110 protein-coding genes and 2 tRNA genes (2 of these 112 only partly in view) are annotated in these 115,343 nt (G+C 60.3%); 62 read left to right on the forward strand and 50 right to left on the reverse strand.

Going from position 1 to position 115,343, the window contains the following annotated elements:
• The 13 genes from dapA to J5274_RS11790 all read right to left on the reverse strand — a co-directional run.
• Positions 1-635: the 5' portion of a 4-hydroxy-tetrahydrodipicolinate synthase gene (gene dapA / locus J5274_RS11730; protein WP_142822298.1), read on the reverse strand. The gene continues 334 nt to the left of window position 1, outside the view; only the first 635 of its 969 coding nucleotides appear in the window; it begins with the start codon at positions 633-635; its stop codon lies beyond the left edge, outside the window.
• 307 nt (positions 636-942) lie between these two features.
• Positions 943-1,959 carry a ketopantoate reductase family protein gene (locus J5274_RS11735; protein WP_142822299.1) on the reverse strand — a complete coding sequence of 339 codons (1,017 nt, stop codon included), beginning with the start codon at positions 1,957-1,959 and terminating at the stop codon, positions 943-945.
• Positions 1,960-2,068: 109 nt separating this feature from the next.
• Complete coding sequence (locus J5274_RS11740; protein ID WP_224128466.1) at positions 2,069-2,263, reverse strand: DUF3309 family protein; 195 nt, start codon at positions 2,261-2,263, stop codon at positions 2,069-2,071.
• 154 nt (positions 2,264-2,417) lie between these two features.
• The gene (locus J5274_RS11745) at positions 2,418-2,663 is read right to left on the reverse strand and encodes a DUF982 domain-containing protein (protein WP_142822300.1); all 246 of its coding nucleotides are present in this window, start codon (positions 2,661-2,663) and stop codon (positions 2,418-2,420) included.
• 202 nt (positions 2,664-2,865) lie between these two features.
• Complete coding sequence (locus J5274_RS11750) at positions 2,866-3,885, reverse strand: DUF4105 domain-containing protein (protein ID WP_224128468.1); 1,020 nt, start codon at positions 3,883-3,885, stop codon at positions 2,866-2,868.
• 153 nt (positions 3,886-4,038) lie between these two features.
• Entirely contained in the window at positions 4,039-4,671 is a 633-nt protein-coding gene (locus J5274_RS11755) for an alpha/beta family hydrolase (RefSeq protein WP_142823569.1), read from the reverse strand.
• A gap of 179 nt (positions 4,672-4,850) precedes the next feature.
• Positions 4,851-5,357, reverse strand: coding sequence for a DUF992 domain-containing protein (locus J5274_RS11760; RefSeq protein WP_142822302.1), 507 nt, complete (start codon positions 5,355-5,357; stop codon positions 4,851-4,853).
• 157 nt (positions 5,358-5,514) lie between these two features.
• Positions 5,515-7,017 carry a hypothetical protein gene (locus J5274_RS11765; RefSeq protein WP_142822303.1) on the reverse strand — a complete coding sequence of 501 codons (1,503 nt, stop codon included), beginning with the start codon at positions 7,015-7,017 and terminating at the stop codon, positions 5,515-5,517.
• Positions 7,018-7,129: 112 nt separating this feature from the next.
• Entirely contained in the window at positions 7,130-8,224 is a 1,095-nt protein-coding gene (locus J5274_RS11770) for a protein kinase (protein ID WP_161990920.1), read from the reverse strand.
• Between the two features lie 144 nt (positions 8,225-8,368).
• Positions 8,369-12,136, reverse strand: a complete 3,768-nt coding sequence (locus tag J5274_RS11775) for a vitamin B12-dependent ribonucleotide reductase (RefSeq protein ID WP_142822305.1) — start codon at positions 12,134-12,136, stop codon at positions 8,369-8,371.
• A gap of 841 nt (positions 12,137-12,977) precedes the next feature.
• Complete coding sequence (gpt, locus tag J5274_RS11780) at positions 12,978-13,475, reverse strand: xanthine phosphoribosyltransferase (RefSeq protein WP_142822306.1); 498 nt, start codon at positions 13,473-13,475, stop codon at positions 12,978-12,980.
• 217 nt (positions 13,476-13,692) lie between these two features.
• Positions 13,693-14,532, reverse strand: a complete 840-nt coding sequence (locus J5274_RS11785) for a universal stress protein (protein ID WP_142822307.1) — start codon at positions 14,530-14,532, stop codon at positions 13,693-13,695.
• Between the two features lie 69 nt (positions 14,533-14,601).
• Positions 14,602-15,372, reverse strand: a complete 771-nt coding sequence (locus tag J5274_RS11790; RefSeq protein ID WP_142822308.1) for a competence/damage-inducible protein A — start codon at positions 15,370-15,372, stop codon at positions 14,602-14,604.
• A gap of 292 nt (positions 15,373-15,664) precedes the next feature.
• Here J5274_RS11790 and wrbA point away from each other — a divergent pair, with 292 nt between their 5' ends.
• A complete protein-coding gene (gene wrbA / locus J5274_RS11795) occupies positions 15,665-16,261 on the forward strand; it encodes an NAD(P)H:quinone oxidoreductase type IV (RefSeq protein ID WP_111220820.1) in 597 nt (198 codons plus the stop codon).
• 80 nt (positions 16,262-16,341) lie between these two features.
• On the opposite strand, the gene J5274_RS11800 is transcribed toward wrbA, so the two are convergent.
• Positions 16,342-16,426: transfer RNA gene (locus J5274_RS11800), tRNA-Leu, on the reverse strand.
• 104 nt (positions 16,427-16,530) lie between these two features.
• The gene (locus J5274_RS11805; RefSeq protein WP_224128470.1) at positions 16,531-16,896 is read right to left on the reverse strand and encodes a VanZ family protein; all 366 of its coding nucleotides are present in this window, start codon (positions 16,894-16,896) and stop codon (positions 16,531-16,533) included.
• Between the two features lie 357 nt (positions 16,897-17,253).
• On the opposite strand from J5274_RS11805, the gene ilvA reads away from it, so the two are divergent.
• From ilvA to J5274_RS11820, 3 genes are all read left to right on the forward strand, one after another.
• Positions 17,254-18,504, forward strand: a complete 1,251-nt coding sequence (ilvA, locus tag J5274_RS11810) for a threonine ammonia-lyase IlvA (protein ID WP_142822447.1) — start codon at positions 17,254-17,256, stop codon at positions 18,502-18,504.
• A 41-nt stretch (positions 18,505-18,545) separates the two neighbouring features.
• A complete protein-coding gene (locus J5274_RS11815; RefSeq protein WP_142822448.1) occupies positions 18,546-18,878 on the forward strand; it encodes an HlyU family transcriptional regulator in 333 nt (110 codons plus the stop codon).
• Positions 18,879-19,197: 319 nt separating this feature from the next.
• The gene (locus J5274_RS11820) at positions 19,198-20,466 is read left to right on the forward strand and encodes a diguanylate cyclase (protein WP_142822449.1); all 1,269 of its coding nucleotides are present in this window, start codon (positions 19,198-19,200) and stop codon (positions 20,464-20,466) included.
• A gap of 64 nt (positions 20,467-20,530) precedes the next feature.
• On the opposite strand, the gene J5274_RS11825 is transcribed toward J5274_RS11820, so the two are convergent.
• The 3 genes from J5274_RS11825 to J5274_RS11835 form a co-directional block, all read right to left on the reverse strand.
• A complete protein-coding gene (locus tag J5274_RS11825; RefSeq protein WP_142822451.1) occupies positions 20,531-22,516 on the reverse strand; it encodes a bifunctional 2',3'-cyclic-nucleotide 2'-phosphodiesterase/3'-nucleotidase in 1,986 nt (661 codons plus the stop codon).
• Between the two features lie 112 nt (positions 22,517-22,628).
• Positions 22,629-22,973 (reverse strand): PilZ domain-containing protein, encoded by a 345-nt coding sequence (locus J5274_RS11830; protein WP_224128472.1) that lies wholly within the window; start codon positions 22,971-22,973, stop codon positions 22,629-22,631.
• Positions 22,974-23,061: 88 nt separating this feature from the next.
• The gene (locus J5274_RS11835; protein WP_142822454.1) at positions 23,062-23,523 is read right to left on the reverse strand and encodes an Lrp/AsnC family transcriptional regulator; all 462 of its coding nucleotides are present in this window, start codon (positions 23,521-23,523) and stop codon (positions 23,062-23,064) included.
• Positions 23,524-23,674: 151 nt separating this feature from the next.
• Between J5274_RS11835 and ald the strand changes: the two genes are divergently transcribed.
• Complete coding sequence (ald, locus tag J5274_RS11840) at positions 23,675-24,793, forward strand: alanine dehydrogenase (RefSeq protein ID WP_142822456.1); 1,119 nt, start codon at positions 23,675-23,677, stop codon at positions 24,791-24,793.
• Positions 24,794-24,808: 15 nt separating this feature from the next.
• Here ald and J5274_RS11845 read toward each other — a convergent pair whose 3' ends face one another.
• Positions 24,809-25,318: a DUF1203 domain-containing protein gene (locus J5274_RS11845; protein ID WP_142828865.1), complete on the reverse strand. Its 510-nt coding sequence runs from the start codon at positions 25,316-25,318 to the stop codon at positions 24,809-24,811.
• Positions 25,319-25,432: 114 nt separating this feature from the next.
• Here J5274_RS11845 and J5274_RS11850 point away from each other — a divergent pair, with 114 nt between their 5' ends.
• Positions 25,433-25,597, forward strand: a complete 165-nt coding sequence (locus tag J5274_RS11850) for a hypothetical protein (protein WP_202617105.1) — start codon at positions 25,433-25,435, stop codon at positions 25,595-25,597.
• Positions 25,598-25,599: 2 nt separating this feature from the next.
• Here the strand turns inward: J5274_RS11850 and J5274_RS11855 are convergent, their stop codons facing one another.
• The 4 genes from J5274_RS11855 to J5274_RS11870 are packed head-to-tail and all read right to left on the reverse strand — an operon-like array spanning position 25,600 to position 28,822.
• Positions 25,600-26,163 (reverse strand): GNAT family N-acetyltransferase, encoded by a 564-nt coding sequence (locus J5274_RS11855; RefSeq protein WP_219274599.1) that lies wholly within the window; start codon positions 26,161-26,163, stop codon positions 25,600-25,602.
• 2 nt (positions 26,164-26,165) lie between these two features.
• Complete coding sequence (gene sseA / locus J5274_RS11860; protein ID WP_142822461.1) at positions 26,166-27,020, reverse strand: 3-mercaptopyruvate sulfurtransferase; 855 nt, start codon at positions 27,018-27,020, stop codon at positions 26,166-26,168.
• Positions 27,021-27,037: 17 nt separating this feature from the next.
• Positions 27,038-27,775, reverse strand: a complete 738-nt coding sequence (locus J5274_RS11865; protein WP_142823576.1) for an alanyl-tRNA editing protein — start codon at positions 27,773-27,775, stop codon at positions 27,038-27,040.
• A 6-nt stretch (positions 27,776-27,781) separates the two neighbouring features.
• A complete protein-coding gene (locus J5274_RS11870) occupies positions 27,782-28,822 on the reverse strand; it encodes a cysteine synthase A (protein WP_142822463.1) in 1,041 nt (346 codons plus the stop codon).
• Between the two features lie 212 nt (positions 28,823-29,034).
• On the opposite strand from J5274_RS11870, the gene J5274_RS11875 reads away from it, so the two are divergent.
• The gene (locus J5274_RS11875) at positions 29,035-29,685 is read left to right on the forward strand and encodes a ChrR family anti-sigma-E factor (protein ID WP_142822465.1); all 651 of its coding nucleotides are present in this window, start codon (positions 29,035-29,037) and stop codon (positions 29,683-29,685) included.
• A 100-nt stretch (positions 29,686-29,785) separates the two neighbouring features.
• Positions 29,786-30,616 carry an SDR family NAD(P)-dependent oxidoreductase gene (locus J5274_RS11880; protein WP_142822467.1) on the forward strand — a complete coding sequence of 277 codons (831 nt, stop codon included), beginning with the start codon at positions 29,786-29,788 and terminating at the stop codon, positions 30,614-30,616.
• Here the strand turns inward: J5274_RS11880 and J5274_RS11885 are convergent.
• The 5 genes from J5274_RS11885 to J5274_RS11905 all read right to left on the reverse strand — a co-directional run bounded on the left by J5274_RS11885 (position 30,552) and on the right by J5274_RS11905 (position 36,987).
• Positions 30,552-31,988, reverse strand: coding sequence for an MFS transporter (locus J5274_RS11885; RefSeq protein WP_224128474.1), 1,437 nt, complete (start codon positions 31,986-31,988; stop codon positions 30,552-30,554). The two genes, J5274_RS11880 and J5274_RS11885, sit on opposite strands and share 65 nt — an antisense overlap.
• Complete coding sequence (locus tag J5274_RS11890; protein ID WP_142822468.1) at positions 31,975-33,234, reverse strand: cyclopropane-fatty-acyl-phospholipid synthase family protein; 1,260 nt, start codon at positions 33,232-33,234, stop codon at positions 31,975-31,977. The genes J5274_RS11885 and J5274_RS11890 overlap by 14 nt, the downstream gene beginning before the upstream one ends.
• Positions 33,235-33,329: 95 nt before the next feature.
• A complete protein-coding gene (locus tag J5274_RS11895) occupies positions 33,330-34,181 on the reverse strand; it encodes a DUF1365 domain-containing protein (RefSeq protein ID WP_142822470.1) in 852 nt (283 codons plus the stop codon).
• Complete coding sequence (locus J5274_RS11900) at positions 34,178-35,533, reverse strand: NAD(P)/FAD-dependent oxidoreductase (protein WP_142822472.1); 1,356 nt, start codon at positions 35,531-35,533, stop codon at positions 34,178-34,180. Before J5274_RS11900 ends, J5274_RS11895 begins: the two co-directional genes overlap by 4 nt.
• Complete coding sequence (locus J5274_RS11905) at positions 35,530-36,987, reverse strand: deoxyribodipyrimidine photo-lyase (protein WP_142822474.1); 1,458 nt, start codon at positions 36,985-36,987, stop codon at positions 35,530-35,532. The genes J5274_RS11900 and J5274_RS11905 overlap by 4 nt, the downstream gene beginning before the upstream one ends.
• Before the next feature lie 220 nt (positions 36,988-37,207).
• Here J5274_RS11905 and J5274_RS11910 point away from each other — a divergent pair, with 220 nt between their 5' ends.
• Positions 37,208-38,323 (forward strand): sn-glycerol-3-phosphate import ATP-binding protein UgpC, encoded by a 1,116-nt coding sequence (locus J5274_RS11910; protein WP_142822476.1) that lies wholly within the window; start codon positions 37,208-37,210, stop codon positions 38,321-38,323.
• A 144-nt stretch (positions 38,324-38,467) separates the two neighbouring features.
• Here J5274_RS11910 and J5274_RS11915 read toward each other — a convergent pair whose 3' ends face one another.
• The 3 genes from J5274_RS11915 to J5274_RS11925 form a co-directional block, all read right to left on the reverse strand.
• A complete protein-coding gene (locus J5274_RS11915) occupies positions 38,468-39,382 on the reverse strand; it encodes an ABC transporter permease subunit (RefSeq protein WP_142822477.1) in 915 nt (304 codons plus the stop codon).
• 7 nt (positions 39,383-39,389) lie between these two features.
• On the reverse strand, positions 39,390-40,274 hold the full coding sequence (locus tag J5274_RS11920; RefSeq protein ID WP_142822479.1) for a carbohydrate ABC transporter permease: 885 nt from the start codon (positions 40,272-40,274) through the stop codon (positions 39,390-39,392).
• Between the two features lie 96 nt (positions 40,275-40,370).
• A complete protein-coding gene (locus tag J5274_RS11925; protein WP_142823578.1) occupies positions 40,371-41,729 on the reverse strand; it encodes an extracellular solute-binding protein in 1,359 nt (452 codons plus the stop codon).
• 348 nt (positions 41,730-42,077) lie between these two features.
• Between J5274_RS11925 and J5274_RS11930 the strand changes: the two genes are divergently transcribed.
• From J5274_RS11930 to J5274_RS11955, 6 genes are all read left to right on the forward strand, one after another.
• Positions 42,078-42,272 carry a hypothetical protein gene (locus J5274_RS11930; RefSeq protein ID WP_142822481.1) on the forward strand — a complete coding sequence of 65 codons (195 nt, stop codon included), beginning with the start codon at positions 42,078-42,080 and terminating at the stop codon, positions 42,270-42,272.
• 137 nt (positions 42,273-42,409) lie between these two features.
• A complete protein-coding gene (locus J5274_RS11935; protein ID WP_142822488.1) occupies positions 42,410-42,685 on the forward strand; it encodes a hypothetical protein in 276 nt (91 codons plus the stop codon).
• A 134-nt stretch (positions 42,686-42,819) separates the two neighbouring features.
• Positions 42,820-43,506: a thermonuclease family protein gene (locus J5274_RS11940; RefSeq protein WP_142822490.1), complete on the forward strand. Its 687-nt coding sequence runs from the start codon at positions 42,820-42,822 to the stop codon at positions 43,504-43,506.
• Positions 43,507-43,692: 186 nt separating this feature from the next.
• Positions 43,693-45,348 (forward strand): phosphoethanolamine transferase, encoded by a 1,656-nt coding sequence (locus tag J5274_RS11945; protein ID WP_219274600.1) that lies wholly within the window; start codon positions 43,693-43,695, stop codon positions 45,346-45,348.
• A 180-nt stretch (positions 45,349-45,528) separates the two neighbouring features.
• Entirely contained in the window at positions 45,529-45,834 is a 306-nt protein-coding gene (locus J5274_RS11950; RefSeq protein WP_142822494.1) for an ETC complex I subunit, read from the forward strand.
• A 51-nt stretch (positions 45,835-45,885) separates the two neighbouring features.
• Positions 45,886-45,962, forward strand: a tRNA-Arg gene (locus tag J5274_RS11955).
• 22 nt (positions 45,963-45,984) lie between these two features.
• On the opposite strand, the gene J5274_RS11960 is transcribed toward J5274_RS11955, so the two are convergent.
• The 3 genes from J5274_RS11960 to J5274_RS11970 all read right to left on the reverse strand — a co-directional run bounded on the left by J5274_RS11960 (position 45,985) and on the right by J5274_RS11970 (position 48,626).
• Positions 45,985-46,434: a PAS domain-containing protein gene (locus J5274_RS11960; RefSeq protein ID WP_161991060.1), complete on the reverse strand. Its 450-nt coding sequence runs from the start codon at positions 46,432-46,434 to the stop codon at positions 45,985-45,987.
• Positions 46,435-46,712: 278 nt separating this feature from the next.
• Entirely contained in the window at positions 46,713-47,600 is an 888-nt protein-coding gene (locus J5274_RS11965) for a cation diffusion facilitator family transporter (RefSeq protein ID WP_142823579.1), read from the reverse strand.
• Between the two features lie 351 nt (positions 47,601-47,951).
• Positions 47,952-48,626 (reverse strand): cysteine hydrolase family protein, encoded by a 675-nt coding sequence (locus J5274_RS11970; RefSeq protein ID WP_142822497.1) that lies wholly within the window; start codon positions 48,624-48,626, stop codon positions 47,952-47,954.
• Positions 48,627-48,892: 266 nt separating this feature from the next.
• On the opposite strand from J5274_RS11970, the gene J5274_RS11975 reads away from it, so the two are divergent.
• Together J5274_RS11975 and J5274_RS11980 are read left to right on the forward strand one after the other, a co-directional pair.
• Entirely contained in the window at positions 48,893-50,794 is a 1,902-nt protein-coding gene (locus J5274_RS11975; protein WP_219274601.1) for a potassium transporter Kup, read from the forward strand.
• Positions 50,795-50,921: 127 nt separating this feature from the next.
• Entirely contained in the window at positions 50,922-53,054 is a 2,133-nt protein-coding gene (locus J5274_RS11980; protein WP_219274602.1) for a mechanosensitive ion channel family protein, read from the forward strand.
• Between the two features lie 93 nt (positions 53,055-53,147).
• Here the strand turns inward: J5274_RS11980 and J5274_RS11985 are convergent, their stop codons facing one another.
• The 4 genes from J5274_RS11985 to J5274_RS12000 all read right to left on the reverse strand — a co-directional run bounded on the left by J5274_RS11985 (position 53,148) and on the right by J5274_RS12000 (position 57,410).
• Positions 53,148-53,921 (reverse strand): amino acid ABC transporter ATP-binding protein, encoded by a 774-nt coding sequence (locus J5274_RS11985; RefSeq protein ID WP_142822501.1) that lies wholly within the window; start codon positions 53,919-53,921, stop codon positions 53,148-53,150.
• Positions 53,922-53,938: 17 nt separating this feature from the next.
• Positions 53,939-55,093: an amino acid ABC transporter permease gene (locus J5274_RS11990; RefSeq protein WP_142822503.1), complete on the reverse strand. Its 1,155-nt coding sequence runs from the start codon at positions 55,091-55,093 to the stop codon at positions 53,939-53,941.
• Between the two features lies 1 nt (position 55,094).
• Positions 55,095-56,288 (reverse strand): amino acid ABC transporter permease, encoded by a 1,194-nt coding sequence (locus J5274_RS11995; protein WP_142822505.1) that lies wholly within the window; start codon positions 56,286-56,288, stop codon positions 55,095-55,097.
• Between the two features lie 93 nt (positions 56,289-56,381).
• A complete protein-coding gene (locus J5274_RS12000) occupies positions 56,382-57,410 on the reverse strand; it encodes an amino acid ABC transporter substrate-binding protein (protein ID WP_142822506.1) in 1,029 nt (342 codons plus the stop codon).
• Positions 57,411-57,777: 367 nt separating this feature from the next.
• On the opposite strand from J5274_RS12000, the gene J5274_RS12005 reads away from it, so the two are divergent.
• Positions 57,778-58,968, forward strand: coding sequence for a cystathionine beta-lyase (locus J5274_RS12005; protein WP_219274603.1), 1,191 nt, complete (start codon positions 57,778-57,780; stop codon positions 58,966-58,968).
• On the opposite strand, the gene J5274_RS12010 is transcribed toward J5274_RS12005, so the two are convergent.
• Positions 58,969-60,129, reverse strand: a complete 1,161-nt coding sequence (locus J5274_RS12010; RefSeq protein WP_142822510.1) for an FAD-dependent monooxygenase — start codon at positions 60,127-60,129, stop codon at positions 58,969-58,971.
• Between the two features lie 22 nt (positions 60,130-60,151).
• The gene (locus J5274_RS12015) at positions 60,152-60,397 is read right to left on the reverse strand and encodes a zinc-finger domain-containing protein (RefSeq protein ID WP_142822511.1); all 246 of its coding nucleotides are present in this window, start codon (positions 60,395-60,397) and stop codon (positions 60,152-60,154) included.
• A gap of 176 nt (positions 60,398-60,573) precedes the next feature.
• Here J5274_RS12015 and J5274_RS12020 point away from each other — a divergent pair, with 176 nt between their 5' ends.
• The 6 genes from J5274_RS12020 to clpA all read left to right on the forward strand — a co-directional run bounded on the left by J5274_RS12020 (position 60,574) and on the right by clpA (position 66,336).
• Positions 60,574-61,395 carry an alpha/beta fold hydrolase gene (locus J5274_RS12020; protein WP_142822513.1) on the forward strand — a complete coding sequence of 274 codons (822 nt, stop codon included), beginning with the start codon at positions 60,574-60,576 and terminating at the stop codon, positions 61,393-61,395.
• Between the two features lie 104 nt (positions 61,396-61,499).
• Positions 61,500-62,324: a serine O-acetyltransferase gene (gene cysE, locus J5274_RS12025; protein ID WP_142822515.1), complete on the forward strand. Its 825-nt coding sequence runs from the start codon at positions 61,500-61,502 to the stop codon at positions 62,322-62,324.
• A gap of 111 nt (positions 62,325-62,435) precedes the next feature.
• The gene (locus tag J5274_RS12030) at positions 62,436-62,639 is read left to right on the forward strand and encodes a DUF3126 family protein (protein WP_111215499.1); all 204 of its coding nucleotides are present in this window, start codon (positions 62,436-62,438) and stop codon (positions 62,637-62,639) included.
• A gap of 188 nt (positions 62,640-62,827) precedes the next feature.
• A complete protein-coding gene (locus J5274_RS12035) occupies positions 62,828-63,187 on the forward strand; it encodes a phasin family protein (protein ID WP_142822516.1) in 360 nt (119 codons plus the stop codon).
• Positions 63,188-63,450: 263 nt separating this feature from the next.
• Entirely contained in the window at positions 63,451-63,804 is a 354-nt protein-coding gene (clpS, locus tag J5274_RS12040) for an ATP-dependent Clp protease adapter ClpS (protein ID WP_111215503.1), read from the forward strand.
• Between the two features lie 9 nt (positions 63,805-63,813).
• Positions 63,814-66,336: an ATP-dependent Clp protease ATP-binding subunit ClpA gene (clpA, locus tag J5274_RS12045; RefSeq protein ID WP_142822518.1), complete on the forward strand. Its 2,523-nt coding sequence runs from the start codon at positions 63,814-63,816 to the stop codon at positions 66,334-66,336.
• A gap of 198 nt (positions 66,337-66,534) precedes the next feature.
• Here clpA and J5274_RS12050 read toward each other — a convergent pair whose 3' ends face one another.
• Genes J5274_RS12050 through J5274_RS12065 form a run of 4 tightly spaced genes read right to left on the reverse strand, consistent with a single transcriptional unit; the run spans position 66,535 to position 69,388 of the window.
• A complete protein-coding gene (locus J5274_RS12050; RefSeq protein WP_219274604.1) occupies positions 66,535-66,963 on the reverse strand; it encodes an HIT family protein in 429 nt (142 codons plus the stop codon).
• A gap of 43 nt (positions 66,964-67,006) precedes the next feature.
• Positions 67,007-68,194: a GNAT family N-acetyltransferase gene (locus J5274_RS12055; protein ID WP_219274605.1), complete on the reverse strand. Its 1,188-nt coding sequence runs from the start codon at positions 68,192-68,194 to the stop codon at positions 67,007-67,009.
• Entirely contained in the window at positions 68,184-68,921 is a 738-nt protein-coding gene (locus tag J5274_RS12060; RefSeq protein ID WP_142822524.1) for a glycerophosphodiester phosphodiesterase, read from the reverse strand. The genes J5274_RS12055 and J5274_RS12060 overlap by 11 nt, the downstream gene beginning before the upstream one ends.
• Positions 68,918-69,388, reverse strand: a complete 471-nt coding sequence (locus J5274_RS12065; RefSeq protein ID WP_142822525.1) for a RidA family protein — start codon at positions 69,386-69,388, stop codon at positions 68,918-68,920. The genes J5274_RS12060 and J5274_RS12065 overlap by 4 nt, the downstream gene beginning before the upstream one ends.
• A gap of 135 nt (positions 69,389-69,523) precedes the next feature.
• Between J5274_RS12065 and J5274_RS12070 the strand changes: the two genes are divergently transcribed.
• The 14 genes from J5274_RS12070 (at position 69,524) to lpxB (ending at position 83,732) form a co-directional block, all read left to right on the forward strand.
• A complete protein-coding gene (locus J5274_RS12070; RefSeq protein ID WP_142822527.1) occupies positions 69,524-70,354 on the forward strand; it encodes a cell envelope integrity EipB family protein in 831 nt (276 codons plus the stop codon).
• A 203-nt stretch (positions 70,355-70,557) separates the two neighbouring features.
• Complete coding sequence (gene rpsB / locus J5274_RS12075; protein WP_142822528.1) at positions 70,558-71,337, forward strand: 30S ribosomal protein S2; 780 nt, start codon at positions 70,558-70,560, stop codon at positions 71,335-71,337.
• A gap of 268 nt (positions 71,338-71,605) precedes the next feature.
• Positions 71,606-72,532 carry a translation elongation factor Ts gene (gene tsf / locus J5274_RS12080; RefSeq protein WP_142822530.1) on the forward strand — a complete coding sequence of 309 codons (927 nt, stop codon included), beginning with the start codon at positions 71,606-71,608 and terminating at the stop codon, positions 72,530-72,532.
• Positions 72,533-72,630: 98 nt separating this feature from the next.
• On the forward strand, positions 72,631-73,350 hold the full coding sequence (pyrH, locus tag J5274_RS12085; protein WP_111215517.1) for a UMP kinase: 720 nt from the start codon (positions 72,631-72,633) through the stop codon (positions 73,348-73,350).
• 51 nt (positions 73,351-73,401) lie between these two features.
• The gene (frr, locus tag J5274_RS12090) at positions 73,402-73,962 is read left to right on the forward strand and encodes a ribosome recycling factor (protein WP_142822532.1); all 561 of its coding nucleotides are present in this window, start codon (positions 73,402-73,404) and stop codon (positions 73,960-73,962) included.
• 44 nt (positions 73,963-74,006) lie between these two features.
• Entirely contained in the window at positions 74,007-74,753 is a 747-nt protein-coding gene (locus J5274_RS12095) for an isoprenyl transferase (RefSeq protein WP_142822534.1), read from the forward strand.
• Positions 74,754-75,587 (forward strand): phosphatidate cytidylyltransferase, encoded by an 834-nt coding sequence (locus J5274_RS12100; protein ID WP_142822536.1) that lies wholly within the window; start codon positions 74,754-74,756, stop codon positions 75,585-75,587.
• Between the two features lie 24 nt (positions 75,588-75,611).
• A complete protein-coding gene (gene rseP, locus J5274_RS12105; RefSeq protein ID WP_219274606.1) occupies positions 75,612-76,745 on the forward strand; it encodes an RIP metalloprotease RseP in 1,134 nt (377 codons plus the stop codon).
• Between the two features lie 194 nt (positions 76,746-76,939).
• The gene (bamA, locus tag J5274_RS12110; RefSeq protein ID WP_142822538.1) at positions 76,940-79,279 is read left to right on the forward strand and encodes an outer membrane protein assembly factor BamA; all 2,340 of its coding nucleotides are present in this window, start codon (positions 76,940-76,942) and stop codon (positions 79,277-79,279) included.
• A gap of 52 nt (positions 79,280-79,331) precedes the next feature.
• The gene (lpxD, locus tag J5274_RS12115; protein ID WP_142822540.1) at positions 79,332-80,396 is read left to right on the forward strand and encodes a UDP-3-O-(3-hydroxymyristoyl)glucosamine N-acyltransferase; all 1,065 of its coding nucleotides are present in this window, start codon (positions 79,332-79,334) and stop codon (positions 80,394-80,396) included.
• Positions 80,389-80,856, forward strand: a complete 468-nt coding sequence (gene fabZ, locus J5274_RS12120; protein ID WP_142822542.1) for a 3-hydroxyacyl-ACP dehydratase FabZ — start codon at positions 80,389-80,391, stop codon at positions 80,854-80,856. Before lpxD ends, fabZ begins: the two co-directional genes overlap by 8 nt.
• On the forward strand, positions 80,853-81,671 hold the full coding sequence (lpxA, locus tag J5274_RS12125; protein ID WP_142822544.1) for an acyl-ACP--UDP-N-acetylglucosamine O-acyltransferase: 819 nt from the start codon (positions 80,853-80,855) through the stop codon (positions 81,669-81,671). The genes fabZ and lpxA overlap by 4 nt, the downstream gene beginning before the upstream one ends.
• Before the next feature lies 1 nt (position 81,672).
• Positions 81,673-82,554 carry an LpxI family protein gene (locus J5274_RS12130; protein WP_142822545.1) on the forward strand — a complete coding sequence of 294 codons (882 nt, stop codon included), beginning with the start codon at positions 81,673-81,675 and terminating at the stop codon, positions 82,552-82,554.
• Entirely contained in the window at positions 82,551-83,732 is a 1,182-nt protein-coding gene (gene lpxB / locus J5274_RS12135; RefSeq protein WP_219274607.1) for a lipid-A-disaccharide synthase, read from the forward strand. Before J5274_RS12130 ends, lpxB begins: the two co-directional genes overlap by 4 nt.
• Before the next feature lie 32 nt (positions 83,733-83,764).
• Here the strand turns inward: lpxB and gltA are convergent, their stop codons facing one another.
• Complete coding sequence (gene gltA, locus J5274_RS12140) at positions 83,765-85,054, reverse strand: citrate synthase (RefSeq protein ID WP_219274608.1); 1,290 nt, start codon at positions 85,052-85,054, stop codon at positions 83,765-83,767.
• A gap of 301 nt (positions 85,055-85,355) precedes the next feature.
• Between gltA and J5274_RS12145 the strand changes: the two genes are divergently transcribed.
• The gene (locus tag J5274_RS12145; protein ID WP_219274609.1) at positions 85,356-87,815 is read left to right on the forward strand and encodes a ComEC/Rec2 family competence protein; all 2,460 of its coding nucleotides are present in this window, start codon (positions 85,356-85,358) and stop codon (positions 87,813-87,815) included.
• Here the strand turns inward: J5274_RS12145 and lexA are convergent.
• A complete protein-coding gene (gene lexA, locus J5274_RS12150) occupies positions 87,796-88,515 on the reverse strand; it encodes a transcriptional repressor LexA (RefSeq protein WP_219274610.1) in 720 nt (239 codons plus the stop codon). The genes J5274_RS12145 and lexA overlap by 20 nt on opposite strands.
• 165 nt (positions 88,516-88,680) lie before the next feature.
• On the opposite strand from lexA, the gene J5274_RS12155 reads away from it, so the two are divergent.
• From J5274_RS12155 to J5274_RS12225, 15 genes are all read left to right on the forward strand, one after another.
• Positions 88,681-89,565, forward strand: a complete 885-nt coding sequence (locus J5274_RS12155; RefSeq protein ID WP_142822555.1) for a VOC family protein — start codon at positions 88,681-88,683, stop codon at positions 89,563-89,565.
• Positions 89,562-90,407 carry a 3-deoxy-8-phosphooctulonate synthase gene (gene kdsA / locus J5274_RS12160; protein WP_142822556.1) on the forward strand — a complete coding sequence of 282 codons (846 nt, stop codon included), beginning with the start codon at positions 89,562-89,564 and terminating at the stop codon, positions 90,405-90,407. The genes J5274_RS12155 and kdsA overlap by 4 nt, the downstream gene beginning before the upstream one ends.
• A 147-nt stretch (positions 90,408-90,554) precedes the next feature.
• Positions 90,555-91,829, forward strand: a complete 1,275-nt coding sequence (gene eno, locus J5274_RS12165) for a phosphopyruvate hydratase (protein WP_142822558.1) — start codon at positions 90,555-90,557, stop codon at positions 91,827-91,829.
• A 135-nt stretch (positions 91,830-91,964) separates the two neighbouring features.
• Complete coding sequence (locus J5274_RS12170; protein ID WP_219274611.1) at positions 91,965-92,276, forward strand: septum formation initiator family protein; 312 nt, start codon at positions 91,965-91,967, stop codon at positions 92,274-92,276.
• 157 nt (positions 92,277-92,433) lie between these two features.
• A complete protein-coding gene (pdhA, locus tag J5274_RS12175; RefSeq protein WP_142822560.1) occupies positions 92,434-93,474 on the forward strand; it encodes a pyruvate dehydrogenase (acetyl-transferring) E1 component subunit alpha in 1,041 nt (346 codons plus the stop codon).
• A gap of 15 nt (positions 93,475-93,489) precedes the next feature.
• The gene (locus J5274_RS12180) at positions 93,490-94,923 is read left to right on the forward strand and encodes a pyruvate dehydrogenase complex E1 component subunit beta (RefSeq protein WP_142822562.1); all 1,434 of its coding nucleotides are present in this window, start codon (positions 93,490-93,492) and stop codon (positions 94,921-94,923) included.
• Between the two features lie 15 nt (positions 94,924-94,938).
• The gene (locus J5274_RS12185) at positions 94,939-96,297 is read left to right on the forward strand and encodes a pyruvate dehydrogenase complex dihydrolipoamide acetyltransferase (protein ID WP_142822563.1); all 1,359 of its coding nucleotides are present in this window, start codon (positions 94,939-94,941) and stop codon (positions 96,295-96,297) included.
• 77 nt (positions 96,298-96,374) lie between these two features.
• The gene (locus J5274_RS29345; protein ID WP_111215554.1) at positions 96,375-96,806 is read left to right on the forward strand and encodes an endonuclease domain-containing protein; all 432 of its coding nucleotides are present in this window, start codon (positions 96,375-96,377) and stop codon (positions 96,804-96,806) included.
• Positions 96,803-97,441 carry an SGNH/GDSL hydrolase family protein gene (locus J5274_RS12195; protein ID WP_142822565.1) on the forward strand — a complete coding sequence of 213 codons (639 nt, stop codon included), beginning with the start codon at positions 96,803-96,805 and terminating at the stop codon, positions 97,439-97,441. Before J5274_RS29345 ends, J5274_RS12195 begins: the two co-directional genes overlap by 4 nt.
• A 69-nt stretch (positions 97,442-97,510) precedes the next feature.
• Positions 97,511-98,959, forward strand: a complete 1,449-nt coding sequence (lpdA, locus tag J5274_RS12200; protein WP_142822567.1) for a dihydrolipoyl dehydrogenase — start codon at positions 97,511-97,513, stop codon at positions 98,957-98,959.
• A gap of 52 nt (positions 98,960-99,011) precedes the next feature.
• Positions 99,012-99,266 carry a GlsB/YeaQ/YmgE family stress response membrane protein gene (locus J5274_RS12205; RefSeq protein WP_142822569.1) on the forward strand — a complete coding sequence of 85 codons (255 nt, stop codon included), beginning with the start codon at positions 99,012-99,014 and terminating at the stop codon, positions 99,264-99,266.
• A 12-nt stretch (positions 99,267-99,278) separates the two neighbouring features.
• Complete coding sequence (locus J5274_RS12210) at positions 99,279-99,527, forward strand: GlsB/YeaQ/YmgE family stress response membrane protein (protein WP_111215561.1); 249 nt, start codon at positions 99,279-99,281, stop codon at positions 99,525-99,527.
• A gap of 31 nt (positions 99,528-99,558) precedes the next feature.
• Complete coding sequence (gene lipA, locus J5274_RS12215) at positions 99,559-100,530, forward strand: lipoyl synthase (protein WP_142828853.1); 972 nt, start codon at positions 99,559-99,561, stop codon at positions 100,528-100,530.
• Positions 100,531-100,696: 166 nt separating this feature from the next.
• Positions 100,697-101,290, forward strand: coding sequence for an AAA family ATPase (locus J5274_RS12220; RefSeq protein WP_142822572.1), 594 nt, complete (start codon positions 100,697-100,699; stop codon positions 101,288-101,290).
• A 9-nt stretch (positions 101,291-101,299) separates the two neighbouring features.
• The gene (locus J5274_RS12225) at positions 101,300-101,746 is read left to right on the forward strand and encodes a type II toxin-antitoxin system RatA family toxin (RefSeq protein WP_142822573.1); all 447 of its coding nucleotides are present in this window, start codon (positions 101,300-101,302) and stop codon (positions 101,744-101,746) included.
• Here J5274_RS12225 and J5274_RS12230 read toward each other — a convergent pair.
• Both J5274_RS12230 and J5274_RS12235 read right to left on the reverse strand, forming a co-directional pair.
• On the reverse strand, positions 101,737-102,237 hold the full coding sequence (locus J5274_RS12230) for a CinA family protein (RefSeq protein WP_142822575.1): 501 nt from the start codon (positions 102,235-102,237) through the stop codon (positions 101,737-101,739). The genes J5274_RS12225 and J5274_RS12230 overlap by 10 nt on opposite strands.
• On the reverse strand, positions 102,234-103,442 hold the full coding sequence (locus tag J5274_RS12235) for a bifunctional 2-C-methyl-D-erythritol 4-phosphate cytidylyltransferase/2-C-methyl-D-erythritol 2,4-cyclodiphosphate synthase (RefSeq protein ID WP_142822577.1): 1,209 nt from the start codon (positions 103,440-103,442) through the stop codon (positions 102,234-102,236). Before J5274_RS12235 ends, J5274_RS12230 begins: the two co-directional genes overlap by 4 nt.
• A 174-nt stretch (positions 103,443-103,616) precedes the next feature.
• Here J5274_RS12235 and dusB point away from each other — a divergent pair, with 174 nt between their 5' ends.
• The 7 genes from dusB (at position 103,617) to hflX (ending at position 113,043) form a co-directional block, all read left to right on the forward strand.
• Entirely contained in the window at positions 103,617-104,612 is a 996-nt protein-coding gene (gene dusB / locus J5274_RS12240; protein ID WP_142822579.1) for a tRNA dihydrouridine synthase DusB, read from the forward strand.
• Entirely contained in the window at positions 104,609-105,757 is a 1,149-nt protein-coding gene (locus J5274_RS12245; protein WP_142822581.1) for a nitrogen regulation protein NR(II), read from the forward strand. The genes dusB and J5274_RS12245 overlap by 4 nt, the downstream gene beginning before the upstream one ends.
• Positions 105,754-107,205: a nitrogen regulation protein NR(I) gene (gene ntrC, locus J5274_RS12250; protein ID WP_142822582.1), complete on the forward strand. Its 1,452-nt coding sequence runs from the start codon at positions 105,754-105,756 to the stop codon at positions 107,203-107,205. Before J5274_RS12245 ends, ntrC begins: the two co-directional genes overlap by 4 nt.
• Before the next feature lie 273 nt (positions 107,206-107,478).
• Entirely contained in the window at positions 107,479-109,752 is a 2,274-nt protein-coding gene (locus J5274_RS12255; RefSeq protein WP_142822584.1) for a PAS domain-containing sensor histidine kinase, read from the forward strand.
• Positions 109,742-111,106, forward strand: a complete 1,365-nt coding sequence (locus J5274_RS12260; protein ID WP_111215576.1) for a sigma-54 dependent transcriptional regulator — start codon at positions 109,742-109,744, stop codon at positions 111,104-111,106. The genes J5274_RS12255 and J5274_RS12260 overlap by 11 nt, the downstream gene beginning before the upstream one ends.
• A gap of 277 nt (positions 111,107-111,383) precedes the next feature.
• Complete coding sequence (hfq, locus tag J5274_RS12265; protein WP_003539403.1) at positions 111,384-111,626, forward strand: RNA chaperone Hfq; 243 nt, start codon at positions 111,384-111,386, stop codon at positions 111,624-111,626.
• Positions 111,627-111,642: 16 nt separating this feature from the next.
• Complete coding sequence (gene hflX / locus J5274_RS12270) at positions 111,643-113,043, forward strand: GTPase HflX (RefSeq protein ID WP_142823581.1); 1,401 nt, start codon at positions 111,643-111,645, stop codon at positions 113,041-113,043.
• A gap of 18 nt (positions 113,044-113,061) precedes the next feature.
• On the opposite strand, the gene mazG is transcribed toward hflX, so the two are convergent.
• Positions 113,062-113,895, reverse strand: a complete 834-nt coding sequence (gene mazG / locus J5274_RS12275) for a nucleoside triphosphate pyrophosphohydrolase (protein WP_142822586.1) — start codon at positions 113,893-113,895, stop codon at positions 113,062-113,064.
• A 26-nt stretch (positions 113,896-113,921) separates the two neighbouring features.
• The gene (locus J5274_RS12280; protein WP_142822587.1) at positions 113,922-114,506 is read right to left on the reverse strand and encodes a deaminase; all 585 of its coding nucleotides are present in this window, start codon (positions 114,504-114,506) and stop codon (positions 113,922-113,924) included.
• A 255-nt stretch (positions 114,507-114,761) separates the two neighbouring features.
• Between J5274_RS12280 and cysG the strand changes: the two genes are divergently transcribed.
• On the forward strand, positions 114,762-115,343 hold the beginning of the coding sequence (cysG, locus tag J5274_RS12285) for a siroheme synthase CysG (RefSeq protein ID WP_142822589.1). The gene runs 855 nt beyond the window's last position; only the first 582 of its 1,437 coding nucleotides appear in the window; its start codon is at positions 114,762-114,764; the stop codon falls past the right edge of the window.

The raw sequence follows: 115,343 nt of genomic DNA on the forward strand, positions 1-115,343 counted from the left end.
GCACCGCCTGTCATCGCAAACCCGAGGGCTACGGCGTCATTGCTGGTATAGAGACCGACACGTCGCGGCAGCAACTCCGTCCACGCGCCGAGGCGGCCGATGTCTCCTCCACCGTCGCAGATGCCGATGACACTGCCGATTTCGCCAAGCCTTTCGATCGTAACCGACGTGAGGTCGATCCCTGCATGGGCTGGCCTGTTATCGATGATCAAAGGCAGATCGGTGGCGTCGGCAATGCTTTCGAAATGGGCAAGGATGCCCCGCTGCGTGGGCTTGGAATAATAGGGGACGGTTATCAGCGCCGCAGACGCACCGGCGTTGCGGGCCTGCCGGGTCGCTGCGATCGTCTTGGCGGTACAATTGCTGCCCGTCGTTGCAATGACCGGCACTTTGGCCGCTGCCGTCTCCACGCAGATAGCAATAACGGTCTGCCGTTCGTGATCCGACAGCACGGGACCTTCTCCGGCGAGGCCACAGACAGCAAGACCGTCGATGCCGCTGGCGATCTGCCAGGACACATGGTCCATCAACGCGTTGCTGTCGATGGCATCATCGCGAAAAGGGGTGATGAGCGATGTGATCGCGCCACCGATGCTCCGCTTGCGGGCGGCGCTGTCGAGATAAATCGTTCTCATGGGAATGACGCTCACAGATAGGAAAACAGGATGGCGATCTCGACGCTGCCGAGCACGATGCCGAAGACAAGCATGATCATTGCCGTACGGCGCGCCCGCAGGCGACGGCGGTTGGTCTGGCTCATGAGCAGGCAAGCCGATCTGGTTCGGCAGGGTCAGGCCGCTTGGGCCAGGTGGCGTGGGGCATGGTTCACCTCTGCAATCGATGCAGCGATGGTAATGCCGGGCTCCGTAGGAAAGCCATACGAGCCCGAGCGGCCGAGAATAAAGACTTCATAAAAATAGAGGCCGCGCGTGGCGACCGGGGTCAGCCTGAAGAGCGGCGATTTTCTCGGTCGAGCTGCGTGACGAGAGCGAGGATCGCCTCGGATGTCGGCGTCGGCACGCCTGAAAGGCGACCGCACGATACGACCATGCCGACGAGCGGCGTGATCTCCAGGGGCTTGCCGGCCAGCAGGTCCTGCAGCATGGATGTGCGGACATCGCCGATCTTCTTCGACTGCTCGAGCCGTTGCTCGACCGACATCGTGAAACTCGCGCCGAGCGCTTCGCCCACCGCCTTGACCTCCGTCATCACCTGCGAAACCATGTTGGCGAGCGCCGGGTCGGCCATGATGTCCGACATCCTCGCCCTCGTCAGTGCGCTGATCGGGTTGAAGGCCGCATTGCCCATCAGCTTGCTCCAGATCTCGTTGCGGATCAGGGGCGTCGTGCTGACATTGAGGCCGCCGGATGTCAGGAGGTGGGTAATCGCCTCGAGGTCGGCGGTGTTTTCGCCTGAGGGTTCGCCAAGCACGAAGCGACCGTCGTTGCTCAGATGGATTTCTCCGGGCGACGTGACTTCGGCGCCCTGGTAGGCAACGCAGCCAATCACCCGGTCGGGGCCAATCGAGCGCCACAGCGCGCCGCCGATGTCCAGTTCCTCGAACTGCGTCTCTGCATGCTTGCTCTGGGTGTCCCGATGAAAATACCACCAGGGTATGCCGTTCAGCACCATGACGACGCGGGTGGTGGCATGCATGAGGGAGCTGATACCTGCCGCTGCCGCGCCAAGCTGATGGCCTTTCAGGCCAGTGATGACAAGGTCCTGCGGCGCTAAAGTGCTGGCATCGTCCGTAGCATTCACCTGGACCGTCAGCGGTTCCGTTGCGCCGGCCGTCCAGAGCTTGAGCCCGTGTTGCCGGATGGCATCGAGATGAGCGCCGCGCGCTACGACGGAAACTGCGACATCCGCCAAGGCTCCGCTGGCCAGTCGCGTCGCGATGGCGCCTCCCAGCGCGCCGGCGCCATAAATGCAAACTGTCTTGATCGATGACGAGGGCATAGCAATCTCCGCGATCTCAGATGGACGTTTCGTATTGACAGCGCTCGCCGTGGCACCGATGCGCCAGACCCCGGACCTTTCGGCAAGGAGCCTGGCGCAACAATCAGGTTTAGACTGCGCCGCCGTGCAGGCCGCCAAGCAGCCACAAGACGATCAGGACGAGCAACACCAGGCCCAGCACGCCGCCGAGGCCACGTCCGCCGTAACGACCATGGGCATAATAACCGCCACCGCCACCCAACAACAAAACCAGAATTACGATGATCAGGATCGTTCCCACGGTGATCACTCCCTTGCTTAGCATCCCGACAAATCACACTAAAGCCAATGCTTTGAGAGGTCCGGTATGATCGGCCATATAGAACTGCAAAGCCGTTAGTCCATGGAGCCCTGCGACAATTCGACAATCTTGACATGCCGGCTTGGCCAGAGGCGAACGTTGCTGTTTCACGGTTTGTCTACGGCTGGATGGCGATGCCGGCCTCGATAGCGGCGGCGATAAATGCCTTGCGGGCGTCCTCGTCGGTGCGTTTGCCTTGGCGCACTTCGGCGCAGATCAGTAGCGCCCGATCGAGCGCCGGACCGTCCTCCTGTGGCCAATCCTCGATCATTGCCCAGGATGCTGCCTGTGTCGTGGCGATAGTCACAAAGGTTTCCGGACCTTCGAGCGCAAGGGTAACCGGCTGTTTCCAGGGGGTGTCCATATTGCCGACCTTTTCATGATAGTTGCCGAAGGATCCCTCATAGGCGGGTTTGGGAACCTGTGCGAGCGCCTGATGGCAAATCTGAAGAATACAGCAGGCGCCGATGGTTAGCCGACTTTGCGGATTCAGACTGAGAGGTACGTGATTCAGGACTTGAAGGCGCTCACGAGGCCTGCGGTGTGCCACCAGGGACAATCCAGTCTCACGGGGTCTGGTCGGGCGGCAACGGCGCAGGCACGCCCTCCCGGATGTGGGCGGAGAACGCGGGCGACAGCCCGTCGGCCTTGGCCTTGTCGTCGATATGCGACAGTCGCTTCAGTTCTTCGAGCGGCAAACGCGTATCGAGAGCCTTCTGGTCGTAGGCATAATCCGGGACATAACCGTTGACGATGAGCCGCCAGTCGAAGGGCAGGGCGTCGCCCACAGCCCGCACCATCTGGATAACTGCCGTGGTGCAGTTGGTCGTCAGCGAGTTGTAGAATTTCGGCTTTTCGGCAAGCGCGTTGGCGTCGGCCACATAGGCCAGCAGCAGTGCCCGTGCTCCGGCCGGGGAGATATTCATCCGATAGAGCTGCACGTCCTCGCCGCGCACGTTCGAGCGCACGCCGACCACGTCGCGCTCGTCGGCGGCGATGATCACAAGTGGATTGCTCTTGAACAGGTCGGCGATCGGAGAGAAAGCTCCGCCCTTTCGGCGCCTGACCTCGATCGACCAAGCCAGTTGCCGCCCGTCGGCAAACCCGAAGCTGACGATCATGTGGGCCATCAGCGGCCCCGACCAGTAGGACATGAACAGGTCGACCGTCCTGACCGTGCCGAGATCGTAGCTTCTGCTCTCCCAGTGCGGGGTGAAATCTGTGTCGCTCCGCCAGTCGAACGCCCGCACATCGCTGAGCGTAAGCTGGTTACCCTCGATCCTGCCCGTAACCTGACGCGCCACATCGGGCGCCCAGTCTGCGGTGGACGGGGGCGTGATCGTTGTCCAGCAGGCAATAACAAGCACGGAGGCGACCGCGAATGCCGAAAGACATGAGGCTCGTCTGCGGCCGAACAGGCCAACGACCGTAGCAAGCCCGCCCAAGGCAAAGATACCGGCACAGACGGCGCGCCATACCTCTGGCAAGGGTAGACGATACCAGAGGGCCAGCGACGCCCATGCTGCGACGGCGACGACGAGCAGGATAAGCCCGAACAAAAGCAGGGCGCGGCCGATAGTCTTCAACGGTTTATTCCTCGCTACCGATGGGGTTTTTGCTGAGGAAAGTGGCGCCGATGTGGAGTTCGGCAACAGGGTGCGCAGGAAGATATCGCCACCGGCCATATTAATCCGGCCACTTGGTTCCGACAGGGCGAATTCGACGGGCGCCGGAGGTCGCTATTGCAAGCTTGCTGCGGATTGCGCCCATTGCATCGCAGCCTTGGCCATCGTCGCCAGATGTTCTGCAGCGGAATGGCCGGAAATCGTCTTGCGCGGTTTCAGGTCGTGATCGCCGTCTTCGAGCCAGAGCAACTCGATGCTGTCCGACAGGTCATAGTGCAAAACCTCGTTGCGGCTGCCCAGAAGATCGCGCGTCCCCTGGCAGATCAACGTCGGCGTCCGCAACTGCCGCAGATGAGCAGTCCGCAGGTTGTCCGGCTTGCCCGGCGGGTGGAAGGGGTAGCCGAGGCAGAGGAGGCCGATGATCGCCTTGTCGTCATGGAGTTCGTCGGCGATCATACTGGCGACCCGTCCACCCATCGATTTCCCGCCGATGATCAGCGGACCCTGAGCCCCGAGTGCCGTCGCCGCCGCGCGATATTCCTGCATCAGCATCTCTGCCTTCGGCGGTGGCCTGCGCACGCCTGACATCCGTCGGGCTGCCATGTAGGCGAATTCGAAGCGGGCGACCCTGAAGCCGGCTGTAGCCAACGCATCTGATGCCGCCGACATCGAGCCCGAATCCATCGGTCCGCCGGCACCGTGGGCGAGAAGTATGGTGTAGGGGGCGTCGGAGGCGCCGGATAGCATGAAGTCCGGGATGAGAACTGACGTCACGGTGCACCTCGGCTGATTAGGGGGACGATACGCCTTACGGTAGGCAGGGGTTTCGTGTCCACTACCAAGAAAAAGGCCCCCGCTCGAAAAGCGAAGGCCTTCGTGAACCAGCCGCTAGAAGCCGTGCATCGGCTCCGGACAGCGCGTTGATATTACTTGGCGAGACGGAGTTTGAGCTGGGCGACGCCGGCTGCAACATTCAGGCCGGTACTGGTTTCGCCACTAAGCGGCTGCAGGCCGAAGTTCTTGGAAGAGCCGCCTACCAGCGCGTTCGCGCCGAGGCCGATGCCGACCGAGGCGCCTGCGGAAGCGCCGACATAGTTGCCGGCCAGTGCGCCTTCACCGGTGCGGGTCGGGTTGACGTTGTAGACGAGCCAGCTCAGGTACGCCTTGCCGGTAACGCCAATATCGATGCCGAGCTTGCCGATCGAGCCGACATAGTGTTCGGCCTTGCCATTGCGCTGCTTGAATTCACAGCTGACAGCCTTGCTCGATCCGAGAATCATGCCGACGCCACCGGCGACCGTGCAGGAAAGCGTGCCAAGCCGCTCCTTCGGCTGGGTGGCGACAACGCCGGTGCCCTTGTGCCTTGGCGCAGCATCCGCAACGGAGGCGAATGCAACGGCGGCAGTGGCGGCGATGATGACAAGATTTTTCATGCGTAGGTCCTCAGTGATTGATGCCCCAAGAACGCAGCAGATCGAAGAAGGTTCAATCGTTTGCGTGGTCAGAGGCTGGCGTCTCTGGTCTAGCCGGCCAGCTCACCCGTCACGAACTGCGCCCGCCCCATGCCGAACGACCAGTCTTCATCGCTGTTTAATTCGCATCGCCAATAAAATCGTCCCACTTAAGTGATTGGACGGAAGCAAGAGCCAGTGTTTTCAGATTCGCGATCTTAACACTCATTGCTATCTGCTCCCGCATAACGCCAATATCTTTGGGCACAGTCAGCCCTCGCTGTGTTGCTTGTTTGATAGTGTCGTCTATTTTTGACAACAGAGAAGCTCCTTGCTCACTGTCCAATCTCGCAATTTCTCTGGTAAAATAGCAAACAGCGCGAAACGCTAGACTGTGGTTTTTTGCGTCGATTGCATTATCAATTGCTGCCAAATATCTTTCAACTCCGGATGAGTGGTGTCCTTCACGGAAATCTATGAGGCCGTCGGTGGCTAATAGGATGATCTCGTCTTCGCTATCGCCTTGCGCTGCATGTGCCCTGCTAATGAGTTGACGTGCATCATCGAACTTGCCCTGCAGTGCTTTAACTGCAGCTTGGTTATTGAGGAGGGTCTTATTTTTGGGGTTTGCAAGTAGTCCGTAGGCACCGATCATTGCGGCCCCTTCCAGCGCTTCCATGGAAACGCAACCGATGAACGTAGCTAAGATCGCTGGACGTACGCTAAACGGCTCGACTTTCCGCCAAGCTGAACACTCAAATATTGCATTTTCCCAGTCTGAGTTCTCGTATGCCATGTAGGCCGACGCCTCATGAGAAAGTGAGACATCTACGGTAACTTCTGCATTTTTGAAATCGGTCTTGTGCCGAGCTACCCATCCAATTTGCGCGATAGCGTTTTCGGTAGGGCTTAGAGAACCTTGCCGAAGCATGCGAATAGCTTGTTTTCGGGATCCGGCGTCGTATTCCATGCTTCCCATCTGGACAGCTAGCTCGGACAAATCCCTCGATGAGAAATTTGCATCTCCAAGGATAAATTTTGCCTTGCGCCAACCTGTTGGATCGCATCCAAATGCAGCCTGAACGGCGAAGAGCGCTGACCGAAGCCACGGATCAGAGAGCGTTAAGGGTGACTTCATAAGAATATTTTGAGCCTCGTCAGGCTTACCCATATGCATAAAGAAGCGAGTAGACGCACGAAGTACGTAGCGATCATCCGGACGAAGTATTAATGCCTTTTTAAGCAAAGATCGAGCAGGGGAAACCTGCCCTATGCTTGCATACAACAGCGCAGATTCAGCTAATCGTAACGCATCACGTGGATTTAATTCAAGTAGTCGTTTTCGCGTAGCTATTTCTACTCTAATCTGAGCCTCTTCAAATGGAAGATTCTTATCATCTCCGGTGCCCCGAGCCAGTACGCGACGCACGAAACTCAGTCTAGCGTCATCATAAAAATCTTGCTCGATCAACGACACCGCCGCGCGCTCGGCTCTAGGATCGTCAAGACGATCGGAAAGTAACGCGAGGCCAATAAGCTCCTCTGCATCCTCTGGCGAGCTACTCGCAATCCATCTGTCAGCAGCCCTCATAAACTCAGCATCAAGGAAGTGTGTTGCATCCCTTACAAGGTTGCTACGCAATGTTGAGGACTCTCGTGTCGCTGATCCAAGTTCCCCGAGTAGACGAGATTGCTTGATGGAGAGCCAACGAGGTATAGTTTGCCGATCTGACTGGTCGTCATTATCGATCACTTTAACTGGCCATCCGTTGTGCCACATCGGCGCGCTTTGCAAGTCGGTCAAAGACAGCGACATAACGCTCAAGAGAAAAGCGATTGCTTGCCGCGACCCTATTCAGTGGATGGCCGCGGAAGACAGGATCGGGATTGCACAACTCAGATGCGGCCTTTGTAAGATCCTCAGCAACTGACGGATCAAGGGAGCTGTGCAGTTCAGCGAGAAGATCAGTGAAGTGATGCTGAATTATCGGAAGTGCGGATACATAGCTGCCCATCCAGGTCCCGCGAATAGTCTGCGGCTTCTCAGAAGGAGCCAACCGCGAGACGAGCTGCTGGGTGCAACCGAAGCCGGTCGCGAAGAAAAATATCATGCTACCCAGTAGGTAAAGATCGCATCCCAAGCGTCGCATGGCAAAATCTGGGTCGATCTGTGTGTAGAGGATTTCAGGAGGAGCGTAGCCAAAATCCCCCGAGAAAATAAGCTCATCGTATGGACCGGCCGTGCCATCGCAGATCGCGCGGCCTAGGTCTGCCACTCGGAAGTCTCGCTTATCGCCAAACGCCAGCACGTTAGATGGTTTCAAATCTTGATGCGCTATCCGCCGAGAGTGAAGTTGCTGGACGCCTACCGCAATTTGGTGCATCGCATGGAGCCACCAAGATAGGCGATGTGCGTCGTTCACTTTCTGGACCCGTCGTCTTACATCGCCGTTTGCCAGTTCGAAAATCAGGTAAGGCGCGGTGTCTTGCAAGTTGGTGCCAATTGAAACCTGCCCGCTTTCGAGCGCGACCACGACGCGGTCCATCCTTTCACCCTCGCAGATTTTTAAAATCCGCGCTTCGAAACTATGGGCAGACGTTATTTGCCGGAGTTCCTCTAAAACGTCTACCGATCGCATAGCGGAGGTAAGGTCTATGGCCTTCAAGAAAGCGCGCCGCCCATCTTTCTCAACAATGTAAGGTACAGAGAAATTGCCGCCGGTGCCATTATATGCATCGCTACCAAGACCAGTTAAAGGATCCCATCCGACCGTTTCTACAACCTTCCATCCATTAGGTAACTGCACGCCTAGGAGTTTCCACGCACCTGCAAGGTGTTCAATTGTCATCTGTAACTCCACCGTTTCCCACGCTCGCAGCGGTTCTAGCCAACCCGAAATCCTCATTAACGCCGGACGTTTTAGCTCGCAGTTTCCGGGCTGTACGACATAATCACTGACAGCCTAGGAAACGATGCCCAGCCACTCCTCCAATCAAGAGCAACCGCTAGTCGCGCCGCAGGTGTCGCACTTCTCGCAGGTGCCATTGCGGACCATGGTGAAGTTCTGGCATTCGCCGCACATGCTACCGGTGTAGCCCTGCATGATCGAGCGGGTGCGGCGTTCGGCTTCCAGCTTCTTGGCATCGGCCTTCGCCGTTGCCGCTGCATCGGCTGCTTCGTCCGAGAACAAGGCAGTGTTTTCTTCCGCCATTTCTTCAGCCAGCTCCTTGGCGCGTTCGTCGTATTCGCGCTTGAAGGAGACGACTTCTGATGTCGAGATCGCGGCGATCGTTTCGAGCTTGCGCACCGCGCTGCCTGAGAACGCCGTGATCGTGGCGCCGCCGGACGATGCCTTGGCAGGGGCGGCGGTGGCAGCCCCCTTCGGCTCGTTGGTCTTGCCGACCAGCGTCGGCTTGTAACCACGCGTCAAACCCTTCGAGACGACATCCGCCTTGCCTTCCGACACACCGCGACCGAGCGAGGTGTTGTTGAAGTCCGAAGTGTCGACATGGGCGAGGTCATGACGGCCGAGATAGGAGACGGCGAGTTCGCGGAACACATAGTCGAGGATCGACGTGGCGTTCTTGATGGCGTCGTTGCCCTGGACGATGCCGGCCGGCTCGAACTTGGTGAAGGTGAAGGCGTCGACATATTCCTCGAGCGGCACGCCGTATTGCAGGCCGAGCGACACCGAGATGGCGAAGTTGTTGATCAGCGCGCGCAGGGCCGAGCCTTCCTTGTTCATGTCGAGGAAGATTTCGCCAAGGCGGCCGTCGTCGTATTCGCCGGTGCGCAGGAACAGCGTATGACCGCCGATCTTGGCCTTCTGTGTGTAGCCCTTGCGGCGGCCGGGCAGCTTTTCCTGCTCGCGGCTGACGCGCTCGATCACCCGTTCGATGATCTTCTCGGTGATGGTGACGGCCTGTGCCGCTGCCGGCTGCTGCAGCAATTCCTCCAGCGCATCCTCGTTGTCGTCGTCGTCGATCAGCGATGCATTCAGCGGCTGCGAAAGCTTGGAGCCGTCGCGATAGAGCGCGTTGGCCTTCAGGCCGAGCTTCCAGGACAGCATGTAGGCGTTCTTGCAATCCTCGACGGTCGCGTCGTTGGCCATGTTGATGGTCTTCGAGATGGCGCCCGAGATGAAGGGTTGTGCGGCCGCCATCATCCGGATGTGGCTGTCGACCGACAGGTAGCGCTTGCCGATCTTGCCGCAGGCATTGGCGCAATCGAACACGGCCAGGTGCTCGTCCTTGAGGAACGGCGCGCCTTCCAGCGTCATCGCCCCGCAGATGTGGATGTTGGCAGCCTCGATCTCCTTCTTGGAGTAGCCGAGGTGGTCGAGCAGATTGAAGCCCATGTCGGCCATCTGCGCGTCGGTGACGCCCAGCGTGTCGCGCATGAAGTCGGCACCCAGCGTCCACTGGTTAAACACGAACTTGATGTCGAACGCAGATTTCAGCGCGCCGTTGACGGCTTCGATCTTGTCGTCGGTAAAGCCCTTGGCGCGCAAGCTACCGGGGTTGACGGCCGGTGCCTGGTTCAGGTTGCCATGGCCGACGGCATAGGCTTCCATCTCGGCCAGCTGGCTCTCGGAATAGCCGAGCGCCCGCAGCGCTTCCGGTACGGCGCGGTTGATGATTTTGAAGTAGCCGCCACCGGCGAGCTTCTTGAATTTCACCAGTGCAAAGTCCGGCTCGATGCCGGTCGTGTCGCAATCCATGACCAGACCGATGGTGCCTGTCGGTGCGATGACGGTCGCCTGGGCATTGCGGTAACCGTGCTGTTCGCCGAGCGCCAGCGCCTTGTCCCAGGCAGCCTTGGCATGGACGACCAGATCCTGATCAGGGTTTTCGGAGTGGATGAGGGCGACCGGGTTGATCGACAGGCCTTCATAGCCCGTTGTCTCGCCATAGGCAGCGCGGCGATGGTTGCGGATGACGCGCAGCATCGATTCGCGGTTCGGCTTGAACATCGGGAACGGCCCGAGCTCGGAAGCCATTTCCGCCGAGGTGGCATAGGAGACGCCGGTCATGATAGCCGTCAGCGAGCCGGCAATGGCACGCGCGTCGTCGCTGTCATAGGGAATGCCCGACGACATCAGCAGGCCGCCGATGTTGGCGTAGCCGAGGCCGATGGTGCGGTACTGGTAGGAGCGCTCGGCGATCTGGCGGGACGGGAACTGCGCCATCATGACCGAGATTTCGAGCACGACGGTCCACAGGCGGACGGCATGTTCGTAATCGGCGATGTCGATGCGCTTGGTGGTGGCGTCCTTGAACTGCAGCAGGTTCAGCGAGGCGAGGTTGCAGGCGGTGTCGTCGAGGAACATGTATTCCGAGCACGGATTGGAGGCGCGGATCGGGCCTTCAGCCGGCGAGGTGTGCCAGTCGTTCATTGTCGTGTTGAAATGCAGGCCCGGATCGGCAGACGCCCATGCGGCGTAGGAAATCGTTTCCCACAGGTCGCGGGCCTTCAGCGTCTTCATCACGCGGCCGTCCTTGCGGGCGGTCAGGTTCCAGTCGCCATCCTGTTCGACGGCGCGCAGGAAGTCGTCCTTGATGGAAACCGAGTTGTTGGAATTCTGGCCGGAAACCGTGAGATAGGCTTCAGAATCCCAGTCTGTGTCGTAGGTCTTGAACTTCAGGTCGGTATAGCCCTGGCGCGCAAACTGGATGACGCGCTGGACATAGTTTTCCGGCACCTGGTCCTGCTTGGCAGCGCGGATCTGGCGCTTCAACGCGACGTTCTTCATCGGGTCGAACGGGTCGTCCTTGCCGCCTTCGAGGCAGGCCTTCATGATCGCCGTCAGGTGCCGGGCAACGACCTTCGAGCCGGTGACGAGGGCAGCGACCTTCTGCTCTTCCTTGACCTTCCAGTTGATGTATTCCTCGATATCGGGATGGTCGATGTCGACCACCACCATCTTTGCCGCACGGCGCGTCGTGCCGCCAGACTTGATGGCGCCGGCAGCCCGGTCACCGATCTTGAGGAACGACATCAGGCCCGACGAACGTCCGCCGCCCGACAGTTTTTCGCCTTCGCCGCGCAGATAGGAGAAGTTGGAGCCGGTGCCGGAGCCGTACTTGAACAGACGGGCTTCGCGAACCCAGAGGTCCATGATGCCGCCTTCGTTGACGAGATCGTCCTCGACCGACTGGATGAAGCAGGCATGCGGCTGCGGATGCTCATAGGCCGACTTCGACTTGGTGAGCTTGGCGGTGAAGGGGTCGACGTAATAGTGACCCTGGCCGGGGCCATCAATGCCATAGGCCCAGTGCATGCCGGTGTTGAACCACTGTGGCGAATTCGGTGCGACGCGCTGAGTGGCGAGCATGTAGGCGAGCTCGTCGCGGAAGGCGAGTGCATCGTCTTCCGACGAGAAATAGCCGCCCTTCCAGCCCCAGTAAGTCCAGGTGCCGGCAAGGCGATCGAAGACCTGGCGGGCGTCGATTTCGGAACCGGTCTGTTCGTCCTTCGGCAGCGCCTTCAGGGCCGCCTCATCGGGAACAGAGCGCCAGAGAAAGGAAGGAACATCGTTTTCCTCGACCTTCTTCAGGCGAGTGGGCACGCCGGCCTTGCGGAAATACTTCTGTGCCAGGATATCGGCAGCGACCTGGCTGAACTGGGCAGGCACATCGATGTTCTCGAGGCGGAAGACGATCGACCCGTCCGGATTCTTGATTTCGCTGATTGCCTTGCGGAATTCGACCTCCGCGTAAGCACTCTGACCGGGCTTGGTGAAACGTCTTTCGATGCGCATCTGGGTCTACCTCTTTTGGGGTGCGCCCAACCTTGAACGGGGGCGCGAATATGGTCTTCCGGCATCGCGTTTCATCGCGCCGCCAGTGTTCATCCCGTCTCGTACAGGAGTCGTCATCCGGAGATGTGCTTCTGTATCTTGTGGAGATTGTGGCTGCAAACACTAAATATAGTATTAAACAGACAATTTATCCAGTCCCGTGTGTTGCACAGCAGCGCTTTTCGCAATCATCGGAACTGCCCTCGAGAAGACGCCTGTCATGGGCGTCCAGCGCGATTTGAAACTCGATTTTTGAAAAGGAACCGGCCTCGTTACAATATCCGGTCCGTCACCGCCGTAACGTGGTCTCATTAAGTTTGAAACGAGCCGGGTCGTCAAGGGCTGGTTTTTAATGTTCGGCTAACCACAATATCTTGTGGGTGAGCCTGTGGAAACTGGGGGAAACGAGAAAGCCCCGTAAAGTCAGACGCTTGCGCGGCGACCTTGCTATCCGGCTATCGATAAGCGGTTCCGCCGCCTGCCATATAGGCCGAAAAAACGACAAGATTTCCTTCGTTGCAGAAAGGTCACTCGGTAACGTGCCAAGGGCCAGAAGTGGCAGCGATTCGCGTCCCAAAATGCCAACAATTGCCGAGGCTTGAAGGTGTCGCCATCATCGGTCGCGTGAGCAAGGGAAGGCGACGGGGCGGCACAGGACATTCAGCCGCCGGGCAATCGTTCCGGCGGCTTGATTCGCGGGCGACGTCCGGGTTCGGGAACGTCGATAGCCGTTCACAGACTTGCGAGACGGCGACGCACGAGGCGCGACGTGGCCGGTTGCGCGGGAGCCGGCCTTGCGAGATCAGCCGCGCGTGCCCTTGGCGATCGGCTCCTGGTAGCTGAAACCCATGTCCCAGGGAAAATAGATCCAGGTATCCTGGCTGACCTCGGTGATGAAGGTGTCAATCACCGGAACGCCCTTGGGCTTGGCATAGACACATGCGAAATGCGCGTTCGGCAGCATGGCGCGGACCTCTGCGGCCGTTTTGCCGGTATCGGTCAGGTCATCGACGACAAGCACGCCTTCGCCGCCTTTTTCCAGCAGCGCCGGCGTGATGCCCTTCAGCACGGCCATTTCACCCTGGGTGACGTAATCGTGGTACGACGCGATGCAGACCGTCTCGATCAACCGGATGTTGAGTTCTCGTGAAATGATGGCCGCCGGCACGAGGCCGCCGCGCGTAATGCAGACGATGGCGTGGAACTCACGGTCGAGGCCGGCAAGCCGCCAGGCGAGCGCCCTTGCATCGCGGTGAAACTGGTCCCAGGAAACGGGAAAGGCTTTATCGGGGAGGGACATGGATCTTGGCTCCGGCAGGCACGGGGATGACGACGCGCCGGGGATCACCGACGACCGCAGGCAGAGTTTCCGTCACCGCCGGGCGAGGCCCGGTCCCGAAACGCAATTCGCGCAGCGAAAGCCACTGCGCGAAAAAGGTCCCGAAGGGGATTTCTGCTTTTGGTCGTCGTTATTAGCGGGATTTGCCGCCAAAACGCAAGAGCAGGCGGTATCGGCCTCAGCGCGACAGCAGGGTCAGCGCCGTCATCGATTTCAGCATGGTCTTGGTCGTCCCGCCGAACAGCATCTCCCACAGTCGCGATTGGGTATATGCGCCCATCACCAGCAGGTCGATGCTGTCATCCGCCAGCCGCTTCTCGATGATCTGCGACGCAGACTTGTCAGCGCTTTCCGTTGTCGTCAGCGTCGCCTTTATCCCCCGCCGCACAAGCGCTGCCGAAATATCGGCACCGGTTACAGGCGCGTTGTTGCGGTTGTCGGCCGGATCGATTGAGAGGATCTCGACAGAGTCCGCAGCTTCCAGGAAGGGCATCGCATCGAAGGTGGCGCGGGCTGCTTCCTTCGAGCCGTTCCAGGCGATCAGCACGCGCCTGATCGGGTTCGGAGCCTTGAGGATATAGGGTACCATCAGCACCGGGCGGCCGCTTTCGAACAGGAAGCTTTCCACGTCGACATGTCCGTCGGAAGGATGGGCCGGGTCCGGCTGGACCGCGATGATCAGGTCGGCGCTGCGGGCCGTTTCGATGATGGGCTGCGAATCATAGCCGGCCGAACTGGCAAAGCTGCGCCATTCGAACGACCCGCCGCTGGCCGTTGCCTTGGCATGAAACAGCTGCTCGATAGTCAATGCCTCGCTACGGGCCATGTCCTGCAGCGCCTGTACGGCGATCGGGTCCGGGATCTCCATCGGTGCCACCATCGGTACCGGCGAAACGATCTCGGCGTGAAGGCCGATGACATGGCTGTTGTTTCCAGCCGCCAGCGAGAACGCAATATCGGAGGCGATGCCGGCACTTTGCGGCACGTCCAGAATGGTGACGATGGTTCTAAAGGCCATGAGATCTCCTTGGGTCATGAATGGACGTCGCCGTCAGGTGGCGATTTAAGCCGCCGGACGAAGCGCGCCCTAAGCCTCTGCCGAATGGTTTTCCTCGACCTTTGCCTTGCGGATGGTCTCGATCATCTGTCGTACTTCCTCGGCAGCAGCCTGCATCGCCGCCTCGGTGCGCGCCCGCACGACGATCTCGGTCGAGAAACTCTGGCCGAGATAACGCGGATAGGAGCCAATGCTCGTTTCCGGATGAGCCTTCTGGATAGCGCCGAGCGGTGTGCCGATATCGCCCTCGCCGAACGGACAGGCAACCGCCGTCGACAGCATCGGCGTGCCCGTGCGCAGGGTCGGAATGACATTGTCCAGCATGGCCTGGAACACCTGCGGCACGCCGGCCATCACATGCACGTTGCCAATGGTAAAGCCGGGTGCGGTCGAGACCGGGTTGGCGATATGGGTTGCGCCGACGGGCATGCGCGCCATGCGCTGGCGGGCCTCGGTGAACGGCATGTCGCGGCGCTCGTACATGGCAGCCATCAGCTTCATGGCTTCGGCATCGTGCTCGCAGGGAACGCCAAAGGCCTTGGAAATAGCATCGGCGGTGATGTCGTCGTGGGTCGGGCCGATGCCGCCGGAGGTGAAAACGTAGTCGTAGGTGCCGCGCAGCGCATTCAATGCCGCAACGATCGCGTCTTCCTCGTCTGCGACGATGCGAACCTCCTTGAGGTCGATGCCCGAGAGCAGCAGGATGTCGGCGAGGTGGCCGATATTCTTGTCTTTTGTCCGGCCGGACAAAAGCTCGTCGCCGATGGCGAGCATCGCGGCGGTGATGATTTGGTCTGTCATAACAGTCTTTGCCTTCTCTCAACGGTTCCGGCGAAACTTACAGCAAAACGCGCCGTCGGGAAGACCCGGATTCAATCGCAAAAAATGAACGCAAAGGAAAATCGTTCAATATAAATGAACAGTCCGTATCTGGCACCCTATCTGGAACGGAGCCCGCCGTTGGGCTAACTGTCGATCATCAGCACAAGGATGCTGCGAGGCACGAAATATGCTGTTCGAATTCATCAAACGCATTCTCTCCGGTTCGCCGTCTGCGGCGCCGTCAACACTCCCAGCAAAGGAAGAGAAGAAAATGGCCAAGGTCCTGGTTCTATATCATTCCACATACGGTCACATCGAAGCGATGGCTTACGCCGTTGCCGAAGGCGCAAAGTCGGCCGGTGCCGAAGTTGTCGTCAAGCGCGTGCCGGAGCTGGTGTCAGACGAAGTCGCCAAGGCATCGCACTACAAGATGGACCAGGCAGCACCGATCGCCACTGCGGATGAACTTGCCGAATACGACGCTATCATCGTTGGCGCCGGCACCCGCTTCGGCACCGTCGCTTCGCAGATGCGCAACTTCTGGGATCAGACAGGCGGCCTGTGGTTTGGCGGCAAGCTGGTCGGCAAGGTCGGCTCGGCCTTCACATCGTCTGCCAGCCAGCACGGCGGACAGGAGTCCACCATTCTCGGCTTCCTGCCGACGTTCCTGCATCACGGCATGGCTGTCGTCGGCCTTCCCTACAGCTTCGCCGGCCAGCTCGGCACCGAAGAAGTCAAGGGCGGCTCGCCTTACGGCGCAACGACGATCACCAACGGCGACGGCTCGCGCATGCCGTCTGAAATCGAACTCGAAGGCGCAAGATTCCAGGGCGCCCACGTGGCAAAGATTGCTGCCAAGCTCGCCTAATTTTCACTCGTGAATGATTGGAAAGCGCGGCCGTAAGGTCGCGCTTTTCGCGTGAAATACAGATGCGTTGAAAGATCATATGGTGCGGACGACGGGGGTCGAACCCGTACAGCCAAGGCCGAGGGATTTTAAGTCCCTTGCGTCTACCAGTTTCGCCACGTCCGCCTGCCTTTCAAATCAACGAGTTTGACGATTCCGTCAACCCGGTGATCTCGGATATCGGTACGCAGGAGAAGCTACTGGCTCGCCTTCTCCTCCCGGACGCCTCCTCAGCCGGCGACCAGGAGGTCCGGAGTCCATCGCGCCCGGATGCGGTTGAAGGCGTAGCCCATCGCCACGCCGGCAATCGCTCCGCCGCCCTTGACGATGGCGTCGTGCAACCGCGCATGGCGGGTTGGCGAAAACTCCTGCAGGAACTCGAAGCCGAGTGCGCCTGCGACCAGAAGAACTCCGATCGATTTCCAGTGGCGTGGGTAGGCCAGCACGAAAACAAGACCGGCAAGCGCATAGGCGCCGGCTCGGTCGATATTGACCGTCGTCAGCGTATGCGGCCTGAGGTCAATCGGCGAAACAGTGGAGAAGAGAATAAAGGCGAGCACGAACCATGCCGCGCCCTTCAGGAGGATTCGTGTCATCATACCGTCATAATAGGCAGGCTCACGGCGGAATAAAGGCTTGGCATCCACACGCCAAAAGGGGCGGTCTAAAAAAGACGAAGCCCGCCAACCCGGATACACCAGGCGCGTAGCGGGCCTCTAACCATCATCATGATGGCTTGCCGTATAGAGTGCACCGCGCGAGTAGATGTCAATCCAAAGAAATGAGGGGTTGAGCCTTGTCGTCCGCGACGATTCTTTCGGAAGGGCAGTATAAGAGCGCCTCATCGCTGAAAAATCGGACATTGCCTGGCCTCGGACGAACAAAGAGACTTTATCTCGACAGCCGGCCTGTGTCATAGCCAGACGCTTGAAACAACGAAGGACGTTCAGACTTTGAACACACGGGATGTCGACAGCGCGCAGGAAGCCATGCGGGAGATTTTCCCCGCGACGCCGCTGCAATTCAACGAGCATCTCTCCGCCCGCTACGGTGCCGATATCTGGCTGAAGCGCGAAGACCTGACGCCGGTGCGCTCCTACAAGATCCGGGGTGCCTTCAACTTCTTCCGAAAGCAGATGGCAGCCGGCGGTACCGGGAAAGTCTTCGTCTGCGCCTCGGCCGGCAATCATGCGCAAGGGTTCGCCTTCGTGTGCCGCCACTTCGGCGTGCCCGGTGTGGTTTTCATGCCGGTGACGACGCCGCAGCAGAAGATCGAGAAGACCCGCATATTCGGCGGCGAATTCATCACCATCAAACTCTTCGGCGACTTTTTCGACCAGTGCTACCAGGCTGCGCGCGATTACGTTTCGGCCAATGACGGCTTCATGGTGCCGCCATTCGACCATGCTGATATCATCGAAGGCCAGGCGACGGTGGCGGCCGAAATCGCGGCGCAATTGCCGGACGGCGTGCTGCCGGATCTGGTCGTCATGCCGGTCGGCGGCGGCGGACTGGCTGCCGGGATTACGGGCTATTTCAGCGATGTCCTGCCACCGTCGGCGTTCCGATTTGTCGAGCCGGCCGGCGCTCCCAGCCTTCGTCGCTCGATAGAGGCTGGAAGCCTGATGACATTGCCGAAGGTCGATAATTTCGTCGACGGGGCGGCGGTTGCCCGCATTGGCGATCTGAATTTTGAAGCATTGCGAGCTTTCCCCGCCGATCAGGTGATGCTGATGCCGGAGAACGCCATCTGCGTGACAATCATCGATATGCTGAATGTCGAAGGCGTCGTGCTCGAACCGGCGGGCGCGCTGGCAATCACCGCACTCGAGGCGATGGATCGCGACGCCATCCGTGGCAAGACCATCGTTGCCGTCGTGTCCGGTGGCAACTTCGATTTCGAGCGGCTGCCCGACGTCAAGGAGCGCGCCATGCGCCATGCGGGCCTGAAGAAATACTTTATTCTGCGGCTGGCCCAGCGGCCGGGCGCGCTGCGCGACTTTCTCAATCTGCTTGGCCCTGACGACGACATCGCCCGCTTCGAATACCTGAAGAAGAGCGCTCGCAATTTCGGCTCTATCCTGATCGGTATAGAGGTGAAGAATGCGGACAGTTTCGCGGTGCTACGGCAGAATTTCGAGAATGCCGGACTTGGCTACGAAGACATCACCGACAATGAGATCCTTGCAAACCTGATCATATGACTATCTGCGCTTTCAGGCTGCGGTCAACCAAGAGGCAAACAATGGCGTCCTTCTTCTCAACCATCCTGTCGATGTTCACCGGTGCCGGCGGGCCCAAGGCCGACGCCACAAAGGCGGGGGCGCCAGCCGCCTCGCAGACTTATCAGGACTGCCAGATTTTCGCAGTGCCCCAGCGGGAAGGTAGCCAGTTTCGTCTGGCCGGTCGTATCGAAAAGCAGGTGAACGGCGAAATCCTGGTGCGCAACTTCATCCGCGCAGACGTCTTCAGTTCCGTCGATGACGCGGTCGAGACCACCTTCCGCAAGGCACAGCAGATCATCGACCAGCATGGCCCGTCGCTGTTTGCCGATGGCGAACCTAGCCGCCAGGTCTGAGTCGATCCGCGATTTCACCAGTGGCGGATGAGGGACTTGCTCGCCCGTCATCTGCTAAAACAATATTTTACGTTATTAACAAAAGTTCGCAGGAGCGGGCGGGGATCGGCTCCGTCCACAGCATTTCTGCCAGTTTTGCACTTAAGCGCCGCTTTTCGCTACTCTCTCTTCTTGCGTAGCCCCGTTCAGCGTTAACATCGTTGCGTCAAAATACCGGATTCGACTGCAATAGACTTGGCGGAACCTCAGCAGTCCTATATTTCAAACTTAAACGGTCGTTGTGCAAAAGCACGTTTAAGAGGCGAAAGCGGACAATGCGATGAGGGAGCTTAACCTGGCTTTGTTCGTGCTCGAGGCCGTCGCCTATTTTGCGATCATGGTGACGCTCCTGCATTTGCGGCACCGCATCGGGCTCGGCGTCTTCTTGACGGCACTCGGCGTCATGCACTTCATGGAAACCTACCTGGCAGCCGTCTTCTATGTCGAACTGCCTTTCGGCGTTGTCTCTCCCGGCTCCTCGGTGTTTTTCGCCGGCAAGCTTATGATGATCCTGATGCTTTATATGCAGGAGGATGCGGCGATCGTTCGCCAGCCGATCTACGGGCTCTTCCTCGGCAATTTGCTCACGGTGACGATTGCCTGGGCGGTGCAATTTCAGATTCCCGCCGTACTATCGCCGGGCCGCGGCACGGATTTCGCTTTTCTTCGGGAGATGGGCTGGCTGATGATCTGGGGCACGGCGCTGCTCTACATCGACGCCATCGGCATCATCCTGCTCTATGAGAAGCTCGGCCGTTTCATACAGCGCTGGGTCGTGCTGCGCTTCATGATCGCGGGCTTCGTGCTGCTGACGTTCGACCAGATCGGCTTCTTTGCGGCCCTGCATTATTTTGCCGGCGTGCCGATGACTGCCTTCTGGAGCGGCTGGATCGGAAAGCTTCTCGCGGTCCTGATCTATTCGGGGCTTTTCGCGCTTTATCAGCGCGGCATACGACGACATCTGGCGACCACCGCGCATCGCTCGGTACTCGACGTGTTCCACGACCTGACGTTTCGCGAGCGCTACGACGATCTCGTCTCTCGCAGCGGCCGCGATCTGCTGACGGGTACGTTCGATCGCAACCGCATGGAGGTCGAGGGGCCGCAGATACTGCGCGACAGCCAGAAACGTAACGAAACCATGACGCTGCTGCTGATAGACGCCGACGAATTCAAGGCGGTCAACGACCAGTTCGGACATCTCGAAGGCGATGGCGTTCTGAAGGCGGTCGCCGCAGCAATCTCGAACGCGTTGCGCCCGACCGACCGGCTGTTCCGGTTCGGCGGCGAGGAATTCGTGGTGCTCTGCACGAGGACCAACCACGCCGAGGCACTGCTTCTGGCCGAGCATCTGCGATGGCAGGTGGCGGAAACCATCCGCAACCCAGGGGGCAAGCCCATCACCATCAGCATCGGCGTTGCAACGTCCGGGGATGATGCCGCAAGCTTCAACGGTCTGCTGGCAATCGCCGACGACCGGCTTTACATGGCCAAGAACGACGGCCGCAATCGGGTCGTCGGCCGCGCCGGCTGGAAGCCGCTGGGCTGACGCCGGCGTTGCGCTGGGTGTTCCGACGGGCACCATCGGTGCCCGTCGAAAAAGCTGGCCGCGATCAGAGAACCAACCGGAACGTATGGAAACCGTCGGCGCCGTCGCCGACATCTTCGACGTGGACGCTTTTGAGGTCGGCGATATAGGTCTTCGCCTTCGGCGCGCTGTCGAACACGACGGTGGTGCCCGGCATCGGCTTGAAGGTCCAGTTGCCATCGGCGCTCGGGTTGATGGTGCCCTGATCGTGGATATAGCGGACGATGACGTCGCGATTTGTATCAGGAGCCTGATAGACCACCTTGTCCGTGGCGATATCCGGAAACTTGCCGCCGCCGCCAGCCCTATAGTTGTTGGTGACCACCAGGAATTTCATCGCAGGATCAATCGGTTTTCCGTCGAACTGAAGGTTTTGGATGCGATTGGAATCGGCATTCACCAGCTTGCCGTCGTCATCGAACCGACGCTTCTGCGAAAGGTCGATCTGATAGGTGACGCCGTCTATGACGTCGAAATTGAAAGACGGGAAGGACTGGTTCAGCAGCGGTGCATCTTTTGCCCCGGGTGTGATCTGGTTGAACATCGATGCCGACATCTCGAGCCAGTTCTTGACCTGCGCTCCGTTGATGACCACGGCCTGCACTGTGTTCGGATAGAGGTAGAGGTCGGCGACGTTCTTGATGGCGATGGGGCCTGCGGCGACGTCGGTGTAGTAGTCCGGGCCGTTGCGGCCACCGCATTTGAACGGCGCTGCGGCAGATAGAACAGGCAGATCCTTGTACTGCGTCTCCTTCAGCATGTCCTTGATGTACCAGCTTTGCGCCTTGGAGACGATCTGGACCGAGGGGTCGTCGGCCACCAGCGCGAAATAGGAATAGAGCGGTGCTGCCGTCTTGCCGACCGGCGTGCGGACATAGGCGAGGGTTGCCTCGTGCTCGGCTTTCGCTGCCTCGACCACTTCCTTCTTGTCGCCGACATCGGCGATAACCTTCTTCTTTTCGTCGCGGTGATAGATCGGCCGGGCTTCGCATGTGAAGTCGACGATCTTCCAGTCCTTGCCGTCCTTTTCCAGCAACAGGTCGATAAGGCCGAGGTGGGAACCCCAGAAGCCCCCCATGACTGCAGGCTTGCCTTGCAGCGTGCCCTTGACGGGGTCGGCGCCCTTGATCCCATCCCACGTTTTCGGGCCGGGGAAGACCAGATGCTGGTGCCCCGTGAAAACCGCATCTATGCCTTCGACTGCCGCAACGTAGAGCGACGCATTTTCCATCCGGTCGGTTGGTGCAGCGCCATCGATGCCGGAATGCGACAGGGCGATGATGATATCGGCGCCCTGTTCCTTCATGACGGGTACCCATGCCTTGGCGGCCTCGACGATATCGCGGGTCTGCGCCTTGCCCTCGAGGTTCTTGATATCCCAGAGCATGATCTGTGGCGGCACGAAGCCGATGAAGCCGATCTTGATCGGCGTCTCCTCGCCGGCGCCATCCTTGATGGTCTTGTCGAGGATCAGATAGGGCTTGAAGAACAGGTCGTCCTTCTTCGGGTCGCTGGCCAGCTGCCCCTTGGTGAGGTTGGCGCAGACGAACGGGAAGTTGGCGCCGCCCAGAACCTTGAACATGAAGTCGAGGCCGTAATTGAATTCGTGGTTGCCGAGCGTGCCGACATCGTAATTGAGCGTGTTCATCGCCTTGATGACGGGGTGGACGTCGCCGTCCTTCATGCCGTGCTGATAGGCCATGTAGTCGCCCATCGGATTGCCCTGCAGAACGTCGCCATTGTCCACGAGAATCGAATTGGTCGCCTCGGCGCGGATGGAATCGATGATCGTTGCCGTCCGCGTCAGCCCCATCGTCTCGTTCGGCTTGTCGGCGTAGTAGTCATAGGGGAAGACGTTGACGTGGATATCCGTGGTTTCCATCAGCCGCAGATGGGCCTGATTGCCGGCTGCGCGCGCCGAAAAGGGGTGCAGCATCACAAGTGCTGCAGACGCACCGAGACCGCCCAGCAACGAGCGGCGGGACATGGAAAAATCGAAACTCGCAGGCATGGCTTTCTCCTCAGGATTCATCGACGTCCCCCGACGCCGGGCGAGACTAGGATGATTTATCGAGGAGTGCACCCGTTAAGTGACAGGTAGATGGCACCGGTCCGGCAAGCGATCAGCGTTTCAGAACCGGCGTGATATCCTTGTGGAAAAATCGGAAATAGGAGCTGACTTGCGCCGCCGCATTGGAACTGCGGTTGAATTCGACGCCAATGCGGCCATTGCGCATCCAGCGGACCGTCCCCTCGATGGTGCCGATTTCTTCGCAGTCGATGCGGACCTTGCTGCCGGCCGCGCCAAGGAAGGCGCCGCCCAGATCGAGCGCCAGGCCCGTGGGCGAAAGATCGACGATGCGGCCCTCGGTTTCACGGTTGAGATATCTGACGCTGCCGACCAGGCGCGCATGGCGTCGAACCTGGCTGCGCACCTTCGTACCGAGCATGTTAGGTTCGTTCTGCATTGTCATTCCTGCCTCCAGTTAAGGATTAGCCGACAGACGTTGATAATGAGTCTATGCCAAGCTTAAGTTTCGAAACGCCGTACGCCGGTCAGAGACCGACATTAGGCCTGTCGATCACCTCCCGCAGCGCGAAGCTCGAGTTGATCTTGACCACATGCGGCAAGGCGGACAGCCAGTCGCGGTGGATGCGCTCGTAATCTTCCAGATCGCGTGCGGCGACCCGCAGGATGTAGTCGTACTCGCCCGACATCAGATAGCAAACGAGCACGTTGGGACAAAGTTTCACCGCAGTTTCGAACTCCGTCAGCGTTTTGGCGAACTGGCCGGACAGCGATATATGAACAACCGCGATCATCCGGTAGTCCAGCGCCTTGTGCGAAAGGCGCGTGTGGTAGCCGCCGATGGTGCCATTCTTTTCGAGGATATCGACGCGGCGAGAGCAGGCGGATGGCGAAAGCCCCGCCTTGACGGCAAGCTCGGCGTTGGTGATCCGGGCATTCTGCTGTAGAGCTCGCAAAATGGCACGATCGATGGCATCCAGCTCAGACATTCGAATTTCCTTCGATATTTGACAGTAAAACGCAATTATCGACGAAAAGTGGCCGTTCTGTAAACCGTCTTTGCAAGGACATTGCGTCGCCGAAATGGTTCACTTGCGCATCACGATCCGCAGAGGCGGACGGCTATCGAGAGGAACGCACATGCGCATCGGCTGCCCGAAGGAAATCAAGAACCATGAATACCGCGTAGGCCTGACGCCTGCTGCCGTGCGTGACTACGTCGCCCACGGCCACCAGGTCTGGATCGAGACCAAGGCCGGGGCGGGCATCGGTGCCGACGACCACGCCTATGCGGCGGCCGGCGCCAAGATCGTCGGTACGGCCAAGGAAATTTTCGAGGGCTGCGACATGATCGTCAAGGTCAAGGAGCCGCAGCCGCAGGAATGGGCGCAGCTGCGCGAAGGCCAGATCCTCTATACCTATCTCCATCTTGCCCCGGATCCGGAGCAGACAAAGGGCCTGCTGGCCTCCGGCGTCACCGCCATAGCCTATGAGACCGTGACTGACGACCGTGGTGGCCTGCCATTGCTGGCGCCGATGTCGGAAGTCGCCGGACGCCTGTCGATCCAGGCTGGAGCGACGGCATTGCAGAAGGCCAATGGCGGTCTCGGCGTCCTCCTCGGCGGCGTCCCGGGCGTGCTGCCGGGCAAGGTCACCGTCATCGGCGGCGGTGTGGTCGGGCTGCACGCTGCACGCATGGCTGTAGGCCTCGGTGCTGACGTCACCATCCTCGATCGCTCCCTGCCGCGCCTGCGCCAGCTTGACGACCTCTTTGCCGGCCGGGTGCACACCCGCTATTCCAGCATTCAGGCGCTCGAAGACGAAGTCTTCTCGGCCGACCTGGTCATCGGCGCCGTTCTGATCCCCGGTGCTGCTGCGCCAAAGCTTGTGACGCGGGAGATGCTGACCGGCATGAAGAAGGGTGCCGTCATCGTCGATGTCGCCATCGACCAGGGCGGTTGCTTCGAAACCTCCCATGCAACGACGCATTCCGATCCGACCTATGTCGTCGAAGGCGTCGTGCATTATTGCGTCGCCAACATGCCGGGTGCCGTGCCCGTGACCTCCGCCCATGCGCTGAACAACGCCACGCTCCACCATGGCCTGGCGCTTGCCGATCGCGGCCTTCGCGCCATCGCCGAAGACCGCCATCTGCGCAACGGTCTCAACGTCCACAAGGGCCGCATCGTCAATGCAGCGGTTGCCGAAGCACTCGGCTATGAAGCCGTTGCGCCGGAAAGCATCCTGAACGTTGCCTGACCGCAAGGCCAACTGTTAGATGAAGGCGCCGGGCTCCCCGTGGACCGGCGCCTTTTGCTTGTCTATGCGGCACTGGTAGCAGTTGTTGCGCGCCGATCGAACGTGGACATAAGCTATTTCCGGCCGCGCCAGCAGCGTTTCGGCATAGGCGGGAATGTCGTCGGTGGTCGTGACGGCGCCCGTGCCGTAGACGATGCGATTGCTGTCGCTGTATCCCCGCACGATGAAGTCGCGGGTGCCGGACAGAACGGGCGGCAGGACCTCCTCTGCCGCATAGCGCTGGCAAGGCACCTTGTGCAGAAAGACCGGGCCGGTTTCGGCGTACGGCTGCAGCTCCGGAAAGGGCCGATAGGCAAAGACCAGAAACGCGTCCCCGGCATCGATATTGCGGAGGCAATGCCGGCAGGGATTGCCCGGACCGTCGGAGATCGTGGTTTCCGGCAGCCTCCCGTAGGCATCGGCGGCTCCGCTCCAGAGAGCTTCGGCATCGGCATAGGGCATGGCGGCGAAACGAATGTTGGACATGACAAATCTCCCTTTGAGGTCGTCATGACATGCGGCTCCGATCAGGGCGAAACCACCCGTTTCTTGCCGTTCGTTTTCAAAGCGCTATTTTGCGACAAAAAAGGGAGCTTCAGCATGCCGAACATCGATCTCGACTATCTTGCCAAGCAGAATGACAAGATACTGGAAGAACTCAGCGCGTTGCGGCGAGAGGTTGCCGATCTCAGGGCGACTGCCGGACAATCGCTCGAAATAGACCGGCGCACAGATCCGCGCCGGCCAAGCGGCCTGTCACGCTAGCCTCAGCCGCGCTTGATGATCTCGAGCAACTCGTCGTCAGTCAGCGGCGTGACGGTGCCCTGCGCCGTCGAAACCGGTGAGAAACCGAACATCTGGTAAAGCTGCAGTGCGCGCGGATGGTCGAGATTATTGGTGGTTACCACGATCTTCTGCGGGTTCGAAAGCCACAGGGCATAGAGAGCCTGCAGCAGGAACCACTTGCCGATGCCAAGCCCCAGCGCGTGCTCTATCAGCCCGAAGTGACTAAGCTCGATCGTGTCCTCGTCGACGCGAAAATGTTCGAAGAAGCCGGCGGGCGCGCCGTTGACGTAGAGCACGCTGACGTCGTTGCGCTCGTCATGGAGAACGTTCGTCAGTTCCTCGTCGCTCATTCTCATCCGGTCCACCCACTGCCATCGGGCGCCGACCTGGCGGTAGAGATAGCGGTAGAACGGCAGCGGGATCTTCGGCGCCCGCATCACTGCGGCCTGGATGTTGATCGGGATCGCCAGGCTGGTCTTCGGCGGCGCAGTCATCTCCAATCGGGTGATCTGGACCGGTATCGATGCGATGGATGTTTCAGTCATGTTCAAGCCTTGCCGGTGGCGATGGGGGTGTCCTGCCGGCTTCCCCATTCCGTCCAGGAGCCGTCATAGAGCCGGTTGTCGCTGTGATCGAGTGATTCCAGCGCCAGCGTAATGATTGCCGCAGTGATACCCGAACCGCAACTGGTGACGACCGGCTTGGAAAGATCGATGCCGGCGGCCTCTATGGTCTGCTTCAGTTCGGACAGCGTCTTCAGCTTGCCACCGGTCGAAAAGGAGCCGGAAGGCAGGCTGCGGGCACCCGGCATGTGGCCGGAGCGCATACCGGCGCGGGGCTCGGGTTCCTCGGCTGCGAACCGGCCGGCGCTGCGCGCATCGGCAATCTGCATGGCGCCGCTGGAGACGATATCGCGCATGTCCTCGAAGCCGACCACGCGCTTGTCGTCGAATACAGGGGTGAAGGTCGCTGGCTGCGGATCCGGCGTCGTCGTTTCCAGCGGACGGCCCTCGGCCTTCCAGCCATCGAGGCCGCCATCCAGAACTACGACGTTGCTAGCGCCCATGATGCGAAACAACCACCAGACGCGCGGTGCCGAAAAGATACCGGGACCGTCATAGACGACGATCCGGTCGGTTACCGATATCCCGAGCTTGCCGACCTGTTCGGCGAAATAGTCCGGGGAGGGCACCATGTGCGGCAGGTCTGTGGAGTGATCGGCGATCTTGTCATGATCGAAACGGACGGCGCCCGGAATATGGCCGGCGGCGTATTCGGCCTCCGCGTCCCGCTTCTGCGCCGGAAGATAGAACGCGGCGTCGACCACCTTCAGGTCCGGAGCGCCAAGCTGCTGTTGCAGCCAGTCGGCCGATACGACAAAACGGCTTTGGTCGACACTCATGCTGATCTCCATGCTGTTCAGGCTTCTTGCCCGGGCGTTCCGAAGCGGATGCGAAAGCGCCGGTTTTCCTTGCCCTTTTTTTCGATCTTGGCGATGAAGATCGCGCCGACCTCCTGCGTCTCCGACACATGTGTGCCGCCACAGGGCTGGCTGTCAACGGACGAACTCTCGCCGATGCAGACGAGGCTGACCCGGCCAAGTCCTATCGGAGGCCGAACGTTCTTGGACTTGACGATGCCCGGATTGGCCGCAAGCTCTTCGTCGGTAATCCATTGCAGGGTGATCGGGTGATTTTCGTTGACGAGCGTCATAAGCTTCGCCGTCACATCGTCCTTGTCGATCGCCTCGCTCATGTCGAAGTCGACGCGGCTCTCGTCTTCGCCGACGGCAGCGCCTGTGATCGGGTAGGGGCAGACGACTGACAGGAGATGGCAGGCGGTGTGCATCCGCATCAGCCGGTAGCGGCGCGGCCAGTCGATGTGCAGAACCACTGTCTCGCCGACGGAAGGCACGGCCTCGCCTTCGAGCGGTGTGTGCAGGATAATGTCCTTGGTCGCGCCATGGCGGGCCTGGCCAAGCATGATCCTTGAGCCGTCGCTGCGTTCCAGAAATCCGGTATCGCCGGGCTGACCGCCCGATGTTGCATAAAAGCAGGTCCGGTCGACCTCGATGCTGCCGTCCTCGTGCACTGCAGTCACCGTCGCCTCGACGGTCGACAGATAGAAATCGTCACGGAAGAGCGCCTCGACTGTCATCGGCAATCACGCGACCCGTTCATAGGGAACGGAAATCTGCGGGGACGCCGTCAGCCAATCCGGCACAGGCAGGCCCTTTGATTTCAGGAAGTCCGGGTTGAAGAGCTTGGACTGGTAGCGGTTGCCATAGTCGCAGAGGATGGTGACGATGGTGTGCCCGGGGCCGAGATCCTTCGCCATCCGCATCGCGCCGGCTATGTTGATGGCTGAGGAGCCGCCGAGGCATAGCCCCTCATGTGCTGCAAGGTCGAAGACAATCGGCAATGCGTCCGCATCAGAGATCCGGTAGGCAAAATCAGGCTTGAAGCCCTCGAGATTGGCTGTGATGCGCCCCTGGCCGATACCTTCGGTGATCGACGATCCCTCGGATTTCAGCGTGCCATGCGCATAGAACTCATAGAGCGATGCACCTTCGGGATCGGCGAGGCCGATCTTGATGCCCTTGTTGAAGCCATGCAGACCTATCGCCGTCCCGGCCAGCGTGCCGCCGGAACCGACCGCGCAGATGAAGCCGTCGACCTTGCCGTGCGTATCATCCCAGATTTCGCGCGCCGTCGTCTCGATATGCGCCTGGCGGTTGGAGAGGTTGTCGAACTGGTTCGCCCAGATGGCGCCGTTCGGCTCGGTCTTTGCCAGTTGTTCTGCGAGCCGGCCGGAGACTTTGACGTAATTGTTGGGGTTTTTGTAAGGGGCAGCCGGAACTTCGACCAGTTCCGCGCCGAGCAGCCTCAGCGCGTCCTTCTTCTCCTGGCTCTGCGTTTCCGGGATGACGATGACGGTGCGATAGCCCAGCGCCTTGGCGACAAGAGTGAGGCCGATGCCGGTGTTGCCGGCCGTGCCCTCGACGATGACGCCTCCCGGCCGCAGCAGTCCCTTCTTCTCGGCATCGCGGATGATGTAGAGCGCCGCACGATCCTTGACGGACTGGCCAGGGTTCAGGAATTCCGCCTTGCCATAGATCGTCGAGCCGGTCGCCTCTGAGGCGCCCTTCAGCTTGATAAGAGGTGTGTGGCCGATCGCTTCGAGGACGGAGGGGTAAACGCTCATGGGATCTGCCTTCTGTTTGATCCTATTGTAAGAACGGTCTTTTCTCTCCACAAGGCGGCATTGGCAAGAAATACCGTTCTCATAGGGCGGCCGGTGCGATAAAATTCATTGGCCCCAAGCAATAAGTCTGCCTTGGTGATCTGTTGATTGACTTTTGGCGTAAGCGTCAGCAGAAAAGTTCGAGCGGGTGAACGGTCTTGGTCGGAACGAATATGGTGGGCAATCAGATCGATACTTTCGACGCGCTTATGGCGCATTATGTTGCCGGCTCGCTTCCGGAACCTGCCCGCATTCTTGTTGCTGCCCATCTCGAGATGCAGCCCATCAATCGTTTAATCGTCCATGATCTGGAAGCACTTGCAGGCGAGGCTCTGGAACAGATGCCCGCCGCAAATCCCGGTGACAGGAACGCCCGGCTTGCTGCAATTTTCGCGTCGCCGGCCTCGTCGGAACCGGCGCCACGACCGGTCGAAAGATCAGGTGACGGCGGGTTGCCACAGACGCTGCGCGATTTCATCGGTTACGATCTTGCGGATATCCCGTGGCGCAGCAAGTTGCCGGGCTTCAAGAAATACGGCCTTGGCGAAATCGATGGCTGCAAGGTGAACCTGATGTGGATCCGAGCCGGCAGGAAGCTGCCGACCCACACCCATGAGGGCGCCGAGTTGACGCTGGTGCTGGAGGGTGCATTCTCGGATGCGCGCGGCCGCTACGGGCCGGGCGAGATATCGATCGCCGACGACAGCATCGTACACCGGCCGGTCGCCGAAAACGACCGGCCCTGCATTGCCTTTTCGGTGCTCGAGGCGCCGATAAAATTCAAGGGGCCGCTGACGCGTCTCGTTGGCGACCTGCTCGGCTGAAAGCAGCCACAATAGCGTGCTATCGGCAGCGACAAACTGCTGGACAGGAACTTTCTGACATCGCCTGGTGTTGAACCGGACCCGCCGAGGAGCAAACGAGATGCGTGACTATGTCGCCCGACCCGATCATGGGATCGTCTGGATTTCCGGAGCCAGCTCGGGCATTGGACGGGCGCTCGCGCTCAAGCTGGCGGGTGAGGGGTACCGGGTCGCCGTGACCGCCCGCAACCATGACAAGCTGCTCGAACTCCAGTTGGAGGCGGCAGGACTTGCCGGCAGCATCATCGTTCTCGATGGCGACGTTACCAGTGCCGAGGACATGGAACACACCGTCGCCGCCATAGAGTACCAGCACGGCACTCTGGCCATGGCGATCTTCAATGCCGGCGTCTATCTGCCCGTCGACGGTGCGCATCTGAAACACGAGGACTTCGAGCGGAGCTTCTCCGTCAACTTGTCCGGCGTGGTCAATTGTTTGATCCCCGCAGTCCGTCACATGAAGACGAAGGGGCAGGGCCAGATTGCTATCGTCTCGTCTGTGACCGGCTACGGAGGGCTGCCGACAAGTGCTGCCTATGGAGCCACCAAAGCGGCGCTCATCAACATGGCCGAAAGCCTGAAATTCGATCTCGATAAACTCGGCATCCGAATCCAGGTCATCAATCCGGGCTTCGTCGATACCGAAGCCACAAAGAACAACCAATTCCCTATGCCGTCGCTGGTGACCGCCCAGGTCGCTGCCGATGAGATTGCCGCAGGCCTGAAGTCGCTCTCCTTCGAGATCAGCTTTCCGAAGAGTTTTACACTACGGTTGAAGCTGCTGAAATTCCTGCCCTACAATCTCTATTTCAAGGTCATCAACCGGTTTACCGGATGGCCCGAGCGCGCGGTGGAGTCTCCGCGCGATCCCTCTCCGCATCCAGCCGAGTAGCGGCTGGCCTGCTGCCGTCGATGCGGGAGCGCAACAGCTTGTGCGCTGCCTCGTCGAGCGGAAAATTCCACATAAGCGCCACGGCGGCGAGCTTCAGCGCGATGGGTATCCACGCATAGGCGATGGCCAGCGTCCAGAGAGCCTCCGGCCGGTTGCCGGCGCCGGCCGCAGCATCGAAGCCGAAGACAGATAGCAGCGGAAAAATCAGCCCAACACCCGCAGCCAGTGACAGCTTGGTGGCCAGACCCCAGGCCGCAAAATAGAGGCCGCCGCGCTGCGAGCCGGATTGGGCGGTGTCCACATCGATGACATCGGCCTGAATTGCCGGGGGCAGAGACAAATCGAACCCCAGCATAAGGCCCGTGACGATGCAGATCGCGCCAAAACCATAGAGCGAACCGGAAGGCAGCAGCGGTGCCGCGACGAAGGCGGCACAGGCAACGATCATCGCAATGCACCAGGCGCGGTGCTTGCCGAAGCGTCTGGCAGCCAGCGTCGCCAGCGGAACACCGGCGATGCCGAACAGGAAATACACGAACAGCAGCGGCCCGCGCGATTGCGGCAACCCAAGCCGGTCCGATACGAAATAGAGAAAGAGTGTCGCGGGGATGCCGTTTGCAAAGCCGTTGATGAAATACGCGATCAGCAGGCGGACGAACGGCATGTTTGCCGCAAGAAATCCGAGGCTCTGTCGGAGGGCTATCCCGGCGACGCTATGCTCGCGCGGTTCCGGCACGAAGATCACGGCTATCAGGCCCGAGACCGGCAGACTGATCGCGACCACGATCCCGAGCACGGCGAGCCCGGAAATTGGAGCTCCGCGCTCCATGCCGATGGCGAACGGCACGACGATGGCAATCAGCACCCCGATCAATGAGATGCCCTCGCGAAGGCTGGTCAGCGATGTGCGCCCGCTGTAGTCGTCGATAAGCTCCGCCCCCCATGCCGAATAGGGCACCATCGCCATCGTATAGCCGAGCGACAGCACTACGCCCCAGACGCCAAGCCACAGAAGCGTCACACCCGGTGGCGGCGAATAGAGCATCAGCGCGGCAAGCGAGGCGATGGGTACCGAAAGCGAAAAAAGCAGGCGACGTCGGCCGAAGCGAGGTCGGAAGCGATCCGCGACCATGCCGACCAGCGGATCGGATACGGCATCGAATATTCTCACCAGCAGCAGCACGAAGCCGACGCCGGCAAGGGGGAGGCCTATGGTTTCGGTGTAGTAGGTCGGCACCACCGCATAGAGCGGCAGGCCGAGCGCTGCGAGCGGCGCTGCCGGCAGCGCGTAAGCCAGAAGCCGCCACCAGCCGATCTGTCGTTGACCGCTCGACTGCGGTGAACGCAGTCCGTCCGCGTCACGCCCTGGCAAAAACCACCTGGCGCACGTCGATATTGCGCGAGAGGAAGCCCGCCTCGCAGTAAAACAGGTAAAAGTCCCAGAGCCGCTTGAAACGGTCATCGAACCCAAGCGGCTTCACCCGCTCCCAGGCGGCCCAGAAACGGTCGCGCCATTCAGCCAGCGTCCGGGCGTAGTCGAGCCCGAAACCGAAATCCTTGACCATCGACAGGTCGACCTTCCGGCTCAGCGCCAGGAGATGTTCCGGCGTCGGGAGCATGCCGCCGGGAAAGACGTATTTCTGGATGAAGTCCGGGTTGGCCTTGTACTTCGCGAAGGCCTCTGGCTTGATGGTGATGATCTGCAGGCCAGCCTGGCCACCCGGCTTCAGGCAGTCCTTCAACTTGGAAAAATAGGTCGACCAGTATTTCTCCCCAACCGCCTCGAACATTTCGATGGAGATAATCTTGTCGTAGACACCGGTTTCGTCGCGATAGTCCTGGAAGCGGAAATCGACGCGATCGCTGAGGCCAGCCTTGCGGATACGCTCTTCGGCGAAGACCAGCTGTTCGCGGCTGATGGTCAGGCCAGTAACGCGGCACCCCATTTCCCGCGCGGCGAATTCGGCAAACCCGCCCCAGCCGCAGCCGATCTCCAGCACATGGTCGCCCGGCTTGATGCCGGTGGCCTCTGCCAAGGCCCGGTATTTCGCATTCTGGGCCGACTGCAGGTCGTTGGCGCCGGTCGAATAGAGCGCGGAGGAATAGGTCATGCTCGGGTCGAGCCACGCTTTGTAGAAGTCGTTGCCGAGATCGTAATGCGCCGAAATATTGCGCTTGGATCCGGCCTTGCTGTTGCCGCGCATCCAGTGGCGGATCTTCTCGACGACCTGCATGATGCCGCCGGTGCCGTTGGCATACTGGTCGGCTGCTTCGCCGTTGATCAGGAAAAGCTGCAGGAAGGACACGATGTCGGGGCTGTCCCAATCGCCGTCCATATAAGTCTCCGCGACGCCAATCGTGCCCGTAAGCAGCGCCCGGTAGGCGAGCTTCCAGTTTCGCAGCGTCACGGCCGCCTTGGGACCCTCCATCTTGCCGACGACGACTACCTTGCGGCCGTCCGGCATCTGGATGGCGAGCGAACCGGTCTGCATCTGCAGCAGCCCGCGAAGGGCAAGTCGCGCCTTAAACGGCAATCCCTTGGAGACGCGCGCGATGTTGTCGTGCGTCAGAATCTCGGCGCCCTCGGCGAATTTCGTCCAGTCCTGCCTGTCAGTCATCGATGCTCCGGTAGCAATTGGCTTGGCTCCTGCACCTATATGATGTGCGACCGGGACTTGCCAGTCCTTGGCATCTATTGTCGGGGAATCCCAAGTCATTCTGCGGCCTCCAGGGTTATGCGCTGCGGCTTGATGCTGACGGGAGGCGGAGCCTTTGGCTTGGGGATGTATTTAGCCCCCTTGAGCCATAGCTTCAGTGCCTCCCAGTGAATGCCGGCGACGATCTTCAGGGTCAGGAATGGGATGCGGACTGTCAGCGCGAGAAGCGTCGCGGTTGCCATTGTCTGCCGACGTCCAGTGAATGTGGCCGCCAGCAACGGACCCTCCGCATCGGTTTCGAGGATACGCCAGCGAATTTCATCGCCCGGCGGGAGCATGCGGAAATGATAGCGCATCTGCATCGGGATGAAGGGCGAAACGTGAAAAATCTTGTCGCAGCTCTGGCGCAGTCCACTTTCGGTCATCTCGCCGTCGCTGACCGGGCACACATAGGTGTGCCGCTCGCCGAACGTGTTTCGGACCTCGTAGATGGCAGCCATCAAGCGCTCGTTGGCGTCGTAGGCGTAATAGACGGAAATCGGATTGAAGACGTAGCCGAGGATGCGCGGGTAGCAGACCAGCACGATGCGGGCGGCCCGTTCTGGAAGACCGGCGTCTGCCAGCAGTCCGTCGGCATAGGCGCGTAGCGTGGCACTGTCGCCGCAATGGTCCTTCTCATGGAAAGCCACCAGGTTTCTCTTGTTCACTGAAAACAGGGCCGACAGTCTGTCCGCCTCGACCAGACGATCGAGATCGACGAACAGCGAGAACACCCGGTACTGGAAGCGGTGTCCGAACGGCTTCATGCGCTGGTGCATCACCTCGCCGGTATAGAGCGCAGCGGGCACAAGAGGCACCGGACCGTTGCGCTCGAGGTTGACACCGCCCTTTTCCAGAGGCTTCCTCATACCAGGACTTCAAGTTCTTGCTTGGCACGGACGGCAGCCTGCCTCGGGGCGCGCCACGGGATGACGCCGCCGAGCGCCTCGGCTGCCGCGAGACCGGAGGTCAGGCCGTCTTCATGGAAGCCGTATCCAGTCCAAGCGCCGGCGAAATGGCTGTGGTTCCGCCCCTGTATGCTGGCAAGCCGCAATTGTGCATCCATACTGCCGCCGTTGAATTGCGGGTGGTCGTAGGAATACTCGGCAAACACCTTAGACGGATCGGGTTCGCGATCAGGGTTGAGGGTGACGAACAGGGGATGGTCGTCACGAATGCCTTGCAGCCGGTTCATCCAGTAGCTGACAGCGCAGCCTTTCTCGCCTTCGCCTGCGCTGGAGCGGAGATAGTTCCAGGACGCCCAGACCTTGCGGCGCTTCGGCATCAGGGAGAGGTCGCGGTGGAGCACGACACGGTTAGGGCCGTAGGGGATAGCGCCGAGCAGGCGTCGTTCTTCGGGCGTTGCGTCCTTCAGCATCGCCAGGGTCTGGTTGCTGTGGGCGGCAAAAATCACCTTGTCGTAGATCGCTTCGCGACCATGCTCGTCGGTGATCAACACGTGATCGTCGCGACGCTGGACGGCGCGGATACCGCATGACAGCTTCAGTCGGTCGCCGAGCGGTGACAGAAGCTTTTCCAGATAGTTGCGGCTTCCCCCGGTAACCGTGCGCCACTGGTGCTGCTTGAGGTAGATCAGGCGGTGATTGTCGAAGAAATTGACGAAATGCTCGGCGGGGAAGTCGAGCATCTGCGCTGCCGGTGTCGACCAGATGGCGGCCGCCATGGGGATCAGGTAGTTGTTGGTGAAGCCCGGCGAAAAACCCCGCCAGTCGAGGTAGTCGCCGATCGAGCGTTCGGCGAGATGGCCCGCGGCGCGGTCCGTAAGGCAGGTCTTGTTGAAGCGCATGATCTCGCGCACCATCCAGAGAAAGGATGGGCGTAGCAGGTTGCGTTTCTGGGCGAACAGCGTCCCCAGATTATCGCCACTCCATTCCATCCTGCCGCGGTCGAGCGATAGTGCAAAGCTCATGTTGCTGGCATGGGTTTTGACACCCAGTTCGGAAAATAGCGCCGTCAGGTTCGGATAGTTCTGCTCGTTGTAGACGATGAACCCGGTGTCGACGGAAATCGGCGTGCCGTCATAGTCGATATCGACAGTTGCCGTGTGCCCGCCCGCCCGGTCCGCCTTTTCGTAGAGCGTGACATCGTGCACCGGGTGAAGCGCCCAGGCGGCGGAGGTGCCGGAAACGCCGGAGCCGATTACCGCGATTTTCATGCGGTGGGCGCCGTTGTGTCCAGGGTCTGCAAACAGGGCGTTCATGCGGCGTCCTTTACTGCACTATAGGCTTTCAGCGCCCGGTCACGGGCCTTTGCGTGGTCGACGATCGGGTTGGGGTAGGTCTTGCCGAGGGCGATGCCCGCCTTGCCGAGCACCGATGCCGGTGCCTCGAACGGCCGGTGAATGTACTTGTTGCCGAGTTCGGCCAGTTCCGGAACGAACTCGCGGACATACGTCCCCTCGGGATCGAATTTCTCGCCCTGCAGGATGGGATTGAAGATGCGGAAAAACGGCGAGGCGTCGGCCCCGGAGCCCGCGACCCACTGCCAGGAGGCAGCATTGCTGGCGGGATCGGCATCGACGAGCGTATCGCGAAACCACTCCTCGCCCTTACGCCAATCGATCAGCAGATCCTTGATCAGGAACGAGGCGACGATCATGCGGACGCGATTGTGCATCCACCCATGCTTCCACAACTGCCGCATGCCGGCATCGACGATGGGGTAACCTGTGCGCCCTTGCGTCCAGTCCTCGAACAGATCCGTTTCCGTCCTCCATTCGAAGGCGTCGAAACGCTTGTTCCAGTTGGCGGAGGGAAGGGCCGGGAAGTGAAACAGCAGATGATAGGAAAAGTCCCGCCAGGCCAGTTCCTTGCGGAAATGGATGACGTCGTCCTGCGGCGTGCTCTTCGGGAGGTTGCGCGTCGCATACCAGATGCGGGCCGGCGATATCTCGCCGAGTGCCAGATGCGGAGAAAGCATCGAGGTCGCGGGCTTGGCCGGGAAATCACGATCCGCCTTGTAACCGGTCAGCGCCTCGTCGACGAAGTCGTCGAGCCGTTCGCGAGCCGATGCCTCGCCCGGCACCCAGACGTCGGAGAACGACAGCGCCCAGTTCGGCTTTGTCGGCAGCAGTTTCCAGTCCGACAATGGCTCGCTGTCCGGCCACGCTTCAGGGGCTGTGATTTCCTTCGGTGCATCCAGCGGCTCCGGCGGCTCGCCGCGGCTTTCGAGCGCCCGCCAGAACGGCGTGTACACGCGGTAGGGTGTGCCTCCGCCGGTCATCAGCTTCGAAGGCTCATGCAGCAGCTGGCCGGCGAAGCTGGTAGCCTCTATGCCGCGCTCGGCGAGTTGCCGCTTGATCTCGGTGTCGACGGCGATACCGGCCGGGTCGTAGCGGCGGTTCCAGACGACGCCGGTCGCGCCCGAGGTTTCGATAAGCCTGGAGAGCGCGGAAAGTGCCTCGCCGCTTGCAAATATCAGGTCGCTGCCAAGGTTGCGGAGAGACGCCTGAAGCGCGGTCAGCGAGTGGTGGAGCCACCAGCGCTGTGCGGCGCCGAGCGGTCCCGTGCCGTCTTTATCGGGTTCGCGTATATAGAGGGGAATGATCGGCCGGCCTTTTTCGCAGGCGGCATGCAGCGCGAGGTTGTCGTCGAGCCGGAGGTCCTTTCGGAACCAAAGGATGGTGCATCCGCTCGCCTTCGTCACTGCTGTCATCCCCCTTTTTCCTTCTGATTGAAGTCTGTTACGCATCTACGTTGTTGTCGGATCAAAGGTTTCAAGGCTTGCGGCGAAAACCCGCGCAGCCTTGTCCCCGGCGCCGGATGCCGCCGTGAAAGCAAGCGAAATGCAGTGTCGCATCAGATTCTCCGAGGGCTGTCACCGTTCTGTTATGCAACGTGGTTAGCTCTCCGGCCATATCGGCAAGGAGTGTAGCATGGCAGAAATCCGCATCGAACAGGTCCGCAAGGCCTATGGCAGCAACAAGGTTGTTCACGGCGTGGATCTGAATTTTCGTTCCGGTGAGTTTGTCGTCATCCTCGGGCCGTCCGGTTGCGGCAAGTCCACCCTGCTCAGGATGATCGCAGGCCTCGAGGATATCACCAGCGGCGAGATCGTCATCGACGACGTGGTTGTCAATCAGCTGGAGCCCCGCGAGCGCGGCTGCGCCATGGTGTTCCAGAACTATGCGCTCTATCCGCACATGAACGTCGCGGCCAACATGGGCTACGCGCTCAAGGTTTCCGGCGTGCCAAAAGAGGAACGCGACCGCCGCATCAAGGAAACGGCGCGCATCGTCGGCCTCGAGGATTTTCTCGACCGCAAGCCGGGCGAGCTATCCGGCGGCCAGCGTCAGCGCGTCGCGATGGGCCGCGCCATCATCCGCGAGCCGAAAGTCTTCCTGTTCGACGAACCGCTGTCCAACCTCGATGCCAAGCTGCGCGTCCAGATGCGCGTCGAGATCCGCCGCCTGCACAAGCGCCTGTCAGCCACCTCCGTGTTCGTCACCCACGACCAGGTCGAGGCGATGACGCTCGCCGACAAGCTGGTGGTGATGTACAAAGGCAAAGTCGAGCAGGTCGGCACGCCCCTGGAAGTCTACAACAAGCCGCGCACCCGTTTCGTCGGCTCGTTCATCGGTTCTCCCGCGATGAACTTTCTCGAGGGCTCGTTCGCCGCAGACGGCACGCACTTCATCTTCGACGGCATTCCGATCCCGGTCGATCCGGCCATCGGCAGGGCCAATGCCGGGCGCGCTGCAGCCCTCGGCATTCGTCCTGAGCACGCCTACATGGTGCCGGTGGGGACGCCAGGCAGCATCCCGGCGACTGTCGATTTCGTCGAGGAGCTCGGCGCCGGTCGCGTCATCCACTCCGACATCAACGGCTCGAACTTCGCGCTCAGCATTTCCGACCATATCACCAGCGAAACCGGCCAGGAGATCGCCCTGCACCTGCCTGCCGAGCACATCCACCTGTTCTCCAACGAAACCGACCTGCGCCTCGACCTGCCGGAAACGGCACCGGTGCGGAAGCTGGAACTGGTCTCCTGATCTGACGTGAATTTATCAAGATGGTCTATCTAATGCCGTTGGAGCCCTACTCCAGCGGCATTTTCATGAGCAGTCGCGGGCGGGAACGAAAATGGCGGGCACGAGGCCCGCCATCATATTGGTCTGGGTCGAAGGGAAGTAGGCTTACTTCTCCGTGGAGATCAGCCCGCGCACGAACCAGCGCTGCATCAGGACAACGACAATCATCGGCGGCAGCATCATGATCAGCGTTCCGGCCATGGCGATATTCCATTCCGGTATGCCGCCGAAGTTCGGAACCAGCTTCTGCAGCGCGGTGCCGACGACGTAGCGGTGGGGATCGGTCGTCACCAGCAGCGGCCAGAGATATTGGTTCCACGCCCAAAGGAACATGATCGTTCCGAGCGCCGCCATGTTGGTGCGCGACAACGGCATCAGGATATCGATGAAGAATCGCACCGGACCGGCACCGTCCATGCGGGCGGCTTCCGTCAACTCGTCCGGTATCGTCAGGAAGAACTGGCGGTACAGGAAGGTGCCGGTGGCGGTCGCGACAAGCGGCAGGATCAGGCCCGGATAGGAGTTAAGCAGGCCGAAGTTCATCTTGAGCTCGACGCCGGTGAGGGTCTGGATGAGCCAGGTCACGCCGGTGACGTCCAATATGGTCTGGTACGGCGAGAGCACGTCGGCGGCGACGGCGTAGGTCGGGACGATACGGACTTCGAGTGGCAGCATGAGCGTTATGAAGATCATCCAGAACATCACATTGCGGCCTGGAAAGCGGAAGTAGACGATCGAGAAGGCTGTCAGCGCCGAGACGAGAACCTTGGCGGCGGCAACGCCAACGGCGACGATCATGCTGTTCAGCAAAACCGAGCCAAGGTTGGCGTTGACCCAGGCAGTCTTGATGTTGACCCAGAAATCGCTGCCGGGAATCAACGGCATCGGTGTCTGGTTGACATCGGTCAGGTTGTGGGTCGACGCGATGACGACCATGGCAAAGGGCGCTGCGGCGACCAAAAATCCTAGAAACAGGATCAGGTGCGTGAAGAAGTCCAATAGGGGGGTACGTTCGACCATGATTGCCTCAGCGGTAGTGCACGCGCCGCTCGATGAAGCGGAACTGGAAAATGGTAAGCAAGACGATCAGGGCCATCAATATGATGCTCTGGGCAGCCGCGCCGGAAAAATCGAGGCCTTTGAAGCCATCGGAATAGATCTTGTAGACCATCAGGTTCGTGGAGTTTGCTGGGCCTCCCGATGTCATGATGTCGATGATGCCGAACGAGTCCTGGAAGCTCTCGGTGATGTTGATGACGAGCAGGAAAAAGATCGTCGGTGTGATCAGCGGAAACTGAATGTCCTTGAAGCGCCGCATGACACCTGAACCATCCATGGCGGCGGCTTCAATGAGGGACCGGGGGATGCTCTGGAAGGCGGCGAGGAAAAAGATGAAATTGTAGCCGATGTATTTCCATGAAAACGCGGCGATGATGGATGCCATCGCATCGAAACCATCGAGGCCCGGATCCCAAAGCCCCGGCCACCAATGGTTCACCACGGAAATGATGCCGGCTTCAGGTGCCAGGATGAAGCGGAAGGCAAGGGCAAGCGCGGGCGCGGCAATTCCGTACGGCCAGATGAGCACGACCCTGTAGAACTTCGAGCCTCTCAACTGCCTGTCTGTCAGAGCCGCGAGCACGAGACCCACCGTCATCGACAAGCCGGTACTGATTGCCGCAAACACGAGACTGCGGCTGACCGAGTTCCAGTATTCGGCATTGGTGAGGATCGATCTGAAATTGTCGAGTCCGACGAAGATATTGCCGCCGCCCCAGGGCTGCTGCAGCGTCAGCGACCAGAAGACCGCCTGACCCGCCGGCCAATAGAAGAAGGTGAAGATGAGAAGGAGTTGCGGTACCGCGAACAGTATACCGATGGTCGACTTGTTGAATGTTGTTCGCTTTTCCATGATTTTTTCCGGCAGGCATCGGGCTCGAAGAACTGTGCTTCATGATAAAAAAGCGCCGTCCAAGGTTGGACGGCGCCGGTTTGCGAGCATTCGGTATCAGGGCAGGGTCTTGCCCTTGTAGGTCTGTTCGAAGCGTTCGAGGTTGGCGTCGCCGTTCTTGACGAGGTTGTCGATGCCTTCCTTGACGCTGACCTTGTTGGAGAAGATCGCCTGCATCTGGGTGCCGAATTCAGCGCGGATCTGCGTGAAGTTGCCGAGACGGATACCGCGGGTGATCGGCGTAGGCTCGGAGGCCGTCAGGCTCGCGATGGCGACTTCGCGGCCCTTGTAGGGTGCCTTGTCGTAGAAGCCGGTGGACTTCATGTAATCGAACCCCGACTTGGTAACGGGGATGTAGCCGGTGTTGGTCGACCAGAAGAGCGCGGTCTTCGGATCGTGGATGAAGTTGAGGAAGGCAGCCGCGGCCTTGTACTCATCCTTGGACTTGCCCTGCAGAACCCAGAGCGAAGCGCCGCCGACGAGCGAATTCTTGCGCTCGGTGCCGGCATAGACCGGAAGTTCGGCAACGTCCCAGGCCATGCCGGCCTTCTGGGTCTTGCCGACCGTGCCGTGATCGCCGACCGACGTCATGATCATCTGGCAATCGCCGGATGCGAAGGCCTGGACCATGTCCTGGCCAAGATCCTTGTTCTTGATCTTGATGAGACCCTGATCATACCAGCTCTTGAGGTCGGTCACGTACTTGACGAACAGGGTCTTGTTGACCGTCAGGCGGGCGTCGAGGCCGTCATAGCCGTTGTTCTTGGTTGCGATCGGCTGGTTGTGGATGGCAGAGAACTGCTCCATCAACTGCCAGCTCTCGTTGTTGGAGATGTTGATCGCCATCGGGCATTGGTAACCGGCGGTCTTCAGCGCCTTCATGTCGTCGGCTGCTTCTTCCCACGTCTTCGGTGCTTCCGTCTTGCCGATCTTGGCAAAGGAGTCCTTGTTCCAGTAGAGCAAAGCGGTCGAGGAGTTGAACGGGAAGGAGAGCAGCTCGCCCTTGGAGGTCGCATAGTAGCGGGCGATGCCCGGGAAATAGTCGTTCCAGTCGATCTTGTAGCCGTTTTCTTCCATCAGCTTGCCGGCAGGATAATACGCGCCCGACAGCATCATCGATGCCGTGCCGGCGTCATAGACCTGCACGACGGCCGGCTGCTTGCCGGCGCGGAACGCGGCAATGGTGTTCTGCAGCGTGGCGTCGTAGTTGCCCTGGCTGACGCAGGCGACTTCGTAGTCCTTCTGCGACTCGTTGAAGTTCTTGCACATCTGCTGGACGACGCGTTCTAGGTCGCCCGACAGGCCGAACCAGAAGTCGAACTTGACCGGCGCAGCGGCAGCCGGCAGAGCGAGCGACAGGCTGATCGCCGCAGCGCCAGCAGCCGTCAGGCAGCGCTTCACGCCCGGCAGACCCATATAATGATTGAGTTTGAACATAATCCCTATTTCCTTTTGATCGACAAGGCTGCAGGCCCCACGCAGCCCTTGGCAGCGGTTTTATAGACACGCTGTGTGACAGTTTATTGCGGGCAGATGTTGCGGCGCGAAATGGTTCTGGACAGGCTGTGACGCACCGTCGGAGAGACGATCGAAGGCGACCGGCAAGCACCGAAAATGACAAGGCATGATCGACTGCGCGGGCTCCGCTGCCAGCCACTGACCCTCAGCGCTCTGTCATGCACATTTTCGTGATCCCTGGAATAAGAAGGAACCCTTTGTAACTCTTTGCCGTTATGGCGTTGTGAATTCCAAATGAGGTCCAAAATGCGCAATTTTATTCTTGCTTCCGCAGTTGCACTGGCTGCAACCCTTTCGTCGGGCGTAGCTGCTCGTGCTGACGACATGTCCATGCGTCACAATATGCACGGCATGCACCAGAAGCATTGCATGATGAAGACGGTAAAGCACCGCGACCGCCACGGTCATATGGTCGTCAAGAAGATGCGCGTTTGCCGCTAAACGGCCGGCCAGTCGTTTTGATGGAAACCCGGTTGATGATAAGTCAGCCGGGTTTTTTTACGGGATGGGACGTGGTCCGTGACAGGATGTGCGATCCGCATTAGGATAGCCCACTAGCATTTTTAGGGAAAACCGACATGATAAATGTCCGCCAGATCGCCACCGCCGCAGTCTTCGGCGCTTCTATCTTACTCATGACCGTCGCTCCGGCGGCCTCGATGCCGATTTCTGGTGTGACTTCGGTGCAGACCGGCACCCCAGACGTCATTCAGGTCAGGAACCGCAGTCATCATCATGATCACCACCGGCGCGACCACCGCTTCCACGGCTGTGACGATTACTATGACAATAACGACCAGAGCGGCGTCCTCTTCAAATCGTTCGTAACCGGCACTTTGTTTCACGCCCGCTAGTCAAAAACCTGTCGCCCCGAGATATCCCAAAGTGTGCGAGATCTTCGATCTCGGTCAGCCTGTTTCCACCCCGGCGCCAACCTTTCGGAAAGGGTTGGCTGGGATAATGCCGCTCGCTAGTGAAGGAGCGGATAATGGCACAAAGGCGCAGCACGCGAAAACCAGCCCGCAGGACGGCCAAAAAGAAAAGCGGCGGCGGCGGAAGCATTCTGCCATGGTTGGCCGTTGCGACAGTGCTGGCGATTGTCGGATACGATCACTGGCAGTCCATCAAGCCTGAATTGACGACCCTGGCAAAGGGCACCGTTGCTGCACCCGTGGTAGCCGCCCTCCCGTCACCGGCTGCCAGGCCGCAGGCTCCGGCCGTCCGTGCCGTGGACAACAGCCCGGTTCCGCCAGCGCCCATTCCCGTCGCCATGCCCGTTCCGACACCGAGCCCGCAGCCGGCCTCCGCCTTGACTGCGACATCCGTCTCCGAAAGCTTCGGTCTTTGCGGCCAGGGCACGCATATCAACTGCGTCTTCGACGGCAGCACGTTCTGGGTCCGCGGCACGAGGATCCGCATTGCCGATATCGACACACCGACGCTCGGCCCCTCGCGTTGCGTCGAGGAAGAGCGGCGCGCCAATGCCGCCAAGCTGCGCCTTCTCTCCTTGCTCAACGCCGGCCCGTTTACGCTCCAGCCGGCATCGTCGACCACAGAGCCTGCGGGCACAACGCAGCGTCGCGTCCTGCGCGCCGGCCAGTCCTTCGGGGATACCCTGGTGCGCGAGGGCCTCGCCCACCGTCGCATGGACCGCCCTGTTTCCTGGTGCGCCTGACCTTCAGCTGGTAAGCAAACTTTATCCAGAGAGATAAGGCACGCTCTATTTCTGTGCACGTCCCGCCTGTTCAGGTAGCTGTCAGGAAACTCACCTAAGTGCCGCCGCTTTTGTGGGGTCTAGGGCAGTACCGATTCCGGGCGGCTTGCAGAAGTCGTCCCTGTCTTTCCATCTGGAGAAGATTTATTGACCGATCATGCCGGCGGGGGCGGGCGCCATTCATTCCGTCCACGAGTAGGCAGCGTCACGCTTTGCCTGTTGACGAGCCTCTACATCGTCCTTTTCACCAACTACACATTCTGGACGCGGGCTCACACCTACCTCTCGAGCGATCCTATCGCCTTCGTGGCTTTCGTCGTCGGCGTCTGCGCGCTGATATCGGCCGTGATGATCATTCCCTCGGCAAAGTACCTGATCAAGCCGGCGCTGGTCTTCTTCGTCCTGGTAGCCTCGGTATCGTCCTGGTTCACCCACCAGTTCGGAACGATCATTGATCGCGAGATGATCCGCAATGCGGCGGTGACGACCACAGCCGAGGCGGGGCACCTGATCACGGTAGGCTTTGCCACCCATGTGATCCTGACCGGCATCCTGCCGTCGCTTTTCATCATCTGGGTGCGGGTCCTTCATCGGCCGTTTCTCAGCAAGCTCGGCTATAATCTCGCAGTCATTGCCCCATGCCTTGCCATATTCGTGGTAGCCGGCCTTAGCTTTTCGCGCACCTACGCTGCCGTCGGCCGCAAGAACCCGGATCTCGTCCTGACGCTCAACCCCTTCGTGCCGATCGTCAGCGCCGTCAAATATCTCGTCGGCACGGAACGAGACCGTAACATCGTTGCCGCCCCCATCGGCACGGACGCGCACCGGACTGCGCCGGGCCAGAAGCCACGGGTCACGATCATCGTCGCCGGCGAGACGGCGAGGGCGCAGAATTTCTCGCTCGGAGGCTACGGACGCGATACCAATCCGGAATTGAAGAAGCAGGATATCGTCTATTTCCCCAACACGACGAGTTGCGGCACCGCGACGGCGACCTCGATCCCGTGCATGTTTTCCATCTACGCCCGCGCCGAGTACAGCCACCGCAAGGGACTGGAGACCCAGAACCTGCTGGATGTGCTTTCCTATGCCAAGGTCAACGTCACCTGGCTGGACAACGACACCGGCGCTTATGGCGTCGCCGACCGCGTGCCCTACACCTTCCTGCCGAAGGCGGCCGATCCGCGCTTCTGCAAGGACGGCGAATGCCTCGATGCCATCCTCCTCGACAAGCTCGACGACTACCTCGCCAACGCCAAGCAGGACAGCGTTCTGGTGCTCCACCAGCTGGGAAGCCACGGCCCTGCCTACTACCTACGCTATCCCGAGAATTTTCGGCGCTTCACCCCGGATTGCCGCGCTGCCGAGTTCGGAAGCTGCAAGCCCGAAGAGATTGTCAACGCCTACGACAATTCCATCCTCTATACCGACCACATCGTCTCGGAGGTCATCAACAGGCTGAAGGCTCATCAAGGCAACGTGGCGGGCGCGATGATCTACGTCTCCGACCATGGCGAATCGCTCGGCGAAAACGGCCTCTATCTCCACGGCGCACCCTATGTCATTGCCCCGGCGGAGCAGACGCGTGTGCCGTTTCTCGTCTGGCTGGCAGGCGACCTGCAGGCGTCTGCCGGCTTCGACATGGCCTGCCTTTTGGCCAGGGCAGGGGCGTCCTACTCCCACGACAACTTCTTTCACAGCGTGCTCGGCCTGATGGACATCGGCACCAAGGTCTATGACCCCGCCCTCGACATCTTCGCCAGCTGCCGGAAAAAGGTGGCTGGGGCGCCAAGTCCGGGATAGCGGCGGCGGCGCTGCGAAAGGCCAGCGCGGGCGTGTCGCAGCCTTCGCCTTTTTGCTTGAAAACAGAGGGATTCGCGGTTAAGCAAAGCCCAATGCCTAGCCGCGGACAGTGTTTGCGATATCATCTGCGGAACATAGACAGCAACGGCGGGAAATCCGCTCTTTCGGAGGCGAGCAGCGATGTCTGCAAAGATCTACCGTCCGGCGAAGACCGCCATGCAATCCGGCAAGGCCAAGACCCACAGCTGGGTTCTGGAGTTTGACCAGGAAAGCCCGCGAAAGATCGATCCGATCATGGGCTACACCTCGTCCGACGACATGCGCCAGCAACTGAAGCTTTCATTCGAAAGCCAGGAGCTGGCCGAGGCCTACGCAACCCGCAACGGCATCGAGTATCGGGTAATCCCGCCGAAGGAAACCGTCCGCCAGACTGTTTCCTACACCGACAACTTTCGCTTCAATCGCAACCAGCCCTGGACGCACTGATTCATCAGGCTCCGTTCGCCACGCTGCCATCTCAATGCAGCAAAAACATCCGGCCCCTTAGCTCAGCTGGATAGAGCACCTGCCTTCTAAGCAGGTGGTCGCTGGTTCGAATCCAGCAGGGGTCACCACTTTTTTCAGAATATCAGAATCCTAATGCCGCGTGACAGCCGCCGTAATCGGAGCCGCCTCTGGCAACGTCAGGCTGGCGACGGCGAGTTCCAGCAGTTGGCTGACGGGGTGGTTGTTGGCGCTTTCAGCGGCGTTCCGGGCGGTCTGGCACAGCCGCAAAAGTGCTGTGGAAGGACACTCGGGTGTCGCATTGCTCACTGGGAATATCATGCCGGCGTATTGGGATGGGGTGCCCGCGGGATCGCGGAAGCATTGGCCGTATGCAATCACCCGCGTCGTTTTCCCGTCGCCGTCGATGACCCTATAGGTTTGCTGATAGGGACTGCCGCTGATGATTTCCTCGTGGATCGCTCTCGCGACGGCACCTCGATCCTCCGCATGCACCTTTTCGATGAACCGCTCTATCGGCAGGCCACGTCTGACGCGATCGGCTGGCAGGTCGAATAGCTGAGCGACGCTGGCGCTGGCCATGATTGTATTCGTCGCGAGGTTCCAGGAGTAAGTTCCCGCTTCGCGGGTAGTCGGTCCCCTGGATGGTTCGAAATACAGTCTGCTCATCATGCCCCCGATATTGCAGCTCCAAGAATCAATATCCCAGATACAATTTATGGGCGAAGTTTCGCCATATACAAGACGTTCGAATATTCTAATTTAAATAATGTCAAATTTAGCATTTTGTAGGAGGGCATTCGAACGTCGTGGGCCACCGTGGTCCGCCTTCGAACACTGGAATGCTAGGGCGCCAGGCCTCAGATAACGATCACGCCCTTGTGCTTCGCCTTGTCTTCCGGCTCGACATGGATGGTCGTGATAGCGCCCGACACGGCTTGCTTCAGGGCGGCCTCGATCCTGTCGCAAATCGTATGGGCGTCGCCGACGGTCATTGCGGTCGGGACGACGAGGTGGAAGTCGATGAATGTGACGCGGCCGGCATGCCGTGTCCGCAGAGCGTGCGCCTCGAGAGCGTCGCTGGCATTGGCGGAAATCACCCCGCGGATCAGCGCAAGTTCTTCGGGCGGGGCGGCTTCGTCAAGCAGGCCGCTGGCGCTTTCGCGGATGACGCCCCATCCGCTCCACAGCACATGCAGCGCCACCAGCGCGGCAATGATCGCATCCAGCTGGATGATGCCGGTGAAGATTACCAGCGCCACGCCGATGAGCACGCCGAGCGAGGTGACGACATCCGCCATCAGATGCTTGCCATCGGCGACCAAGGAGGCCGACCGGTGGAGCTTTCCCTGGTTTATGAGGACGTAGCTCCAGCCGATGTTGAGGATCGTGGCGGCGGTGCTGACGATCATGCCGGTCCAGGGTGCATCGATCGGCTTCGGGGCGATGAAGCCATGATAGGCTTCGTTGAGAATGGCAATTGCGGCGCCGACGATCATTGTGCCGACCACTACGGCAGAGAGATATTCAGCCTTGTGGTGACCGTAGGGATGCTGCTCGTCCGGCGGCACCGCGGCTGCCTTGATAGCGAAAATGACGGCCATAGCGGTGACGACGTTGATGATGCTCTCCAGCGCGTCGGAGAACAGCGCGACGCTGCCGGTGATCCAGAACGCAGCATATTTAATGGCCAGCACGACGATGCTGACAACGAAACTGCCGAGTGCGATTTTCAGTGACCGGTCCATCAATTCCTACTCCGCCGGCAGCGCAATCCGGTCGTTGAGGTGACCGGTGCCCTGACAAAAGACGGAAAGCTCTATGAAAAACAACGGAAGATGCACTGCGCGCTGATGCGCGAGCGTCATACTGTGTTCCTGAAAAGCAATCCCCTGAGCCGAGAGATAAGAAAAGCGCCATCGGCTGTCAAGCCGCTAAAATGGCTTTTATCTAGTAATAAGAATGACTTGCAGGTAGATTGTGCGAATGGGAATGAGTTGCATTAAGCATGCAGCAACTCCTGCCACCTGCATGGCGTGTGGCGTCACACCCTATCAAGGCCTGGTCGGGACGGGCGCTGCTTCCAGCGCCCTCCACATTCAGAACGAGATCATGTCGATCGCCGTCAATGTCGTCTTGGCCGCGACGCCCGGTGCGTGTGTCATGTGCCACGCGACATATTGCTCGGCATAGAGTTCGGTCGACGACATAGCGTCGACAGGCAGGATGATGTTCATGCCGTGAAATGCAGCGTCGCTCGCGGTCGCAAGCACGGCTCCCTCGGATGCCGTACCGGTGACGATGACGCTCTTGATCCCCTTGGCTGCCAGGATCTTGTCGAGGTCGGTATTGACGAACTTGTCCGGGCCGGATTTGACGATCGCCTCGCCATCCCGAGGCGCCAGAACGGTGGCAATGTCGGCTTTGGTGCCGGCGCCTGCGAGGCTGTAGACCACGAGCATGCCCTTGGCGCGCGCCTCGGACAACAGCTTGGCAACCTTTGGAAGCGACTCTAGGCACCGGGGCTTGGTCTTGCTGTTGCATGGCCCCTTGGTCGGATCCTGCGCGCCATTGAAATCGAGAAGCAGCAACGCTGTTGTTGGCAGATCGACCTTCACCGGCTTGAGTTCGGGTGGAGACGGTACCTTCACCTCTTTCCAGGTATCGATGATCGTCTGCGCCGACGCTGCACCGGATAAGGCGACGTTGCAGGCCAGCGCCGCAGCGATCATGGCAGGGGTTGCGGTTTTACGTAATGTCTTCGATTTCCTCATTTACTTCTCCCGGAGCGGTTATCGCCGCTACTTTGACCAAGGATGAGGGGAATGTAACGAAAACTATACGTGAACGGGCTATCTGTGGACTTTGTCGAGTGGCATAAGAGACAAGCTTGCTGCAAAGTTGAACGGTAATGTTAGGCTCGGGCGTTCGAAAGAATCGCCGGCAGTAAAACATCAGTTGTCTTCGGCACATTTGATCGCCATATGCGTTGCCTCACCATCAACTTCGATGAATAGGGCTCTGAAGGGCCGGAGATACGATGACAGCCGTGCCGCGCGATACCTCCGCACCTGCCAAGGGCCTGCCGAGCATCCTGTTTCCGATGATCGGTTCCATCGGTGTCGTCTATGGTGATATCGGCACGAGCCCGCTCTACGCCTTCCGTGAGGCACTGCGACCCTTTGTCGAATACGGCGTGACACGCGGCGAGATCCTCGGCCTCGTGTCGCTGATGCTCTGGACGCTGACCGTCATCGTGACGTTCAAATATGTTCTTTTCTTGCTGCGTGCCGACAATGACGGCGAGGGCGGCACGCTCTCCCTGCTTGCTCTGCTCGCGAAGAAATCGAGCCGCTACAAGAATGGCCTGCTGTTTGCAGCGCTGATCGGCACCGCCCTGTTCATCGGCGACGCGATGATTACGCCAGCTCTGTCGGTGCTGTCTGCCGTCGAGGGGCTGAAGCTGGTGACCCCGGTGTTCTCGACCTATGTGGTACCGATCGCCGTCGTCATCATGATCTTGCTGTTTGCCATCCAGTCGCGCGGCACGGCCACAGTCTCGCGCTTTTTCGGTCCTATCACCCTTCTCTGGTTCCTGGTGATCGCCCTCGGTGGCCTGTCGCATATCATCGAGTCCCCCTCCATTCTGACCGCACTCAACCCGATCCATGCCGTCCGCTTCATCGCCCATGCCGGGACGGTGGGGCTTGTCGTGCTCGGCGCCGTGTTCCTGACGGTGACGGGTGCTGAAGCGCTCTACGCCGATCTCGGACATTTCGGTCGCAAGCCGATCCAGGCTGCCTGGTTTTTCGTGGTCTTTCCGTCGCTGGCATTGAATTATCTCGGGCAGGGCGCATTGGTTCTGCATGACCGCGCCGCAGCCGCCAATCCGTTCTTCCTGATGTTTCCGGACTGGGCGCTGCTGCCCGTCGTCATCCTCGCTACCTGCGCAACCATCATTGCCAGCCAGGCTGTCATTACCGGCGCTTTTTCGCTAGCTCGGCAGGCAATCCACCTGGGTCTTCTTCCGCGCCTTGAAATCTGCTTTACCTCCGAAACCAACACCGGGCAGATTTACCTGCCGACCGTCAACGCCATCCTGCTGATCGGCGTGCTCGGGCTCATCTTCCTGTTCAGGAGTTCGGATTCTCTCGCCACCGCCTACGGCATCTCGGTGACCGGCGCCATGGTGGTGACGACCATCCTCTCCATCCAGTTTGTGCGTCTTTTCTGGAAATGGTCGCTGGCAACGGCACTTGCCGTTCTGCTGCCGCTGCTGGCGCTCGAATGTATCTTCCTTGCCGCAAACCTGCTGAAGATCACCGAAGGCGGCTACATTCCCGTGCTGATCGCCGGTGCACTCATCGTTATGATGTGGACCTGGCGAAAGGGCACCGGCCTGTTGAAGCTGAAGGCCGCCCGCAACGACGTCCCGCTGACGCAATTCATTGGCTCTATCGAGCGCAAGAGCAACCACGCGCCCGTCTCCGTGCCCGGCACTGCCGTGTTTCTCACCAGCTTTCCGGATCTGACCCCGAACGTGCTGCTCCATAACCTGAAGCACAACCACGCACTTCACAACCAGAACATCATCCTGACGATCAAGACCATCCCTCGACCGATGGTCCCGGAAGGCGAGCGCTACATCATCGAATCGCTGTCGAAGCGGTTCATGAAGATGGAATTGCGCTTCGGTTTCATGGAGACGCAGGATGTGTCGAAGGCCCTGAGCCTCTGTCGCAAGGATGGCTTCAAGTTCGATATCATGACGACCTCTTTCTACATCGGTCGCCGCAAGCTGGTGGGTAGCCCGACCTCCGGCATGCCGCTCTGGCAGGACCGATTGTTCATTCGCATGGCGGGCCTCGCGATCGATCCTTCCGATCACTTTCACCTGCCCAATAACCGCGTGGTCGAGATCGGCGAGCAGGTCATCATCTAGGACCTGCCCGTCAGACGATGTGGCATATCGAGGAAGCAGAAATTGCTGCTTCTTTCGCTCCCGAAACGGTGACATGGTTGCATTGACACAACGCAACTTCGCCTGACTGCGGGAGGATCGTCTGCCCATGCCGTTTGCCAAAATATTTTACTGTCTTTGGAAAATGGCAGCGCTGGTCGCCATCCTGTTGGCTGGTACGCTGGCGCATGCCCAGCAAGCTCCTCCCGTGGCTGCAGGCCAGCAGAAGGTCGACCAGCTGATCAAGTTGCTCGACGACCCCGAGGTTCGTGCTCTGCTCGCCGCCCAGAGGCCCTCCACCACCACGACTGCGATGATGCCCAACATGTCAGCCTCCGCGCTGACGACGCTGCTCAACGGCGTTCAGGGCCACCTTCTCGCGGTCCGGGAGGCAATCCCGCTGGTTCCCGGCGAATTCTCCCGGGCCGGGACGACGATCATGGCGGGGGTCGATAACCGGAGCGCAACGCACGTTTTTCTGCTGTTCCTGCTGCTGGTGGCACTGGGCCTCGCTGCCGAGTACGGTTTCAGTCTTCTCGTCGGCCACCTCCACGCCGGACGTTCCGCCATCCCCGGAGATCCGACACCTGTGCGGAGCATCCATACGCTCGGTCGCCACCTGTTTGGCGAACTGGCGCCTCTGGTGATTTTCGCCATCGCCAGCGTGGGCATGTTCCTGATGGTGAGCTGGCCGCCACTGCTGCTGGACCTGATCGTGCCGACGCTTCTGGGACTGATCGCCGCCCGTCTGGTGATACGTCTCTGCCGGATCGTCCTGGCGCCCTCAGCCGCCAAGTCCGCTACGACACAGGCCCGCCTGATCCCGATGGACGACGCAGCGGCGCGGTTCTGGTTCTCGCGCGTCGTCGTGTTCACGCTGACATTCTTCGTGGGTTGGGCGGCGGAAGGTATCATGGGCGCGCTCGGCTTTCTTGCGCCGGTGCGGGCTGCCGTCGGATATGCCATCGGCGTCGGGCTGCTGGCCATTGCCATCGAGATCGTCTGGCGCCGGCCACGACCGATCGATCGTCCGCGCCACCAAGGGATATTCCACTGGCTGGCGACATTCTGGCTTTGCGTCATCTGGGCGCTATGGGTGGCAGGGCTGGATGTGATGATGCTGCTCTGTACCTACGTTATCGTGATCCCTGCAGCGCTGCGGATATCGTCCGGGGTCGTTCGAAGCGCCTTTGCGGCTCAGGGAGGACCGGGAGGGGCGGATAGCCCCGTCTATCAGGTCTTGGTCGAGCGCGGCCTGCGGGCCACGATCATCGCAGTAGCCATTTTGTGGCTCACCATGATCGTCAGCCTGCAAACAAGCGCGATGGTGGAAAATGCGCAAGTCGCGGGCATCATTCGCGGCGCCCTGACGGGCATCGTCATCCTTTTGGCGGCCGATATCGTCTGGCAGATCGCCAAGGCGCTGATCAACCACCGTCTCGCCCTTGCGCGTGCCCACGAAGGCAATGACGCCGAAGTTGCCCGCAGTGGCCGGCTGCTAACGCTACTTCCCATCTTTCGAAACTTCCTCGCGATGCTCATCATCGCCATTTCCGCCATGATGGTTCTCTCGGCACTCGGCATCGAGGTCGGGCCGCTCATCGCCGGCGCCGGTATCTTCGGGGTTGCGATAGGCTTCGGATCGCAGACGCTGGTGAAGGATATCATCAGCGGCATTTTCTACATGACGGACGACGCATTCCGGGTCGGAGAATACATCCAGAGCGGCACCTACAAGGGCACCGTCGAATCCTTCAGCCTGCGGTCCGTCAGGTTGCGCCATCACCGCGGCCCGATCTTCACCGTGCCTTTCGGCGTGCTCGGGGCGGTCGAGAACATGTCGCGTGACTGGGTCATCGACAAGTTCCTGATCTCGGTCAGCTACGAGACGGACGTCGCTGTGGTAAAAAAGCTGGTGAAAGGCATCGGCGCGGAACTGCTCGAAGATCCGGAACTGGGGCCGAAGATTATCGAGACCCTCAAGATGAAAGGTGTCGAGCAGTTCGGGGACTACGGTATTAACCTGAGCTTCGCGGTCATGGCAAAGCCCGGCGAGCAGTCGATGATCCGGCGTCGCGCATTGGCGCTGATCCGCGAGGCCTTTACTGCCAACGGCATCGAATTTGCCTCGCCGACAGTCCGTGTCGGCAATGACGAGCGGGCAGCTGAGGCGGTTGCAGCACTGACCTCGAACAACAATGCTCTCGCCCAGAAGAAGCTTGCGGGCGAGGCGGCGCAGTAGGCGGACGTGCGTCACACCAGCATCCACCCGATATGAAAAAGGCCCGGCGTCGAACTGAACGACACCGGGCCTTTTATGTGAACGTGTGGACGATCAGTGCAGGATCTGGCTGAGGAACAGCTTGGTGCGCTCATGCTGCGGATTGTCGAAGAACTCGGCGGGCGAGTTCTGCTCGACGATCTGTCCCTGATCCATGAAGATGACCCGGTTCGCAACCTGGCGGGCAAAGCCCATTTCGTGGGTGACGCAAAGCATCGTCATGCCTTCTTCCGCAAGGCCCACCATGGTGTCGAGAACTTCCTTGATCATTTCCGGATCGAGTGCCGACGTCGGTTCGTCGAAGAGCATGATTTTCGGGTTCATGCAGAGCGAACGGGCAATGGCGACGCGCTGCTGCTGCCCGCCGGAGAGCTGGCCCGGATACTTGTTGGCCTGGTCGGGGATCTTGACGCGGGTGAGGAAGTGCATCGCAACTTCCTCGGCCTGCTTCTTCGGCATCTTGCGCACCCAGATCGGCGCCAGCGTGCAGTTCTCGAGAATTGTCAGGTGCGGGAACAGGTTGAAGTGCTGGAACACCATGCCCACTTCGCGGCGCACTTCATCGATCTTCTTCAGATCGTTGGTGAGTTCGACGCCGTCGACGAGGATATTGCCCTTCTGGTGCTCTTCCAGCCGGTTGATGCAACGGATCATCGTCGACTTGCCGGAGCCCGACGGGCCGGCGATGACGATGCGCTCGCCGCGCATGACCTTCAGGTTGATGTCGCGCAGCACGTGGAAATCGCCGTACCACTTGTTCATGTTGATAATTTCGACGGCGACGTCGGTCGTCGAGACTTCCAGTTTTTTCAATTGAGCTTCAGCCATGATCTATTCCCTCGATCTTATTTCCTGTGGCCAGTGTCTAGGTGGCGTTCCATGAAGTACGAATATCGCGACATGCCGAAGCAGAACAGCCAGAAAACGAAGCCGGCAAATATCAGCCCCGTCAGCGGTGTCACCGGCGTCAGCCATCGGGAATCGCCGAAGCTGGCTTTGACGATGCCGAGCAGGTCGTACATGTTGATGATCGACACCAGCGAGGTGTCCTTGAACATCCCGATGAACGTGTTGACGATGCCCGGTACGACCAGCTTGATGGCCTGCGGCATGATGATGAACGTCATCTTCTGGAAGTAGTTCAGTCCGAGCGAGTCCGCACCTTCGTACTGTCCTCTGGGGATAGCCTGCAGACCCCCACGAATGACTTCCGCCATGTAGGCCGATGCGAAAATTGACACGCCGACGAGCGCCCGCAGGAATTTGTCGATATTCGTGCCAGGAGTCAGGAACAGCGGCAGCAGCACGCTGGCCATGAACAGCACGGTAATCAGCGGTACGCCACGCACCAGTTCGATGAAGCCGATGCAGGCACCCCTAAGGATCGGCATGTCCGATCGTCGCCCGAGGGCGAGCACGATCCCGAAGGGCAGCGATACGACGATGCCGACGAAGGACAGGATCAGCGTCACCATCAGGCCGCCCCAGAGGGACGTCTCGACATGGGTCAGGCCGAATGAACCGCCGAGAAGCAGGATATAGGCGAGGATCGGCAAGCCCACCAGCAGAAGAGCCGCATTCCAGCCTTTGCGCGGTGCAGACGGTATCAGGAATGGAACCAGCAGTGCCACGAACAGCACGGCGATCAGGATCGGCCGCCAAATCTGGTCACGGGGATAGGAGCCGACCATGAAGGCCGTGAACCAGTCGCCGACATAGGCCCAGCAGGCGCCGCTCCAGCCATCCGGCTGGATGCCGCCCTGGCTGACAGTGGCGCAAAATGTCCTGTCTTTCCCGACCCAGACGGCGTTGATGAACAGGAATTCCACGACCGAAAGCAGGAACCAGACGGCAATGACTGCCACCACGACGCTGAGGATGGCGTCCTTGGGCGTAGCGAAAAGATTGTGCTTGGCCCAGCCGCGAACGGTCTTGTCACTCAGCGGAGCCGCTTCCGGGGCAATGAGTTTCTCTCGAAGAAAAGCAATCTGAACGGCCATCTTAGCGCTCCACCAATGCCATACGGGCGTTGAACCAGTTCATGAACAGCGACGTGATCAGGCTCAGCGAAACATAGATCGCCATCCAGATGCCGATGATCTCGATCGAGTGACCGGACTGGTTGAGGATCGTCCCTCCCACGGCCACCAAGTCCGCATACCCGATGGCGACGGCCAGCGACGAGTTCTTCGTCAGGTTCAGGTATTGCGATGTCAGCGGTGGAATGATGATCCGCAATGCCTGTGGCAGGACGACAAGCCGCGTCGTCAGGCCGGGGCGGATGCCCAGCGCATGGGCTGCTTCCGATTGCCCCTTTGAGACACCGCGGATGCCGGAGCGTACGATTTCGGCGATGAATGCGGCGGTGTAGAACGACAGGGCCATGTACAGCGACAGGAATTCGGGTCCGACCACCGTGCCGCCGTTCATGTTGAACTTGCCGAGCACGGGGATATCGAACGTCACGGGGAAACCTGCGATGGCGAAGGCCAGTAGCGGAAGGCCGATAATCAGGGCGAGATTGACGAGAAGAACCGGCGGACGCTTGCCGGTTGCCAGCTGGCGCTTGTTGGCCCAGCGGGTGTAGACGATGGCGCCGATAATGCCCACGGCACAGACGACCGGGACAGTCCATATACCGGCGCCGAAGATCGGCGCGGGCATGTATACGCCGCGATTGCTGACATAGACGGACAACGGCAGAGACATGGCCTTCTTGACATCCGGCAGCAGCGACAGCACGCCTTTGTACCAGAAGAAGATGACCAGAAGCGGCGGAATGTTGCGGAAGATCTCGACGTAGACCGTCGATAGTTTGGCGATCAGCCAGTTGTGCGACAGGCGACCCATGCCGACCAGCAACCCGATGATCGTTGCGGTCACGATCCCGCAGGCGGCCACGATGAGCGTGTTGATCAGGCCGAGGGTGAGGGCACGCAGATAGGTCGAGTCACTCGAATACTGGATCGGCGTCTGCGCGATATCGAAGCCGGCGCGGCCGTTCAGGAAGGTGAGGCTCGCCCTCATGTTGGCTTTTTCAAGGTTCTGCGCGGCATTCGAGCTTGCGTACCAGACCAGCCAGACAATGAAGATTACGGTCAGCGCCTGGTAGATAAATTGGCGCAGTTTCGGGTTGTAAAGCAAAGAGTGCCACGAACGACGGCTGCCGTTCCCCTCTGCGGCTGCAACGGCCATGCATTATCCCCTTATATCCACTCGCCCTTTCTGGGCGTTATAGTTCGACTGCGGGAACCAAGCATGGGTTCCCGCAGCGTGGTCAGTCGGTGATTAGCGGATCGGCGGCGAGTACTGCAGGCCGCCCTTGTTCCAGAGAGCGTTGAGGCCACGCTTGATCTTCAGCGGGCTGCCTTCGCCGACGTTGCGCTCGAACACTTCGCCGTAGTTGCCGACGAGCTTGACGATGTTGTAGGCCCACTTCTCGTCAAGTCCGAGATCCTTGCCGATCGTCTCGTCCTTTTCCTGGCCGAGGAAACGCTTGATGTCCGGATTTTCGGACTTCGTCATTTCATCGACATTTGCCTGTGTGATGCCGAACTCTTCAGCAGAAACCATGGCGTAGTGGGCAAAGGAAACCACGTCGAACCACTTGGAGTCGTTCTGGCGAACGGCTGGGCCGAGCGGCTCCTTGGAGATGATTTCCGGAAGGACGATGTTGTCGTCGGGATTGGCGAGCGACAGGCGGATCGAGTACAGGCCCGACTGGTCGGTCGTGTAGACGTCGCAACGGCCGGACGAATAGGCGGCGTCGACTTCTTCCTGCTTTTCGAACACGACAGGCTTGTATTCGAGCTTGTTGGCCTTGAAGTAGTCGGCGAGGTTGAGTTCGGTCGTCGTGCCGGACTGGACGCAGACGGCAGCGCCGGAAAGTTCCAGAGCAGATTTCACGCCGATTGCCTTGTGGACCATGAAGCCCTGGCCGTCATAGTAGTTGACCGCACGGAAATCGAAGCCGAGCTGGCTGTCACGGCTGGCGCTCCAGGTCGTGTTGCGGGCAAGAATGTCGATTTCGCCAGACTGAAGCGCCGGGAAACGATCCTTCGCCGAAAGCGGGGTGTACTTGACCTTGGAAACGTCGCCGAAGACGGCGGCTGCAACTGCCTTGCAGAGGTCGACGTCGAGACCGGACCATTTGCCAGACGAATCCTGCGCGCCGAAGCCAGCCAGGTTCGAGCCGTTGACACCGCACTGCACGAAGCCCTTCTTCTTGACATCGTCAAGCGTGCCAGCGTGCGAGTAGGATGCACCAAGGACGAAGATCGCCGCGCCGACCGCACCTGTCAGAATCTTGCTGCTCATTGTTTTCCCAACCTTTGTTGTTCTCTTGTTATATTTGAACCTCTTCACGCGTTGGCACAACTTTTCGTTGGTGACGTTGGTTTGCCCCCCGGCGTGAGTGCCGACATCACAATCGCAAATTCGGTCACGGTCAACCCTCGGTCACGATAAACATGATTTCCGAAAGTGTTTTCTCGGTTTTTGACCGGACAATGAGCGCATGCATAATGAATGGGCTTGGGCTGCAAATTAAATAGTCAGGTCTTCGCTGCGGTTAAAAAGGGCAGGTTGCGTTGGCCTGCCGGACCGGCCTGCCCACGAGACTTGACGACACCGAGTTCGCCAGCCACAAGTCAAGCTTTCCGATAGGCCCGAGGCAGTTATTAAGATGATCGAAAACAAGAGTTTCCTGCAAAACGCCGGCATCAATACCCGCTTGTCGCATGCTGGGCCGAAGCCTTCCGACTACTATGGTTTCGTCAACCCGCCGGTTGTCCACGCATCGACCGTCCTGTTTCCCAACGCCCGTGCGATGGAGATCCGCGAGCAGAAGTATACCTATGGCACGCGCGGCACGCCGACGACGGATGCGCTCTGCGAGGCAATCAATGAGCTCGAGGGCTCTGCAGGGACCATTATCGTGCCCTCCGGTCTTGCTGCCATTACTGTGCCGTTTCTGGCGTTCCTTTCGGCCGGAGACCACGCCCTGATCGTCGATTCCGTCTATACCCCGACCCGCAACTTCTGCGAGACGATGCTGAAGCGCCTGGGCGTGGCCGTCGATTACTACGACCCGCTCGTCGGCGCTGGTATCGAGCAGTTGATCAAGCCGAATACCAGGCTGGTGCACACGGAAGCGCCGGGCTCGAACACCTTCGAGATGCAGGATATATCGGCGATTGCAGCCGTTGCCCACAAGCATGGTTGCGTCGTTACGATGGACAATACCTGGGCCACGCCACTCTATTTCAAGCCCCTCGACCATGGCGTCGACATCTCGATCCACGCCGCGACCAAGTATCCCGCTGGCCATTCGGATGTGCTCATGGGCACCGTCTCGGCGAATGCGGCCCATTGGCAGCAGCTGCACGACGCCAGAATCGCACTTGGCATCTGCGGCGCCCCTGACGATGCCTACCAGGTGCTGCGCGGGCTTAGAACGATGGGCATCCGCCTCGAGCGGCACCAGCAGAGCGCGCTGGCGCTCGCAGAATGGCTGGAGAGCCGTGACGATGTCGCACGCGTGCTGCATCCGGCGCTGCCGAGCTTTCCGGGCCACGATCTCTGGAAGCGCGACTTTACGGGTTCGAGCGGCATCTTCTCAATCGTGCTTGCCGTCGACACGCCGGACATGTTCCGGGCCAAGGCGCATGCCTTTCTCGACGCCCTGTCGATCTTCGGGCTCGGCTATTCCTGGGGCGGGTTCGAAAGCCTTGCTGTTCACGTCAATCTCAGTGACCGGCGGATCTGCAAGGCACCCAAGGAGGGGCCGGTGCTGCGCCTGCAGATCGGGCTTGAGGATGTTGCTGACGTCAAGGCCGACATCGAGAGAGGCCTTGCTGCGGCAGCGGCCGTCTGATCAGCCGAAGGCGCGGTAGTCGAAGATCCAGTCGAGGTCTGCCGCAAGGGTTTGCGGTGGGCGCAGCGACAGGACCAGGTCACGTCCAAGCCGGATCGGTCCTCGCGCATGGTAGGCAAAGCGGTTGAAGGCGGCGCGTTTGCGCAGCCGGGCAACCCGCGGTTCGCGCCTCGCCTCGAAGTCAACCAGCGCTTCCGGCAACGGCTGACGGCTGACGGCGCCGGCAAGTTCGAAGGCATCCTCGATCGCCATGGCTGCGCCCTGCGCCGCAAACGGCATCATCGCATGCGCGGCGTCGCCGATCAGCACCGTGTCGCGGTCGTTGTGCCAGCGTCCCGCGCCGACTTCGTAGAGCGGCCAGACGGTCGGATCCGCTTGCCGATCGAGCAGATCAGACAGGTCACTGTTCCAGTCGGCAAAATGCTGGCGCAACAGCGTGCGCTGCGCAGGACTTGCGGCAGCGCTCCAGTCGTTTCCGACGCCGCCGCCGGCGCAGATCGCCACGAAGTTGAAGGCTGACGCCTCTTTCAGCGGATAACAGACGAGATGTGCGGCGGGGCCCAGATAGGCGGTCACGCTGGTACGATCGAGAATTGCCGGCGCTTCGGCCTCGGGGACCATGAAGCGCCAGGCGATGTTGCCGGAAAATTTCGGGTTGCCGCTGCCAGCCACGCTGCTGCGCACCTTCGACCATACACCGTCGGCGCCAACGATCAGCTCAGGCTTACGTCCGCCTGGCCACAGGGCATCCGGTGTTGAGGCATCGAAGCCTGCGCCGAAATGCAGACGACAGAGCGGATTGGCTTGCACCGCCCGCAACAGGACGCCTTGCAGGGTCGCGCGGTGCAGGGCGCCGTAGGGTGCATCCCAGCGGACGCGCGCAAAGGCACCGCTCGGCACGGCAGCGATCTGGCGTAGCGAGCGTCCGGAAACGAGGCGGATGGCCTCCGGCTCAAGCCACAAGTCGGCGAGCTCGTCGAGCAGGCCGAGTTCATCGAGGATCCGCGATGCGTTCGGCGATATCTGCAGGCCGGCGCCGACTTCTGTCAGCGTCTCGGCCCTTTCGAAAATTTCTGATTCGATCCCGTGCCGGGCAAAAGATAGGGCTGTGGTCAGCCCGGCGATGCCGGCACCGATGATCGCGACCTTCTTCAGGGGCATTGGAGCGTCCGCTCCCGGCGGGTCAAGCGGCCCTGAACTCGAAGACACAGCCAGTCGGATTGGTCTGATCGGCTTTTATCGAGGCGTTATAGCGATAGAGGGTCGAGCAATAGGAGCAGACTTTTTCGTTATCGTCGCCCATGTCGATGAAGATATGCGGATGGTCGAAGGGGGAGGAGGCGCCGGTGCACATGAACTCCTTGACGCCGATCTCGATCACCCGATGGCCGCCGTCGTTCTGGAAATGCGGAATATTATGGCCGGCCATGCGGATCTCCAAAAGCTTCTGATAAGTGGCGCGACCTTATAATCCTTCGACCGGGTTGTGTAGTGCGAAACGCAAGGCGACGTGACAGATTTTGTGCCTCACCAGATTTTGTGCAGGGCAGGGTTCACCGGGCGGCGACGATAATTTAGGAAGGGCGTCGACACAGGAACGATACCATGAACCTCAACGCCCCCGATTTCTCCACTTTTCGCCATGACGATCTGGAATTGGCCTATTTCGACGAGGGCGACCGTCAGGCTCCGCCAGTCCTGCTGATACACGGCTTCGCTTCTACTGCCGCGGTCAACTGGGTCTATCCCGGCTGGCTGAAGACGCTGGGCGAGGCGGGCTACCGGGTCATCGCTCTCGACAATCGCGGCCATGGCGCCAGCGGCAAGCCACATGAACCGGACGCCTATCGCCCTTGGGTGATGGCGGAAGATGCATCGGCGCTTCTCGATCATCTCGGCATCGCGCGCGCCCATGTGATGGGCTATTCAATGGGCGCCCGTATTTCCAGCTTCCTGGCGCTCGCCCGGCCCGAGAGGGTTCGCTCGCTGGTGCTCGGGGGCCTCGGGATCGGCATGACGGATGGCGTCGGCGACTGGGATCCGATTGCCGATGCGCTTCTGGCACCGTCGCTGGAGACCGTGGAGCATGCGCGAGGCCGCATGTTCCGCAGCTTTGCCGACCAGACGAAAAGCGACCGCGTTGCGCTGGCCGCATGCATTCGCGGTTCCCGAGATCTCATCAGCCGGGACGACATGGGAACGATTGCTGCGCCGACCCTGATCGGTGTCGGCACCAAGGACGACATCGCCGGTTCGCCGCAGGAACTTGCAGCGCTGATGCAGCGTGCGCAAGCCCTCGATATACCGGGTCGCGATCATATGCTTGCCGTCGGCGACCGCGTCTTCAAGGCGGCGGTCCTGGAATTCTACCAGCGGGTGGCGCTGGAAGATGGCGGCAGCCAGCCGGGTGGCGAGGTCTCGGCCTAGGGTCCAGCAAATCCATTCCAAAGATTGAGCCTGCGTCACCCATTTATATTGCTCTGATCTTGCTCTATATAACGATCTTCCAATACGGAAAGAGGACGCGACCCATGGTAGCGACATCGGATATTCGCCATATCGACAGCGTCAAGACGGTCGACCCTATCTGGGACAGCATGCGCGACGAAGCGCGGGCTGCGGCCGAACGGGATCCTGTGCTGGCCGCTTTCCTCTATTCGACCGTGGTCAATCACCGGTCGCTCGAGGAATGTGTGATCTACCGGATCTGCGAACGCCTCGACCATCCCGATATCCAGGCAATCCTCTTGCGCCAGACGTTCGACGAGATGCTTACCGATTGGCCGGAGTGGGGCGCCATCCTGCGCGTCGATATCCAGGCGTTTTATGACCGCGATCCGGCCTGCCTCCGCTTCATGGAACCGGTGCTCTATTTCAAGGGGTTCCAGGCGATCCAGACGCACCGGCTTGCGCACTGGCTGCTCAATCGCGGCCGCCGGGATTTTGCGCTCTACCTGCAGAGCCGTGCATCGAGCGTTTTCCAGACCGACATCAATCCGGCCGCGCGTCTCGGCAAGGGCATCTTCCTCGACCATGCCACTGGCCTCGTCGTCGGCGAGACGGCTGTTATCGGCGATAACGTCTCCATCCTGCACGGCGTCACCCTTGGCGGCACCGGCAAGGAAGGCAGCGATCGGCACCCGAAGATCGGCAACGGCGTGCTCATCGGCGCCGGCGCCAAGATCCTCGGCAATATCGCCATCGGCCATTGCTCGCGGATCGCGGCAGGCTCCGTTGTGCTGAAGGAAGTACCGCCGAACACCACCGTTGCCGGTGTGCCGGCCAAGGTCGTCGGAACCGCCGGTTGCTCCGAGCCATCGCGCATCATGGACCAGATTATCGGCGCCGGAATCTGACCGAGCCGCCATGCTCCCGGCGGTAGGGCAGCTGAGGGCCGCCTTTGTCTTTACATCGCCGCTTTTCCCATGCAACAACCCGCCCCCAATCTACGGTTACGGAGATCAATCGTGAAGCCAGACGAAATCAAGAAGCTCGACGCCTATTTCAAACGCAGCCTCAATCCGCTGATGGCGGTCAAGGCACGTCCTCGCAAGGACGATTCGGCCGAAGTCTACCTCGGCGACGAGTTCCTGGGGCTCGTCTATGTCGACGACGAGGATGGCGATCGTTCCTACAATTTCTCAATGGCAATCCTCGAGGTCGATCTTTGATCTATAGATGCCAACCGGCCGCTTCGGCGGCTGGTTCAGGACCCGGCTATGCCGCTGAGAGGCAAGCATCAGCGCCGAGGTCACTGACCCGTCTTACAACTCAAGGTGATGCACAAAATCGTCAAAACGGTTGACTATTTGTGCAGTGCACCTAAATTTTCTCCAATCGACTACGGTTGGAGGACCATATGCTGAACAACAAACAGAACGCTGCGCCCGACACCGACGCTATCGACGAGGCGCTTAAGAATTACACCCAGGCCGCGTTGAGCGTGCAGGCCATTGCCGCAGAGGCGGCCGGTTATTCCAAGAAATCATTCGAGGACGCAGTGTCGCATGTCGGCACGCTGTCGAGTGTGACCAGCCTCGATGCTGCCTTGGAGCTTCAGAGCAATTTCGCGAAATCCTACTACGAGAGCTTTGTCGCTGAGGCGGCGAAGATCGGCGAGATGTACGCCGGTCTTGCCAGGTCCGTATATGAACCCGCCCGGAAAGCTGCTGCCGGATCAAGCGGTAACGCCGGGGATTCGGCCAACAGCGCGGCCTGATTGCGGCGACGAAAGACAGTGGAAGAGACCATTCAGAAGGCCGGTCGTGCAACGCGCGCCGGTCTCTTGCATTTTTGTTCGGGCGTCATCGTTGTTTTCGGGCGATTTTTAGGGTGTGGCCCTGTTTGAAGACGAATTGTGATTGCAGTGTTGAGCGGGGGGCTTAAAATCCCGCCAATATGAACTAAGTTAGGGTTTCGGATATTCGGCCGGTGATTTGCAATTGAACGATGCCCGCCGAGTGCTTTGAGGAATGAACGACTATGATCGCCAAGCCGATCCGGATGCAGAAGGATAGCGAAAGGAACGGGGGCAACGGTAATCGCGAGACCTCGGTCATTACGCGGACGAAAGCCAAGACGAAGAAGCCCAATCTATACCGCGTGCTGATATTGAATGACGACTACACACCAATGGAATTCGTGATCCACATTCTGGAGCGTTTCTTCCAGAAGGACCGCGAGGGAGCCACCCGTATTATGCTGCTCGTTCATAATCACGGTGTGGGCGAATGTGGAATATTTACATATGAAGTGGCGGAGACCAAGGTAAGCCAAGTGATGGACTTCGCTCGGCAGCACCAGCACCCGCTACAATGTGTTATGGAAAAGAAGTGAGGATCTGACGTGCCAACATTTTCGCCTAGTCTCGAGAAGGCACTGCATCAGGCACTGACATACGCGAACGAGCGGCATCATGAATATGCCACACTCGAACATCTGCTGTTGGCGTTGGTAGACGACGCAGATGCAGCGGCAGTCATGGGCGCCTGTAATGTCGACCTCGATTCGCTTCGCAAGACGCTGATCGAATATGTGGACAACGAACTATCGAACCTGATCACCGGATATGACGAGGACTCCAAGCCGACATCCGGCTTCCAGCGCGTCATCCAGCGGGCGGTGATCCATGTGCAGTCTTCGGGCCGTGAGGAAGTGACGGGCGCTAATGTTCTCGTCGCTATCTTTGCCGAGCGCGAAAGCCATGCCGCATACTTCCTGCAGGAGCAGGAAATGACCCGCTACGACGCGGTGAACTACATCTCGCACGGTATCGGCAAGCGTCCGGGCTCCTCCCAGGTCCGGTCTCCACGTGGCGTCGACGACGGCGATGCCGAAAGCAAGCCGACATCGCGTGGCGAGCAGGAAGAAGGCGGACCCAAGAAGGCGCAGGATGCTCTCAAGGCCTATTGCGTCAACCTCAACGAGAAGGCCAAGACCGGCAAGATCGATCCGCTGATCGGCCGCCACTCCGAGGTCAACCGAACTATCCAGGTCCTGTGCCGGCGCTCCAAGAACAACCCGCTCTATGTGGGCGACCCCGGCGTCGGCAAGACCGCCATCGCCGAAGGTCTGGCCAAGCGTATCGTTGAAGGCAAGGTTCCGGAAGCGCTGCAGGATGCAACGATCTTCTCGCTCGACATGGGCACGCTGCTCGCCGGCACCCGTTATCGCGGTGACTTCGAAGAGCGCCTCAAGCAGGTCGTCAAGGAACTCGAGGAATATCCGGGCTCCGTGCTGTTCATTGACGAAATTCATACCGTCATCGGCGCCGGTGCCACGTCCGGCGGCGCAATGGACGCGTCCAACCTGCTGAAGCCAGCCTTGTCTTCCGGTGCGATCCGCTGCATCGGCTCGACGACCTACAAGGAATACCGTCAGTTCTTCGAAAAGGACCGGGCACTCGTGCGCCGCTTCCAGAAGATCGACGTCGTCGAACCGTCGATCGAGGATGCCATCGAAATCATGAAGGGCCTGAAGCCCTATTTCGAAGAGTATCACCATCTGCGTTACTCCAACGAGGCGATCAAGTCGGCCGTCGAACTGTCGGCCCGCTACCTGTCCGACCGCAAGCTGCCGGACAAGGCGATCGACGTCATCGACGAAACGGGTGCAGCCCAGATGCTGCTGCCGCCGTCGAAGCGCCGCAAGCTGATCACCGAGAAGGAAATCGAAGCGACGATCGCGACGATGGCCCGCATTCCGCCGAAGTCGGTCTCCAAGGACGACGAGATGGTTCTCGCCAACCTGGAAAAGGAACTGCGCTCGGTCGTCTACGGTCAGGATCCGGCCATCGAGGCCCTGTCGACGGCAATCAAGCTCGCCCGTGCAGGTCTGCGCGAACCCGACAAGCCAATCGGCTCCTACGTCTTCTCCGGCCCTACAGGCGTCGGCAAGACCGAGGTTGCCAAGCAACTGGCCTCGTCGCTCGGCGTGGAACTGCTGCGCTTCGACATGTCCGAATACATGGAGCGTCACACGGTCTCGCGGCTGCTCGGCGCACCTCCCGGCTATGTCGGCTTTGACCAGGGCGGTCTGTTGACCGATGGCGTCGACCAGCATCCGCATTGCGTCGTGCTGCTCGATGAAATCGAGAAGGCCCATCCGGACATCTTCAACATCCTGTTGCAGGTCATGGATCACGGCTCGCTGACGGACCACAACGGCAAGAAGATCGACTTCCGCAACGTCATCCTGATCATGACGACGAATGCGGGTGCGTCTGAAATGGCCAAGGCTGCCATGGGCTTCGGCTCGGCAAAGCGGACGGGCGAAGACGAGGAAGCGCTGAACAGGCTCTTCACGCCGGAATTCCGCAACCGCCTCGATGCGATCATTCCGTTCGCAGCGCTGCCGAACAAGGTCATCTACAAGGTGGTGCAGAAGTTCATCATGCAGCTGGAAGCCCAGCTGTCCGAACGCAACATCACCTTCGACCTGCACGACGATGCCACCAACTGGCTGGCTGAAAACGGCTATGATGAGAAAATGGGTGCTCGTCCGCTCGGACGCGTCATCCAGGAGAACATCAAGAAGCCATTGGCCAACGAGATCCTCTTCGGCAAGCTGAAGAAGGGTGGCGTGGTCAATGTCACGGTCGGCCCGAAGGAAGACGGCAAGCCAGGCATTCTGCTCGAATGCATTGCAGAGACGGCCCGTATCAAGCCGAAGCCTGAAGCCGAGGTCGTCGATCCGACGATTGAGGTCGAAGACGGCGATGTGGTGATTGCCGAAAACGTCGAGAATGCCGACATCGCAACCGGCGCCAAGCCTGCACCCAAAAAGGTGAAGGCCACAGTTGGCGGCGACGAAGACGCCAAACCGGCCCGCAAGAGCTCGACGGTGCCGAAGGTGCCACGCAAGAAGTAACGACTATCCAAGAAAATGCCGGGTCAAAAGCCCGGCATTTTTTATGGTGTGAGAGCAGTCGATGCATGCCCCTTGCTGAACTGCGACAGCAGAACATGCACAGGCGTCCACGCGTCAGCTACCTACGGGCCACTCGTCCTACGACATTGACAAACCGACAGCTATTAACTCGCATTGATCAACGGTCCGCGCCAATCCTCACGACATCGCCTCAATGATCTTGCGCGCGTTTTCGGCCAGCACTCCGCCATCCTCCATCTTGCCGGAATGCGGCTTGAGTGCTGCTCCCTCGTGGCGCGGGATGATGTGGAAGTGGAGGTGGAAGACGGTCTGCCCGGCGGATGGCTCGTTGAATTGGACCACGGAGACGCCGTCGGCGTCGAACGCTTGCTTGACTGCATTTGCAACCTTTTGAACCACCACGATCAGATGCGACAACGTCTTGGGCGAGGCGTCGAGCAGGTTGCGTGACGGCTGCTTGGGGATAACCAGCGTGTGGCCGGGCGCCTGCGGCATGACATCCATCAGTGCCAGGCTGAAATCGTCCTCGTAGACCTTGTGACACGGGATCTCGCCACGCAGGATTTTTGCAAAGATGTTGCTGCTGTCGTAGGCGGAACTGGTCATCGAAATCGTCTCCTCGGTTGATCCGCTGCTGTCTTGGCTGCGCTCAGTTATCCTGCCGCTCGCCCTTTCGGAAGGGGCTGTGCTCGGCAAGGATCTCGCCCATCTGCTCCACCTCCTGCCGCTCGCGCTCCAGATAGTCGCCGACGGCCCGACGGAGGCCGGGATGGGCGATGAAATGTGCCGAGTGTGTGGTGACGGGCAGGTAGCCGCGCGCCAGCTTGTGCTCTCCCTGTGCTCCCGCTTCGACCCGCTGCAGCCCCTTGGCAAGCGCGAAATCGATGGCCTGGTGGTAGCAGACCTCGAAATGCAGGAAGGGGTGATCCTCGATGCAGCCCCAATGGCGGCCGTAGAGCGCATCGCCGCCGATGAAGTTGATGGCGCCGGCAACATAGCGGCCGTCGCGCTTGGCCATGATCAGCAGGATGTCGTCGGCCATCCGTTCGCGGATCAGCGAGTAGAATTTGCGGGTGAGGTAGGGCCGGCCCCATTTGCGGCTGCCGGTGTCCATGTAGAAGGCAAAGAACTGATTCCAGATATCCTCGGTGAGGTCCTTGCCGGTCAGCCAGTCGATGGTGATGCCGCCTTCGAGTGCCGCCCGCCGTTCTTTCTTCAGCCCCTTGCGCTTGCGCGAGGCGAGCGTTTCGAGAAACGCATCGTGGTTTGCATAGCCATTGTTGATGAAGTGAAACTGCTGGTCGGTGCGGTGAAGGTAGCCATCCGTCTCGAACAGTTCCACCTCGGCTTTCGGCAGGAACGTGATGTGTGCCGACGAAATACCGATCTGCCGCGTGACTTCCTTGAGGCCCTCGGCCAGTGCCGGCTGCAGCATGTCGCGATCATGGCCTTCGGCCACCAGCAGCCGTGGCCCGGTTGCCGGCGTAAAGGGCACCGCGCATTGCAGCTTGGGATAATAGGAACCGCCGGCCCGCTCGAAAGCATCGGCCCAACCCTGGTCGAAGACGTATTCGCCCTGGCTATGGTTTTTCAGATATCCGGCGACGGCGCCGAGCAAGGTGCCATCTGGTTTTTCCAGCAAAAGATGGTGCCCGAGCCAGCCCGTCCTCTCGGTCGCCGACCCGGATTCCTCCAGTGACGAGAGATAGGCATGCGACACGAAGGGATTGTAGGGCAGGATGCTGCCGGACCGCGAGGCCCCGGCAAGCCGGGACCAACTCTCCGGAGAGATGGATTTGAACGACTGTTCGGCGCGAAAGATCAGTTCATCTGTCATGGATGAGGATAGGGCTTTCCCTGGGGTCAAAACCTTCGAAGGTCATCTGGTCGGCGTTGGCGAGCGTACGCTTGATTCCCGCCTCGTCGCGCACGGTCCAGGTGATGACCGGTATGCCGCGCTGGCGCTGCGCCGTCACGAAATCGTTCGGCAGGTCGCCGTGAAAATACGAGATGAAGTCTAGACCCAGTTGCATGGCTTCGTCATGGGCAAAAAACGTCTCAGGCTTGAAACCATCGGCGGTGAGGCCAACCGGGTAGGGCGGCTTCAGCGCCTTCAGATCCTTGAGCAGCCAGTGATCGAAGCTCATCAGTGCGACATGGCCCTTGTAACCTTCGAGAACCTCGAGCACGGTCTCGGCGAAACCTGCATCCTCGCCCGCCTTGCCTTTCAGTTCGAGTACCAGCGGCACCTTCCCGTCGCAGAGCTGCAGCAGCTGTTTAAGCGTTGGGATGCGGTCTTTTGTGCCTCCGACCGAGAGCAGACCGAGTTCCTGCGAACTGCGGTCGCGCAGCGCGCCCGGCAGGTTGCAGAGCCGCTGCAGGTCGTCGTCGTGGAAGACCACCGGGACGCCGTCGGCGGCGTAGTGCAGGTCGCACTCGATCGCAAACCCGGCCTCGATAGCACGGGAGAATGCCGAAAGCGTATTCTCCCAGACAGTCTTGTTCATGTCGTGATACCCGCGATGGGCAACCGGTTGCGCGGTGAGCCAGGCGATCTCGCTCATTCGCCGATTTCCATGATGGCATCGATTTCGACGGCGGCGTTGAACGGCAAGGCAGCCATGCCGACGGCTGCGCGGGCATGCTTGCCGGCATCGCCGAGCACGGTTGCCAGCAGGTTGGAGGCACCGTTGATGACAAGGTGCTGCTCGCCGAACTCAGGGACGGAGGCGACAAAGCCGTTGAGCTTGATCAGCCGCTTGATACGGCCGAGATCGCCGCCGAGGGCAGCACTCGCCTGCGACAGGATATTGATGGCGCAAAGCTCCGCCGCCCGCTGACCGGTGGCGACATCGACGTTTCGGCCGAGATGACCGGTGACGGCGACCTTGCCGTTTTCCATCGGCAACTGGCCCGATATGGTAAGCATGTTGCCGCTGATGACGTAGGGAACATAGTTGGCGGCTGGCGCTGCCGCCTGGGGCAGGGTGATGCCCAGCTGGCTCAGGCGGGCATTGATCTCGTCGGACATTTTCGTCTCCCGTTTGTTGTAACTTCGTCAAAAATCCGTCATCAAGGCTCAATCCGCGCAATGTGCGGGCGCTTGCCTTTGTTTAACCGAAAGCGTTCTTATAACATCGTGTGCGAGTCCAACAGGAGATAATGCATGTTCCGTTCGAGTCTTGCCGCGGTTCTCCTTGGCAGTACAGGCGCTCTTTGCCTGTCTTTTGCAACGGCGCAGGCAGCCGGTCCGAGCGGGCTGGTGGCCCATCGTGCGATCTACGATCTCGAACTCAAGGATGCCACGGATCGCTCCGGTATCGCCGGCATGTACGGTCGCATGGTCTATGAATTCACCGGTTCTGACTGCTCCGGCTTCACCACCAATTTCCGGTTCGTGACCCAGATCGACACCGGCGACGCGACCCGCATGAGCGACCAGCAGACGACGACCTTCGAGGACCTGACCAAGCGGATCTTCAAGTTCGAGACCAAGTCGTTTACCGACGACGCACTGGACAAGGATGTCCGTGGCGCCGCCGCCGACAGCGCCAAGGGCGTCAAGGTCGATCTGGCGCAGCCGTCTGCCAAGCAGATCGATCTGGCCGAGAGCCGCTTCCCGACCGAGCATATGCTGGACATCATCCACAACGCCAAGCTCGGCAAGACCTTCTTTGAGGCCCACGTGTTCGACGGGTCGGACGATGGCGATCGCTCGCTGGCCGCAACCACCGTGGTCGGCAAGGCTGAAACGCCCAAGGCCGGCGACACAACGGACGCCGACAAGGCGGGTGCCTTTGCTAAGACGCCGTTCTGGCCTGTGACGGTCGCATACTTCAACGAGAAGGCCCATGGAGACGCCACGCCCGTCTACCGCATGTCATTCAAGCTCTACGAAAACGGCATCACCCGCGACCTGACGATGGACTATGGCGATTTCGTTTTGACTGGAAAGTTGACCAAGCTCGAAATGCTGGACGCCAAAGCCTGCAAGTAGGCCTTTGGCATGCGAGGTCCTGGGCTAGCGTAATTTTAACGACACTGCTTGCCTTTCTGCTCTGGGAAGAGTATGGGCACCTCATTCCACACGTGAGGCAAGGGATTGTCCGGGAGAAATCCGGACCGTTCCACCCGGTGGTATCTTCCTAGAAGATGCTGTTCGCCTTGCGGAGGTTCAACCGGATAAGGAGTAACCCAGGCATGGCATTGCCCGATTTTTCTATGCGCCAGCTTCTCGAAGCCGGCGTTCACTTCGGCCACCAGACACACCGCTGGAACCCAAAGATGAAGCCATACATCTTTGGCGACCGCAGCAACATCCACATCATCGACCTTCAGCAGACCGTTCCTTTGCTCAGCCGCGCCCTGCAGGTTGTCAGCGACACCGTTGCCCGTGGCGGCCGCGTCCTGTTCGTCGGCACCAAGCGCCAGGCGTCTGAAATCATCGCTGACAGCGCGAAGCGTTCTGCTCAGTATTACGTTAACTCGCGTTGGCTCGGCGGCATGATGACGAACTGGAAGACCATCTCCAATTCGATCCAGCGCCTTCGCAAGCTCGACGAAATCCTCAACGGCGACGCCCAGGGCTTCACCAAGAAGGAACGCCTCAACCTTGAGCGTGAACGCGAAAAGCTGGACAAGGCTCTCGGCGGTATCCGCGACATGGGCGGCACACCTGACCTGATGTTCATCATCGACACCAACAAGGAAAAGATTGCCATCGACGAAGCAAAGCGTCTCGGCATCCCGGTTGTTGCGATCATCGACTCGAACTGCGATCCGGATCAGATCGATTATCCGATACCGGGCAACGACGACGCCTCGCGCGCCATCTCGCTCTATTGCGAACTGATCTCGCGCGCTGCCATCGACGGCATCGCCCGTCAGCAGGGCTCGTCCGGCCGCGATCTCGGCGCTGCTTTCGAAGCACCGCTCGAGCCGACCCTGGAAGAAGAAGTTGCTCCTGCTCCGCAGGCTTGATTGACCAAGCGGCAGGCGGATGAAAATCTGCCTGGCCGCGACTGAAATTCAGATAAGGCCGTTGGTGACTTGAGCAAGTTTCAGCGGCCTTACCTGTTTCAGGCGAAGGCATTCGGCGTAGATCCACCGATTGCTATCGTTTGAAAATCATTCCGTGTGGCGCGCTTTCATAACGCTGTCATGCATAGGGGTACATTTCGTCCCTCAAACCGGGTGCCGCGCCGGCTGATGCCGTCAGCGCACCATACCAACCGACAAGAGGCAAATAATGGCTGAAATCACGGCTGCACTGGTAAAGGAACTGCGCGAAAAGAGCGGCGCAGGCATGATGGACTGCAAGAAGGCACTCACCGAGACCGCCGGCGACATGGAAGCCGCGATCGACTGGCTGCGCGCCAAGGGCATCTCCAAGGCTGACAAGAAGTCTGGCCGCACGGCTGCCGAAGGCCTCATCGGCGTTGCCAGCGCCGGCACATCGGCCGTTGTCGTCGAAGTCAACTCCGAAACCGACTTCGTTGCCCGCAACGATGCCTTCCAGGGTATCGTCCGCAACATCGCCAAGGTCGCCCTGACGACCGACGGTTCGGTCGAAGCCGTTGCCGCTGCGACCTATCCAGATTCTGAGAAGTCCGTCGCCGACACCATCAAGGATGCCATCGGGACGATCGGCGAGAACATGAATCTGCGTCGCACGGTTCTGCTGTCGGTCAAGTCGGGCGTCGTCTCGACCTACATCCACAATGCAGTCTCCGACGGCCTCGGCAAGCTCGGCGTTCTCGTTGCGCTGGAATCGACCGGTGACAAGGATGCGCTGAATGCCATCGGTCGCCAGGTTGCCATGCACATCGCTGCCACGGCACCGCTCGCCCTGCGTCCTGAAGACGTCGATGCTGCTGTTGCTGAACGCGAACGCAACGTGTTCATCGAACAGGCTCGCGAATCCGGCAAGCCGGAAGCCATCATCGAAAAGATGGTCGATGGCCGCATGCGCAAGTTCTTCGAGGAAGTCGCTCTTCTGTCGCAGGCTTTCGTCATCAATCCTGACCTGACGGTCGGCGCTGCCATCAAGGAAGCCGAAAAGGCAGTCGGCGCGCCGATCGAGATCACCGGCATGGCACGCCTCCTGCTCGGCGATGGCGTCGAGAAGGAAGAGACTGACTTCGCAGCTGAAGTCGCTGCCGTCGCCAAGGGCTGATCGTCGGTCTGCTTACTGCGGGAAAACCAGAGGGCATCGCGTGACAACGCGATGCCCTTCGTGTATCCGGCTTTTTACGATCAATCTTAGGAGCAACCATGTCCGAGCCGATTTACAAGCGCGTCTTGCTGAAGGCGTCTGGTGAAGCTCTGATGGGGACACAGGGCTTTGGCATCGATGTCGAAGTTGCCGACCGGATTGCCTCAGACATTGCCGAAGCCTGCCACATGGGCGTCGAAGTCGGCGTGGTTGTCGGCGGCGGAAACATCTTTCGCGGCGTCGCCGTGGCCTCCAAAGGCGGTGACCGCGTCACCGGCGACCACATGGGTATGCTGGGAACCGTCATCAACGCGCTGGCGCTGGCGACTTCCTTGCGCAAGCTTGGAATCGACACCGTGGTGCTGTCAGCTATCGCCATGCCTGAAATCTGCGAGAGCTTTTCGCAGCGCGCCACGCTCTATCATCTGTCGCTCGGCCGCGTCGTGATTTTTGCTGGTGGCACCGGCAATCCGTTCTTCACCACCGATTCGGCTGCTGCCTTGCGCGCGGCGGAAATGGGCGCCCAGGCGATCTTCAAGGGCACGCAGGTCGACGGCATCTATTCGGCCGATCCGAAGAAGGTGCCGGACGCTACCCGTTTCGAACATCTGACCCACAGCCAGGTGCTGGAAAAGGGTCTGGCCGTGATGGATGTCGCCGCCGTCGCACTGGCGCGCGAGAATTCCATCCCGATCATAGTATTTTCGATCCATGAAAAGGGCGGTTTCGCCCAGATTTTGACCGGCGGCGGCTACAAGACCGTCGTATCCGACAACTGACGATCTCATGGCGTCGTGGATCGACGCCGCATTGACGACGGGAGTAAAGACATGAGTGGCAACACCGACCTCAACGAAATCAAGCGCCGAATGGACGGCGCGATTTCCGCCTTCAAGGGCGACATCGCCTCGCTGCGCACCGGCCGTGCGTCGGCAAACATCCTCGATCCGGTAACGGTCGATGCATACGGTTCGCGCGTGCCGCTGAACCAGGTCGCCAACATCACCATTCCGGAACCCCGCATGCTCTCAGTCTCTGTCTGGGACAAGTCCATGGTGAGCGCCGTCGATCGCGCCATTCGCGAATCCAACCTCGGCCTGAACCCGATCATGGATGGCCAGAACCTGCGCATTCCGCTGCCGGAACTCAACGAGGAGCGTCGCCGCTCGCTGGTCAAGGTTGCCCACGAATATGCCGAGAAGGCCAAGGTTGCGATTCGCAACGTCCGCCGCGATGGCATGGATGGCCTGAAGAAGGCCGAAAAGGACGGGGCTCTCGGCCAGGACGAAACCCGCGCCAAATCGGACCGCGTGCAGAAGATGACGGATGACTCGATTTCCGACATCGACCGCTTGCTCATCGATAAGGAAAAGGAAATCATGCAGGTTTAGGTCTGCACGAACCAGCGTCCTGCCGTCGAACGAACTGGATACCCATGTCAGAGTCTAGCCTTATGGTAGTCCCCGAGCACGTCGCCATCATCATGGACGGCAACGGCCGCTGGGCCAGTGCGCGCGGCCTGCCGCGCACCATGGGGCATCGCAAGGGCGTCGACGCAGTCCGCGAGACCGTGCGCGCTGCTGGCGATGTTGGTATCAAGTACCTGACGCTGTTCGCATTTTCTTCGGAAAACTGGCGCCGCCCAGAGGCCGAGGTCACGGACCTGCTTGGGCTTCTGAAGGCATTCATCCGTCGCGACCTCAGCGAGTTACACCGGCAGAATGTCCGCATCCGCGTTATCGGCGATCGCCAGAACCTGCGGGGCGACATCCTGCCGCTGTTGATCGAAGCCGAAGAGACAACCAAGAATAACACAGCGCTGACGCTGGTCATCGCCTTCAATTATGGCTCCCGCGACGAAATCGCCCGCGCCGTTGTCAGTCTTGCCAAGGATGTCGAGGCGGGACGCTTGCGGCCGCAGGATATTACGGCGGCACTGATCGACGGGCGGCTGGATACGGCCGGAATTCCCGACCCTGACCTCATCATCCGCACCAGCGGCGAGGAGCGGCTCTCCAACTTCCTGCTCTGGCAGGCTGCCTATTCCGAGTTCATGTTTGTGCCGGACTACTGGCCGGATTTCAGCCGCGCCCTGTTCCTGTCCGCACTCGAGCGCTACGCCGCCCGTGATCGCCGCTTCGGGGCCCTGTCGGCCAAGCCGACCGCCGCCGTGGGTCTCTAAATGAGCCGCGAACTCAGGCTTCGAATTATATCGGGCGTCGTCATGGCAGTCGTGGTCCTGTTGGCCACCTGGCACGGCGGCTCGGCGTTCCGGCTGCTGGCATCGGTCATAGGGCTCCTCATCTACTACGAGTGGTCGACCATCACCGGCCTGCGAGATCGCGACTTTCCGGGAGCTGCCCTAGGCTGGCTCGCGGTCGTCGTCATTGTCATCGCCACGCTGGCGCGAGAATCGGTCTATGCGGTCGGCGCGCTGCTGCTTTTCACGGTCCTCGGCATGGGCCTCGTTGCGGCCCGAAAAAAAAGCTGGTGGTTGCCGGCCGGCATCGTCTACGCGGGCCTGACGGTCATCGCCATGTCGGAAATCCGCGACGACGACTTCCTCGGCTTCGTATTGATGCTGTTCATTTTTGCGACCGTCTGGGCAACCGACATCCTTGCCTACTTCGTCGGCCGCGCGCTGCGTGGGCCGAAGTTTGCGCCGCGCATTTCCCCCGGCAAGACGTGGTCCGGAGCCGCAGGCGGCACTCTTGCGGCTGTGATCATAGGCCCGGCAGTCGTCTGGTGCTTCTTCCCCGGCACAGGGCTCCGGGTGGTACTGGTGGCTCTCCTGCTGTCGGTCTGCAGCCAGGCTGGCGACCTCTTCGAGTCCTTCATCAAGCGTCGTTTCGGCGTCAAGGACTCCGGCCATATCATTCCCGGACATGGTGGCGTGATGGATCGTGCCGACGGCCTCGTTTTCGCTTGTTTTGCAGGCTTCTTGTTGGCTATCGTGCTGTCGTTGATGGCGGGAGGCGAGATGTCGTCCTTGGGCGGCGTATTGCTGGGTGTCTGAAATCAAAACATACAGGATACGTTCATGGGCAGCATAATGAGCATCGTCAGCTTCCTCGTAGGCTACATCCTGCCCTTCGTGCTGGTGCTATCGCTGCTGGTGTTCGTCCATGAGATGGGCCACTACCTCGTCGGCCGATGGTCCGGCATCCGCATCCTGGCATTCTCCGTCGGGTTCGGCCCGGAGATTGCCGGCTATACGGACAGCCACGGCACCCGCTGGAAACTCTCGGCAATCCCGCTCGGCGGCTATGTAAAATTCTTCGGTGACCAGGACGCCTCCAGCAAGCCGGACATCGATGCGGTCTACGCCATGAGCGAGGCCGAACGTGCCCAGTCCTTCGTCGGTGCCGCGCTCTGGAAGCGTGCCGCCACGGTGGCAGCTGGTCCCATTGCCAATTTTATTCTGGCGATTGCCATCTTCTCCGTCCTGTTTGCCATATACGGCCGCCAGGTTGCCGACCCTGTGGTAGCTGAGGTCAAGCCGGATAGCGCGGCCGCCCAGGCGGGGATCAAGCCAGGCGACCTCCTTGTGGCAATTGACGGCGACAAGGTCACGACATTCGACGACGTTCGCCGCTATGTCAGCATCCGCCCGGGCCGCAACATTGTCGTGACCGTCGAACGGCGTGGCGAAAAACGCGACTTCCCGATGGTTCCGCTTTCGACCGTCATGACCGACCAGTTCGGCAACAAGATGGAAGTCGGCATCATCGGCATCGTCACCAACCAGGAGATGGGCCATTTTCGCAAGGAAAGCTTCACACCACTCGGCGCAGTGGCCGAAGGTGTGAGGCAGACGGGGCACATCGTCACCGGAACGTTCGAATATATCGGCAATCTTCTTGGCGGCTACATGAAGGCGGATCAGCTCGGCGGCCCCATCCGCGTCGCCCAGGCCTCCGGCCAGATGGCGTCGCTGGGTATTGCAGCCGTGCTACAGTTGGCTGCCGTTCTGTCGGTTTCCATTGGGTTGTTGAACCTAATGCCTGTACCGGTACTTGATGGCGGCCACCTGATGTTCTATGCGATTGAGGCGGTAAGGGGAAAACCGCTTGGGGCCGGCGCGCAGGATGTCGCTTTCCGCATCGGTTTGTTCATGGTGTTGTCGTTGATGGTTTTCGCAACCTGGAACGATATCAGCGCCCTGATCGGATGAGGGCAGGACAGCGGAAATAATGCTTTATTTACGATGTTTCAAAGCTGTAGTGGCGAATGAGACACGTTTCCAAATGAAGTAAACAGAAATTAACCCGCGCGCTTGCTTGTAGGCTAAAAGCGGGTAAAACGACACACGTGGCCGGAATCGAGTTTGCTCGACATCAGGAACGACTGAGAAAAGGTAAGAAGTACATGAAGGCTGGTTCAAAGTTTTTGAACGCAGTATCGGCGGTTGCGCTGTCTGCTGGTATTGTTGCTTCGGGCGCAGGCGTCCTTACCCTTGCATCCGCCTCTGTCGCGGAAGCAGCTGTCATCCAGAAGGTCGACGTTCGCGGGGCATCCCGCTCTGGCGCGGACGCTGTTCGCGACAACATAACGATCAAGCCCGGTGTTAGTTTCACCAGTTCCGACGTCGATGACTCCGTAAAGCAGCTTTACGCGACGGGTTACTTCTCCGACGTCCACATCAATGTTTCCGGCGGCACGCTCGTCGTTTCCGTCAAGGAAAACCAGATCGTCAACGCGGTGGTTTTCAACGGCAATCGCAAGATCAAGGATGACAAGCTGCAGGGCGTCGTCAAGACGCATGCTTCGGGTCCTTTCGATCAGAACATCGTCAATGACGATATCAAGACCATCAAGGAAGCCTACGCAGTCATCGGTCGCAACGAAGTGACCGTGACGACGCAGGTCGTCAACGTGGCCCCCGGCCGCGTCAACATCGCTTTTGTCGTCAACGAAGGCGACCGTACGAAGATCGACAAGATCAACTTCACGGGTAACCAGGCCTATGGCGATGGTCGCCTTGCGTCGGTTATCGCGACGAAGAAGACCAACTTCCTGTCGTTCCTGACCCGCAAGGACGTCTACAGCGCCGACAAGCAGCATGCCGACGAAGACACGCTGCGCCAGTTCTATTACAATCACGGCTATGCCGACTTCCGCATCGTGTCCTCGGACGCGACGCTGGACGAGCAGACAAACGCCTACACCATGAACTTTGCTGTCGAGGAAGGTCCTCGTTACACCTTCGGCGACATCTCTGTCGTGTCGACGGTCGACGGCGTCAATGCCGACGAACTCAAGGGCCTGATCTCAACGTCTACCGGCGAAGTCTACAACGCCAAGAACATCCAGAAGTCGATCGAGGCGATCTCCAAGCGCGTTGCTGCTGCTGGATATCCCTTTGCCCGCGTCACGCCGCGTGGCACGCGCAACTTCCAGAACAACACGATCGCTGTGGAATATCTGGTCGACCAGGGTGAACGCGCCTATGTCGAGCGCATCGAAATCCGCGGCAACACCCGCACCCGCGATTACGTCATCCGTCGCGAATTCGACCTGAACGAAGGCGATGCGTTCAATCAGGAAATGATCACCCGCGCCAAGCGTCGCCTCGATGCTCTCGGTTATTTCACGAGCGTCAACATCACGACGGCACCGGGCAGCGCGCCTGACCGCGTCGTCATCGTCGTCAACGTGATCGACCAGTCGACCGGTTCGTTCGGCGTCGGTGCAGGCTACTCTGTCGGCAACAACGGCGGGATCCTGCTCGAAGCCTCCGTCGAGGAAAAGAACTTCCTCGGTCGCGGCCAGTACATCCGCATCGCTGCGGGCGCCGGCACAGAAGGCTCGCGCACCTACAACATCTCGTTCACCGAGCCCTATTTCCTCGGCTACCGCCTGGCCGCTGGTTTCGACATCTTCAAGAACCAGACGTCGAGCGACGATTACTACGACTACAGCGAAGCCGGCTTCTCGCTCCGCGTGACCGCGCCGATCACCGAAGACCTGGCCACGACCCTTCGCTACAACTACAAGCATATCGATTATAAGGGTACCAATGACTGGGAAGATCACCTGTCAAACACGTACCAGAACCTCATCAACGACGGTCCTTGGACGCAGTCGTCGGTGTCGCAGACATTCACCTACAACACGCTCGACGATCAGAACCTTCCTCGCGACGGTATCATCGCCAAGCTGACGCATGAGTTTGCAGGCCTCGGCGGCGACTCGAACTTCTACAAGATCAGCGGCAAGGCGCGCTTCGTTAAGACGCTGAGCGACGAAGCCGACATCATCGGATCTCTGACGCTCGGTGCCGGCTACGTGCTGCCTACGAACGGCAAGCTGAACGTCTTCGACCAGTTCCAGATCGGCGGTCGTGAAATCCGCGGCTTCGAGAACACGGGTATTGGCCCACGCACATCGAATGGCGACAAGGACCCGTTGGGCGGCACGACATACTTCACGGCCTCTGCTGAAGCCAGCGTTCCAATGCCTGGCGTTCCGCAGGACATCGGCCTGCGCGCTGCAGCCTTTGCCGACGCTGGTACCCTCACGGGTAACAAGGTCGACACCTCTGGCGATAGCGTCAACAGCGATAGCTCGATCCGTGCATCGCTCGGCCTCGGCATCATCTGGGCCTCGCCCTTCGGTGTGCTGCGCGTCGACTATGCGCAGCCTGTCATGAAGCAGAGTTACGACAAGGTTCAGCAGTTCCGGTTTGGCATTGCCAACCAGTTCTGATATCGGCAGGCCCAGACCCACGGGTTAGAATACCGTCCTGGAGCTGTTGTTTATGGAACATAACCGTTTTTTCCCGCCCCATGCTGGGGTCAGCCTTCGGGAGCTGGCCAATCATCTTGGGGCGGTTGTTGCCGATGAGAAGTTTTCAGACCGTGTCGTTCGTTCTGTAGCCCCCGTATACCGGGCAGCTGAAGGCGACGTTTGCTATATTCTTTCCCGCAAGAACATGGATGAGTTGAAGACCTGCAAAGCCTCCGCCATCATCTGCGATGCGTCGATGCAGTCGATCATTCCGCAACACGTGCCGATCATACTATCCTCAAAGCCCCATGCTGCCTTCGCCATTGCCGGTGCCTTGCTGCACCCTGCTGCAATGCGGGCCGTAACAGTCGGCACAGCTGAGAGCGGCATCTCGCCGTCCTCTTTCGTCGATCCCACCGCACGGCTCGAGGCCGGTGTGCTGGTCGAGCCGATGGCGGTTATCGGGGCAGATGCCGAGATCGGCGCGGGGACGCGGATCGGCGCAGGTGCCATTATCGGCGCTGGCGTCAAGATTGGCCGGAATTGCTCGATCAGTGCTGGGGCCAGCGTTCTTTGTGCCTATGTAGGCAACAACGTCATCATTCATAACGGTGCGCGCATCGGCCAGGATGGTTTCGGCTATGCCCCCGGTCCGGCCGGCATGCTGAAGATCGTCCAGGTCGGGCGCGTCATCATCCAGGATCACGTCGAGATCGGCGCCAACACGACGATCGACCGCGGCACGATGGACGACACCGTCATCGGCGAAGGAACGAAGATCGACAATCAGGCGCAGATCGGCCACAACGTCCGCATAGGGCGCCATACAGCGATTGTCAGCCAGGTCGGCATCGCCGGCAGCGCTCGCATCGGCGACGGCGTACAGATCGGCGGACAGGCCGGGGTTGCCGGTCACATCCATGTCGGAGACGGTGCGCAACTTGCTGCCGGTAGCGGCGTTATATTCGATCTGGCGCCTGGTGGTCGCTACGGCGGCGTTCCGGCGCGGCCGATCAAGGATTTTCTAAGGGAGATGGCGGAGACCATGGCTAAGATTGGAAGCCGCAAGAAGGCACGGGATGGCAAGGATGACTGATCACCCCGGGACCGAGCTCGGATCGGCCGATATTCTCGAGATCATGAAATTGCTGCCGCACCGCTATCCGTTTCTCCTCGTTGACAAGATCATCGAGATCGATGGCGACAACTCCGCAATTGGGATCAAGAACGTCACCGCCAACGAACCGCATTTCACTGGGCATTTTCCGGATCAGCCGATCATGCCTGGCGTCCTGCTGATCGAAGGCATGGCCCAGACCGCCGGCGCTATCTGCGCCCGCAAGGAAGGCCAGAGTGGCAGCCTCGTCTACTTCATGACCATCGACAATGCGCGCTTCCGCAAGCCGGTCGTGCCTGGCGACCGCGTTGAGTTTCACGTTGTGAAACAGCGCCAGCGTGGCAATATCTGGAAGTTTCATTGTGATGCAAAAGTTGACGGCACCAAGGTTGCCGAGGCCGATATCGGCGCGATGATCGTGCGCAAGGAAGAATCATGAGCGGCATAGCAAAGAGCGCCATTATCCACCCGATGGCCATCGTCGAAGATGGCGCCGTGCTGGGCGAGGGCGTCTCTATCGGGCCTTTCTGCTTCGTCGGACACAAGGTCGTGCTGGGTGACAATGTCCAGCTTTTCAACAATGCTGTCGTCACCGGCCGCACGACCCTCGGCAAAGGCTGCAAAATCTTCCCCATGGCCGTCGTCGGCGGTGATCCGCAGAGTGTCCATCACGGCGGCGAGGACACCAGCCTGACGGTTGGCGACAACTGCACGATCCGCGAGGGCGTGACGATGAACGCTGGCACGGCTGAATTTGGCGGCGAGACGATTGTCGGCAACAACAACCTGTTTCTCGCCAACTCGCACGTCGCCCATGATTGCCGGGTCGGCAACAACGTGATCATGTCCAACAACGTCATGCTTGCAGGCCATGTGGTGATCGGCGACCGCGCCATCCTGGGCGGAGGCTGCGCCGTGCATCAGTTCACCCGCATCGGCCGCCAGGCTTTCATCGGTGGTCTCTCGGCAGTCAATTACGATGTCATCCCCTACGGCATGCTGAACGGCAACCCCGGGATATTGGGCGGCCTTAACGTCGTCGGTATGACGCGTGCGGGTATCGAGCGGCCGATCATTCATATGGTCCGTCGCGCCTTCAAGGCGGTGTTCGAGGGCGAGGGTTCGATCCGCGAAAATGCGGCTGCAATCCGCACCGAGTTTGCCGATTGCGCCGAGGTGATGGAAATCCTCGACTTTATCGCCGCTGATAGCGATCGCGCCCTTTCGTCGCCGCATCGCGGCAACAAGAACTGACGTGGACGATAGCGGGAACGACGGCAAGGGGCGCCTGGCGATCATCGCCGGCAGCGGCTTTCTGCCAGCTTATCTCGCCGAGGCCGCCCGACAGGCGGGCGAAAACCCGGTTATCGTCGTATTGAAGGACGAGGTTCTCCGCGACTGGAGCGACTACGACCACGCGCTGCTCGGCGTCGGTGACTTCAAGGGATTCGAGGCGCTTTTCGATCGCTACGATGTGCGCCGTATCGTGATGTCAGGCAGCGTTGCCCGGCGCCCGGAATGGTGCGAGATACGGCCAACCTGGCAATCGTTGGTGCGAATGCCGCGAGTGGTCAAGACGCTGCTGTCCGGCGGAGACGATACCGTGCTGAAGATGGTGATCGGCCTGCTCGAGGTCAAAGGCCGCAAGGTCATCGGTGCCCACGACATCGCCCCCGATCTGCTGGCGACAACCGGCACGCTTGGCAGCCATGCACCGTCCGAGGATGACATGCGAGACATCAAACAAGCAGCCAGGGCAGCCGATGCGCTCGGCATGCTGGATGTGGGACAGGGCGCTGTCAGCGTCGGCGGACGCATCGTCGCGCTCGAGGGCGTCGAGGGCACGGACCAGATGATCGAGCGCGTCGCAGGCCTGCGAGCAGCGGGACGCATATCGCACCGCCGACGGGGCGTGCTGGTGAAGCTTTGCAAGCCGCAGCAGGACCTGCGCGCCGATCTGCCCTCCATCGGCGTATCGACCATCCTCAACGCCAAGGCTGCTGGTCTCGGTGGCGTCGCTGTCGAGGCCGGGCGTGCGCTGATACTCGAGCGCAAGGCAACGATCGACGCAGCCAATGAGGCCGGCCTGTTTTTGTTCGGCATCGACCGCGGCCTGCCTGCAGGAGGTCTCCAGTGAACAATGCGCCCCTGAAGGTCGCCATCATTGCCGGGGAAGTCTCCGGCGATCTGCTGGGCGCCGATCTCGTTGCTGCCCTGCGCCTGCAGACGACGCGACCGCTCGAGCTCGTCGGCGTCGGTGGCGACGGACTGGAGGCGCAAGGCCTGAAGTCGCTGTACGATTTCTCCGAACTGTCGCTGATGGGGTTCACCCAGGTGATCGCCAAGTTGCCGCGGCTGATTGCCCTTATCGGCGAAACGGCAAAGGCCATCATCGCCGCAAGGCCCGATGTTCTCGTGATCATCGACAGCCCGGATTTTACCCACCGGGTGGCCAAGCGGGTTCGCAAGGCGCTGCCCGACCTGCCGATTGTCCAATATGTTTGCCCGAGCGTCTGGGCCTGGAAAGAATATCGCGCCACAGCGATGCTCGCTTACGTCGATCACGTCCTGGCTGTCCTGCCGTTCGAGCCGGAAGTCATGAAACGTCTCGGCGGGCCGCCGACGACCTACGTCGGTCACCGCCTGGTGACGGATGCCGGTCTGGTCGACGCGCGCCAGCAGCGGGCTATTCGTCCGCCCCTCGACCAGGCCGACACGCGAACCATATTATTATTACCCGGCTCACGGTCGTCCGAAATAAATCACCTGATACCGTTCTTTCGCCGGACTGTCGATGAGCTTAGCCGGCGTAATAAAAACATGCGATTCGTCACGCCGACAGTCGCCCGACGCGAAGATTTGGTTCGCAAGCTGGTTGCGGATTGGGAGATCAAGCCCGAGATCGTCGTCGGGACTGGTGCCAAGTGGCAGGCCTTCGCGTCAGCCGATGCAGCGATGGCGGCGTCGGGGACAGTGATTCTGGAACTCGGCCTGACGGGTGTGCCGGTCATCTCGACCTACAGCACGGATTTCATCGTCAAGCTGCTGCACAAGCGGATAAAGACATGGACCGCTGCGCTGCCCAACCTGATCGCCGATTATGTCATCGTGCCGGAGCAGATCAACGAGATGCTGCTGCCGGGGCTGCTGTCCCGCTGGCTGGAACGCCTGTCGAGCGACACCCAGCAGCGCCGCGCGATGATCGAGGGCTTCGACCTCGTCTGGCACCGGATGCAGACCGAGATCCCACCCGGCGAAAAAGCTGCATCCATCGTGCTCGAAGTTCTGGACAACAAAAAACCCGCCCATTCCTGAGCGGGTTTTTTTTATGAAGCCGAAGACGCTTTTTAGCGGCCGTCGACCGGTGTGTAATCGCGCTTCGGTTCGCCCGTGTAGAGCTGGCGAGGACGGCCGATGCGCTGCTGCGGATCTTCGATCATCTCGTTCCACTGAGCGATCCAGCCGACGGTACGCGCGAGTGCGAACAGGACGGTGAACATTTCCGTCGGGAAGCCCAGCGCGCGCAGGGTGATGCCCGAATAGAAGTCGACGTTCGGATACAGCTTCTTTTCGATGAAGTAGGGGTCGTTCAGAGCGATCTTTTCGAGCTCCAGGGCAACCTGCATCAGCGGATCGCCGGCATTGCCGGTCGCTTCCAGCACCTCATACATCGTCTTCTGCATGATCTTGGCGCGCGGATCGTAGTTCTTGTAGACGCGGTGGCCAAAGCCCATGAGGCGGAAAGGATCGTTCTTGTCCTTGGCGCGAGCGACGTACTCGGGGATGCGATCGACAGTGCCGATTTCCTGCAGCATCATCAGGGCAGCTTCGTTGGCGCCGCCGTGGGCAGGGCCCCAGAGGCAGGCGATGCCGGCCGCGATACAGGCAAACGGGTTTGCGCCCGAAGAGCCGGCGAGGCGGACCGTCGATGTCGAGGCGTTCTGCTCGTGATCGGCGTGCAGGATGAAGATGCGGTCCATCGCACGGGCGAGAACCGGATTGACTTCGAACTCTTCGCAAGGAACAGCAAAACACATGCGCAGAAAATTCGACGCATAGTCGAGATCGTTCTTCGGATACACGAAAGGCTGGCCGATATGATACTTGTACGCCATCGCGGCAAGCGTCGGCATCTTGGCGATCATCCTGAGGCTCGCGACCATGCGCTGGTGCGGATCCGTGATGTCGGTTGAATCATGATAGAAGGCCGACAGCGCACCAACGCAACCGCACATCACAGCCATGGGATGTGCATCGCGGCGGAAGCCGGTGAAGAAGCGCGTCATCTGTTCATGCACCATCGTGTGATGAACGACGCGGTCGTCGAAATCCTTCTTCTGGGCAGCCGTCGGCAGTTCGCCGTAGAGAAGCAGGTAGCAGACTTCCAGGAAGTCACCCTTTTCAGCCAGCTGCTCGATGGGGTAGCCGCGATGCAGCAGAACGCCTTCGTCACCGTCGATATAGGTGATCTTGGATTCGCACGATGCGGTCGAGGTGAAGCCGGGGTCGTAGGTGAAGGAAGCGGTATTCTTGTAGAGTGCGCCAATGTCGAGGACGCTCGGGCCGATGGTACCGGCCTTCACCGGCAGATCGACAGTCTTATCACCCCAGGTCAGTTTCGCGCTTTGTTCCGTCATGAGAGCCTCCAAGATTTGGCGGGTTGGTGCCTTAAAAAAGCACCAAAGGGTTAAGCGTCTAAAGATTAGCTATATGATCCAGACGCTAATGCCAAGTTACCCTGACCGGTATTTGTGCATCGCGGTATCAACTTTTGGGCAGCGCCTGCGCCATGATTGCGATGCCTTTAAAGCACGTTCTTCGGCATTCCAGAAGCGACCTTCCTACGGCAGGCATTTCAATCGATTTTAGTTGAATTATTCGAGCAAAGGTTGCAAAAATACCCCGAGCTTGACGATTGCGGGCAGGGCTGACGGGCGAATGGCAGAGTTGGACGCGCGCGAGAGGCAAGGTCACCGCCAGGTATTTCTCGGCCTCGCCGAGCGGTCGCGCGCCACTGTCAACGCCGTTGCCAAGCTTGGACGGATGCCTGCCCGCACGCAACACGCCGTGCCGTGGCCGAAGCGCGCTGCCCTTTCGCTCAACGGGTGGCGAATCGCTACCGCCGGCATGCTTGCGGAAGAGGCCGCCCACGGTCGCGCGATGCTGTTTGCGCCCGTCTATATCGGCTGCGGCGCGATTATCTGGTTCGAGTTGCCGGGCAATCCGCCGCTGACGGGCATTGCGGCGGGCTTCCTCGTGCTCGCCGCCGTTTGCCTCCTGAAACACAATCTGAGCCCGATGCTGCGGCATCTGGCGTTCGCTGCGGCGCTGGGCCTGCTCGGCATGCTTCTCGCTGAGTGGGAGACGTGGCGGGCCTCGACGATCATGCTGGACTCGCCCGTGACCACCACCATCACCGGCCAAGTTCAGCGCCGCGAAGTGGACGATAAAGGGCGGTGGCGCTACGTGCTGGATCTGCTGGCGACAGACGCGCCTGTCGTTCGGCGGCCACCGGAGCAGATATCCCTTCTTGTGCGCGGCCAGGATGTACCGTTCGAACTCGGAGATGTGGTTGAGGGCAGGGCCCGGTTAAGCCCGCCAGCAGGCCCTGCGCTGCCCGGCCTCCACGATTTTGCGTTCACTGCCTATTTCGAAGGCACCGGTGCCAACGGTTTCTTCTACGGTACGCCGCAACTGATGATGGCCAGCGTCGACGACACCAGCGAGCGAACCACGCTCCAAAGGATCGACCGCTGGCTGACTGGGCTGCGCGGCCATATCGGAGACCGAATCCGCTCGATCCTGCCCGGCGACACCGGCGCCTTCGCGGCTTCGCTGGTCAACGACGAACGTCGGGCGATTTCGCCGGAAACGACGGATGCCCTAAGGGTGTCCGGCCTCGCCCATATCATCGCCATCTCGGGACTGAATATGGCTTTGTCGGCCGGTATCTTCTATGTCGGCCTCCGGCATGTACTGAGCCTGTTTCCCGGATTGGCGCAGGCTTTTCCGACCAAGAAAATTGCAGCCGTCGGTGCGCTGATCACCGTCACCGCCTATTATTTCATTTCCGGCTTCGGGGTATCGGCCGAACGGGCCTTCATCATGATGGCGATCATGCTGGTCGCGGTGCTGTTCGACAGACCATCCTTCAGCCTGCGCAATGTCGCCCTATCGGCCATCGCCATCCTGGTGCTCTCGCCGTCGCAGATCCTCGGCCCGAGTTTCCAGATGTCCTATGCGGCGACCATCGCCCTTGTATCCGGCTATTCGCTATGGAAGGGACGTCCGCCCCGCGAGCGGCGGTTTGCCGCTTTCCGGGCACCGATGCCGGTGCGGGCGGTCAGCCGCTTCTTCACAGGCGTCGCCATGACATCGTTCATCGGCGGCGCGTCGACGGCGATCTTTTCGATTGAGCATTTTCACAGGCTGGCGACCTATGGCCTCGTTGCCAACCTTGCCGCCATGCCGGTGGTGTCATTCATCGTCATGCCGATCGGCATGCTTGCCATGCTGATGATGCCTTTCGGCCTAGACGGCGTATTCTGGCTAGTCACCGGGTGGGGACTCGATATCGTCATGGTCATCGCAAAGACGGTGGCGGCATGGGGTGGCAATGTGCCCTTCGCGCGCCTGCCTGCCGGACTTTTCCCGACCATTATTGCCGGCTTCCTGCTGATGACGGTGCTGCGGACGCCTATGCGCCATGCCGGCGCGTTGCTGATTGCAGCCTCGGTGACCTTCGCCGCCTTCCAACCGTCTCTCCAGAAATCGGAACTGCTGATTTCGGAGGATGGCGAACTCGTCGCCCTGTTCCGGCAGGGGCGCCTCGAGCGCAACCGCGAACGCCCCCCGGATTTTATCTATCAGCAATGGCAGCGAGCCCTGCTGGTGTCAGAGGATACGCCGCCGCAAATGCTGCCGCCGGACAACTCGACCCCGTCCCATTCCGTTCGTGGCCGCCCCTCGACCCGTATGGATGCGGAGCATCAGGCCACATTGCGGTCAGCAATGGAAACTGCTCTGGACAATGCGGTCGACGGCGGGTTTGCCTGCCATGGTCGCGATTGGTGCGTTGCCATGCTCGAGACGGGCGCGATGCTGGTGACTATCTCCGACGCGGCTTATCTGGGGCCGGCCTGCGATACCGCCGACATTGTCATCACGCCGGTCAAACTTCGCCTTGATCGCTGTCGGTCCGGTGCAGTGCTCTACACCGGCGCTTCGTTACGCAAAACAGGTTCCATAGAGGTCAACTTAAGCTCTCCTAAGCCAGAGTTCATCACCGCGTTCAGCGCCCTTGACCGTCCATGGGAGAGGCATCGAGCCTACGACTGGCGAAAGCCCGCTTTCACCGGTACCGACGCCACGTCACCGGTCAGTGATACCGGCGGATGAGGCCGACAAGCCGCCCCTGGATCTTCACCCTGTCCGGGCCGAAGATGCGGGTCTCGTAGGCCGGGTTGGCTGCCTCGAGTGCAATGGAGGCACCTTTGCGGCGAAAGCGCTTGAGCGTGGCGTCCTCGTCATCGACGAGGGCGACGATGATGTCGCCGGGGCTCGCCGTACTGGCATTTCGGATGATCACCGTATCGCCGTCGAAGATGCCGGCCTCGATCATCGAATCGCCTCGCACCTCGAGCGCGTAATGCTCGCCGGCGCCGACCATGTCGGCTGGAACCATGATGTCGTGGGTGTTGTTCTGGATCGCGGCAATGGGAACACCGGCAGCGATTCGGCCCATGACCGGCAGCGAGACGGAGCCGCTGCGGTCGTCGACTGCGGGCTTTGTCGGCGCTGCGGCAACAGCCGGCGTCTTGCCAAGGCTGCCTTCGATGACGCTCGGCGAAAAGCCGCGCCGTGGCTGCGCATTCGGGTTATAGGCCTCGGGAAGCTTGATGACCTCGATGGCACGCGCCCGGTTCGGCAGGCGGCGAATGAAGCCGCGTTCCTCCAGCGCCGTGATCAGCCGATGGATGCCTGATTTCGACGCCAGATCCAGCGCATCCTTCATTTCATCGAAAGAAGGCGGCACGCCGGACTCTTTCATTCGTTCGTGAATGAAGAGAAGCAGTTCCTGTTGCTTGCGCGTCAACATCGTTTTTCGTGCTCCAAGTGCGAAACAAAGCCAGAACGGACACTATCTGTTCCATATGTGTTCCGCAAGTGACTAAATCTTTGTGAACGCCGTTGGAATAATCGCGTTTTTGGAAGATCATGTCGCGCTGCGGTCGCTGACGGCTTCGCAGGGTGGAGACAAACCATGACAGCAGCCTACCCGATCGACCATCTGGTCCTGCCGACCTGTGATATAGCCTCTGCGCGCCAGCGGCTGAGCAAGGTCGGCTTCACTGTCGCTGCCGATGCACGGCATCCCTTTGGTACTGAAAATGCTTGCGTTTTCTTTGCCGACAAGACCTATCTCGAGCCACTCGGCATTGCCAGTCTCTCGGAGTGCGAGGCGTCGGCGCTGGCCGGCAATGTCTTCGTCGCGCGCGACCAGGCTTTCCGGTTTCGCGTCGGCGACGATGGTTTTTCCTCCATTGCCTTCGCAACCGGCAATGCTGAAAGCGACCAGCAGCGCTTTCTCGACAGCGGGGTCTCGGGCGGCAAGATCCTCGAGTTCGAAAGGCCGTTGCGCATGCCGGACGGGTCCGAATCGATCGCCGGCTTTCGACTTGCCTTCGCTGCAGATTTGCGTGCCCCGGATTTCTTCGTTTTCACCTGCGAGCGCATCAATGCGATGCCGACGGATCGCAGCGCGCTGGAGAGGCATCCGAACGGCGTTCTCGGCATTTCGCGCATTGTACTGTCCTCCGCCAGTCCGGAGGCGTTTTCCGGGCTCATCAGCGAAGTTGGCAATGGTGCCGCAATCGCTCCGCATTCCTTTGGCATCACAGCATCGTCGGCCAATGTGGAAATCGACATCTTGAGCGGCGAGGGGATGGAGGCCTTCTATGAGGTGGCGCCATCCGGTGAAGATCCGGGCCTGCGGGGGCGGGCAATCGTCTTTGCCGTTCGCGATCTTTCCGTGACAGAAGCGCATTTGGCTGGTAACGGCGTGACCTACACACGCAAGAGCAACACTATTCTGGTGAAGGCCGCTCCCGGGCAGGGGGCATTGTTTGCCTTCGAGGAGACAGCATGAGCCATTCGACAAATTCGGACGTGGTCGCCGGCGAAGGCCCCGGCAAGGTCACTTTCTCCAACAGCAAGCGCCTCTCGCTGATTGCCGGTCCCTGCCAGATGGAGAGCCGCGACCATGCCTTCACGATAGCCGGCAAGCTCAAGGAACTCTGCGCCTCGCTCGGTATCGGGCTCGTCTACAAGTCGTCCTTCGACAAGGCCAACCGCACATCCCTGTCCGCCCAGCGCGGCCTTGGGCTGGAAGCGGCTCTGGAGATCTTCGCCGATCTGAAGCAGGAATACGGTTTCCCGGTGCTCACCGACATCCACACGGAAGAGCAGTGCGCGCTTGTCGCCAAGACCGTGGATGTCCTGCAGATCCCGGCTTTCCTGTCGCGCCAGACCGATCTTCTGGTCGCTGCCGCCAAGACCGGCCGCATCATCAACGTCAAGAAGGGTCAGTTCCTCGCCCCCTGGGACATGAAGAACGTGCTGGCCAAGCTTAACGACAGCGGAAACCCGAATATCCTGCTCTGCGAACGCGGAGCCTCCTTCGGCTACAATACGCTGGTCTCCGATATGCGCTCGCTGCCGATCATGGCGGCGATGGGCGCTCCGGTGATCTTCGATGCTACCCACTCCGTGCAGCAGCCCGGTGGCCAGGGCGCATCGTCAGGCGGCCAGCGCGAATTCGTGGAAACCCTTGCCCGCGCGGCCGTTGCCGTCGGCGTCGCCGGCGTCTTTATCGAAACCCACGAGGATCCCGACCATGCGCCGTCCGATGGCCCCAACATGGTGCATCTGAAAGACATGCCGCAGCTGCTCGAAAAGCTACTGGCATTCGACGCCATCGCCAAGGCCTAGCATCTGCGGGAGCGTTCAACAGGCTGACATGATCTTGGTTTAGTCGGCTATGACGTTCCCTCATTCGAAGCGCGTGATGGCATTGTAATTGTCACGCCTTCGATTTAGAGATTTCAATCGATTATAACCAGCGAGCAGGAACCAGCCATGACCGCAATCACCGACATTATCGCCCGCGAGATTCTCGACAGCCGCGGCAACCCGACTGTCGAAGTCGACGTATATCTGGAAGACGGCAGCATGGGTCGCGCCGCAGTCCCGTCGGGCGCCTCGACAGGTGCCCACGAGGCAGTCGAATTGCGCGATGGTGGCTCGCGTTACCACGGCAAGGGCGTCGAAAAGGCTGTAGAAGCCGTCGATACCGAGATTTTTGAGGCCATCGGCGGTCTCGATGCTGAAAACCAGATCCAGATCGACAACCTGATGATTGAGCTGGATGGCACGGCCAACAAGTCCCGCCTCGGCGCCAACGCCATCCTCGGTGTATCGCTCGCCGTCGCCAAGGCCGCTGCCCAGAGCGCCGACTTGCCGCTCTATCGCTACGTCGGCGGCGCTTATGCCAGCCTTCTGCCTGTGCCGATGATGAACATCATCAACGGCGGTGCCCACGCCGACAACCCGATCGACTTCCAGGAATTCATGATTCTCCCCGTCGGTGCAGAAACCTTCTCCGATGCCGTCCGCATGGGCTCCGAAGTTTTCCACGTGCTGAAGAAGGAGCTGTCGGCCCAGGGTCATAACACCAATGTCGGCGACGAAGGCGGTTTCGCACCGGGCCTGAAGAGCGCGCCGGAAGCCCTGGACTTCATCATGAAGTCGATCGAGAAGGCCGGCTATCGTCCCGGCGAAGACATCTACCTCGGCCTCGATTGCGCTGCGACCGAGTTCTTCAAGGACGGCAAGTACGTTCTCGAAGGCGAAGGCCGCACGCTGGAGCCGGGCGCCATGGCTGAATACCTTGCCGAACTCGCTGCCAAGTATCCGATCCTGTCGATCGAAGACGGCATGTCCGAAGACGATTGGGAAGGCTGGAAGACGCTGACCGAGCTTGCCGGCAAGACCACCCAGCTGGTTGGCGACGACCTTTTCGTCACCAACTCCTCGCGCCTTCGCGACGGCATCAAGATGGGCGTCGCCAACTCGATCCTCGTTAAGGTCAACCAGATCGGCACGCTGACCGAAACGCTCGACGCCGTCGAAACGGCCCACAAGGCCGGCTACACCGCCGTCATGTCGCACCGCTCCGGCGAAACCGAGGATTCGACGATTGCCGATCTCGCGGTCGCCACCAACTGCGGCCAGATCAAAACCGGCTCGCTGTCGCGCTCGGACCGTCTTGCCAAGTACAACCAGCTGATCCGCATCGAGGAAATGCTCGGTCCGCAGGCCCGCTACGCCGGCACGTCCATCCTGCGCGGCTGATACCAGACGCATCCGCTTTTCTACCAACCGCGCCTTCGGGCGCGGTTTTTTAGTCGATCTCGCAACACGGTCAACGGACGGTTAATCTCTGCCGTCTAGTGTCGCTCACACGGGTACAGCGTATGGGCAAACGGCATGTGGACAAAATATCATAAGAAGAAGCGGCTCGGTCACCTGGTTCTTCCATCCATCACCGTCGCCTTCGTATCCTATTTCGGCTACCACTGCGTCCATGGCGACTACGGCCTGCGGGCGACCGAAGTCTTCGAGCAGCAGCGACTGGCCCGCTCCAAGGATCTGGCCGATCTCGTTGCTAAGCGACAGCACCTTGAAAAGGAGGTTGCCCTGCTCAGCGACGGATCGCTCGACAAGGACATGCTTGATGAAAAGGCCCGTTACCAGCTCGATTATTCCAAGGCCGACGAAATCGTCATCTTCAACAAATAGCGCGATTAACTGAATTTCAGTTAATCGAAGATTTTATTTATTTTTCAGTGACTTATATCGAATACTAGCCATGCGTTTATGGCATTGCTGCATCTGTTAATCTTCCCTATGTTACGCGTCACCATTGATCGATGCTTATCACACAGGGGAGGGTTGAATGGCGCCGAAAATCGCGTCCGTTTCCAACCGGAAAACGTCCAAGTCAGCACGTGTTGAAACCAACGGCGGTCCTATCGCCGATTTCGATCGCGACGAAGAGCTGAAAGCCTACCGCGAAATGCTGCTCATCCGGCGTTTCGAGGAAAAGGCCGGACAGTTGTACGGCATGGGGTTCATCGGCGGATTCTGTCACCTCTACATCGGCCAGGAAGCTGTCGTCGTCGGCATGCAGATGGCCCAGAAGGAAGGCGATCAGGTCATCACGGCCTATCGCGACCACGGCCACATGCTCGCTTGCGGCATGGAAGCGCGTGGCGTCATGGCCGAACTGACTGGTCGCAGCAGCGGCTATTCGCACGGCAAGGGCGGCTCGATGCACATGTTCTCGAAAGAGAAGCATTTCTACGGCGGTCACGGTATCGTCGGCGCGCAGGTTTCGCTCGGCACCGGGCTCGCTTTCGCCAACAAATACCGTGGCAATGACAGCGTCTCTGTCGCCTATTTCGGTGACGGTGCTGCCAACCAGGGCCAGGTCTACGAGAGCTTCAATATGGCTGCTCTCTGGAAGCTGCCGATCGTCTATATCATCGAGAACAACCACTACGCCATGGGCACGTCCTCGGCCCGCGCGACGGCGCAGTCCAACTATTCGCTTCGCGGTTCGGGCTTCGGCATTCCCGGTATGCAGGTCGATGGCATGGATGTGCGCGCCGTCAAGGCGGCAGCCGACGAGGCGCTCCAGCATTGCCGGTCCGGCAAGGGCCCGATCATTCTCGAAATGCTGACCTACCGTTATCGCGGCCATTCGATGTCCGACCCGGCGAAGTATCGCTCCAAGGACGAAGTGCAGAAGATGCGCTCAGAACATGATCCGATCGAGCAGGTGCGCTTGCGCCTGGTCGGAAAGGGCTGGGCATCCGAAGACGATCTGAAAGCGATCGACAAGGATGTTCGCGATATCGTTGCTGACAGTGCCGATTTCGCCCAGTCCGAGCCGGAGCCGGATGCATCCGCGCTCTATACAGACATTCTGCTCTGATCGGGGAGGGAACCCATGCCTATCGATATCCTGATGCCCGCCCTCTCTCCGACGATGGAAGAAGGCACACTGTCCAAATGGCTGAAGAAGGAAGGTGACAAGGTCACCTCCGGCGACGTCATTGCCGAAATTGAAACCGACAAGGCGACGATGGAAGTCGAAGCCGTCGACGAAGGCACGATCGGCAAGCTCCTGGTCGCCGAAGGCACCCAGGGCGTCAAGGTCAATGCCAAGATCGCGATCCTGCTGGCCGAAGGTGAAAGCACCGACGCCATGAGCGCCGGTTCGGACACCGAAGAGGCTGCGGCCCCCAAGGCCGATGCCGACACGCCGGCTGCGACCAGCAACGACGCCGGCGGCAAGGCCCGCCAATCGGCCGATGAGCCGACGGCCCGCGCCGACAGCAAGGTACCGGCCCAGCCAAAGGCTCATATCGCTGCCGATCCGGACATCCCGGCCGGCACCGAAATGGTCTCGACGACCGTACGCGACGCACTCCGCGACGCCATGGCCGAAGAAATGCGCGCTGACGATAACGTCTTTGTCATGGGCGAGGAAGTGGCCGAGTACCAGGGCGCGTACAAGGTGACGCAAGGGTTGCTGCAGGAATTCGGCGCCCGCCGCGTTATCGATACCCCGATCACCGAGCACGGCTTTGCCGGTATCGGCGTCGGTGCCGCCATGTCAGGTCTGAAGCCGATCGTCGAGTTCATGACGTTCAACTTCGCCATGCAGGCCATCGACCAGATCATCAACTCGGCTGCCAAGACGCTCTATATGTCCGGCGGCCAGATGGGTGCGCCGATCGTCTTCCGTGGCCCGAATGGTGCGGCTGCCCGCGTCGGTGCCCAGCATAGCCAGGACTACTCTGCCTGGTACAGCCAGATCCCGGGCCTCAAGGTTGTCATGCCGTACACGGCAGCCGACGCCAAGGGCCTTCTGAAGGCTGCAATCCGCGATCCTAACCCGGTGGTCTTCCTCGAGAATGAAATCCTCTACGGCCAGCATTTCGATGTGCCGAAGATGGACAACTTCGTGCTGCCGATCGGCAAGGCCCGTATCCACCGTACCGGCAAGGACGTGACGATCGTTTCGTTCGGCATCGGCATGACCTACGCGGTCAAGGCTGTCGCCGAACTCGAACAGCTCGGCATCGACGTCGAACTGATCGATCTGCGCACGCTGCGTCCGATGGATCTGCCGACCGTTATCGAATCGGTGAAGAAGACCGGTCGCCTCGTCACCGTCGAGGAAGGCTATCCGCAGAACTCGGTCGGTACCGAAATCGCCACCCGCGTCATGCAGCAGGCTTTCGACTACCTCGATGCGCCGATCCTGACGATCGCCGGCAAGGACGTTCCGATGCCCTACGCCGCCAATCTCGAAAAGCTGGCCCTTCCGAACGTCGGCGAAGTCGTCGATGCGGTGAAAGCCGTCTGCTACAAATAAGGGGAAGGTCTTTCGATGCCTATCAACATCACCATGCCTGCCCTGTCGCCGACCATGGAAGAGGGTACGCTCTCCAAGTGGCTGGTCAAGGAAGGCGATCAGGTCAAGTCCGGCGACGTGCTGGCCGAGATTGAAACCGACAAGGCCACCATGGAAGTCGAGGCAATCGACGAGGGCACCGTTGCCAAGCTCGTCGTTGCCGCCGGTACTCAGGGCGTCAAGGTCAACGCGTTGATCGCCATACTGGCCGCCGATGGCGAGGACGTCGGTGCTGCTGCGAGCGGTGCGGGTTCCGCAGCCCCGGCTGCAGCGTCCGCGCCGAAGTCGGAAGCTGCACCTGCCTCCAAGGCCGAGGAAGCCGTCAAGGCGGATGCGCCGGCGGTCGCTGCCGCAGCACCTGCTGCGCCGAAGGCCGCTCCTGCAGCTGCCAGCGGCGCCCGGACCTTCTCGTCGCCGCTTGCCCGTCGCCTGGCGAAGGAAGCCGGAATTGATGTGTCGGCAGTGGCCGGCTCCGGCCCGCATGGTCGCGTCGTCAAGAGCGATGTCGAAGCTGCGGTAGCTGGTGGCGGCGCCAAAGCGGCCTCCGCACCGTCTGCAACAGCTGCATCGGCCCCAGCCGCGAGCCTGCCGAAGGGTGCGTCGGACGAAGCCGTCATGAAGCTGTTCGAAGCCGGCTCCTACGAGCTTGTGCCGCATGACAACATGCGCAAGATCATCGCCAAGCGTCTGGTCGAATCCAAGCAGACCATCCCGCATTTCTATGTCACGGTGGATTGCAATCTCGATGCGCTGATGGCGTTGCGCGCGCAGCTCAACGATGCCGCACCGCGCAAGGACAGCGCGCCGGCCTACAAGCTGTCGGTCAACGACATGATCATCAAGGCGATGGCACTTGCGCTCCGCGATGTCCCGGATGCCAACGTGTCGTGGACCGAGAACGCCATGGTCAAGCACAAGCACGTGGACGTCGGCGTCGCCGTCTCCATCCCGGGCGGCCTGATCACGCCGATCATCCGCAAGGCCGAGCTGAAGACGTTGTCTGCAATCTCCAACGAGATGAAGGACCTCGGCAAGCGGGCCAAGGAACGCAAGCTGAAGCCGGAAGAGTTCCAGGGCGGCACGACGTCGGTCTCGAACATGGGCATGATGGGCGTCAAGGAATTTGCCGCCGTCATCAACCCGCCGCACTCGACCATCCTGGCCGTGGGCGCAGGCGAGCAGCGCGTCATCGTCAAGAAGGGCGAAATGGCGATCGCCACCGTGATGAGCGTCACGCTGTCGACCGATCATCGCAGCGTTGACGGTGCCCTCGGCGCCCAGCTTCTCGCCGCCTTCAAGGGCTACATCGAGAACCCGATGGGCATGCTGGTTTAGCGAATTTCCCTCCCCCTCGCGGGGAGGGTGTCCGCGTCAGCGGACGGGTGGGGGTGGTTCCATAGGGAAGGCATTGTATGGCATGGAATCGGGACAAGCCAAATTCCCCCAGCGCCTCAGCTGCCCGGAATGCTCACAAGCTGCGCAAGCTCATGACCGACGCAGAACGCCGTCTTTGGACCGCCCTTCGCCGAGAGATGACTGAATTAAAAGATACACATTTCCGTAGGCAAATGGCTATCGGGCCCTACGTCGCGGATTTTGTATGCCTTGGACGACGATTGATTATCGAGGTTGACGGCAAGATTCATGACGATAGGGATCAGCGCTTGCGTGATGCCGTACGTGATACTTATCTACGAGGCGAAGGCTTTCGCGTGATGCGGTTCTCAAATACGGACGTGATGTTGGACATGCCATTGGTGCTGAGACGAATCGTAGCGGCGATTGCCACCCCCACCCCTAGCCCCTCCCCGCAAGGGGTAGGGGAACCGGAGGCACTGCCATGAAAACTGTTCTTTGCTACGGCGACTCCCTGACCTGGGGCTACGATGCCGACACGCTCGGTCGGCATGAATTCGAAAACCGCTGGCCGAGCGTGCTGCAGGAAGCACTCGGCGGCAAGGTTCGCGTCATTGCGGAAGGTCTGAATGGCCGCACCACGGCCTTCGACGACCATCTCGCCGATGGCGATCGCAATGGAGCGCGGATCCTGCCGACCATCCTCGAGACGCATGCGCCGGTCGATCTCGTCGTCATCCTGCTCGGCACCAACGACATGAAGCCGGTGCTGGCCGGTTCGGCCTTTGCCGCCTGCCAGGGGATGGGGCGGCTCGTTGGGCTGATCCGCCACCACGACTGGGCGTTCGACTACGATGCCCCGGAAATCCTGATCGTTGCGCCGCCGATCATCTGCGAAACGGCCAATGCGCCATTTGCCGCGATGTTTGCCGGCGGCGTGGAAGAATCGCCGAAGCTGGCGACGCTCTATCGCGACCTGGCGGACGAGACGGGCTGTGGCTTCTTCGACGGTGCCTCGGTTGCCGTCACGACACCGCTCGACGGTGTTCACCTCGATGTTGAAAATACAAAGGCACTTGGCCGCGGCCTCGAGCCGATCGTGCGGATGATGCTTGGACTTTGATTGATCTCTCGGCTGGCCCTGGTTTTCGTGCGGCCAGCAACGACAAGAAACGACAAGACAGGAATTAAAATGGCAGAGAACTACGACGTCATTATCATCGGCTCCGGCCCCGGCGGTTACGTGGCGGCGATCCGCGCAGCCCAACTGGGCCTCAAGACGGCGATCGTCGAGCGCGAGCATCTCGGTGGAATCTGCCTGAACTGGGGCTGTATCCCGACCAAAGCGCTGCTTCGCTCGGCCGAGGTGATGGACCACGCCAACCATTTCAAAGATTACGGCCTGGTGCTCGAAGGCACCGTCAAGCCGGACGTGACCGCAGTCGTCGCCCGTTCGCGCGCCGTTTCCGCGCGGCTGACCGGCGGCGTTGCCTTTCTGATGAAGAAGAACAAGATCGACGTCATCTGGGGTGAAGCGAAAATCACCAAGCTCGGCGAGATCGTCGTCACCAAGTCGAAGAAGCCTGCCGTTCAGCCGCAGAACCCGCTGCCGAAGAACATCAAGAGCGAAGACGGCACCTACAACGCCAAGCACATCATCGTCGCCACCGGCGCTCGTCCGCGTGCGTTGCCGGGCATCGAGCCGGACGGCAAGCTCATCTGGACCTATTTCGAGGCTATGAAGCCCCAGGCTCTGCCGAAGACGCTGCTCGTCATGGGCTCCGGCGCCATCGGCATCGAGTTCGCCAGCTTCTATCGTTCCATGGGCGTCGACGTCACCGTCGTCGAGGTCATGTCTTCGATCATGCCTGTCGAAGATGTCGAGATTTCCGCCATCGCCAAGAAGCAACTCGAGAAGCGCGGCCTCAAGTTCATCCTCGACGCCAAGGTCACCAAAGTCGAAAAATCAGCCGACAGCATCACCGCCACCATCGAGACCAAGGATGGCAAGAGCCAGCAGATCACCGCCGACCGGATGATTTCGGCCGTCGGCGTCGTTGGCAATATCGACAATCTCGGTCTCGAAGCGCTCGGCGTGAAGACCGATCGCGGCTGCGTTGTCATCGACGGCTACGGCAAGACCAACGTCCCCGGCATCTATGCGATCGGCGATGTCGCGGGTCCTCCGATGCTTGCCCATAAGGCCGAGCATGAAGGCGTCGTCTGCGTCGAGAAGATCGCCGGACTGCCGAATGTCCACGCCACCGACAAGAGCAAGGTTCCCGGCTGCACCTACTGCAATCCGCAGGTGGCATCGGTCGGCCTTACAGAAGCCAAGGCCAAGGAACTCGGCCGCGACATCCGCGTCGGCCGCTTTCCTTTCGCTGCCAACGGCAAGGCCATTGCGCTCGGCGAAGACCAGGGGCTTTGCAAGGTCATCTTCGACAACAAGACGGGCGAATTGCTTGGCGCGCACATGGTCGGCGCCGAGGTCACCGAACTTATCCAGGGCTTCGTCATCGCGATGAACCTGGAGACGACGGAAGAAGAGCTCATGCACACCATCTTCCCGCATCCGACGGTATCGGAGACGATGAAGGAAGCATCGCTGGACGCCTACGGCCGCGCGCTGAACGCTTGATAGACCGCTAAGCCGCCCTCTATTGGAGCGGACCAATGCAAAGGAGATTATCATGTCAATTCTATCGCAGCCTTGGGTCGTATTCCTGCTGATCGGCCTCGTGGCGGGCTTCCTCGCCAGCCTAGTAGTCGGCGGCGGCGGTTTGCTCAGCTGCCTGCTGAGCGGCGTCATCGGTGCGTTCGTCGGTGGCTTTCTGTTTCACGCGCTGGGCATCTCGCTCGGCATCCAAAATCTGCTGGTCGTGCAGATCATTCATGCGACCGTTGGCGCCATCATTGTGGTGTTGCTGGCGCGAGCGATAGCCTGAGGCTAAGGGCAAATCATGGGCGTAGGTTGGATTGGCGCTATCATCATCGGCGGACTTGCTGGCTGGCTGGCCGGCAAGCTGATGGAAGCGCGTTATGGCATCCTCTTGAATATCGTGCTCGGCATCGTCGGATCGGTGGTGGCAAACGCCATCCTGACCCAGTTCCACATCGCCGTGGCAGACACACGCATGGGCTTTTTCATCACCGGTTTCCTCGGTGCCTGCATTCTGATATTTCTCGCCCGGCTCGTCCAGCGATAGGTTTGTCGCTCTAGGCGGCAGAAAGAACGTTATGGTCACGATTCTCGACACCATCAATCCATCCGCCCTGCGCATCCGCCACCCGGAAAAGGCCCACAAGCCCGATACCGAAGTGCTGCGCAAGCCGGACTGGATCCGCGTCAAGGCCCCGACCTCGAAGGGCTACGCGGAAACGCGCGCCATCGTCAAGGAACACAAGCTCGTCACCGTCTGCGAAGAGGCGGGCTGCCCCAACATTGGCGAGTGCTGGGAGAAGAAGCACGCGACCTTCATGATCATGGGCGAGATCTGCACCCGCGCCTGTGCCTTCTGCAACGTCTCGACCGGCAAGCCCAATGCCCTCGACATGGCGGAGCCTGAAAACGTCGCCAAGGCCGTCAAGGAAATGGGCCTCAGCCACGTGGTCATTACGTCAGTCGACCGTGACGACCTCGCCGATGGCGGCGCCGAGCATTTCGAGAAGGTGATCTGGGCGATCCGGGCCTCGTCTCCGCTGACCACCATCGAGATCCTGACGCCTGACTTCCTGAAGAAGCCCGGTGCGCTGGAGCGGGTCGTCGCTGCCAAGCCCGACGTCTTCAACCACAACATGGAAACGGTGCCCGGCAACTACCTGACGGTCCGCCCCGGTGCACGCTATTTCCACTCCATCCGCCTGCTACAGCGCGTGAAGGAACTCGACCCGACAATGTTCACCAAGTCCGGCATCATGGTCGGCCTCGGCGAAGAGCGCAACGAAGTGCTGCAGCTGATGGACGACCTGCGCACCGCCGATGTCGACTTCCTGACCATCGGCCAGTATCTGCAGCCGACCCGCAAGCACCATGCCGTGATGAGCTTCGTCACGCCGGACGAGTTCAAGTCCTACGAGACGGTTGCCTACACCAAGGGCTTCCTGATGGTGGCGTCCAGCCCCCTGACACGATCCTCCCACCACGCCGGAGACGATTTCGCGCGGCTTCGTGCGGCGCGCGAGCGAAAGGTGCTGATGGCGGCGGAGTAGGCGGCACTACTGGAGTGAGCCTGTTCTGTCCGACCAACTGAGGTTGGAATGGTGATCTCCCGCTGTCATCCGCCGGTCATCGAAGCGGTTTAGGGCGTCGTCCGCGAATAGCAGCCTTGGTCTCTGAGGTTCGATGAGGGCAGGGCGATCAACGCGGAGGCAGGCGATGACTGCATTAACGAAGCCCGAGGCCCCGAACTACCTGACTGATATCACAGACGTGGCCGGTCGCATCGCAAAAGCCAGTCGCATCATGGTGATCGGTTGCTCCGGCGGCGGTAAATCGACCTTGTCGCAATATCTGGCCGCACGCTTCGGCCTCACCTATGTCTCGATCGATCGTGATATTCTCTGGCTCCCCGGCTGGGCTCAGCGCGACAAGCAGGAACAGCGGCGGCTGATGGCCGAAAAGGTGCAGGAGGACAGATGGGCCTTCGACGGTACCGGTCCCACCAGTTTTGACATCCGCCTCCCTCGCACCGACATCGTCATCTGGGTGCGCATGCCGCGTCTTCTCTGCATCTGGGGAATAACGACGCGCTGGTTCCGATGGATCGGCCGAACGCGGCCCGAGATGGCGCCTGGTTGTCCCGAGAAGCTCGATTGGGAGTTCCTGCGCTATGTCTGGACGTTCGACAATCGCTTTGCGCCCCTGGTGGTCGCTTCGCTGGTGCAGAACGGACCCAATGTTCCCGTTTTCCAACTAAAATCGCGCCGCCAGATGCGCAGGCTTCTTGATCTTCTGGGTCCGCCCGCTTAATTGCCGCTCATGCCAAAGTTCGAAACCCACCGTCCTGTTCCCCATACGCCCGATCAGATGTTCGACCTCGTCGCCGATGTCGAGCGCTATCCGGAATTTCTGCCGCTCTGCAACGGCCTCGTGGTGCGCAGCCGCAAGGAGCGCGACGGCAAGACCTTGCTGGTTGCCGACATGACGGTGGGCTACAAGGCCATCCGCGAGACCTTCACCACACAGGTGCTGCTCAACCGGGCGGAGCACGCCATCGACGTGCAGTACATCGACGGCCCCTTCAAATATCTCGACAACCGCTGGCGCTTCCAGCCCGACGGAAACGGGGGCTGCACCATCGACTTCTTCATCGACTACGAATTCAAGAGCCGTATTCTCGGCGCGCTGATGGGCTCGATGTTCGACAGGGCGTTCCGCATGTTCACGGAAGCCTTCGAGACCCGGGCCGGCAAGATCTACGCCTGAGCGAGATCCAGCAGCATCTCCAGCGCGGTCGCCACGGTTGCCAGCCGCACGGAATCCCGACCGAGATCGCCATAGCGCATCTCACGATGAACGATCGCGCCGCTGCGGGCACGAGCGGCGAGGTGCACGAGCCCGACCGGTTTTTCGGCGGAGCCGCCGCCCGGACCGGCAATGCCGGTGACGGCAACGGCAAGCGCTGCATGCGAGCGGAACAGGGCGCCCTGAACCATCTGCAGCGCGGTCTCTGCAGACACAGCGCCATAGGCCACAAGCGTCGCTTCCTGCACCCCGAGCATCTCCATCTTCGCCGTGTTGGTATAGGTGACGAAGCCACGGTCTACCACTGCCGACGACCCGGCGACATCCGTGAGCGAGCCGGCAATCAGGCCGCCCGTACAGGATTCCGCAGTGGCCACCATGAAGCCGCGCGACTTGCAAAGCGTGACAAGCCGGGCCGCGAGTGTTGCGACCGGATCGGTAAAGGTGCTCATGGCTTGTTGCTCCTGTAGACCACTGTCGCCGTCGCAATCGCCGCAATGCCCTCGCGGCGGCCGATAAAGCCGATTTCCTCGTTCGTGGTCGCCTTGACCGAGCAGCGGTCGAGACTGATTCCGAGGCATTCCGAGAGCTTCTGGCGCATTTCGAGCCGGTGCGGGCCGATCTTTGGCGCTTCGGCGATCAGCGTCACATCGGCATTCATGATCGTCCCGCCAGCATCGCGAACGATCCGGGCAGCATGCTCGATGAAGATCCGCGATGCGGCTCCTCGCCACTGCGGGTCGCTTGGCGGGAAGTGATCGCCGATATCGCCTGCACCGCAGGTGGCAAGCAGCGCATCGGTCAGGGCATGCAGCGCCACGTCGGCGTCTGAATGGCCTTTCAGCCGCTGGTCATGGGGCAGGAATATGCCGCAGAGAGTGACACCGTCGCCGGGCTCCAGTTGATGTACGTCGTAGCCGTTGCCGGTCCGCACGTCGGGAAGGTTTGCCGACATTCTCTCATCTGCCATGCTGATATCCCTTGCGATCGTCAGTTTGATGTTGTCCGGGCTACCGGCCACCAGTTGGACCGGCAGACCTGCCCATTCGGCAATCGATGCATCATCCGTGAAATCCGACCGACCGTCGAGCGCGGCCTTTTCATGGGCGGCAAGAATAGCGGTAAGCTCGAAGGCCTGCGGCGTCTGGGCAGCGTAGAGCCCGGCGCGGGCAACGGTTTCAACCACGAGACCGACAGAGCCGAGCCGCTTCAGCGTATCGGCGACCTGTATCGCAGGCAGCACGGCCGAGGCGCCGTTGTCGAGCGCGGTCATGATCTCGTCGAGGAGGGTATGGTTAAAAAACGGGCGGACCGCATCGTGGATCAGCACATGAGTGACGTCGGCAGCCTCCAGCGACCTCAGGCCGGCCAGCACGGATTGCTGGCGTGTCTCGCCGCCAAATACGGTGGAGACCGATGCTGCTTCGCTGATTCCCCCAAGCGCCTTCGCCAGCAGCGCTTCGTCATCACGATGAATAACCACGACTATTTGCAAAGGCTGGCGCCACGTCATAAAGCCTTCAAGCGTATGGGCGATAATCGCCTTGCCGCCGATCGGACGATACTGCTTCGGCCCGTCTTCCGGTGAACCTGCCCGCTCGCCCCGCCCGGCCGCAACGACGATAATTCCGATCTTGATCGGTTGCTTTGCGTGCATTTGCGTCCTAAACCCCGGATTGTCAGTCAAGTTCTGAAAGCGGGTCTATCGTCTCCCCCCGGGCTTTTCCAGCATTTGCCCAAAAAATATCGAGCACCTCCGAAAGCGCTTGGCAAGCATCGTAATTGTGGCTAAAAATAGTGCAAATTCCTCGCGTGCCCGAAAGATAACCGATTGTCAGCCATCGACATTGCATCCCCTTTGTCCATCGGGCCTGTCCAGATTAGAAACCGGGTGGTGCTTGCGCCGATGTCCGGGGTGACGGATCTGCCCTTTCGCCAACTGGCAATGTGCTTCGGTGCGGGCCTTGTCGTCACTGAAATGGTGGCGAGCCGCGAGCTCGTTCAGGACACGGCAGAATCCTGGTCGCGCCTCAAGCATGCAGGTCTAAAGCCCCATATGGTGCAACTTGCCGGTCGCGATGCCTACTGGCTGGCGGAAGCTGCGAAGATTGCCGCCGGAAACGGCGCAGATATCATCGATATCAACATGGGTTGCCCGGCCAAGAAGGTCATTGGCGGCTATGCCGGTTCGGCCCTGATGCGCGAGCCCGATCATGCACTGTCGCTGATCGAGGCAACGGTCAACGCCGTCGACGTGCCGGTAACGCTGAAGATGCGCCTTGGATGGGACGAGAAGTCCATCAATGCCCCCGATATCGCAAGGCGCGCCGAGCAGGCCGGCATCAAGCTCGTCACGATCCACGGTAGAACGCGCATGCAGTTCTATCAGGGGCGCGCCGATTGGGATGCGATCCGCGCAGTGCGCGACGCTGTCTCCATTCCCCTGGTTGCAAACGGCGATGTCGAGACATCCGGGGACGTTGCCGAGATCCTCCGTCGCTCGGGCGCCGATGCCGTCATGGTGGGACGCGGATGCCAGGGGCGACCCTGGCACGCCGGTTTCCTTGCCGGCCATGCAGCCCCTTCGGCAACCGAGATCGCCGACATTGCTGTCGACCATTATCACGCCATGCTCGAATTCCATGGTGCTCAGGTCGGCTTGCGTCATGCGCGCAAGCACCTGGGTTGGTATCTCGATCGCCATGCGCCGGCCTTCGACAAATCGGTCATCATGACATCGACCGATGCAGGGCAGGTGGCATCGCTTTTACACGAGGCGCTGTCCGGTCAATCGGGCGGCTCCCAAATGACGCAGGAGGCAGCATGACTTCCGGGTCAAAACACGAGCCCGCCGGCCACACCGTTGCCATGGCGGTGCTCAACGCCATCCAGAACCCCGTCGTCATGGTCGACGAGGCCGGCCTGATGGTTTTTGCCAACTGGGAGGCCGAGGCATTCTTCGGCGCCAGTGCCTCGCATCTGGCGCGCTACAATATCTCGACCTTCATTCCTTTTGGCAGCCCTTTGATCGGACTGATAGACCAGGTGCGCGAACGCCGCGCGCCGGTCAGCGAATACCGCGTCGACCTGAGTTCGCCGCGCCTCGGCCAGGACAAGCTTGTCGACATCTACGTGGCGCCGGTGGTGAGCGAGCCCGGCTGCGTCGTGATTGTCTTCCAGGAACGCTCGATGGCCGACAAGATCGACCGTCAACTGACGCACAGAGCCGCAGCCCGTTCCGTTACCGGTCTCGCCTCGATGCTCGCCCATGAAATCAAGAACCCGCTTTCGGGCATTCGCGGCGCCGCCCAGTTGCTCGAACAGTCGGCTGCAGACGATGACCGCGCCCTGACCCGTCTGATCTGCGACGAGACCGACCGGATCGTATCGCTCGTCGACCGCATGGAAGTGTTCTCCGACGAGCGACCGGTCGACCGGACGCCGGTCAATATCCACTCCGTGCTCGACCGGGTGAAGGCCGTCGCCAAGGCGGGCTTCGGGCGCAACATCAAGATCACCGAGAACTACGATCCGTCGTTGCCAGCCGTCTACGCCAACCGGGACCAGCTTGTGCAGGTCTTTCTCAACCTCATCAAGAACGCCGCTGAGGCCGTTGCCGACCGCCCCGATGGCGAGATCGTGCTGACCACCGCCTATCGACCGGGCATTCGGCTTTCGGTTGCCGGCTCGCGCGAAAAGATTTCGCTGCCGCTGGAGTTCTGCGTCATCGACAATGGACCGGGCGTGCCGGCCGATTTGCTGCCGCACCTGTTCGATCCGTTCATCACCACCAAGACCAACGGCACCGGCCTCGGCCTTGCGCTGGTCGCCAAGATCATTGGCGATCACGGCGGCATTGTCGAATGCGACAGCCAGAACCACAAGACCACCTTCCGCGTTTTGATGCCGGCTTCCAAGGGTACCACTCCCGAAGACTCCCTTCCCGCGAACACCACAGGATCTTCCAGATGACTGCTACGATACTTGTCGCTGACGACGATGCGGCCATTCGCACAGTTCTCAACCAGGCCCTCAGCCGGGCAGGGTACGATGTGCGCATCACGTCCAATGCCGCCACGCTCTGGCGCTGGATTTCCGCCGGCGAGGGCGATCTTGTGGTCACCGACGTGGTGATGCCCGACGAGAACGCCTTCGACCTGCTGCCGCGCATCAAGAAGGCAAGGCCTGAACTGCCTGTGCTGGTGATGAGCGCGCAGAATACGTTCATGACGGCGATCAAGGCGTCGGAGAAGGGGGCCTACGACTACCTGCCGAAGCCGTTCGACCTTACCGAACTGATCGCCATCATCGGCCGCGCGCTCGCCGAGCCGAAGCGTCGCCCGATGAAGATCGAGGACGACATGCAGGACGGAATGCCACTCGTCGGCCGTTCGGCGGCGATGCAGGAAATCTACCGGGTGCTCGCCCGCCTGATGCAGACCGACCTGACGCTGATGATCACCGGCGAATCGGGCACCGGCAAAGAGCTCGTCGCCCGGGCGCTACACGACTACGGTAAGCGCCGAAACGGTCCCTTCGTCGCCATCAACATGGCAGCCATTCCGCGAGACCTGATCGAATCGGAACTGTTCGGCCATGAAAAGGGAGCCTTCACCGGCGCCCAGAATCGCTCGACAGGTCGTTTCGAGCAGGCCGAGGGCGGCACGCTGTTCCTGGATGAAATCGGCGACATGCCGATGGATGCCCAGACCCGATTGCTGCGCGTTCTGCAGCAGGGGGAGTACACCACAGTCGGTGGTCGCACGCCGATCCGCACCGATGTCCGCATTGTCGCGGCTACCAACAAGGATCTGAAGCAGGCGATCAACCAGGGCGTTTTCCGCGAAGACCTGTATTACCGCCTCAACGTCGTGCCGCTGCGCCTGCCGCCGCTGCGCGACCGCGCCGAGGACATTCCTGATCTGGTCCGCCATTTCATCCAGCAGGCCGAAAAAGAAGGTCTCGGTACCAAGCGATTCGACACCGAAGCGCTTGAGCTGATGAAAGCCTATCCGTGGCCCGGCAACGTCCGCGAGCTGGAAAACCTCATCCGACGCCTGATGGCGCTCTATCCGCAGGAAGTCATCACCCGCGAGATCATCGATTCGGAACTCCGCGCCGATGTCGCCGACAGCCCGATCGACAAGGGCCCGGTACGCACGGGAACGATGACCATCGCCCAGGCGGTGGAAGAAAACATGCGCGCCTATTTCACCAGCTTCGGCGATAACCTGCCACCGCCCGGCCTTTACGATCGCGTTCTCACGGAGCTCGAATATCCGCTGATTCTGGCCGCGCTGACGGCCACACGGGGTAACCAGATCAAGGCGGCCGATCTCCTCGGTCTCAACCGCAATACTTTGCGCAAGAAGATCCGGGAACTGGGCGTCTCCGTGTACCGCAGTTCGCGCACGGCTTGACAACCGCCTCGCAACCGTTGCATTTTCGCCACAATGCGTTGCTTAAAGGTCACGCAGCCGGTGGAGGAATTTCCGAGGCGGTCTTGCGACAATCGCAATGTATCGAAGCTGTCTGAAGGTTGATGCACTCACAGTGTGCCGACTCCTGGCCAACTCGACGTTGTGACGGGTAGGTTACCCTCCTGGTCGCAGATTGCCGAATGCTGTGTCCTGCAAACCCGGTTTATCCAGTGGGCCAAGCGCTTCCGAGCGCCGGTGCCGGGAGACGAATGTATGAACGAGGACGCTGTAGCGCCGTCTGTCAGCGGCCAGGCGATCGTCAAGGTCACCGACCGCCGTGCGAGCTTTGCCTTGCCCGGCCTGATACTGGCAGGCGGAGCCTTGCTCTGCGCCGGCGTGACGCTTTTCATATTGCTCGGCCTGACACCCGTTCCGCCCACCTCCCATGTCGTCGTCGCCTCCGTTATCGTCAATTCGCTGTTCGTCGCGGCGCTGATCATCCTGATCGGTCGCGAAGTCTTCCGGCTTTTCAAGGCGCGTAGCCGTGGTCGTGCCGCAGCCCGCCTGCATATCCGCATCGTCGTGCTGTTCTCCATCGTCGCCATAACGCCAGCCATCCTCGTGGCGATATTTGCCAGCTTGACGCTGAATGTCGGCCTTGATCGTTGGTTCGCGTTACGAACCCAGCAGATCATCCGCTCGTCGCAGAACGTTGCGCAGGCTTATCTCATGGAAAATGCGAGCTACCTGCAGGGGCAGACCGCGTCGATGGGCAACGACCTCGAGCGCAACCACACGCTCTACAGCCTGGACAGGACGGGCTTTGCGGACCTGATGACCCGTCAGGCCAAAGGGCGCGGTCTCCTGGGCGCCTTCCTGGTTCGCGGCGACGGTTCGGCCATCGTCCAGGCTGACATCAAGACGGAGCGGCCGCTGCCGGCCATTCCCAAGGATGCGCTGGAAGCCTCAGCCGGCGGACAGCCGACACTCATTCCCCCGGGCGTGACCAACCTCGTCGGTGCCATCATCAAGCTCGACGAAATTCCCGGCGCTTTCCTGTACACCGTTCGGGCCGTCGATCCGCGCGTGATGAATGCCATGCGCATGGTCGAGGAAAACACCGCCGAGTACAAGGGTATGGAAGAGGGGCGCATGTCCCTCCAGATCGCCTTTGCAGTTCTCTATATCGGCTTTGCCCTGATCGTCCTGCTGGCGGCAATCTGGACCGCCATCGCTGTCGCCGACCGGATCGTCCGGCCGATCCGGCTGTTGATCAGTGCGGCCGACAACGTCGCCTCCGGCAACATGAATGTGCTGGTGCCGGTGCGTGCGGCCGATGGCGACGTCGGCAGCCTGTCGCGGACGTTCAACAAGATGATTTCCGAGATCCGCACCCAGCGTGACGAGATCCTTGAGGCCAAGGACGAGGTCGACGACCGTCGCCGCTTTATCGAGGCCGTATTGTCGGGCGTTACCGCAGCCGTCATCGGCGTCGAGCACGATCGCCGCATCACTATCGTCAACCTTTCCGCAGAAGTGCTGCTGACGCTTTCGAGCAACGAACTGCTGGGCAAGAGCCTTGCCGAGATTGCCCCCGAGGTCGATCAGGTCGTGACGGAAGCGACCGCTCGCCATCGCAATGACTTCCGCAAGCAGATCAGCCTGGTGCGCGGTGGAACCGTCCGCACGTTAAGCGTCCAGGTGACGCGCGAAGAAACGCGCGACATGAAGGAGTCCTATGTCATCACGCTCGATGACATCACCGACCTCGTCATCGCCCAGCGATCGACGGCTTGGGCGGATGTCGCTCGCCGCATTGCCCACGAGATCAAGAACCCGCTGACGCCGATCCAGCTTTCCGCCGAGCGTATCCGCAGGCGCTACGGCAAGCAGATCGACGAGAACGACCGCGCAGTGTTCGACCAGTGCACAGATACGATCATTCGCCAGGTCGGCGACATCGGACGTATGGTCGACGAATTCTCCTCCTTCGCCCGCATGCCAAAGCCTACCATGGAGCCCACGGACCTGCGCAGCATCATCCGCGATGCTGCCTTCCTGCGGGAGATGGGTAACAACCATGTCAAGTTCAAACGCGAACTCGGCAGCGAACCGCTCGTCGGCATGTTCGATACCCGCATGCTCGGACAGGCGTTCGGCAATATCATCAAGAATGCCGTCGAGGCGATCGATGCGGTTGGTGCCGGGGAGGAACGGGGCGAGCCGACCATCCTCGTCCGGGCGTCGCTTGATCGGGAGCGCGACCGCTTCACCGTCGATGTCATCGATAACGGTCGCGGCCTGCCGGTGGAAAACCGCCACAGCATCCTTGAGCCCTATATGACGATGCGGGAAAAGGGCACGGGCCTCGGCCTGGCAATCGTCAAGAAGATTATAGAAGACCATGGCGGGCAGCTCGAACTGCACGATGCTCCCGCCGAATTCGACCAGGGAAGGGGAGCCATGATCCGCGTGCATCTGCCACGCCGCGAACTGGCGACCATCGCTCCCGAGGCAAACGACAAGGAAGCAGCTTATGGCATCTGATATTCTGGTGGTGGACGACGAGGAAGACATTCGCGAGATTGTCTCCGGTATTCTCTCCGACGAGGGCCACGAGACCCGCACGGCGCATGACAGCGACAGTGCGCTCGCGACCATCGCCGAGCGCGTGCCGCGCCTGATATTTCTCGATATCTGGATGCAGGGCAGCAAGCTCGACGGGCTGGCGCTGCTGGACGAGATCAAGATACGTCACCCGGATTTGCCGGTGGTGATGATTTCGGGTCATGGCAACGTCGAGACAGCCGTTTCCGCCATCAAGCGCGGTGCCTTCGATTTTATCGAGAAGCCCTTCAAGGCCGACCGTCTTATCCTGATCGCCGAGCGGGCGCTCGAAAACTCCAAGCTCAAGAAGGAAGTGGTCGACCTGAAGCGGCGCACAGGCGACACGATCGAGCTGATCGGTACTTCGGTCGCGGTGTCGCAGTTGCGCCAGACCATCGACAAGGTGGCGCCGACCAACAGCCGCGTCATGATCTTCGGCCCGTCCGGCTCCGGCAAGGAGCTGGTGGCGCGCATGGTGCACAAGAAGTCGACCCGCGCCAACGGCCCGTTCGTCGCCCTCAACGCGGCCAATATCACGCCGGACCGCATGGAAGTGGCGCTGTTCGGCACAGAGGGATCTCCGGGGCAGGCACGCAAGATCGGCGCCCTCGAGGAAGCCCATCGCGGGATGCTCTATCTGGACGAAGTCGGCGAAATGCCGCGCGAGACGCAGAACAAGATCCTGCGGGTGCTGGTGGACCAGCAGTTCGAGCGCGTCGGCGGCTCCAAGCGCGTCAAGGTCGACGTCCGTATCATCTCGTCGACGGCTTACAATCTCGAAAGCAGGATCGCTGAAAACCTCTTCCGCGAGGATCTCTATCACCGGCTGGCCGTGGTGCCTGTCCGCGTCCCGGCGCTTGCCGAGCGTCGCGAGGACATTCCGTTCCTGGTAGACCAGCTGATGCGGCAGATCTCCGAGCAGGCCGGTATCCGCCAGCGCCGCATCGGCGACGACGCCATGGCGGTGCTGCAGGCTCATGACTGGCCAGGCAATATTCGCCAACTGCGCAACAATATCGAGCGGCTGATGATTCTCGCCCGCACCGACGGACCGGACACACCGATCACCGCCGAGATGCTGCCGACCGATCTGGGCGATATGCTGCCGAAGGTGTCGGCGCAGAACGACTATCACATCATGACGTTGCCTCTGCGCGAGGCCCGCGAAATGTTCGAACGCGATTACCTGATCGCCCAGATCAACCGTTTCGGCGGCAACATCTCGCGGACTGCCGAGTTCGTCGGCATGGAGCGATCGGCGCTGCATCGCAAGCTGAAGTCGCTGGGCGTGTGAGTCGCCGGGCCGGCGGACGATAGCCGGCTGGGCCACATGCTTCGAGGGAAGGATGTGATTTTATCGGTCTCCGGCGGGATATATAAGCAATTGCCAGCGGTTAGGGAGGTGACATTTGCCGAAATTCCGGCATAGCCTTTTCGACATTGCGGAAAAGACTGCGATTTGATACCAAGATTTGCTGGAGGAGAGGCGAGGGTATCTCCTGCCGCATCCCATAGTCTATGATGATATTGCACCGGCTGAAATGGTCGGCAAGAAAGAAAGAAGCGGCGCCATGGCGGAACGTTCTCAGAATTTGCAGGACTTATTTCTCAATACGGTTCGCAAACAAAAGATTTCACTGACGATTTTTTTGATTAACGGTGTAAAACTCACGGGCGTTGTTACGTCCTTCGACAATTTCTGCGTCCTGTTGCGTCGTGACGGCCATTCTCAGCTTGTCTACAAGCACGCTATCTCTACGATCATGCCAGGCCAGCCCATGCAAATGTTCGAAAGCGAAGAAGCCGCTTCCTGACTGCATCCCCGATAGGATTTCTGACATCACAACACGCGATACCAAAAATGACAGCATCATCCCGGAAGCTGAAAAGCACAGGGATGACATGCGGGCCGTCGTCATCGTTCCTGTTCTGAAACAGGCGCGCGGCAGGGCTTCCAAACCCGACGGCACCGTTACCACGACACGCACGCCGGAAAGCCGGCTGGAGGAAGGCAGGGGTCTGGCCCATGCCATCGACCTCGAAGTCATGTATGGCGCCATTGTCCCCGTCAACGAACCCCGTCCCGGGACGTTGCTCGGCAGCGGCAAGATCGAGGAGATCGGCGCGCTACTCGACGAGTTCAATGCGGGCCTGGTCATCGTCGACCATCCGCTGACGCCCGTGCAGCAGCGCAATCTCGAGAAGGAATGGGGCGCCAAGGTCATCGACCGGACGGGCCTGATCCTGGAAATCTTCGGCCGCCGCGCCTCCACCAAGGAAGGTACGCTGCAGGTCGATCTTGCCCATCTCAATTACCAGAAGGGCCGCCTGGTCCGCAGCTGGACCCACCTTGAACGCCAGCGCGGCGGCGCGGGCTTCATGGGCGGCCCCGGCGAAACCCAGATCGAGGCCGACCGTCGTCAGCTGCAGGACCGGATCATCAAGCTCGAGAAAGAACTCGAGCAGGTGGTGCGGACGCGCCAGCTGCATCGTGCCAAGCGTCGGAAGGTGCCGCATCCGATCGTGGCTCTGGTCGGCTATACCAATGCCGGCAAGTCGACGCTGTTCAACCGCATCACCGGCGCCGGCGTGCTGGCCGAGGACATGCTGTTTGCGACGCTCGACCCGACGCTGCGCCGCATGAAGCTGCCGCAGGGCCGCACCGTCATCATGTCCGACACCGTCGGCTTCATCTCAGACCTGCCCACCCATCTCGTGGCAGCCTTCCGCGCCACGCTGGAAGAGGTGCTCGAGGCAGACCTGATCCTGCACGTGCGCGACATGGCGGATGAGGACAATGCTGCCCAGAGCGTCGACGTAATGCGCATCCTGGCCGACCTCGGTATCGACGAGGCCGAGGGCGAAAAGCGCATCATCGAGGTCTGGAACAAGATCGACCGGCTCGAGCCCGAAGCCCATGACGCGATGATGCAGAAGGCCTCGACGGCGAAAAACGTCATCGCCGTGTCGGCGATCACCGGCGAGGGCGTCGAGACGCTGATGGACGAGATCAGCGGCCGGCTCTCGGGCGTGCTGGTCGAGGCAACGATCACGCTGCCGCTCGACAAGCTGGCCCTTTTGCCCTGGCTGTACAGCCACGGCATCGTCGACGGCCGCGAGGATCATGAGGACGGTACGGTGTCTCTCGACGTCCGCCTTTCGGAAGCCGAAACCGCCGAGCTGGAACGGCGCATGGGCAACGGTCAGAAGGCGCAAAACGCCGACTGGTGAACTATTCGGGACGGCAGCTCAAGTCAGCTGCCGCTCGATTGCCTTCGCGGCTTCCCAGAGTTCTTCCATTCTCTCCAGGGTCGCTGCTTCCAGCGTTTCGCCTTCTGCCTGAAGCGTGCGCTCGATATGGCCGAAGCGGCGGCGGAATTTCGCGTTTGTGCCGCGCAGCGCCTGCTCCGGATCGGCATCGACATGCCGACCGACATTGACGACGGCAAAGATGAGATCGCCCAGCTCGTCGCGGACCTTGGCCTGATCGCCCTCTTTCAGCGCCTCTCGCAATTCAGCAATTTCCTCCTCGATCTTGTCGAGGATAGGTTCTGCCGTGGACCAGTCGAAGCCGACCTTGGCGGAGCGCTCCTGCAGCTTGAGGGCTTCCGTCAGTGCCGGAAAGCTGCGCTGCACCGAACCGAGATAGCCGGCGTCCGGATCGGCCTTCGATCCGCGCTTGGCGCGCCGTTCTGCCCGGAGCCGCTTTTCCTCAGTCTTAATCTGATCCCACTGCAGCTTTACGGCGCCGGGCGTGGACGCGTCGGACACGGCAAAGACATGCGGATGGCGCCGCACCATCTTGGCCGTGATGGCTTCGACCACGTCGCCGAACGAAAACTCACCGGCTTCTTCCGCCATGCGGGCGTGAAACACCACTTGCAGCAGGAGGTCGCCGAGCTCGTCGCAGAGATCGTCCATGTCGTTGCGCTCGATTGCGTCCGACACTTCGTAGGCCTCTTCGATGGTATAGGGCTTGATGCTTTCGAACGTCTGGACGATATCCCAGGGGCAGCCAGTTTGCGGATCGCGCAGTGCTGCCATGATCTCGATCAGGCGCGAAATGTCCTTGGAAGCTTCCATCACGATGTCTCGGTCACTTTCGGTCGTCAGTTGAGGGGAATGGCGTTGTCGTCTTTCGTCGCCTGATAGCTGTCCGAAAGTTGATCGTAGACGGCTTTGATCCGCGCTGTCTGTGCCTCGAGCGCCGCCTTGGCTGGCTCCGCTTCGATGGCGACGAGGTCGGCGATGGCGAAGGATTTCCAGAAGGCGTTCTGTTTGCGGTAACCGCCGGGCTCGAGACCGAAAACTTCGCTCAGGATTTTTAGGTCGTGGGGAATGGCGAAGGCATCGCGCGAATCCTCGTGGCTGAAGAAATAGTAGAAATTGTCGAACCCCGCCCAGGTGATTGCCGACATGCACATGCTGCAGGGTTCGTGAGTCGACAGGAAGATCAGCTCCTTGGTATCGGGCGTTTCGCCCATCTCGTAGAACCGCTTTAGCGTGTGCACCTCGCCGTGCCAGAGCGGGTTTTCCATCTCGTTGTTGGTGGCGGCAACGACGAGCGATAGGTCAGACTTGCGCAGGATGGCCGCGCCAAAGACCTTGTTGCCGTCGGCAACGCCTTTTTCCGTCAGGGGAAGGATGCTCTGCTCGATGACATCGAGGAGACGGGCGACGATATTTGATGGCACGCGGGGGATCTCCTTGGACGAGGTTTCCTGACCTTAGCCGCACAAAACCCCCGGATGAAAGCGAAAATGGCGAATGGACATTCTTTGTCACAGAGAATAAAAATCGCCGATCTGGTCAGGGTGGCCGGTGAGTTTTACTCCAAGGCGGTGCTTGTCTGGTAAAAGAATACGCAGGGCTTCCGCTATTGGAATTTCTGTTTCTTCAATTTCCCGCTGACAAGAGCCATATTCGGGCACTCTCGAAGTGGATTGATAATGCTTTCCTGGAATGAGCAGCTTTCAGTGTTTCCGGCTTTCATGCGCGTGGAAGGACGGATTGCAGCCGTATTCGGCAACGGTGACGAGGCTTTCGCCAAGGCGAGGCTTCTATCGAACACCCGTGCCAAGATCGTCGCCTATGCCGACGATCCGGCAGATGACTACGCCGCCTTTCTCGAATCGAACGGCATCGAAACCCATCGGAAGCCCTTTTCGCCAGAATTGATGGAGGGGGCCGTGCTCGTCTTTGCGGCCACCGGCGACGGCGCGCTCGACAGGCACATCGCGGAAGCTGCGCGCGCGGCCCGAATTGTGGTCAACGCCGTCGATCAGCCGGATCAATGCGACTTCTATACGCCGGCCATCGTCAATCGCGCTCCGCTTGCCGTTGCTATAGGCACGGAAGGTGCGGGTCCGGTGCTGGCGCAGATGGTCCGTGCCCAGGTCGATCAATTGCTCTCTCCATCTCTCGGCCGGCTTGCGCAACTGGCGATCAGCTATCGCAAGGCTGTGGAGGAACGCATACCGAAGGGTGTGGCACGCCGCATCTTCTGGCGGCGCTTCTTTTCAGGCGGCGTC

Source organism: Rhizobium sp. L51/94 (assembly GCF_019355555.1).
Taxonomy (GTDB): Bacteria; Pseudomonadota; Alphaproteobacteria; order Rhizobiales; family Rhizobiaceae; genus Rhizobium; species Rhizobium rhododendri.

Coding starts and splice junctions, on each gene's coding strand:
- J5274_RS11975 (WP_219274601.1), top strand. CDS start 48,893: ATGACAGCCGTGCCGCGCGATACCTCCGCACCTGCCAAGGGCCTGCCG.
- J5274_RS12065 (WP_142822525.1), bottom strand. CDS start 69,388: ATGTCCGACGAGATCAATGCCCGCCTGAGCCAGCTGGGCATCACCCTG.
- clpS (WP_111215503.1), top strand. CDS start 63,451: ATGATCGCCAAGCCGATCCGGATGCAGAAGGATAGCGAAAGGAACGGG.
- rpsB (WP_142822528.1), top strand. CDS start 70,558: ATGGCATTGCCCGATTTTTCTATGCGCCAGCTTCTCGAAGCCGGCGTT.
- J5274_RS11775 (WP_142822305.1), bottom strand. CDS start 12,136: ATGCGCATCGAAAGACGTTTCACCAAGCCCGGTCAGAGTGCTTACGCG.
- J5274_RS12035 (WP_142822516.1), top strand. CDS start 62,828: ATGCTGAACAACAAACAGAACGCTGCGCCCGACACCGACGCTATCGAC.
- J5274_RS12170 (WP_219274611.1), top strand. CDS start 91,965: ATGTGGACAAAATATCATAAGAAGAAGCGGCTCGGTCACCTGGTTCTT.
- J5274_RS11825 (WP_142822451.1), bottom strand. CDS start 22,516: ATGCCTGCGAGTTTCGATTTTTCCATGTCCCGCCGCTCGTTGCTGGGC.
- J5274_RS11915 (WP_142822477.1), bottom strand. CDS start 39,382: ATGGTCGAACGTACCCCCCTATTGGACTTCTTCACGCACCTGATCCTG.
- J5274_RS12095 (WP_142822534.1), top strand. CDS start 74,007: ATGTCAGAGTCTAGCCTTATGGTAGTCCCCGAGCACGTCGCCATCATC.
- J5274_RS12205 (WP_142822569.1), top strand. CDS start 99,012: ATGTCAATTCTATCGCAGCCTTGGGTCGTATTCCTGCTGATCGGCCTC.
- J5274_RS11995 (WP_142822505.1), bottom strand. CDS start 56,288: ATGGCCGTTGCAGCCGCAGAGGGGAACGGCAGCCGTCGTTCGTGGCAC.
- J5274_RS12230 (WP_142822575.1), bottom strand. CDS start 102,237: ATGAGCACCTTTACCGATCCGGTCGCAACACTCGCGGCCCGGCTTGTC.
- wrbA (WP_111220820.1), top strand. CDS start 15,665: ATGGCCAAGGTCCTGGTTCTATATCATTCCACATACGGTCACATCGAA.
- J5274_RS11820 (WP_142822449.1), top strand. CDS start 19,198: ATGAGGGAGCTTAACCTGGCTTTGTTCGTGCTCGAGGCCGTCGCCTAT.
- J5274_RS11845 (WP_142828865.1), bottom strand. CDS start 25,318: ATGTCCAACATTCGTTTCGCCGCCATGCCCTATGCCGATGCCGAAGCT.
- J5274_RS11745 (WP_142822300.1), bottom strand. CDS start 2,663: ATGGACACCCCCTGGAAACAGCCGGTTACCCTTGCGCTCGAAGGTCCG.
- tsf (WP_142822530.1), top strand. CDS start 71,606: ATGGCTGAAATCACGGCTGCACTGGTAAAGGAACTGCGCGAAAAGAGC.
- kdsA (WP_142822556.1), top strand. CDS start 89,562: ATGAGCCATTCGACAAATTCGGACGTGGTCGCCGGCGAAGGCCCCGGC.
- J5274_RS11850 (WP_202617105.1), top strand. CDS start 25,433: ATGCCGAACATCGATCTCGACTATCTTGCCAAGCAGAATGACAAGATA.
- J5274_RS11950 (WP_142822494.1), top strand. CDS start 45,529: ATGTCTGCAAAGATCTACCGTCCGGCGAAGACCGCCATGCAATCCGGC.
- J5274_RS11985 (WP_142822501.1), bottom strand. CDS start 53,921: ATGGCTGAAGCTCAATTGAAAAAACTGGAAGTCTCGACGACCGACGTC.
- J5274_RS12260 (WP_111215576.1), top strand. CDS start 109,742: ATGGCATCTGATATTCTGGTGGTGGACGACGAGGAAGACATTCGCGAG.
- J5274_RS11930 (WP_142822481.1), top strand. CDS start 42,078: ATGCGCAATTTTATTCTTGCTTCCGCAGTTGCACTGGCTGCAACCCTT.
- J5274_RS12015 (WP_142822511.1), bottom strand. CDS start 60,397: ATGGCCGGCCATAATATTCCGCATTTCCAGAACGACGGCGGCCATCGG.
- J5274_RS12010 (WP_142822510.1), bottom strand. CDS start 60,129: ATGCCCCTGAAGAAGGTCGCGATCATCGGTGCCGGCATCGCCGGGCTG.
- rseP (WP_219274606.1), top strand. CDS start 75,612: ATGGGCAGCATAATGAGCATCGTCAGCTTCCTCGTAGGCTACATCCTG.
- frr (WP_142822532.1), top strand. CDS start 73,402: ATGAGTGGCAACACCGACCTCAACGAAATCAAGCGCCGAATGGACGGC.
- J5274_RS11770 (WP_161990920.1), bottom strand. CDS start 8,224: ATGACAATTGAACACCTTGCAGGTGCGTGGAAACTCCTAGGCGTGCAG.
- sseA (WP_142822461.1), bottom strand. CDS start 27,020: ATGAGTGTCGACCAAAGCCGTTTTGTCGTATCGGCCGACTGGCTGCAA.
- J5274_RS11805 (WP_224128470.1), bottom strand. CDS start 16,896: ATGACACGAATCCTCCTGAAGGGCGCGGCATGGTTCGTGCTCGCCTTT.
- hfq (WP_003539403.1), top strand. CDS start 111,384: ATGGCGGAACGTTCTCAGAATTTGCAGGACTTATTTCTCAATACGGTT.
- J5274_RS11890 (WP_142822468.1), bottom strand. CDS start 33,234: ATGACTGACAGGCAGGACTGGACGAAATTCGCCGAGGGCGCCGAGATT.
- J5274_RS11815 (WP_142822448.1), top strand. CDS start 18,546: ATGGCGTCCTTCTTCTCAACCATCCTGTCGATGTTCACCGGTGCCGGC.
- J5274_RS11880 (WP_142822467.1), top strand. CDS start 29,786: ATGCGTGACTATGTCGCCCGACCCGATCATGGGATCGTCTGGATTTCC.
- J5274_RS11980 (WP_219274602.1), top strand. CDS start 50,922: ATGCCGTTTGCCAAAATATTTTACTGTCTTTGGAAAATGGCAGCGCTG.
- J5274_RS12255 (WP_142822584.1), top strand. CDS start 107,479: ATGAACGAGGACGCTGTAGCGCCGTCTGTCAGCGGCCAGGCGATCGTC.
- J5274_RS11910 (WP_142822476.1), top strand. CDS start 37,208: ATGGCAGAAATCCGCATCGAACAGGTCCGCAAGGCCTATGGCAGCAAC.
- J5274_RS12235 (WP_142822577.1), bottom strand. CDS start 103,442: ATGCACGCAAAGCAACCGATCAAGATCGGAATTATCGTCGTTGCGGCC.
- gpt (WP_142822306.1), bottom strand. CDS start 13,475: ATGTCCCTCCCCGATAAAGCCTTTCCCGTTTCCTGGGACCAGTTTCAC.
- lipA (WP_142828853.1), top strand. CDS start 99,559: ATGGTCACGATTCTCGACACCATCAATCCATCCGCCCTGCGCATCCGC.
- J5274_RS12195 (WP_142822565.1), top strand. CDS start 96,803: ATGAAAACTGTTCTTTGCTACGGCGACTCCCTGACCTGGGGCTACGAT.
- lpxA (WP_142822544.1), top strand. CDS start 80,853: ATGAGCGGCATAGCAAAGAGCGCCATTATCCACCCGATGGCCATCGTC.
- J5274_RS11905 (WP_142822474.1), bottom strand. CDS start 36,987: ATGACAGCAGTGACGAAGGCGAGCGGATGCACCATCCTTTGGTTCCGA.
- J5274_RS11970 (WP_142822497.1), bottom strand. CDS start 48,626: ATGAGGAAATCGAAGACATTACGTAAAACCGCAACCCCTGCCATGATC.
- J5274_RS11865 (WP_142823576.1), bottom strand. CDS start 27,775: ATGACAGTCGAGGCGCTCTTCCGTGACGATTTCTATCTGTCGACCGTC.
- bamA (WP_142822538.1), top strand. CDS start 76,940: ATGAAGGCTGGTTCAAAGTTTTTGAACGCAGTATCGGCGGTTGCGCTG.
- J5274_RS11835 (WP_142822454.1), bottom strand. CDS start 23,523: ATGTCTGAGCTGGATGCCATCGATCGTGCCATTTTGCGAGCTCTACAG.
- J5274_RS12220 (WP_142822572.1), top strand. CDS start 100,697: ATGACTGCATTAACGAAGCCCGAGGCCCCGAACTACCTGACTGATATC.
- J5274_RS12145 (WP_219274609.1), top strand. CDS start 85,356: ATGGCAGAGTTGGACGCGCGCGAGAGGCAAGGTCACCGCCAGGTATTT.
- J5274_RS11900 (WP_142822472.1), bottom strand. CDS start 35,533: ATGAACGCCCTGTTTGCAGACCCTGGACACAACGGCGCCCACCGCATG.
- J5274_RS11855 (WP_219274599.1), bottom strand. CDS start 26,163: ATGACTGAAACATCCATCGCATCGATACCGGTCCAGATCACCCGATTG.
- lpdA (WP_142822567.1), top strand. CDS start 97,511: ATGGCAGAGAACTACGACGTCATTATCATCGGCTCCGGCCCCGGCGGT.
- cysE (WP_142822515.1), top strand. CDS start 61,500: ATGGTAGCGACATCGGATATTCGCCATATCGACAGCGTCAAGACGGTC.
- mazG (WP_142822586.1), bottom strand. CDS start 113,895: ATGGAAGCTTCCAAGGACATTTCGCGCCTGATCGAGATCATGGCAGCA.
- J5274_RS12245 (WP_142822581.1), top strand. CDS start 104,609: ATGACTTCCGGGTCAAAACACGAGCCCGCCGGCCACACCGTTGCCATG.
- J5274_RS11755 (WP_142823569.1), bottom strand. CDS start 4,671: ATGCTATCCGGCGCCTCCGACGCCCCCTACACCATACTTCTCGCCCAC.
- fabZ (WP_142822542.1), top strand. CDS start 80,389: ATGACTGATCACCCCGGGACCGAGCTCGGATCGGCCGATATTCTCGAG.
- J5274_RS11790 (WP_142822308.1), bottom strand. CDS start 15,372: ATGACAGACCAAATCATCACCGCCGCGATGCTCGCCATCGGCGACGAG.
- J5274_RS12005 (WP_219274603.1), top strand. CDS start 57,778: ATGATCGAAAACAAGAGTTTCCTGCAAAACGCCGGCATCAATACCCGC.
- J5274_RS12000 (WP_142822506.1), bottom strand. CDS start 57,410: ATGAGCAGCAAGATTCTGACAGGTGCGGTCGGCGCGGCGATCTTCGTC.
- J5274_RS11925 (WP_142823578.1), bottom strand. CDS start 41,729: ATGGGTCTGCCGGGCGTGAAGCGCTGCCTGACGGCTGCTGGCGCTGCG.
- pdhA (WP_142822560.1), top strand. CDS start 92,434: ATGGCGCCGAAAATCGCGTCCGTTTCCAACCGGAAAACGTCCAAGTCA.
- J5274_RS11760 (WP_142822302.1), bottom strand. CDS start 5,357: ATGAAAAATCTTGTCATCATCGCCGCCACTGCCGCCGTTGCATTCGCC.
- J5274_RS11960 (WP_161991060.1), bottom strand. CDS start 46,434: ATGGCCAGCGCCAGCGTCGCTCAGCTATTCGACCTGCCAGCCGATCGC.
- J5274_RS12185 (WP_142822563.1), top strand. CDS start 94,939: ATGCCTATCAACATCACCATGCCTGCCCTGTCGCCGACCATGGAAGAG.
- J5274_RS11740 (WP_224128466.1), bottom strand. CDS start 2,263: ATGCTAAGCAAGGGAGTGATCACCGTGGGAACGATCCTGATCATCGTA.
- eno (WP_142822558.1), top strand. CDS start 90,555: ATGACCGCAATCACCGACATTATCGCCCGCGAGATTCTCGACAGCCGC.
- J5274_RS11940 (WP_142822490.1), top strand. CDS start 42,820: ATGGCACAAAGGCGCAGCACGCGAAAACCAGCCCGCAGGACGGCCAAA.
- J5274_RS11830 (WP_224128472.1), bottom strand. CDS start 22,973: ATGCAGAACGAACCTAACATGCTCGGTACGAAGGTGCGCAGCCAGGTT.
- J5274_RS12180 (WP_142822562.1), top strand. CDS start 93,490: ATGCCTATCGATATCCTGATGCCCGCCCTCTCTCCGACGATGGAAGAA.
- ntrC (WP_142822582.1), top strand. CDS start 105,754: ATGACTGCTACGATACTTGTCGCTGACGACGATGCGGCCATTCGCACA.
- gltA (WP_219274608.1), bottom strand. CDS start 85,054: ATGACGGAACAAAGCGCGAAACTGACCTGGGGTGATAAGACTGTCGAT.
- J5274_RS29345 (WP_111215554.1), top strand. CDS start 96,375: ATGGCATGGAATCGGGACAAGCCAAATTCCCCCAGCGCCTCAGCTGCC.
- J5274_RS11735 (WP_142822299.1), bottom strand. CDS start 1,959: ATGCCCTCGTCATCGATCAAGACAGTTTGCATTTATGGCGCCGGCGCG.
- lexA (WP_219274610.1), bottom strand. CDS start 88,515: ATGTTGACGCGCAAGCAACAGGAACTGCTTCTCTTCATTCACGAACGA.
- J5274_RS11990 (WP_142822503.1), bottom strand. CDS start 55,093: ATGGCCGTTCAGATTGCTTTTCTTCGAGAGAAACTCATTGCCCCGGAA.
- J5274_RS11935 (WP_142822488.1), top strand. CDS start 42,410: ATGATAAATGTCCGCCAGATCGCCACCGCCGCAGTCTTCGGCGCTTCT.
- J5274_RS11785 (WP_142822307.1), bottom strand. CDS start 14,532: ATGGCCTTTAGAACCATCGTCACCATTCTGGACGTGCCGCAAAGTGCC.
- J5274_RS11875 (WP_142822465.1), top strand. CDS start 29,035: ATGGTGGGCAATCAGATCGATACTTTCGACGCGCTTATGGCGCATTAT.
- J5274_RS12055 (WP_219274605.1), bottom strand. CDS start 68,194: ATGACAGATGAACTGATCTTTCGCGCCGAACAGTCGTTCAAATCCATC.
- J5274_RS12155 (WP_142822555.1), top strand. CDS start 88,681: ATGACAGCAGCCTACCCGATCGACCATCTGGTCCTGCCGACCTGTGAT.
- J5274_RS11870 (WP_142822463.1), bottom strand. CDS start 28,822: ATGAGCGTTTACCCCTCCGTCCTCGAAGCGATCGGCCACACACCTCTT.
- J5274_RS11965 (WP_142823579.1), bottom strand. CDS start 47,600: ATGGACCGGTCACTGAAAATCGCACTCGGCAGTTTCGTTGTCAGCATC.
- J5274_RS12050 (WP_219274604.1), bottom strand. CDS start 66,963: ATGACCAGTTCCGCCTACGACAGCAGCAACATCTTTGCAAAAATCCTG.
- J5274_RS12100 (WP_142822536.1), top strand. CDS start 74,754: ATGAGCCGCGAACTCAGGCTTCGAATTATATCGGGCGTCGTCATGGCA.
- J5274_RS12225 (WP_142822573.1), top strand. CDS start 101,300: ATGCCAAAGTTCGAAACCCACCGTCCTGTTCCCCATACGCCCGATCAG.
- J5274_RS12020 (WP_142822513.1), top strand. CDS start 60,574: ATGAACCTCAACGCCCCCGATTTCTCCACTTTTCGCCATGACGATCTG.
- J5274_RS11895 (WP_142822470.1), bottom strand. CDS start 34,181: ATGAGGAAGCCTCTGGAAAAGGGCGGTGTCAACCTCGAGCGCAACGGT.
- pyrH (WP_111215517.1), top strand. CDS start 72,631: ATGTCCGAGCCGATTTACAAGCGCGTCTTGCTGAAGGCGTCTGGTGAA.
- lpxD (WP_142822540.1), top strand. CDS start 79,332: ATGGAACATAACCGTTTTTTCCCGCCCCATGCTGGGGTCAGCCTTCGG.
- J5274_RS11920 (WP_142822479.1), bottom strand. CDS start 40,274: ATGGAAAAGCGAACAACATTCAACAAGTCGACCATCGGTATACTGTTC.
- J5274_RS12060 (WP_142822524.1), bottom strand. CDS start 68,921: ATGAGCGAGATCGCCTGGCTCACCGCGCAACCGGTTGCCCATCGCGGG.
- ald (WP_142822456.1), top strand. CDS start 23,675: ATGCGCATCGGCTGCCCGAAGGAAATCAAGAACCATGAATACCGCGTA.
- J5274_RS12070 (WP_142822527.1), top strand. CDS start 69,524: ATGTTCCGTTCGAGTCTTGCCGCGGTTCTCCTTGGCAGTACAGGCGCT.